At 44.6% G+C, this 115,343-nt stretch carries 111 protein-coding genes (1 of these 111 cut by a window edge); 61 read left to right on the top strand and 50 right to left on the bottom strand.

Going from position 1 to position 115,343, the window contains the following annotated elements:
* The 14 genes from rseP to AC3CH3_RS11535 form a co-directional block, all read left to right on the top strand.
* Positions 1–636, top strand: the end of a protein-coding gene (gene rseP / locus AC3CH3_RS11600; RefSeq protein ID WP_488537195.1) for a sigma E protease regulator RseP. Its footprint begins 723 nt before the window's first position; only the last 636 of its 1,359 coding nucleotides appear in the window; its start codon lies off the left edge, out of view; it ends in the stop codon at positions 634–636.
* Positions 637–684: 48 nt separating this feature from the next.
* Positions 685–3,090: an outer membrane protein assembly factor BamA gene (bamA, locus tag AC3CH3_RS11595; protein WP_488537194.1), complete on the top strand. Its 2,406-nt coding sequence runs from the start codon at positions 685–687 to the stop codon at positions 3,088–3,090.
* 27 nt (positions 3,091–3,117) lie between these two features.
* Positions 3,118–3,618, top strand: a complete 501-nt coding sequence (locus AC3CH3_RS11590; protein WP_017063367.1) for an OmpH family outer membrane protein — start codon at positions 3,118–3,120, stop codon at positions 3,616–3,618.
* A 4-nt stretch (positions 3,619–3,622) separates the two neighbouring features.
* The gene (gene lpxD / locus AC3CH3_RS11585; RefSeq protein WP_017079409.1) at positions 3,623–4,654 is read left to right on the top strand and encodes a UDP-3-O-(3-hydroxymyristoyl)glucosamine N-acyltransferase; all 1,032 of its coding nucleotides are present in this window, start codon (positions 3,623–3,625) and stop codon (positions 4,652–4,654) included.
* Between the two features lie 93 nt (positions 4,655–4,747).
* The gene (gene fabZ / locus AC3CH3_RS11580) at positions 4,748–5,200 is read left to right on the top strand and encodes a 3-hydroxyacyl-ACP dehydratase FabZ (protein ID WP_004734341.1); all 453 of its coding nucleotides are present in this window, start codon (positions 4,748–4,750) and stop codon (positions 5,198–5,200) included.
* A 1-nt stretch (position 5,201) separates the two neighbouring features.
* Positions 5,202–5,990 (top strand): acyl-ACP--UDP-N-acetylglucosamine O-acyltransferase, encoded by a 789-nt coding sequence (gene lpxA, locus AC3CH3_RS11575; RefSeq protein ID WP_004734340.1) that lies wholly within the window; start codon positions 5,202–5,204, stop codon positions 5,988–5,990.
* A gap of 129 nt (positions 5,991–6,119) precedes the next feature.
* Positions 6,120–7,316: a lipid-A-disaccharide synthase gene (gene lpxB, locus AC3CH3_RS11570; protein WP_488537193.1), complete on the top strand. Its 1,197-nt coding sequence runs from the start codon at positions 6,120–6,122 to the stop codon at positions 7,314–7,316.
* A 33-nt stretch (positions 7,317–7,349) separates the two neighbouring features.
* A complete protein-coding gene (rnhB, locus tag AC3CH3_RS11565) occupies positions 7,350–7,970 on the top strand; it encodes a ribonuclease HII (protein ID WP_017069379.1) in 621 nt (206 codons plus the stop codon).
* 129 nt (positions 7,971–8,099) lie between these two features.
* Positions 8,100–11,579: a DNA polymerase III subunit alpha gene (gene dnaE / locus AC3CH3_RS11560; RefSeq protein ID WP_019821617.1), complete on the top strand. Its 3,480-nt coding sequence runs from the start codon at positions 8,100–8,102 to the stop codon at positions 11,577–11,579.
* A gap of 45 nt (positions 11,580–11,624) precedes the next feature.
* Positions 11,625–12,584, top strand: a complete 960-nt coding sequence (accA, locus tag AC3CH3_RS11555; protein WP_017060731.1) for an acetyl-CoA carboxylase carboxyl transferase subunit alpha — start codon at positions 11,625–11,627, stop codon at positions 12,582–12,584.
* Between the two features lie 124 nt (positions 12,585–12,708).
* Positions 12,709–14,055 carry a tRNA lysidine(34) synthetase TilS gene (gene tilS, locus AC3CH3_RS11550; RefSeq protein WP_019821618.1) on the top strand — a complete coding sequence of 449 codons (1,347 nt, stop codon included), beginning with the start codon at positions 12,709–12,711 and terminating at the stop codon, positions 14,053–14,055.
* A 46-nt stretch (positions 14,056–14,101) separates the two neighbouring features.
* A complete protein-coding gene (locus AC3CH3_RS11545) occupies positions 14,102–14,425 on the top strand; it encodes a c-type cytochrome (RefSeq protein ID WP_019821619.1) in 324 nt (107 codons plus the stop codon).
* A gap of 130 nt (positions 14,426–14,555) precedes the next feature.
* Positions 14,556–14,894, top strand: a complete 339-nt coding sequence (gene glnB / locus AC3CH3_RS11540; protein ID WP_004738609.1) for a nitrogen regulatory protein P-II — start codon at positions 14,556–14,558, stop codon at positions 14,892–14,894.
* Positions 14,895–14,954: 60 nt separating this feature from the next.
* Positions 14,955–15,797 carry an endonuclease/exonuclease/phosphatase family protein gene (locus tag AC3CH3_RS11535; RefSeq protein ID WP_488537192.1) on the top strand — a complete coding sequence of 281 codons (843 nt, stop codon included), beginning with the start codon at positions 14,955–14,957 and terminating at the stop codon, positions 15,795–15,797.
* Between the two features lie 106 nt (positions 15,798–15,903).
* On the opposite strand, the gene AC3CH3_RS11530 is transcribed toward AC3CH3_RS11535, so the two are convergent.
* The 3 genes from AC3CH3_RS11530 to gloB all read right to left on the bottom strand — a co-directional run bounded on the left by AC3CH3_RS11530 (position 15,904) and on the right by gloB (position 18,990).
* Complete coding sequence (locus AC3CH3_RS11530; protein ID WP_017060727.1) at positions 15,904–16,590, bottom strand: YIP1 family protein; 687 nt, start codon at positions 16,588–16,590, stop codon at positions 15,904–15,906.
* Entirely contained in the window at positions 16,587–18,161 is a 1,575-nt protein-coding gene (locus tag AC3CH3_RS11525; protein WP_019821621.1) for a LysM peptidoglycan-binding domain-containing protein, read from the bottom strand. The genes AC3CH3_RS11530 and AC3CH3_RS11525 overlap by 4 nt, the downstream gene beginning before the upstream one ends.
* A gap of 70 nt (positions 18,162–18,231) precedes the next feature.
* Complete coding sequence (gene gloB, locus AC3CH3_RS11520) at positions 18,232–18,990, bottom strand: hydroxyacylglutathione hydrolase (RefSeq protein WP_017060725.1); 759 nt, start codon at positions 18,988–18,990, stop codon at positions 18,232–18,234.
* A gap of 53 nt (positions 18,991–19,043) precedes the next feature.
* Between gloB and AC3CH3_RS11515 the strand changes: the two genes are divergently transcribed.
* On the top strand, positions 19,044–19,829 hold the full coding sequence (locus tag AC3CH3_RS11515) for a class I SAM-dependent methyltransferase (protein WP_488537191.1): 786 nt from the start codon (positions 19,044–19,046) through the stop codon (positions 19,827–19,829).
* 77 nt (positions 19,830–19,906) lie between these two features.
* On the opposite strand, the gene rnhA is transcribed toward AC3CH3_RS11515, so the two are convergent.
* Entirely contained in the window at positions 19,907–20,371 is a 465-nt protein-coding gene (gene rnhA, locus AC3CH3_RS11510; RefSeq protein WP_019821624.1) for a ribonuclease HI, read from the bottom strand.
* Between the two features lie 56 nt (positions 20,372–20,427).
* On the opposite strand from rnhA, the gene dnaQ reads away from it, so the two are divergent.
* Positions 20,428–21,195, top strand: a complete 768-nt coding sequence (gene dnaQ / locus AC3CH3_RS11505) for a DNA polymerase III subunit epsilon (RefSeq protein ID WP_017060722.1) — start codon at positions 20,428–20,430, stop codon at positions 21,193–21,195.
* A gap of 9 nt (positions 21,196–21,204) precedes the next feature.
* Positions 21,205–22,452 carry a TIGR03503 family protein gene (locus AC3CH3_RS11500; RefSeq protein WP_488537190.1) on the top strand — a complete coding sequence of 416 codons (1,248 nt, stop codon included), beginning with the start codon at positions 21,205–21,207 and terminating at the stop codon, positions 22,450–22,452.
* Between the two features lie 127 nt (positions 22,453–22,579).
* Here the strand turns inward: AC3CH3_RS11500 and fadE are convergent, their stop codons facing one another.
* The gene (gene fadE, locus AC3CH3_RS11495) at positions 22,580–25,045 is read right to left on the bottom strand and encodes an acyl-CoA dehydrogenase FadE (RefSeq protein ID WP_488537189.1); all 2,466 of its coding nucleotides are present in this window, start codon (positions 25,043–25,045) and stop codon (positions 22,580–22,582) included.
* Positions 25,046–25,372: 327 nt separating this feature from the next.
* On the opposite strand from fadE, the gene lpcA reads away from it, so the two are divergent.
* Together lpcA and AC3CH3_RS11485 are read left to right on the top strand one after the other, a co-directional pair.
* A complete protein-coding gene (lpcA, locus tag AC3CH3_RS11490) occupies positions 25,373–25,948 on the top strand; it encodes a D-sedoheptulose 7-phosphate isomerase (RefSeq protein WP_004734322.1) in 576 nt (191 codons plus the stop codon).
* Between the two features lie 65 nt (positions 25,949–26,013).
* A complete protein-coding gene (locus AC3CH3_RS11485; RefSeq protein WP_488537188.1) occupies positions 26,014–26,859 on the top strand; it encodes a class II glutamine amidotransferase in 846 nt (281 codons plus the stop codon).
* Between the two features lie 105 nt (positions 26,860–26,964).
* Here AC3CH3_RS11485 and purN read toward each other — a convergent pair whose 3' ends face one another.
* Together purN and purM are read right to left on the bottom strand one after the other, a co-directional pair.
* Complete coding sequence (purN, locus tag AC3CH3_RS11480; protein ID WP_488537187.1) at positions 26,965–27,639, bottom strand: phosphoribosylglycinamide formyltransferase; 675 nt, start codon at positions 27,637–27,639, stop codon at positions 26,965–26,967.
* Between the two features lie 132 nt (positions 27,640–27,771).
* Positions 27,772–28,812: a phosphoribosylformylglycinamidine cyclo-ligase gene (gene purM, locus AC3CH3_RS11475; protein WP_008222945.1), complete on the bottom strand. Its 1,041-nt coding sequence runs from the start codon at positions 28,810–28,812 to the stop codon at positions 27,772–27,774.
* Between the two features lie 169 nt (positions 28,813–28,981).
* On the opposite strand from purM, the gene upp reads away from it, so the two are divergent.
* Positions 28,982–29,608, top strand: coding sequence for a uracil phosphoribosyltransferase (gene upp, locus AC3CH3_RS11470; protein ID WP_017060716.1), 627 nt, complete (start codon positions 28,982–28,984; stop codon positions 29,606–29,608).
* A 142-nt stretch (positions 29,609–29,750) separates the two neighbouring features.
* Here the strand turns inward: upp and AC3CH3_RS11465 are convergent, their stop codons facing one another.
* Entirely contained in the window at positions 29,751–30,989 is a 1,239-nt protein-coding gene (locus tag AC3CH3_RS11465) for a uracil-xanthine permease family protein (RefSeq protein WP_048661237.1), read from the bottom strand.
* Positions 30,990–31,267: 278 nt separating this feature from the next.
* On the opposite strand from AC3CH3_RS11465, the gene AC3CH3_RS11460 reads away from it, so the two are divergent.
* Positions 31,268–32,521 carry a DUF2066 domain-containing protein gene (locus AC3CH3_RS11460; protein ID WP_488537186.1) on the top strand — a complete coding sequence of 418 codons (1,254 nt, stop codon included), beginning with the start codon at positions 31,268–31,270 and terminating at the stop codon, positions 32,519–32,521.
* A 115-nt stretch (positions 32,522–32,636) separates the two neighbouring features.
* Here AC3CH3_RS11460 and AC3CH3_RS11455 read toward each other — a convergent pair whose 3' ends face one another.
* The 4 genes from AC3CH3_RS11455 to bepA all read right to left on the bottom strand — a co-directional run bounded on the left by AC3CH3_RS11455 (position 32,637) and on the right by bepA (position 35,598).
* Positions 32,637–33,074: a DUF2069 domain-containing protein gene (locus AC3CH3_RS11455; protein ID WP_488537185.1), complete on the bottom strand. Its 438-nt coding sequence runs from the start codon at positions 33,072–33,074 to the stop codon at positions 32,637–32,639.
* Positions 33,071–33,664 carry an NAD(P)H:quinone oxidoreductase gene (gene wrbA / locus AC3CH3_RS11450; RefSeq protein WP_017066556.1) on the bottom strand — a complete coding sequence of 198 codons (594 nt, stop codon included), beginning with the start codon at positions 33,662–33,664 and terminating at the stop codon, positions 33,071–33,073. The genes AC3CH3_RS11455 and wrbA overlap by 4 nt, the downstream gene beginning before the upstream one ends.
* Before the next feature lie 6 nt (positions 33,665–33,670).
* Entirely contained in the window at positions 33,671–34,021 is a 351-nt protein-coding gene (gene arsC / locus AC3CH3_RS11445) for an arsenate reductase (glutaredoxin) (RefSeq protein WP_019821631.1), read from the bottom strand.
* Between the two features lie 122 nt (positions 34,022–34,143).
* Entirely contained in the window at positions 34,144–35,598 is a 1,455-nt protein-coding gene (gene bepA / locus AC3CH3_RS11440; RefSeq protein WP_488537184.1) for a beta-barrel assembly-enhancing protease, read from the bottom strand.
* 178 nt (positions 35,599–35,776) lie between these two features.
* On the opposite strand from bepA, the gene AC3CH3_RS11435 reads away from it, so the two are divergent.
* A complete protein-coding gene (locus tag AC3CH3_RS11435) occupies positions 35,777–36,016 on the top strand; it encodes a sulfurtransferase TusA family protein (protein ID WP_017060709.1) in 240 nt (79 codons plus the stop codon).
* Positions 36,009–37,085 carry an AI-2E family transporter gene (locus AC3CH3_RS11430; RefSeq protein WP_019821634.1) on the top strand — a complete coding sequence of 359 codons (1,077 nt, stop codon included), beginning with the start codon at positions 36,009–36,011 and terminating at the stop codon, positions 37,083–37,085. Before AC3CH3_RS11435 ends, AC3CH3_RS11430 begins: the two co-directional genes overlap by 8 nt.
* Positions 37,086–37,219: 134 nt before the next feature.
* Here AC3CH3_RS11430 and bcp read toward each other — a convergent pair whose 3' ends face one another.
* Positions 37,220–37,690 (bottom strand): thioredoxin-dependent thiol peroxidase, encoded by a 471-nt coding sequence (bcp, locus tag AC3CH3_RS11425; protein WP_019821635.1) that lies wholly within the window; start codon positions 37,688–37,690, stop codon positions 37,220–37,222.
* Positions 37,691–37,702: 12 nt separating this feature from the next.
* Positions 37,703–38,245: a glycine cleavage system transcriptional repressor gene (locus AC3CH3_RS11420; RefSeq protein WP_017060705.1), complete on the bottom strand. Its 543-nt coding sequence runs from the start codon at positions 38,243–38,245 to the stop codon at positions 37,703–37,705.
* 374 nt (positions 38,246–38,619) lie between these two features.
* Between AC3CH3_RS11420 and dapA the strand changes: the two genes are divergently transcribed.
* Positions 38,620–39,498: a 4-hydroxy-tetrahydrodipicolinate synthase gene (dapA, locus tag AC3CH3_RS11415; RefSeq protein WP_076656905.1), complete on the top strand. Its 879-nt coding sequence runs from the start codon at positions 38,620–38,622 to the stop codon at positions 39,496–39,498.
* A 49-nt stretch (positions 39,499–39,547) separates the two neighbouring features.
* Complete coding sequence (gene bamC, locus AC3CH3_RS11410) at positions 39,548–40,594, top strand: outer membrane protein assembly factor BamC (protein ID WP_488537183.1); 1,047 nt, start codon at positions 39,548–39,550, stop codon at positions 40,592–40,594.
* A gap of 147 nt (positions 40,595–40,741) precedes the next feature.
* Here bamC and AC3CH3_RS11405 read toward each other — a convergent pair whose 3' ends face one another.
* The 4 genes from AC3CH3_RS11405 to AC3CH3_RS11390 form a co-directional block, all read right to left on the bottom strand.
* Complete coding sequence (locus AC3CH3_RS11405; RefSeq protein WP_488537182.1) at positions 40,742–40,951, bottom strand: DUF2897 family protein; 210 nt, start codon at positions 40,949–40,951, stop codon at positions 40,742–40,744.
* Positions 40,952–40,959: 8 nt separating this feature from the next.
* Positions 40,960–41,634: a M15 family metallopeptidase gene (locus AC3CH3_RS11400; RefSeq protein ID WP_488537181.1), complete on the bottom strand. Its 675-nt coding sequence runs from the start codon at positions 41,632–41,634 to the stop codon at positions 40,960–40,962.
* A gap of 45 nt (positions 41,635–41,679) precedes the next feature.
* Positions 41,680–42,816 (bottom strand): succinyl-diaminopimelate desuccinylase, encoded by a 1,137-nt coding sequence (gene dapE / locus AC3CH3_RS11395; protein WP_010436599.1) that lies wholly within the window; start codon positions 42,814–42,816, stop codon positions 41,680–41,682.
* Positions 42,817–42,915: 99 nt separating this feature from the next.
* Positions 42,916–43,263 (bottom strand): ArsC family reductase, encoded by a 348-nt coding sequence (locus tag AC3CH3_RS11390; RefSeq protein WP_488537180.1) that lies wholly within the window; start codon positions 43,261–43,263, stop codon positions 42,916–42,918.
* A gap of 206 nt (positions 43,264–43,469) precedes the next feature.
* Here AC3CH3_RS11390 and AC3CH3_RS11385 point away from each other — a divergent pair, with 206 nt between their 5' ends.
* The gene (locus AC3CH3_RS11385) at positions 43,470–43,757 is read left to right on the top strand and encodes a winged helix-turn-helix domain-containing protein (RefSeq protein WP_004741665.1); all 288 of its coding nucleotides are present in this window, start codon (positions 43,470–43,472) and stop codon (positions 43,755–43,757) included.
* Between the two features lie 92 nt (positions 43,758–43,849).
* Here AC3CH3_RS11385 and AC3CH3_RS11380 read toward each other — a convergent pair whose 3' ends face one another.
* Positions 43,850–44,182, bottom strand: a complete 333-nt coding sequence (locus AC3CH3_RS11380; RefSeq protein WP_488537179.1) for a DUF4156 domain-containing protein — start codon at positions 44,180–44,182, stop codon at positions 43,850–43,852.
* 12 nt (positions 44,183–44,194) lie between these two features.
* Positions 44,195–44,539 carry a DUF2956 domain-containing protein gene (locus tag AC3CH3_RS11375; RefSeq protein ID WP_488537178.1) on the bottom strand — a complete coding sequence of 115 codons (345 nt, stop codon included), beginning with the start codon at positions 44,537–44,539 and terminating at the stop codon, positions 44,195–44,197.
* A gap of 109 nt (positions 44,540–44,648) precedes the next feature.
* Between AC3CH3_RS11375 and AC3CH3_RS11370 the strand changes: the two genes are divergently transcribed.
* The 4 genes from AC3CH3_RS11370 (at position 44,649) to AC3CH3_RS11355 (ending at position 48,784) form a co-directional block, all read left to right on the top strand.
* Positions 44,649–45,110 (top strand): DUF2919 domain-containing protein, encoded by a 462-nt coding sequence (locus tag AC3CH3_RS11370; protein ID WP_017060696.1) that lies wholly within the window; start codon positions 44,649–44,651, stop codon positions 45,108–45,110.
* 65 nt (positions 45,111–45,175) lie between these two features.
* Entirely contained in the window at positions 45,176–46,099 is a 924-nt protein-coding gene (locus AC3CH3_RS11365) for a Dyp-type peroxidase (RefSeq protein WP_019821645.1), read from the top strand.
* Positions 46,100–46,220: 121 nt separating this feature from the next.
* Positions 46,221–47,354 (top strand): flagellin, encoded by a 1,134-nt coding sequence (locus AC3CH3_RS11360; RefSeq protein ID WP_055319539.1) that lies wholly within the window; start codon positions 46,221–46,223, stop codon positions 47,352–47,354.
* Positions 47,355–47,650: 296 nt separating this feature from the next.
* Positions 47,651–48,784, top strand: coding sequence for a flagellin (locus AC3CH3_RS11355; protein ID WP_048659821.1), 1,134 nt, complete (start codon positions 47,651–47,653; stop codon positions 48,782–48,784).
* 551 nt (positions 48,785–49,335) lie between these two features.
* On the opposite strand, the gene crr is transcribed toward AC3CH3_RS11355, so the two are convergent.
* From crr to cysZ, 5 genes are all read right to left on the bottom strand, one after another.
* Entirely contained in the window at positions 49,336–49,845 is a 510-nt protein-coding gene (gene crr / locus AC3CH3_RS11350; RefSeq protein WP_004737851.1) for a PTS glucose transporter subunit IIA, read from the bottom strand.
* A 106-nt stretch (positions 49,846–49,951) separates the two neighbouring features.
* Positions 49,952–51,676 (bottom strand): phosphoenolpyruvate-protein phosphotransferase PtsI, encoded by a 1,725-nt coding sequence (gene ptsI, locus AC3CH3_RS11345; RefSeq protein ID WP_076654828.1) that lies wholly within the window; start codon positions 51,674–51,676, stop codon positions 49,952–49,954.
* A 136-nt stretch (positions 51,677–51,812) separates the two neighbouring features.
* Positions 51,813–52,070: an HPr family phosphocarrier protein gene (locus AC3CH3_RS11340; RefSeq protein ID WP_004734263.1), complete on the bottom strand. Its 258-nt coding sequence runs from the start codon at positions 52,068–52,070 to the stop codon at positions 51,813–51,815.
* 302 nt (positions 52,071–52,372) lie between these two features.
* Positions 52,373–53,341, bottom strand: coding sequence for a cysteine synthase A (gene cysK / locus AC3CH3_RS11335; protein WP_060982183.1), 969 nt, complete (start codon positions 53,339–53,341; stop codon positions 52,373–52,375).
* 224 nt (positions 53,342–53,565) lie between these two features.
* Positions 53,566–54,324 carry a sulfate transporter CysZ gene (gene cysZ / locus AC3CH3_RS11330; protein WP_488537177.1) on the bottom strand — a complete coding sequence of 253 codons (759 nt, stop codon included), beginning with the start codon at positions 54,322–54,324 and terminating at the stop codon, positions 53,566–53,568.
* A 229-nt stretch (positions 54,325–54,553) separates the two neighbouring features.
* Between cysZ and zipA the strand changes: the two genes are divergently transcribed.
* The 5 genes from zipA (at position 54,554) to AC3CH3_RS11305 (ending at position 60,057) form a co-directional block, all read left to right on the top strand.
* The gene (gene zipA / locus AC3CH3_RS11325; RefSeq protein ID WP_488537176.1) at positions 54,554–55,597 is read left to right on the top strand and encodes a cell division protein ZipA; all 1,044 of its coding nucleotides are present in this window, start codon (positions 54,554–54,556) and stop codon (positions 55,595–55,597) included.
* A gap of 92 nt (positions 55,598–55,689) precedes the next feature.
* On the top strand, positions 55,690–57,702 hold the full coding sequence (ligA, locus tag AC3CH3_RS11320) for an NAD-dependent DNA ligase LigA (RefSeq protein ID WP_488537175.1): 2,013 nt from the start codon (positions 55,690–55,692) through the stop codon (positions 57,700–57,702).
* Positions 57,703–58,091: 389 nt separating this feature from the next.
* Entirely contained in the window at positions 58,092–58,247 is a 156-nt protein-coding gene (locus AC3CH3_RS11315) for a hypothetical protein (RefSeq protein WP_017093856.1), read from the top strand.
* Positions 58,228–59,628 (top strand): multidrug transporter, encoded by a 1,401-nt coding sequence (locus AC3CH3_RS11310; RefSeq protein WP_488537174.1) that lies wholly within the window; start codon positions 58,228–58,230, stop codon positions 59,626–59,628. The genes AC3CH3_RS11315 and AC3CH3_RS11310 overlap by 20 nt, the downstream gene beginning before the upstream one ends.
* Before the next feature lie 63 nt (positions 59,629–59,691).
* Positions 59,692–60,057 carry a DUF2799 domain-containing protein gene (locus AC3CH3_RS11305; RefSeq protein ID WP_488537173.1) on the top strand — a complete coding sequence of 122 codons (366 nt, stop codon included), beginning with the start codon at positions 59,692–59,694 and terminating at the stop codon, positions 60,055–60,057.
* 36 nt (positions 60,058–60,093) lie between these two features.
* On the opposite strand, the gene AC3CH3_RS11300 is transcribed toward AC3CH3_RS11305, so the two are convergent.
* Positions 60,094–60,270 (bottom strand): hypothetical protein, encoded by a 177-nt coding sequence (locus tag AC3CH3_RS11300; RefSeq protein ID WP_019821234.1) that lies wholly within the window; start codon positions 60,268–60,270, stop codon positions 60,094–60,096.
* A gap of 351 nt (positions 60,271–60,621) precedes the next feature.
* Here AC3CH3_RS11300 and cueR point away from each other — a divergent pair, with 351 nt between their 5' ends.
* Positions 60,622–61,017 (top strand): Cu(I)-responsive transcriptional regulator, encoded by a 396-nt coding sequence (gene cueR / locus AC3CH3_RS11295; RefSeq protein WP_019820217.1) that lies wholly within the window; start codon positions 60,622–60,624, stop codon positions 61,015–61,017.
* A 36-nt stretch (positions 61,018–61,053) separates the two neighbouring features.
* On the opposite strand, the gene AC3CH3_RS11290 is transcribed toward cueR, so the two are convergent.
* From AC3CH3_RS11290 to AC3CH3_RS11270, 5 genes are all read right to left on the bottom strand, one after another.
* Positions 61,054–61,509, bottom strand: coding sequence for an NfeD family protein (locus tag AC3CH3_RS11290; RefSeq protein WP_019820219.1), 456 nt, complete (start codon positions 61,507–61,509; stop codon positions 61,054–61,056).
* 3 nt (positions 61,510–61,512) lie between these two features.
* Positions 61,513–62,442 carry an SPFH domain-containing protein gene (locus tag AC3CH3_RS11285; RefSeq protein ID WP_076654819.1) on the bottom strand — a complete coding sequence of 310 codons (930 nt, stop codon included), beginning with the start codon at positions 62,440–62,442 and terminating at the stop codon, positions 61,513–61,515.
* Positions 62,443–62,650: 208 nt separating this feature from the next.
* Entirely contained in the window at positions 62,651–63,505 is an 855-nt protein-coding gene (locus AC3CH3_RS11280) for a co-chaperone YbbN (RefSeq protein ID WP_488537172.1), read from the bottom strand.
* A gap of 396 nt (positions 63,506–63,901) precedes the next feature.
* Positions 63,902–64,729 carry an SDR family oxidoreductase gene (locus tag AC3CH3_RS11275; protein WP_488537171.1) on the bottom strand — a complete coding sequence of 276 codons (828 nt, stop codon included), beginning with the start codon at positions 64,727–64,729 and terminating at the stop codon, positions 63,902–63,904.
* Positions 64,730–64,772: 43 nt separating this feature from the next.
* Positions 64,773–65,687: a TIGR01777 family oxidoreductase gene (locus AC3CH3_RS11270; protein ID WP_488537170.1), complete on the bottom strand. Its 915-nt coding sequence runs from the start codon at positions 65,685–65,687 to the stop codon at positions 64,773–64,775.
* Positions 65,688–65,976: 289 nt separating this feature from the next.
* Between AC3CH3_RS11270 and AC3CH3_RS11265 the strand changes: the two genes are divergently transcribed.
* Genes AC3CH3_RS11265 through yfcE form a run of 5 tightly spaced genes read left to right on the top strand, consistent with a single transcriptional unit; the run spans position 65,977 to position 68,839 of the window.
* Positions 65,977–66,711: a DUF1538 domain-containing protein gene (locus tag AC3CH3_RS11265; protein WP_019820230.1), complete on the top strand. Its 735-nt coding sequence runs from the start codon at positions 65,977–65,979 to the stop codon at positions 66,709–66,711.
* Positions 66,708–67,502 carry a DUF1538 domain-containing protein gene (locus AC3CH3_RS11260; protein WP_488537169.1) on the top strand — a complete coding sequence of 265 codons (795 nt, stop codon included), beginning with the start codon at positions 66,708–66,710 and terminating at the stop codon, positions 67,500–67,502. Before AC3CH3_RS11265 ends, AC3CH3_RS11260 begins: the two co-directional genes overlap by 4 nt.
* Positions 67,492–67,842, top strand: coding sequence for a P-II family nitrogen regulator (locus AC3CH3_RS11255; protein WP_019820233.1), 351 nt, complete (start codon positions 67,492–67,494; stop codon positions 67,840–67,842). The genes AC3CH3_RS11260 and AC3CH3_RS11255 overlap by 11 nt, the downstream gene beginning before the upstream one ends.
* Positions 67,839–68,246, top strand: coding sequence for a CBS domain-containing protein (locus tag AC3CH3_RS11250; RefSeq protein ID WP_019820235.1), 408 nt, complete (start codon positions 67,839–67,841; stop codon positions 68,244–68,246). The genes AC3CH3_RS11255 and AC3CH3_RS11250 overlap by 4 nt, the downstream gene beginning before the upstream one ends.
* A gap of 47 nt (positions 68,247–68,293) precedes the next feature.
* A complete protein-coding gene (gene yfcE / locus AC3CH3_RS11245; protein ID WP_488537168.1) occupies positions 68,294–68,839 on the top strand; it encodes a phosphodiesterase in 546 nt (181 codons plus the stop codon).
* 30 nt (positions 68,840–68,869) lie between these two features.
* Here the strand turns inward: yfcE and AC3CH3_RS11240 are convergent, their stop codons facing one another.
* The 3 genes from AC3CH3_RS11240 to AC3CH3_RS11230 all read right to left on the bottom strand — a co-directional run bounded on the left by AC3CH3_RS11240 (position 68,870) and on the right by AC3CH3_RS11230 (position 70,754).
* Positions 68,870–69,190: an Rdx family protein gene (locus AC3CH3_RS11240; RefSeq protein ID WP_019820237.1), complete on the bottom strand. Its 321-nt coding sequence runs from the start codon at positions 69,188–69,190 to the stop codon at positions 68,870–68,872.
* Positions 69,191–69,325: 135 nt separating this feature from the next.
* Positions 69,326–69,841 carry a regulatory protein ToxS gene (locus AC3CH3_RS11235; RefSeq protein ID WP_017063402.1) on the bottom strand — a complete coding sequence of 172 codons (516 nt, stop codon included), beginning with the start codon at positions 69,839–69,841 and terminating at the stop codon, positions 69,326–69,328.
* Position 69,842: 1 nt separating this feature from the next.
* Positions 69,843–70,754 carry a transcriptional regulator gene (locus AC3CH3_RS11230; RefSeq protein WP_019820239.1) on the bottom strand — a complete coding sequence of 304 codons (912 nt, stop codon included), beginning with the start codon at positions 70,752–70,754 and terminating at the stop codon, positions 69,843–69,845.
* Positions 70,755–71,025: 271 nt separating this feature from the next.
* Between AC3CH3_RS11230 and htpG the strand changes: the two genes are divergently transcribed.
* From htpG to hemH, 3 genes are all read left to right on the top strand, one after another.
* Positions 71,026–72,930, top strand: coding sequence for a molecular chaperone HtpG (gene htpG, locus AC3CH3_RS11225; protein ID WP_065675881.1), 1,905 nt, complete (start codon positions 71,026–71,028; stop codon positions 72,928–72,930).
* Between the two features lie 388 nt (positions 72,931–73,318).
* On the top strand, positions 73,319–73,963 hold the full coding sequence (gene adk / locus AC3CH3_RS11220) for an adenylate kinase (RefSeq protein ID WP_048660860.1): 645 nt from the start codon (positions 73,319–73,321) through the stop codon (positions 73,961–73,963).
* Between the two features lie 279 nt (positions 73,964–74,242).
* Positions 74,243–75,205 carry a ferrochelatase gene (gene hemH, locus AC3CH3_RS11215; RefSeq protein ID WP_488537167.1) on the top strand — a complete coding sequence of 321 codons (963 nt, stop codon included), beginning with the start codon at positions 74,243–74,245 and terminating at the stop codon, positions 75,203–75,205.
* A gap of 90 nt (positions 75,206–75,295) precedes the next feature.
* Here hemH and AC3CH3_RS11210 read toward each other — a convergent pair whose 3' ends face one another.
* Positions 75,296–76,690: a peptide MFS transporter gene (locus AC3CH3_RS11210; RefSeq protein ID WP_488537166.1), complete on the bottom strand. Its 1,395-nt coding sequence runs from the start codon at positions 76,688–76,690 to the stop codon at positions 75,296–75,298.
* Between the two features lie 501 nt (positions 76,691–77,191).
* Between AC3CH3_RS11210 and rfaH the strand changes: the two genes are divergently transcribed.
* Entirely contained in the window at positions 77,192–77,698 is a 507-nt protein-coding gene (gene rfaH / locus AC3CH3_RS11205; protein ID WP_017062197.1) for a transcription/translation regulatory transformer protein RfaH, read from the top strand.
* Between the two features lie 78 nt (positions 77,699–77,776).
* Here rfaH and asnB read toward each other — a convergent pair whose 3' ends face one another.
* From asnB to nagA, 4 genes are all read right to left on the bottom strand, one after another.
* On the bottom strand, positions 77,777–79,447 hold the full coding sequence (gene asnB, locus AC3CH3_RS11200) for an asparagine synthase B (protein ID WP_019820251.1): 1,671 nt from the start codon (positions 79,445–79,447) through the stop codon (positions 77,777–77,779).
* Between the two features lie 235 nt (positions 79,448–79,682).
* Positions 79,683–81,269: a cation:proton antiporter family protein gene (locus tag AC3CH3_RS11195; RefSeq protein WP_019820253.1), complete on the bottom strand. Its 1,587-nt coding sequence runs from the start codon at positions 81,267–81,269 to the stop codon at positions 79,683–79,685.
* Between the two features lie 84 nt (positions 81,270–81,353).
* Complete coding sequence (gene nagC / locus AC3CH3_RS11190; protein WP_017629614.1) at positions 81,354–82,568, bottom strand: DNA-binding transcriptional regulator NagC; 1,215 nt, start codon at positions 82,566–82,568, stop codon at positions 81,354–81,356.
* Between the two features lie 2 nt (positions 82,569–82,570).
* Positions 82,571–83,707 (bottom strand): N-acetylglucosamine-6-phosphate deacetylase, encoded by a 1,137-nt coding sequence (gene nagA / locus AC3CH3_RS11185; protein WP_488537165.1) that lies wholly within the window; start codon positions 83,705–83,707, stop codon positions 82,571–82,573.
* A 517-nt stretch (positions 83,708–84,224) separates the two neighbouring features.
* Here nagA and nagE point away from each other — a divergent pair.
* Together nagE and glnS are read left to right on the top strand one after the other, a co-directional pair.
* Positions 84,225–85,733: an N-acetylglucosamine-specific PTS transporter subunit IIBC gene (gene nagE, locus AC3CH3_RS11180; protein ID WP_017063406.1), complete on the top strand. Its 1,509-nt coding sequence runs from the start codon at positions 84,225–84,227 to the stop codon at positions 85,731–85,733.
* Positions 85,734–86,032: 299 nt separating this feature from the next.
* On the top strand, positions 86,033–87,700 hold the full coding sequence (gene glnS, locus AC3CH3_RS11175) for a glutamine--tRNA ligase (RefSeq protein WP_019820497.1): 1,668 nt from the start codon (positions 86,033–86,035) through the stop codon (positions 87,698–87,700).
* Between the two features lie 152 nt (positions 87,701–87,852).
* Here the strand turns inward: glnS and fcrX are convergent, their stop codons facing one another.
* Complete coding sequence (gene fcrX / locus AC3CH3_RS11170) at positions 87,853–88,299, bottom strand: ferric iron uptake transcriptional regulator FcrX (protein WP_017061956.1); 447 nt, start codon at positions 88,297–88,299, stop codon at positions 87,853–87,855.
* 207 nt (positions 88,300–88,506) lie between these two features.
* Here fcrX and AC3CH3_RS11165 point away from each other — a divergent pair, with 207 nt between their 5' ends.
* Positions 88,507–89,034: a DUF4442 domain-containing protein gene (locus AC3CH3_RS11165; RefSeq protein ID WP_488537164.1), complete on the top strand. Its 528-nt coding sequence runs from the start codon at positions 88,507–88,509 to the stop codon at positions 89,032–89,034.
* On the opposite strand, the gene tnpC is transcribed toward AC3CH3_RS11165, so the two are convergent.
* From tnpC to AC3CH3_RS11135, 6 genes are all read right to left on the bottom strand, one after another.
* Positions 89,031–90,578: an IS66 family transposase gene (tnpC, locus tag AC3CH3_RS11160; protein ID WP_488537163.1), complete on the bottom strand. Its 1,548-nt coding sequence runs from the start codon at positions 90,576–90,578 to the stop codon at positions 89,031–89,033. The two genes, AC3CH3_RS11165 and tnpC, sit on opposite strands and share 4 nt — an antisense overlap.
* A 59-nt stretch (positions 90,579–90,637) precedes the next feature.
* Positions 90,638–90,991, bottom strand: a complete 354-nt coding sequence (tnpB, locus tag AC3CH3_RS11155) for an IS66 family insertion sequence element accessory protein TnpB (protein ID WP_261893880.1) — start codon at positions 90,989–90,991, stop codon at positions 90,638–90,640.
* On the bottom strand, positions 90,988–91,299 hold the full coding sequence (gene tnpA / locus AC3CH3_RS11150; RefSeq protein ID WP_488537056.1) for an IS66 family insertion sequence element accessory protein TnpA: 312 nt from the start codon (positions 91,297–91,299) through the stop codon (positions 90,988–90,990). Before tnpA ends, tnpB begins: the two co-directional genes overlap by 4 nt.
* Positions 91,300–91,499: 200 nt before the next feature.
* On the bottom strand, positions 91,500–92,033 hold the full coding sequence (gene fldA / locus AC3CH3_RS11145) for a flavodoxin FldA (RefSeq protein ID WP_010436745.1): 534 nt from the start codon (positions 92,031–92,033) through the stop codon (positions 91,500–91,502).
* Between the two features lie 58 nt (positions 92,034–92,091).
* On the bottom strand, positions 92,092–92,310 hold the full coding sequence (locus AC3CH3_RS11140) for a DUF2788 domain-containing protein (RefSeq protein ID WP_004737900.1): 219 nt from the start codon (positions 92,308–92,310) through the stop codon (positions 92,092–92,094).
* 108 nt (positions 92,311–92,418) lie between these two features.
* Positions 92,419–93,180, bottom strand: coding sequence for an alpha/beta fold hydrolase (locus AC3CH3_RS11135; protein ID WP_488538176.1), 762 nt, complete (start codon positions 93,178–93,180; stop codon positions 92,419–92,421).
* A gap of 93 nt (positions 93,181–93,273) precedes the next feature.
* On the opposite strand from AC3CH3_RS11135, the gene seqA reads away from it, so the two are divergent.
* Both seqA and pgm read left to right on the top strand, forming a co-directional pair.
* Positions 93,274–93,813: a replication initiation negative regulator SeqA gene (seqA, locus tag AC3CH3_RS11130; RefSeq protein WP_017061953.1), complete on the top strand. Its 540-nt coding sequence runs from the start codon at positions 93,274–93,276 to the stop codon at positions 93,811–93,813.
* Between the two features lie 92 nt (positions 93,814–93,905).
* Entirely contained in the window at positions 93,906–95,552 is a 1,647-nt protein-coding gene (gene pgm, locus AC3CH3_RS11125) for a phosphoglucomutase (alpha-D-glucose-1,6-bisphosphate-dependent) (RefSeq protein WP_019820492.1), read from the top strand.
* A 121-nt stretch (positions 95,553–95,673) separates the two neighbouring features.
* On the opposite strand, the gene AC3CH3_RS11120 is transcribed toward pgm, so the two are convergent.
* Positions 95,674–96,432 (bottom strand): DUF1853 family protein, encoded by a 759-nt coding sequence (locus tag AC3CH3_RS11120; RefSeq protein WP_488537162.1) that lies wholly within the window; start codon positions 96,430–96,432, stop codon positions 95,674–95,676.
* Between the two features lie 90 nt (positions 96,433–96,522).
* On the opposite strand from AC3CH3_RS11120, the gene AC3CH3_RS11115 reads away from it, so the two are divergent.
* A complete protein-coding gene (locus AC3CH3_RS11115) occupies positions 96,523–97,281 on the top strand; it encodes a Nif3-like dinuclear metal center hexameric protein (RefSeq protein WP_488537161.1) in 759 nt (252 codons plus the stop codon).
* Between the two features lie 136 nt (positions 97,282–97,417).
* On the opposite strand, the gene AC3CH3_RS11110 is transcribed toward AC3CH3_RS11115, so the two are convergent.
* The gene (locus tag AC3CH3_RS11110; protein WP_488537160.1) at positions 97,418–98,707 is read right to left on the bottom strand and encodes a citrate synthase; all 1,290 of its coding nucleotides are present in this window, start codon (positions 98,705–98,707) and stop codon (positions 97,418–97,420) included.
* Positions 98,708–99,123: 416 nt separating this feature from the next.
* Here AC3CH3_RS11110 and sdhC point away from each other — a divergent pair, with 416 nt between their 5' ends.
* From sdhC to sucD, 8 genes are all read left to right on the top strand, one after another.
* Positions 99,124–99,516 carry a succinate dehydrogenase cytochrome b556 subunit gene (gene sdhC, locus AC3CH3_RS11105; RefSeq protein ID WP_019820486.1) on the top strand — a complete coding sequence of 131 codons (393 nt, stop codon included), beginning with the start codon at positions 99,124–99,126 and terminating at the stop codon, positions 99,514–99,516.
* Complete coding sequence (sdhD, locus tag AC3CH3_RS11100; RefSeq protein WP_010436768.1) at positions 99,510–99,857, top strand: succinate dehydrogenase, hydrophobic membrane anchor protein; 348 nt, start codon at positions 99,510–99,512, stop codon at positions 99,855–99,857. The genes sdhC and sdhD overlap by 7 nt, the downstream gene beginning before the upstream one ends.
* On the top strand, positions 99,858–101,624 hold the full coding sequence (gene sdhA, locus AC3CH3_RS11095) for a succinate dehydrogenase flavoprotein subunit (protein WP_048606450.1): 1,767 nt from the start codon (positions 99,858–99,860) through the stop codon (positions 101,622–101,624). It abuts the gene before it with no gap.
* Positions 101,625–101,636: 12 nt separating this feature from the next.
* Positions 101,637–102,350, top strand: coding sequence for a succinate dehydrogenase iron-sulfur subunit (locus tag AC3CH3_RS11090; RefSeq protein WP_010436773.1), 714 nt, complete (start codon positions 101,637–101,639; stop codon positions 102,348–102,350).
* A gap of 97 nt (positions 102,351–102,447) precedes the next feature.
* Positions 102,448–105,264, top strand: coding sequence for a 2-oxoglutarate dehydrogenase E1 component (gene sucA / locus AC3CH3_RS11085; protein WP_488537159.1), 2,817 nt, complete (start codon positions 102,448–102,450; stop codon positions 105,262–105,264).
* Between the two features lie 21 nt (positions 105,265–105,285).
* Positions 105,286–106,494, top strand: coding sequence for a 2-oxoglutarate dehydrogenase complex dihydrolipoyllysine-residue succinyltransferase (odhB, locus tag AC3CH3_RS11080; RefSeq protein ID WP_488537158.1), 1,209 nt, complete (start codon positions 105,286–105,288; stop codon positions 106,492–106,494).
* Between the two features lie 206 nt (positions 106,495–106,700).
* Positions 106,701–107,867, top strand: coding sequence for an ADP-forming succinate--CoA ligase subunit beta (gene sucC / locus AC3CH3_RS11075; protein ID WP_010436793.1), 1,167 nt, complete (start codon positions 106,701–106,703; stop codon positions 107,865–107,867).
* The gene (gene sucD, locus AC3CH3_RS11070) at positions 107,867–108,739 is read left to right on the top strand and encodes a succinate--CoA ligase subunit alpha (RefSeq protein ID WP_004734209.1); all 873 of its coding nucleotides are present in this window, start codon (positions 107,867–107,869) and stop codon (positions 108,737–108,739) included. The genes sucC and sucD overlap by 1 nt, the downstream gene beginning before the upstream one ends.
* 113 nt (positions 108,740–108,852) lie before the next feature.
* Here the strand turns inward: sucD and znuB are convergent, their stop codons facing one another.
* Both znuB and znuC read right to left on the bottom strand, forming a co-directional pair.
* The gene (gene znuB, locus AC3CH3_RS11065; protein WP_019820476.1) at positions 108,853–109,638 is read right to left on the bottom strand and encodes a zinc ABC transporter permease subunit ZnuB; all 786 of its coding nucleotides are present in this window, start codon (positions 109,636–109,638) and stop codon (positions 108,853–108,855) included.
* Positions 109,638–110,420 carry a zinc ABC transporter ATP-binding protein ZnuC gene (gene znuC / locus AC3CH3_RS11060; protein ID WP_010436800.1) on the bottom strand — a complete coding sequence of 261 codons (783 nt, stop codon included), beginning with the start codon at positions 110,418–110,420 and terminating at the stop codon, positions 109,638–109,640. Before znuC ends, znuB begins: the two co-directional genes overlap by 1 nt.
* 83 nt (positions 110,421–110,503) lie before the next feature.
* Between znuC and znuA the strand changes: the two genes are divergently transcribed.
* Positions 110,504–111,388 carry a zinc ABC transporter substrate-binding protein ZnuA gene (znuA, locus tag AC3CH3_RS11055; protein WP_048617863.1) on the top strand — a complete coding sequence of 295 codons (885 nt, stop codon included), beginning with the start codon at positions 110,504–110,506 and terminating at the stop codon, positions 111,386–111,388.
* A gap of 269 nt (positions 111,389–111,657) precedes the next feature.
* Positions 111,658–115,020: a helix-turn-helix domain-containing protein gene (locus tag AC3CH3_RS11050; protein WP_488538175.1), complete on the top strand. Its 3,363-nt coding sequence runs from the start codon at positions 111,658–111,660 to the stop codon at positions 115,018–115,020.
* The last annotated feature ends 323 nt before the right edge of the window (positions 115,021–115,343 follow it).

Genomic DNA, 115,343 nt, shown 5'->3' with positions numbered 1-115,343 from the left:
GAGGCTGGCGACAAAATTGTTGAGATTAATGGACAGCCTATTGAACAGTGGCAGTCGGTTGTTGAGTTGATTCGTGCAAATCCAATGACATCATTGGATTTGGTCGTATTGCGAAATGGAGTTGAACAGCCATTAGTTATGACGCCAAAAAGTCGCGAACTTTCTGATGGTTCTACAATCGGCTATGCGGGTATTGCTCCAGAAGTCGCAGAATGGCCAGAAGATTATCGCTTTGAGTTACAATTTGGTGTAATTGAGTCTGTAGGAAAAGCATTTGATAAAACAGGTCAAATCATTGGATTGACGCTGACAATGCTTAAGAAGCTCATCGTTGGTGATGTTGGCTTAAATAACTTGAGTGGCCCGATTTCAATAGCTAAAGGTGCAGGGACAACCGCCGATTACGGTTTGGTTTACTTCTTAGGCTTTTTAGCTCTGATTAGCGTTAACTTGGGGATTATTAATTTGGTTCCGCTGCCTATGCTTGATGGCGGACATTTGCTCTTTTTCGCTATTGAGGCCGTTACTCGTAAACCGGTTCCTGAGAAAGTTCAGGAAATGGGATACAGAGTGGGAGGTGCAATCCTCTTCTCTTTGATGGCTCTGGCAATATTTAATGATTTTACTCGTCTGTGAATGGTTTCTCACAGGCATTGGTAGTAGCAAGGAATAATTAGAATAAGTATGGCGATTAAGCAAATTCTGTTCGCAAGTCTATTAGCCACTAGTGTGGCAGCGAACGGAGCACAAAACTTTGTAGTTCAAGATATCAAGATCGAAGGTTTACAACGTGTTGCACTTGGTGCAGCTCTACTGAAAATGCCAGTGCGTATTGGCGATGAAGTGGATGAAAGCGATGTATCTGAGATCATTCGTGCATTGTATGCTTCGGGTAACTTTGAGGATGTTAAAGTCCTTCGCGATGAAGGTGTTTTAGTTGTTCAAGTCAAAGAACGACCGACCATCGCAAGCATCTCATTCTCGGGTAACAAAGCGATTAAAGAAGAACAGCTTCAACAGAACCTAGATGCATCTGGGGTTCGTGAAGGTGAAGCCCTTGACCGTACTACGCTGAGTAACATTGAGAAAGGCCTTGAAGATTTTTACTACAGTGTTGGTAAGTATAACGCGACAGTAAAAGCGGTTGTGACGCCTTTGCCTCGTAACCGTTCTGACCTTAAGTTTGTGTTTACTGAAGGCGTATCCGCTAAGATTCAGCAGATCAACTTTATCGGTAACGAAGTCTTCACTGATGCAGAACTGCTTAGCCGCTTTAATTTAAATGTAGATGTCGCTTGGTGGAACTTCCTTGCGGATGAAAAATATCAGAAGCAAGTACTGGCTGGTGATATTGAAGCGCTGAAATCTTACTACCTCGACCGTGGTTACCTTAAGTTTAAGGTAGATTCTACTCAGGTGGCGATCTCTCCAGATAAGAAAGGCGTTTATATCACGCTTGGTATTGATGAAGGCGAAGCCTACACCGTTAAAGATGTCGCATTTCGTGGTGAACTTATCGGCCGTGAGGCTGACTTTGAAGCGTTAGTACCATTTGAAGATGGCGATACTTATAACGGTTCATCGGTAACGTCTTTAGAAGAGAACGTAAAACGAATTCTTGGTGAGTCTGGTTATGCCTACCCACAAGTCCGTACTATTCCTGAATTTGACGATGAGACCAAAGAAGTGTCGTTAGTTATCAATGTAGAAGCGGGCAGCCGTATCTATGTTCGTGACATTCGTTTCACGGGGAACAACTCAACGAAAGATGAAGTACTGCGTCGTGAAATGCGTCAAATGGAAGGCAGCTGGCTTAACTCTAAGTCAATTGATACAGGTAAGAGCCGTCTTAACCGTTTAGGTTTCTTTGAAACAGTTGATGTACAAACAGTTCGTGTTCCTGGTAGTGAAGACCAAGTTGATTTGGTTTACAACGTTAAGGAAGCGAACTCAGGCAGTATCAACTTTGGTGTCGGCTACGGTACTGAATCTGGTGTGAGCTTCCAAGTTGGTTTACAACAAGATAACTTTGCAGGTTCTGGTAACCGTGTTGGCGTAAGTGCCATGATGAACGATTACCAAAAGAATGTGAGCTTAGACTACCGTGACCCATACTGGAACTTAGATGGTGTTAGTTTGGGCGGTAAGATCTTCTATAACGAGTTTGAAGCATCTGAAGCGGGCATCGTCGACTATACCAACCAAAGTTATGGTACTAGCTTAACATGGGGTTTCCCTATGGATGAGCTGAACCGTATAGAGTTTGGTGTTGGCTACACGCACAACAAGATCGGTAATGTACCGACTTACATCCAAGTAGAACAGTTTGCGAGAAGTATTGACCAATATGGTGACGAGCACATCTTAACGGATGACTTCGATATTAATATTTCTTGGACGCGTAACAATTTGAACCGTGGTTTCTTCCCAACCGAGGGTAACCACCAACGTGCTTTCGCTAAAATGACCGTACCAGGCTCTGATGCTCAGTACTTCAAAATGCAGTACGATGTAAAACATTACATCCCGCTGACCAAAAAGCATGAGTTCACACTATTGATGCGTGGCCGATTAGGCTATGGTAATGGTTATGGTCAAACGGATGGTAACGATAACTTGTTCCCATTCTATGAGAACTACTACGCAGGTGGTTTTACAACCCTACGTGGTTTTGGTTCTAACTCGGCTGGTCCGAAAGCCGTTTACGGAAGCAGCACAGGTAACAACCCAACTTACGATACCGCTACTGATGATTCAGTGGGGGGTAACGCGGTTGCTTTGGCAAGTTTAGAGTTAATTGTACCGACTCCGTTTGCTTCTGATGAAGCGCGTAGCCAGATCCGAACCAGTGTCTTCTTTGACATGGCAAGTGTATGGGATACAGAGTTCGTAGACCGTGGCGCACCTAACAGTGGCGGCCAGTACTACTACGATTATTCTGATCCAACAAATTACCGTTCATCTTATGGTGCAGCCCTTCAATGGATGTCACCGATGGGCCCACTGGTTTTCTCTCTAGCGAAACCAGTTAAAATTTACGAAGGTGATGATGAGGAATTCTTCACATTTACCATTGGTAGAACTTTCTAATATTTAAAGGACAATATTTTGAAAAATATGATTAAAGCAGCAGGTTTAGGCCTTGTAGTTCTTAGCTCTTCTTTCTTTGCAACAGCTGCTGAAGCTGCGCAAAAAGTGGGTTATGTAAACACTGCACAAGTATTCCAGGCTCTACCTCAGCGTGAAGTTGTTCTTCAAAAAATGCAGGAAGAGTTCAAAGATAAAGCGGCTGAGCTGCAAAGCATTCAAGCTGAAGCGAAAACGAAGATTGAAAAGCTTAAGCGTGATGGCGAGCTACTAGGTCCAGAGGAAGTTGAGAAGCTTCGTATCGAAGTAGGCCAACTAGACAGCAAGTACAAAATCAAAGCTCAAGCACTAGAAAAAGCAAGTCAACGTCGTGAAGCACAAGAGAAGCAGAAGCTATTCAAAGTGATTCAAGATGCTGTAACTAAAGTTGCAGAGAAAGAAGGCTACGACATGATTGTTGATATTCAAGCTCTGCAGTACGGCAAGCCGGAATACAACATTTCTGAGCAAGTAATTAAATCACTGAAATAAGTTTATGAAGAACCTGACTTTAGCCGAATTGGCAACGATTACCGGGGGAGAGCTACACGGAGACGGTACGGTTACCGTTTCAGCAGTTGCTCCTATGGATAAAGCGCAAGAAGGAAACATTACGTTCCTTTCGAACGTGAAGTACAGCAAGCACCTTGGTGACTGTAAAGCATCCGCTATTATGGTTAAAGAGAGTGAGCGCGAACTGTGTAAGACCAACGTGATTGTGGTCAGCGACCCTTACGTTGCTTTTGCTAAAGTTGCTCAAGCGCTTGATACTACTCCTGCACCCGCAGCGGCTATCGCTGATTCTGCTTCAATTTCAAGCGATGCAACCATTGGACAAAATGTGTCTATCGGTGCGAACGCTGTGATTGAGTCTGGTGTGGTACTTGGTGATGATGTGATCATCGGAGCTGGTTGTTTTATCGGTAAAAATGCAAATATTGGCACAGGCACTAAGCTATGGGCTAATGTAAGTGTTTACCATGAAGTCGTGATTGGTGACGCGTGTTTGATTCAATCAAGCACTGTCATTGGCTCTGATGGCTTTGGTTATGCGAACGAGAAAGGTGAGTGGGTTAAGATTCCACAAGTCGGTTCAGTTCGCATTGGTAACCGTGTAGAAATTGGCGCGTGTACAACCATCGACCGTGGCGCATTAGATGACACAATCATTGAAGATAACGTTATCTTAGATAACCAGCTTCAAATTGCTCACAATGTTCACATCGGATATGGTTCTGCTATTGCAGGTGGTACTATTATCGCAGGCAGCACGACGATAGGTAAGTACTGTATTATTGGTGGCGGTTGTGTGATTAATGGTCATATTGAAATCGTTGGCGGCGTTACAATCACCGGTATGGGGATGGTAATGCGCAGTATCACTGAGAAAGGCATGTACTCTTCGGGTATTCCTTTACAGCCAAACAAAGATTGGCGTAAAACAGCAACGCGTGTACATCGTATTGATGAAATGAACAAGCGTTTGAAAACCGTTGAAAAACTTATCGAGAAGAGCGCGGAATCATAATTCCAGCATTTCTAATAAAAGGCTCGCGTACAGCGAGTCTTTTTCGTTTATAATCCTTCTAATTAAATAAAGAATATACATAGGAATACGACTTTGACTACTGAACAGACAACGATGAACATTACTGAAATTCAGGAACTATTACCTCATCGCTACCCATTCTTAATGGTTGATCGTGTGACTAGCTTTGAAAAAGAAAAAACGCTGACTGCGATTAAGAATGTCTCTGTTAACGAACCTCAGTTCACAGGCCACTTCCCTCAACTTCCTGTATTCCCAGGCGTGTTGATCTTAGAAGCAATGGCGCAAGCAACTGGTCTTCTAGCATTTAAATCATTTGGTGCCCCTTCTGGTAACGAGCTTTACTACTTTGCAAGTGTAGATAAAGCTAAATTCCGCAAGCCTGTAGTGCCAGGTGACCAACTGATTATCGAAGTTGAATTCTTAAAAGAGCGTCGTGGTATTGCATCGTTTAACGGCGTTGCTAAAGTTGACGGCGTAGTTGTATGTTCAGCTGAACTTAAATGTGCTCGTAGAGAGTTTTAATATGATTCATGAAACAGCGAAAATTCACCCGGCAGCAGTAATCGAAGGTGATGTAACTATCGGTGCTAACGTGACGGTTGGGCCTTTCACTTACATTGCTGGTAACGTGACAATTGGTGACGACACTGAAGTGATGTCGCATGTGGTGATCAAAGGTCACACAACCATTGGTAAAGAAAACCGCATCTTCCCACACGCTGTTATCGGTGAAGAGAACCAAGATAAGAAATACGGTGGCGAAGAGACAACAGTTGTGATCGGTGATCGCAACGTGATTCGTGAGGCGGTTCAAATTCACCGTGGTACAACTCAAGACAAAGCAACCACAGTGATCGGGGATGACAACTTACTTTGTGTTAATGCTCACGTAGCACACGATGTTATTGTTGGTAACCATACTCACATTGGTAACAACGCTATTCTTGGCGGTCACGTAACAGTGGGTGACTACGCTGGTGTAATGGCGCTATCTGCGATTCACCCGTTCTGTTCAATAGGTGCTTACGCCTACATTGGCGGCTGTTCTGCTGTTGTTCAAGATGTACTGCCGTACGTGCTTGCACAGGGTAACCATGCGGCTCCATTTGGCCTTAACCTAGTGGGCCTGAAGCGTAACGGATTTGAGAAACCAGAAATTCGTGCACTACAGAAAGCGTACAAAGAGTTATACCGTTCAGGTAAAACACTTGAAGAAGCGAAAGCGGCTTTAGTTGAAATGGCAAAAGAGTTTACTTCGGTTACTCCTATGCTAGAAATGCTAGAGAACTCTGAGCGCGGTATTATTCGTTAATACTTGATATGATTGTTTACCAATCAGCGCAAGTACGACAATAATGACTTAATCAGATTGGTATAACAAAAAGATCGCTACTCATTGGGCGGTCTTTTTTGTTTTAGGCAAGAAGGGAATTGGAAAACTATGGCACAGCAAGAAGCAGCAACCAATAGCTCGGACTTTGTTTCGAATGAACCTCTACGCGTAGGTATCGTCGTCGGAGAACTCTCGGGTGACACGCTTGGCGAGGGTTTTATTAAAGCGGTCAAATCACAATATCCGAATGCTGAATTCGTGGGTATTGGCGGACCAAAAATGAAAGCGCTTGGTTGTGAGTCTCTTTTCGAAATGGAAGAGCTTGCCGTGATGGGGCTTGTAGAAGTGCTTGGTCGTTTACCTCGTTTGTTAAAAGTGAAAGCGGAACTGGTTAAGTATTTCACTCAAAACCCGCCAGATGTCTTCGTTGGTATCGATGCGCCAGACTTCAACCTAAGACTTGAATTGGATCTTAAGAACGCGGGTATTAAGACCGTTCATTATGTCAGCCCTTCAGTATGGGCATGGCGTCCAAAGCGTATCTTTAAAATCGACAAAGCAACCGACTTGGTACTGGCTTTCTTGCCGTTCGAAAAGGCGTTCTACGATAAATATAACGTTGCTTGTGAATTTGTTGGCCATACATTGGCAGACACCATTCCACTAGAACCGAATAAGAAAGAGGCTCGCGAGCTTTTAGGTTTAGATCAAGATAAGCCTTGGTTAGCCGTATTACCGGGTAGTCGCGGTGGTGAGATGAGTTTGATTGCTCAACCCTTTATTGAAACTTGCCAGCGTATTAAGCAAAAATACCCTGATATCAATTTTGTTGTTGCGCTCGTTAACGAGCAGCGTAAAAAGCAGTTTACGGAAATCTGGCAATCGACTGCACCTGAGCTTGAATTCACGTTAGTGGAAGATACTGCAACCAACGTGATTACCGCTGCTGATAGTGTGCTTTTGGCTTCAGGTACAGTAGCTCTTGAGTGCATGCTGCTGAAGCGCCCAATGGTTGTGGGCTACAAAGTAAATAAACTGACGGGTTATATTGTTAAGAAGCTGGCGATCACTGAGTTCGTATCACTGCCGAACATCTTAGCTGGTGAAGAGATTGTGAAAGAGCATATTCTTGAAGAGTGCCACCCAGACTTCTTGTTCCCATCTGTCGATAAGATGCTATCAGCCGATAATAGTGCCTTGATCGAACGTTTTACCGAGATGCATCACTGGATACGCAAAGACGCAGACAAACAAGCCGCTAATGCGGTATTGAAATTGATTGACCGACCTTTTGTTGAAGCATAAAGCGCTTACTTACAGAACATTAAGAGATTAGTTATGGCAGTAAAAGAGAAAAAAGAGCTTCCTCCATTTGAGTATCCGCAAGGCTACCAGCTGTTTGCTGGTGTGGATGAAGTAGGCCGTGGTCCTTTGGTTGGCGATGTGGTGACCGCTGCGGTTATCCTCGATCCAAACAACCCAATCGAAGGCTTGAACGACTCAAAGAAATTATCTGAGAAAAAGCGCCTAGCTCTGCTTCCAGAAATTAAAGAGAAAGCTCTGGCATGGTCTGTTGGTCGTTGTTCTCCACAAGAAATCGATGAGTTGAATATTCTGCAGGCGACTATGGTCGCTATGCAGCGCGCTATCGCTGGGTTGAGCGTTCAGCCTGACATGGCACTAATCGATGGTAACCGTGTTCCTCAACTTCCAATGGACGGTCTGGCTATTGTAAAGGGCGATTTACGAGTAGCAGAGATCAGTGCGGCGTCTATTATCGCTAAAGTGGTTCGTGACCAAGAGATGGAAGAACTCGACAAGCTGCATCCAGAGTTTGGTTTTGCGAAACACAAAGGTTACCCAACTAAAGCGCATTTTGAAGCGATTGAAAAGCATGGTGTTACCGAGCATTACCGTAAGAGCTTTAAGCCAGTAAAGCGTATTCTAGGCATTGATTAAGCTCTATATAGACTAGAGCTTTACGTTAACTAGAGCTTAGCATCGAATAAAGTTGCTTACTTGCGTCAGAAAAAAATAGAATACACACAGTTGTAATCCTAGGCTCAAACCTAGAACTCAGGAAAAATAATGTCAGATCCAAAATTTGTTCACCTACGCGTACACAGTGACTTTTCGATGGTGGATGGCCTATCTAAGGTGCCACCATTAGTTAAAAAAGTCGCTGAGATGGGTATGCCTGCTCTAGCACTTACCGACTTTACCAACTTGTGTGGTTTGGTGAAGTTTTACGGTACTGCCCATGGGTGTGGGGTTAAACCAATTATTGGTGCTGACTTCTTGATGCAGTCTCCGGAATTCGGTGACGAGTTGACCAAACTCACTGTTATTGCGACGGACAATAAAGGTTATAACAATCTAACGCTGCTTATCTCGAAAGCTTACCTTCGTGGTCATGTTCAGCATCAGCCTGTTATTGATAAAGAGTGGCTAATTGAGAATGCAGAAGGCCTGATCATTCTATCGGGTGCTAAAGAAGGTGAGATTGGTAAGGCGTTACTGAAAGGTAACCGTGAGTTGGTTGCAAGTAGCGTCGAGTTTTACAAAACGTACTTCGCCGATCGTTTTTATTTGGAATTGATTCGTACCGGACGGCCGGACGAAGAGTCATACTTGCACTTTGCGTTGGAACTGGCTGAGCAAGAAGACTTGCCTGTTGTTGCAACTAACGAAGTGGTATTCCTGACTGAAGATCTTTTTGATGCCCATGAAATCCGCGTGGCGATTCATGATGGTTTCACGATGGTCGATCCTCGTCGTCCTAAAAATTACAGCGCGCAACAGTATCTTCGTAGTGAAGAAGAGATGTGTGAGTTGTTCTCAGACATCCCCGAGGCACTTGAGAACAGTGTTGAGATTGCTAAGCGTTGTAATGTAACGGTTCGTCTGGGCGAATACTTCCTGCCTAATTTCCCAACGGAAGGTTTGGCGATTGAAGACTTCCTGATCAAGAAGTCAGAAGAAGGCCTTGAGCGACGTCTAGCGTTCCTATTCCCGGATGAAAAAGTGCGTGCTGAGCGCAGACCTGAATACGATGAGCGACTCAAGATCGAGCTCGAAGTTGTCAATAACATGGGTTTCCCAGGTTACTTCTTGATCGTAATGGAGTTCATCCAGTGGTCAAAAGACAACGATGTGCCAGTAGGTCCTGGCCGTGGTTCTGGTGCCGGATCTCTAGTAGCTTACGCGCTTGATATCACCGATCTTGACCCGCTTGAATACGATCTACTTTTCGAACGTTTCTTGAACCCAGAACGTGTCTCCATGCCCGATTTCGATATCGACTTCTGTATGGATAAGCGTGACCAAGTTATTGATCACGTGGCTGAGATGTACGGTCGTGATGCGGTATCTCAGATCATCACCTTTGGTACCATGGCGGCAAAAGCGGTAATCCGCGATGTAGGTCGTGTATTGGGCCACCCGTTTGGTTTCGTCGATCGAATTTCAAAGCTTGTACCGCCAGATCCGGGTATGACGCTAGAGAAAGCATTCCTTGCTGAACCTGCATTGCCAGAGCTTTACGATGGCGATGAAGAAGTTCGTGAGCTGATTGATAAGTGTCGCATCCTTGAAGGTTGTACGCGAAATGCCGGTAAGCACGCGGGTGGTGTTGTTATCTCACCCACCACGATCACCGATTTTGCGCCAATCTATGCCGACGCAGAAGGTAACTTCCCGGTAACGCAATTCGATAAGAATGACGTTGAAACCGCTGGTTTGGTTAAGTTCGACTTCTTGGGTCTACGCACCCTGACCATCATCGATTGGGCGTTGGGCCTCGTAAACCCTCGCCTGAAGAAAGAGGGTAAAGAGCCGGTTCGTATCGAGTCGATCCCTCTGGATGATCAAGCGTCATTTAACCTATTACAAAACTCTGAAACCACCGCGGTATTCCAGCTGGAATCGCGTGGTATGAAAGACCTGATCAAACGTCTCCAACCGGACTGTTTTGAAGATATTATCGCATTGGTAGCCCTATTCCGCCCGGGTCCTCTGCAATCAGGCATGGTAGATAACTTTATCGACCGTAAGCACGGCCGAGAAGCTGTTTCGTATCCTGATGAAACGTGGCAGCACGAATCGCTTAAAGAGACACTAGAACCTACGTACGGCATCATCCTGTACCAAGAACAGGTAATGCAAATCGCTCAGATCCTTGCTGGCTATACGCTTGGCGGAGCGGATATGTTGCGTCGTGCGATGGGTAAGAAAAAGCCAGAAGAGATGGCAAAGCAGCGTGGTACCTTTAAAGAGGGGGCTGAAGCCAATGGTGTTGATGGCGAACTGGCCATGAAGATCTTTGACTTGGTAGAGAAATTTGCGGGCTACGGCTTTAACAAATCTCACTCCGCAGCGTACGCACTGGTTTCTTATCAAACGCTATGGCTGAAAACGCACTACCCAGCGGAATTTATGGCTGCGGTAATGACGGCAGATATGGATAACACCGAGAAGGTTATCGGCCTTGTTGATGAATGTTTCCGTATGAAGCTCAAGCTTTTGCCACCAGATATCAACTCAGGTCTATACCGTTTCAACGTCGATGAAGATGGCGCGATTGTTTATGGTATCGGCGCGATCAAAGGGGTGGGTGAAGGCCCTATCGAAGCGATCATCGAAGCGCGAAATAAGGGTGGTTACTTTAAAGACTTATTCGACTTCTGTGCACGCCTTGATCTGAAGAAGGTTAATAAACGTGTTATCGAAAAGTTGATTCTATCCGGAGCCTTAGATAGATTAGGTCCTCACCGAGCGGCGATGATGGCATCTTTGAAAGATGCGGTGAAGGCGGCGAGCCAACATCACCATGCCGAGTCTTTTGGTCAATCTGATATGTTTGGTGTGTTGACCGACGCTCCGGAAGAGGTTGAGCACAAGTATACCCAAGTGCCTAAATGGCCTGAGAAGGTTTGGCTTGAGGGTGAGCGTGAAACGCTTGGCTTGTATTTAACGGGTCACCCGGTTAACGCTTACATCAAAGAGTTAGCGAAATACACCAGCTGTCGTTTGAAAGATGCCACGCCAACGCGTCGTGACCAATCACTAACGATTGCCGGTTTGGTGATTGCAGCGAGAGTGATGACCACTAAGCGTGGTACGCGAATCGGTTTGATGACACTTGATGATCGATCAGGCCGAATGGAAGTGATGTTGTTCTCGGATGCGCTCGATCGCTACGCAGAACTGCTCGAAAAAGACAAAATTGTGGTCGTTTCCGGACAGGTCAGCTTTGATGATTTCAATGGCGGGCTTAAAATGTCCGCGCGCGAGGTCATGGACTTAGGAAGCGCCCGTGAGAAATATGCTCGTGGGGTGTCGATATCTATCGACCAATCCCAAATTAACGGTCAATTTTTTGAACGCTTTAGTCAAATCTTAGAACCTTATAGAGCCGGAACGGTCCCAGTCAATGTATACTACCAGCGTGCCGACGCTAGAGCGCGGTTAACATTGGGCACAGAATGGCGCGTGACGCCAAGTGATACATTGCTAGACGAATTAAAACAGCTGCTTGGAAATAGCCAAGTAGAACTCGAATTTAACTAAAATTTAGCTTCGCGAATGCGGAGCTGAATCAACAAGGATTCATAGATGAGCCTGAACTTTCTAGAATTTGAAAAGCCTATCGCTGAACTTGAAGCAAAAATCGAAGCGCTACGTGACGTTTCGCGTCACGGTGGTGACACAGCGGTAGATCTAGACAAAGAAATCGAACAACTAGAGAAAAAAAGCTTAGAGCTTAAACAGAAAATCTTTAGTGACTTAGGTGCATGGCAGGTAGCTCAACTTGCTCGTCACCCTCAACGTCCTTACACCAAAGATTACCTGGAGCATGCATTCACAGAGTTTGAAGAGATGGCGGGCGATCGCGCTTACGCTGACGACAAAGCTATTGTGGGTGGTATGGCTCGTCTAAATGGCCGTCCTGTTATGGTTATTGGTCACCAGAAAGGTCGTGAGACTAAAGAGAAAGTGATCCGTAACTTTGGTATGCCAAAGCCAGAAGGTTACCGTAAGGCGCTACGTCTAATGGAAACTGCTGAGCGTTTCAACATGCCTATCATCACTTTCATCGACACAGCGGGCGCATACCCAGGTGTTGGTGCTGAAGAACGTGGTCAATCTGAAGCTATCGCTAAAAACCTAAAAGTGATGGCTGGCCTTTCAGTTCCTGTTATCTGTAACGTTGTTGGTGAAGGCGGTTCTGGTGGTGCACTAGCGATTGGTGTTGGTGACTACGTGAACATGCTTCAGTACTCTACGTACTCAGTAATCTCTCCAGAAGGTTGTGCTTCAATCCTATGGCGCGATTCAGATAAAGCACCACAAGCTGCTGAAGCGATGGGCCTGATTGCTCCTCGCCTTAAAGAGCTTGAGCTTATCGACGAAATCATTCCTGAGCCTCTAGGTGGCGCGCACCGCGACCCTGCACAAACGGCTCAGAACATGAAAGACATGTTAGTTAAACAGCTAGAAGAGCTAGAGCAGTTTGATAACGAAACGCTGCTTGAGCGTCGTTACCAGCGTCTAATGAGCTACGGCTACTGCTGATAAGTTGCCTTAGCGATAAGGCCAGCTATACGAACAAGTTGATGAAAGGGTTGGACTCAGTGCCAACCCTTTTTTATTATTAAAAAATTATCCCTTCACACACGACCTCTGGTTTATTAGCCTCATGACACACTTAATTGATACCTTCACATCTGTACTTGATCAAAGCGCGCTTAAGCCTTGTCGGTTGATCGTCGCTTTCAGTGGTGGTGTCGATTCACGAGTTTTGTTGGAGTTGGCTGCCCAATTCGCTAAGTCCCATCACATCGAGTGCTGTGCGGTACATGTTCATCATGGCTTAAGTAACAATGCTGATCACTGGGCAGAGCAGTGCCAAACATGGTGTGATGCTTTGTCTATTCCACTAGCTATTGAGCGAGTGTCGCTGGATGTTAATTGTGGGGAAAGCATAGAAAAGCTCGCTCGAGATGCTAGGTATCACGCCTTCAAACAACATATCCGACACGGCGATGTACTCGTTACTGGCCAACATATCGATGATCAAGTCGAGACTTTCCTGTTAGCGTTGAAGCGTGGCAGTGGTCCGAAAGGGCTCTCTTCTATGGCGAAAGTGATGCCGTTTGCTGATGCTCATATTGTTCGCCCACTGCTGTCGGTGACGAGAATGGAAATTGAAGGGGCGGCGCGCGATATGGCTTTAACTTGGGTAGAAGATGAGAGTAATCAAGACGTTCGCTTTGACCGCAATTTTATTCGTCATCAAGTGACTCCGACACTGACCGAGCGTTGGCCTAGTTTCCGAGAGTCGGTCAGTCGCAGCGCTCAGCTATGTGCAGAGCAAGAGTTACTGTTGGATGAGTTGTTAGAATCTAACTTACAGCAAGCTTTAGGTGGCAATCAAAGTCAAAGCATAAGTATAGAAGCATTATCTCAGCACTCTGATTTACTGCGTGCACGCCTATTAAGAATGTGGCTGAGCCGCTGTAATCAACCGATGCCGAGCCAAAAGCAGCTCAAACTTATATGGGATGAGGTGGCATGCGCTCAGGCTGATGCCAACCCTAAGTTGGTGTTGAATGAGGTTGAGGTTAGACGTTTTAATCATCAGCTCTATGTTGTCAAAGAGACCAAAGACTTGTCGAACTGGCAAAGCGATATTTCGATGGAAGAGAGCTTAGTTCTGCCTGATGGTTTAGGGGAGCTACACTTAACTTCAGCGGCGAGTGATGGTGTATCTAACCACCGTGATGTACAACGTTTACGTTTTAGTCTCAACACAGCGAGCAGAACATTACGAGTGATCTTTAACCCTGAGGGATTGTCAGCACACCCTGTTGGGCGCGGTCATAGCAGGAAGCTTAAGAAGTTGTTTCAAGAGTACCAAGTACCCAGTTGGTTAAGACGCAGAACGCCGATATTAATGGATGGCGATCGAGTGATCGCTGTTTTAGGCTTATTCGTAGATAAAAACTACGAAGGTCAAGATTGTGAAGCGCTTTGGAGCAAGTAGAAAAAGTTTGTGTCACAATTCACCGTTACTTTAATAAAAATAATTAATGGAATATGCAATGAAGAAAATTACACTAGGATTAGTTCTTGGATTTGGACTATTGAGTGGTAACGCTCTGGCGGGTGATGTTGCTGCGGGTCAAGCTAAAGCAGCAATCTGTGCAGCATGTCATGGTGCAGACGGTATCGCAGTGATCCCAGGTTACCCAAACCTTAAAGGTCAAAACGAGCAATACATCGCTTCATCAATTAAGGCCTATAAGAACGGCCAGCGTACTGGTGGTTTGGCCGCTGTAATGCAGGCTCAAGCTTCAATGCTGAGTGATGAAGACATCGCGAATCTAGCCGCTTACTACGCAAGCCTTAAGTAAAATCTTCTCAAAGCGCTAATTAAACAAGATGATAAATTTCGAGCCAGAGCTTTAAAGCTCTGGCTTTTTTCATTGAATGTTTACAATAGCTAACCGATAATGAGCTATTCGTACAGTTTAAGGGATGAACATGAAAAAGATTGAAGCGATTATCAAGCCATTTAAGCTTGATGATGTACGTGAAGCACTTGCAGAAGTTGGCATTACAGGTATGACTGTATCTGAAGTAAAAGGTTTCGGACGTCAGAAAGGTCATACTGAGCTATACCGTGGCGCAGAGTATATGGTCGACTTTTTGCCAAAAGTGAAATTAGAAATTGTCGTGACTGATGAAGTTGCGGATCAATGCGTAGATACCATTATCGAAACGGCTCAAACCGGTAAGATTGGTGACGGTAAGATCTTCATTACTGATGTTGAACGTGTGGTACGTATTCGTACTGGCGAAGAAGACGAAGACGCTGTATAAAAAAACGATTACCCTAAAAGGAGCGCTTATCGCTCCTTTTTCATTTCTGGTGGGTGTTGTATGTTTAAGAAAACCATCATTGTTATCGCAGTTTTGATAACACTTGTTGTTGCTAGTTTTCATCTTATCTTCGTTATCCCGAATAAACCCAACCTGATCACTTCCTCTCAAAGTACCAGTAACGACATCTACAGCTGCTACCAAAACTCTGCACCGAAAGCGATTGATGTGTCTGATGGCTTAGACATTACGGTGTGGAATATCTATAAGCAAAACCGAAATAATTGGCAGAGTGAGTTAAATAAGCTGTCGGCAGGTAGCGATATAGTCTTGCTGCAAGAAGCGAGTATGACAGAAGGACTTCGCCAATGGGTAACGAGCGGACAGTGGGGTAGCACTCGTGTTAATGCGTTTGAAGCCTTTGAGCAAAGTGCAGGGGTACTCAACCTAGCAACTCATTTACCGATTGAAGCTTGTGCTTATACTCATGAAGAACCTTGGCTTCAACTGCCTAAATCCGCGCTTTGGTCGCGTTACCAACTAAGCAATGGCGAAGAGCTGGCTGTGATTAATATCCACGCTGTGAACTTTACCTTTGGTACGGAAGATTATGAAGCTCAGCTCAAGAGCTTAACTGATAATCTGCAAAAGTATCGTGGACCTGTTATTTTTGCCGGGGATTTTAATAGCTGGAGTGAAGCTCGCTTTGCTGTATTGAAAGATGCGTTGGAGAAGGTTGGTTTGACGGAAGTTGCCTTTGAGCCAGATAACAGAACTCAGTTCATTACAGGACTGGTGCTCGACCACGTGTTCTATCGAGGGCTAGAGGTAGAAAAAGCAAAAGCGCCCATTACGGACGCTTCTGATCATAACCCTATGCGAGTGACCTTTAAGGCTAAATAGTGATTAGCTATTAGTCATTGGAACTTAACCATTTGCACGGTGGTTACGTTGGGAAATCTAACGGAACAATAGGCTAGAGAGTCTTCGCTAGCCTTATCTCTTCTACTTAAAAGATTAAAATGTAGAGCGCCCAGATTAGGTAGTAGCCAACCCATGGTAAGCCTGAAATCACAAGCGCTTGCCCGCGTTCAAACTCAGTCCACGTTAATACCGCAGCATAACCTAGCACGATGTACCATGGCAGAAGCAGTGGTAATGAGCTAGCAAATTGTGACCAATCATTAGTTAGCGGTAACTTGATCAAGCCATTTAAGCTGTTCAAGTCGGCAGCGTAGTTCATCACATGTCCATGCTTGAGTATCAGGCTTGCGTAGCTTGCTACATCACCTAAAACAGCTGGGAATATAACAACCGATGCCGCTGCAAACCATCGCCAAAAGCTGTGTTGGTGTTGGCTTGGCTTGGTTGCTAGGTTAAACCAGAATGCCAATAGAACAATGGTTAATGTTCGGCCAAATACGTCACTGATGATTTCACTTGCGAGTAAGGTATTGCTGTCAAGTAACGCCAATTGGTCAGGGTTCGTTTGAGCCAGTTGCTGCGATAGCTCTGCACTTAACCAGGCAAAATCTACATTCGAAAAATAAGCACCCCAAAATAAAAATGGGCTGAGCATTAATACGACGTAGGGTTGCCATCCCCAAGCACTTCGTTGATAAAGCGCTAAGAAACAAGCTGTTGGCGAACGGAATATATCCAACAGCATGACGAGTGGGTTACTTGACGGGTTCATACACTTACCTTAGTTACATCAACATACAGCTTCAGTTTTTGTCCTGGCTGTAGGTATTTCTTGTTCTGCAAAGTGTTCCATTTTACAACATCTGCACTTTTTACTTTGAACTTTGATGCAATACCGCTGACTGTGTCACCTGATCTCACGTTATAAAAGATCGTACGGATGATGGCGCCGTCTGAACCGTTCTTCCAAATGACCAGTTCTTGACCAACTCTAAGCGTGTCGCGTGGTCCCATGCCATTCCATTTAGCCAGTGACTGGTGAGAGACCTTATTTGCGCGTGCAATCGTCCATAGGCTGTCACCACTTTTTACGGTATGACTAAGCTTATATTGACCACGACTCTTCGACTGTGTGCTTGCTAGGCGATTTGAGGCGCTTAGGGCGTATGTCTTGTCGTCTTTGGTGGATGTTGGGATAAGTAGGTGCTGACCAATACGGATATTGTTGTTGCTCATCCCGTTTGCAGAGCGAATCACTTTGCTGGTGGTGTTGTATTTACTCGCCAATACGCTGATGCTATCGCCAGATTGCACTTTATAACGCACCAACTTCATGCCTTTGCCTTTATTAGCGGCCACTTCTTTGTTGAACTTCTCAACAGAGCTTAGAGGAAGTAATAATTGCTGATGTTTTTCTGGTGCCGTCGCCCACTGGTTATAAGCGGGGTTGTAGCCTTGAAGCTCTTTGACAGGAATGCCTGCGTAGTTCGCAGCAATTGCTAAATCAAGCTGTTCTTCAGGGTTAACCAGAGTCAGCACTGGCTTGTTCGGGATCGCAGGGATATCGATGCCATACTTTTCTTGATTGGCAATGACATCAGCTAGAGCAAGCAGTTTAGGTACATAGCTGCTGGTCTCTTTTGGTAAGTCCAGAGAGAAGAAGTCGATTGGTTTACCCAACTTCTTGTTCTTACGGATTGCGCTGTTTACTCGACCACCGCCACTGTTATAGGCAGCAATCGCATGGTTCCAGTCGCCATCGAAACGTCGGTTAAGGTCTGATAAGAAATCCAATGCGGCGTCGGTAGAAGCGGCAACATCACGGCGGCCGTCATACCAAAAGTTCTGTTCAAGCCCGTAGTCTTTGCCAGTGCCTGAAATGAATTGCCATAGACCTGCAGCACTGCCATGAGAGTAGGCAAACGCATCGAAAGAGCTTTCTACAACGGGTAGTAGTGCCAATTCTAGTGGTAAGCCTTTTTCTTCAATCTTAGTCGTGATCAGATACAAGAAAGGTTCAGCACGCTTTGATACGGTTTTTAGATGACTCGGGTGCTTGAGATACCAAGTTCGGTAGTAGTCGACCTTCTTTTGGTCTGGCACTTCCATTTCAAGTTGCATCGCAATGCGTTTCCAAACATCTTCTTGTGTTTGTGGAGTAACGACAGGTGCTTCAACTTTTTGATCTTCTTTGGCTGTTTCTTCTGATGAAACGTTCGCTTGAGAAACTTCTTTAGTAGGAGATGTGTTGGTTTGCTCGGAAGCTTGGTCTGGATTCTCTGACTGAGTTAATTGGCAACCAGAAAGTAGTAATACCAAAGCCCAGCTGTACTTAACTCGCATGTTACAGCCTTTTTAATTAACGGCCGATGATAATACTTGCCACCCCCTATGAGTGACAAGCCTGTATTTGTTAAAATTCGTTCTTCCACGCACGTAAAGCGGTGAATACCGATAAAGGATCGGTCTGCTCGGTGCGATTAGACACTGATTTCACTACACTTGGCTCGGTATAGCGCAGGAAGGGGTTTACAAACTTCTCTTGTCTCAAATTTGTGGGGATGGTCGACTTATTTTGAGCGCGAAGTCGGTTCACTTGGTCGCGATATTGCTGCAAATGTTGGTTATCAGGCTCTACGGCTAATGCGAAAGCGATATTGGCTGCAGTGTACTCATGTGCACAATAAACTTCGGTTTCTTGAGGCAGCGCCGTGATCTTATTCAGTGCATCGAACATCTGTTGTGGTGTGCCTTCCATGATTCGGCCACAGCCCGCAGAGAACAACACATCACCACAAAACAGTTTGGCATCGCCCACATAACCAATATGACCCGCGGTGTGGCCACTGAGTCCTAGGACGAGAAATACTTCGCCAAACAGTTCTAATTGATCACCATCATCGACCGGATGAGTTAAAGTAGGGATAGGTTCATTCCTTGGACCCACGACATCCACGCCGGGAAATTGTCTAACGAGTTCTGGAACACCACCAATGTGATCGTGGTGGTGGTGAGTAATCAAGATTGCATCTAAAGTTAGCTCATGGTGTGCTAAGTACTCTAATACTGGAGCCGCATCACCAGGGTCGACGACAGCACAACGGCGATCGCTATTTTGAATCAGCCAGATGTAATTGTCGTTAAATGCAGGTATGCTTTTGATATGTAACATTATTGGTTCTCCAGTCACTTTTAGTGCGACAGAATAAGTGAGACAGATTATTGATGAAGCCAGCACGTAGCAGAAAGAAGTTTGAACGTCCTTACACTTGGGCGCAATTGCACAATGGGGACTGGTTGAGAGAATCTATTCAAACTCGACTCGATGAGTGGTGCCCAAAGCTATTTGGTTACCATATGCTCAAGCTCGGTGGCCTCAGTAGTGAGATTTCTAGCTGCACATGCAACATTCAACATCAAGTAAACCTAGATATCCAGAACCCATTACATAATGTGGTAGCGGATGGCTATAATTTACCCTTTTTGGAGAAAAGCTTTGATGTTGTAGTACTGAGTCATCAGCTAGATTATAGCAATGACCCGCATCGATTATTGAGAGAAGTCGATCGAGTGATGATGGACGATGGCTATATCATTATCACGGGCTTCAACCCAATCAGTGTCACTGGGCTTGCCAGTTTGATGCCTTGGCGAAAGAACAGCTTACCCTGGAGTGGGCGTATGTACACGCCAAGTCGAATTAAAGACTGGTTAGGTGTACTTAACTATGAAGTAATTCATTGTGACACCTACGCACTGTTTCCGATGAGTAAGTATCAAGCGATGTGGACGTGGTTGGAGAACAGCTTAGGTGGCTGCGCATCTTTTGCTGGAAGCCAATACTTTATTGTTGCTCGTAAACGTACTTACCCGCTTAAACCTATCAAGCCACATTGGCACCTCAAGCGACGTTTCTCGCCGGTTGGAGCAAGCTTTAGAACCAACTCGCGTCGTACAATGGACACAGCTAAAGCTTCATACCCGTTAAAAACAGAAAAAGTCGACTCGTAGTCGGCTTTTCATCTATCTATAAGTTTAAGAAACTATAAACTTGCTTCTGAAATCTACATCTCATTCAGTGAAGATGACTAGCTCGGTTGATAACCCGTATCTTCTTGAGTTGGGTTTTCAGCTGCCGTTCTTGCTAAATCATCACACATTTCGTTTTCTCTGTGTCCCGCGTGTCCTTTTACCCAGCGCCAATCAACGCTATGGCGAGCGGTTTCTTTATCGAGCCTTTGCCACAGATCGGCATTTTTGACCGGTTTTTTGTCGGCTGTTTTCCAGTCACGCTTTTTCCAGTTATGAATCCATTGTGTGATGCCTTGACGCACGTATTGGCTATCTGTGGTCAGAATCACAGAGCAAGGTTCTTTGAGGGCTTGGAGAGCAACGACAGCTGCGAGCATTTCCATGCGGTTATTGGTTGTTAGCGTGAAGCCTTCTGCTAGCGTCTTCTCGACTTTCTTGTAGCGAAGCACGATGCCATAGCCACCGGGACCAGGGTTGCCTAAACAAGAACCATCAGTGAAAATTTCAACTTGTTTCGTCATGATTTGATACTATTACCTCAAGCACATTATCGGCATAGTCTGACACAGTTATCCTTATGAATACCAGTAGCACTCCAGAACAAAGCACGAACGAAAAAAACAGTTCGAACGAAAATAAGCGCATTGTTGTACTCGATACCGAAACCACCGGTATGAATACAGAAGGTGGTCCTCACTATATGGGCCACCGCATCGTTGAAATTGGTGCAGTAGAGATCATCAACCGTAGGCTGACCGGGCGTCATTTCCACGTCTACATCAAGCCTGATCGTGCGATTCAAGAAGAGGCGATTGGCGTTCACGGTATTACCGATGAATTCTTGATTGATAAGCCTGAATACCAAGACATACATAAAGAGTTTCTCGACTTTATCAAAGGTGCGGAGCTGGTGGCTCATAACGCGCCCTTCGATACGGGTTTTATGGACTATGAGTTTGAGAAGCTCAACCCTGCGATAGGTAAAACGGATGACTACTGTAAAGTTACCGATACCTTGGCAATGGCGAAGAAGATATTCCCAGGTAAAAGAAACAACCTAGATATCTTATGTGACCGTTACGGTATTGATAACTCGCACCGTACTCTCCACGGCGCATTGCTCGATGCGGAGATCCTAGCCGACGTCTATTTATTGATGACGGGTGGTCAAACTTCGCTGCAATTTAACGCTGGTCAACAGGAAGGCGAAGCTGAAAGTATACGAAGAGTAGAAAGTGGTCGAAAATCCCTAAAGGTTTTACGAGCTACGGCCGATGAAGTAGAAGCGCATCAAAGTCGTTTAGATCTCGTCGAGAAAAGCGGAAGCTGCCTCTGGCGTCAGTAGGGAGAAAGTATGTTAAGGGTATTGGCTACCGGTTGCTTATTGCTGTTAAGCTTTGGCTTACATGCAGCAACAGAATCCGTAATGAGTTTATTGGACAACCGTTTTCGAGTTGATCCCAGTATTGAACAAGTCACCTTTGTGATTTATCGAGCCGATAACTCTAAACCCGTCGTTTTAGTTCGCCCTGATGGCAAGAAATACTACTCTTGGCGCAATGCTGATAATGTCCGTTGGTACGAAGAATCGTCCATGGACATTATCTCTATCGACAATCCGATGCCTGGCCCTTGGCAAGCTGTAGGTAAAGTTTCCCCTAAGAACAACATCAAGCTGCTGTCTCATCTAGTTTTGGATGCTAATGAGTTCCCAGATAAGTTGTATCAAACAGAACGCATCAAATTTACCGCTCGACTGACTTCTGATGGCAAGCCGCTGGTGCTGCGCGATTTTCTCGATCGCGTGAAGCTTAAGGTCACCTTTACTAAGTTTGTTGAAAACGAAGAGTCTTTGGTGAGAGAAGCGCGCCCGGTGCCGGTTGTGATGGGCGAGTTTGCCGACGATGGCGCTGATCTTGATGAAAAGGCTGGAGATGGTGTGTTCACGGTCTCTTTGCCTATTGATATCGAGCCCGGTAAATACCGAGCGCGTATTACCTCTGGTAATGGTGTGTTCTTGCGAGCGCAAGAGCAAGAAGTCTTGGTTTATCCAACACCGATCACTAGCACCTTCATTCAGTCACGAAAAGAGGGCTTACCTCATACGATTGTGGTATCTGGTGAGCAGGGGATGATCGCACCGAGCTCGTTAGCGGTTCATGTTGAGCACAAGGCTCCTGATGAATATTTGATGTACAAGCAGGGGCAAGCTGAAGTCGATGCAATGAAAGTCGCTCTTGAGGTGCCTTACAATGGCGATTTGGGGATTTATAATTGGTCAGGGATGGTTTACGCCACTGATGCTTCAAGTCAGCGCCCGCTGATCTTTCCAATTACCGAGCAGTCGTACAGCGTTGTTGAAGATATCGACTTAGCAGAGTCACGACGCCTGCAAGAACAAGCACTTGCTGAACAGAAGCGTATCGCAACAGAGTTGATGATCCTTCAAAAACGTGAAGATGATAGACAGCGCAGTATGATCATTATTGCGGTGGGTAATGTGGTCGCGATTCTATTTGGCTTATTGATTTGGTTTGTGGTTCGTAAGGTTAAAGCGAAGAAAAAAGCGTTACCTGAGATGCAGCTCAAGGCGCCCAAGTAACTCGCATAGATGATTAGATTGCTAGAGAGAATAAGCCGCTAGATAAAGCATTGGAATTTGTGGCAACGGAATCATGAACAAAAAAACGGGACTCATAGGAGTCCCGTTTTTGTTTCTTTTTCTGGCCTTAAGCGACGTTATCAATCGATTGGTCTGGGTACTGAGACTTTGCTGCAAGCTCCTCTGGTGAGAAGTCATCCACGTTAATCGTGTACAGTCTATGTTCCTCAGCGCTAATCAGAAGATTTGCTTCGTCTTGCGTTAAGATACCTTTCTCAAGTCCCAACTGAGCAACAAGATCAAGTCGTAAGAATGCACGTTTTTGATGCGTCTCTTTGCAGACTTTGTCGAACAGGGGTTCAGCTTGAAGAATCACTTCTAGCGCTTTTTCAATCTTACCTACTGGGTTGTATTCCGTCGCTTCTAGGTATTGGCCGCGACCTATACGAGAGCGTGTTTCGCTTGGTGTTTGTAGAATGTGCGCGACTTTGCTATCCAGTTTGTCGTTTGGTGCGCGGCGAATACGGCCAAATGGCATCAACACAACGCGCAGCAGGCGACCAATCACAGGGTTAGGGAAGTTCGCTAAGAACTCATCAATCGCCACTTCAGTCTGACGTAAGCTATCTTGCATACCCCAATGTACTAACGGTAGATCTTCAGCGTGGCTGCCTTCACTTTCAAAGCGCTTCAACGTTGCTGAACCGAGGTAAAGTTGACTCAGGATATCACCCAGTCTTGCTGATAAACGTTCTCTACGCTTCAGTGATCCGCCCAGAACTGCCATTGAAATATCAGACAGTAGCGCTAGGTTTGCACTGTAGCGGTTTAGCTGTTGGTAGTAACGCTGTGTCTGTTTATCCGTTTTATTTGAAGGTGTTGGCGCATCAGAACCACGACCGTCGGTTAAACCAAACCACAAACTGCGGACTAGGTTACTCATCGTAAAGCTAACGTGTCCTGCTAACGCTGAATCAAACTTATCAAGCGCATCGCTGCTTTCAGAATAAGCGGCTTCCATTTCGTTAAGTACGTAAGGGTGACAGCGAATCGCACCTTGACCATAGATGATCATTGAACGAGTCAGGATGTTTGCGCCTTCAACCGTAATCGCGATAGGTGAGCCTTGGTAGCCACGAGCTAGGAAGTTCGATGGGCCTAAACAAATGCCTTTACCGCCGACGATATCCATCGCATCAATGATGCTGCGTTGGCCACGGTGAGTACAGTGGTACTTAACGATTGCAGAGATAACCGAAGGCTTTTCGCCAAGGTCGATGCCCGCGACGGTTAGGTTACTTGCTGCGTCCATTACATAAGCGTTACCCGCTAGGCGTGCAAGTGGCTCTTCAACCCCTTCCATGCGGCCAATCGGTTGTTTGAACTGACGGCGGATACGAGCGTAAGCACCTGTTGCGAGCGCAGCAGATTTAATGCCACCGGTTGAGTTTGAAGGCAGTGTGATACCACGACCAACCGACAGACACTCAACCAGCATACGCCAGCCTTGACCAGCCATTTTCTGGCCACCAATGATGAAATCGATAGGCACGAAGATATCGTCGCCTTGGGTTGGACCATTCTGGAAAGGTACGTTTAGTGGGAAGTGGCGGTTGCCAATCTCTACGCCTTTTAAATCCGTTGGGATAAGCGCACAGGTGATACCAAGATCTTTTTGGTCACCAAGCAGACCATCCGGGTCACGCAATTTAAAAGCCAAGCCTAAAACGGTCGCGACAGGCGCGAGAGTGATGTAACGCTTGTTCCAAGTTAGGCGCATGCCCAATACTTCTTCGCCTTGCCAGTCGCCTTTACAAACCACACCGTAATCTGGGATTGAACCTGCATCTGAACCGGCTTCTGGGCTAGTCAGAGCAAAACAAGGGATCTCTTTACCTTCCGCTAGGCGAGGCAGGTAGTGGTTTCTTTGTTCTTCTGTACCGTAGTGCTGTAATAGCTCACCAGGGCCTAATGAGTTAGGTACGCCAACCGTCGATGACAATACGCTCGAAACGCCCGTTAGCTTCTGTAGAACCAAAGATTGAGCGTAAGCTGAGAACTCTAAGCCGCCGTATTTTTTCTTGATTATCATGGCGAAGAATTTATGGTCTTTCAGGTATTGCCATACTTCTGGTGGTAAATCAGCAAGCTCATGAGTGACTTGGTAATCATTGACCATTTCACACACGGTATTTACTGGACCATCTAAAAACGCTTGCTCAGCTTCAGAGAGTTTCGGGTCAGCAATGTTCTGAAGCTTCTTCCATTCAGGTTTGCCTTTGAACAGCTCTGCTTCCCACCATACTGTGCCAGCTTCTAGTGCTTCTTTTTCTGTCTGAGACATCGCCGGTAGAACTTTCTTAAATAAAGAGAGTGCTTTTTGGCTGATCAGTGTCTGACGAATGGTCGGTACAGCAAAGATCGCAACGGTTAATAGATAGCAAAGCCATCCAGTAACAGCCACGCCGCCAAACAGTGTTAATGCTACCATTGCGCCGGTTAATACAACTAATGCACGTACCAGACTAACTCTATGGTAAAGACAGACGCCTAAGATGGCGGTCATGCCGAGTAGGGAGAGCAATATGTTCATGATCGATTTCCTTTTCAGAGATCACTTATTGTTATTAAGTTTAGATAAGAGGTCTAACCAGTTAAGTGTAAACAAAATATTAAATATTTGTAAAACTCTAAAGTGAATAAAAAGTGATCTCAATAGAGTTAAAGTTCTAATTGTGAGAGGTTGGTGGCGAATATTTGGACGGATCGGCAGTGAGACTCTAATAAAGGTGGCAATCTTTGGGCTTAAGTGTCGACACTATTTCATGTTTGTGGGTAAACTCAGGTAAAAGAGGGGAAAACCCTCAGCTCTCATTTCACGTACTTTAAGTTGCGTAAAAAAATATAAGAGATAAGCCTTATGTACCATGACCTAATCAAAAGTGAATTGAACGAAGCTGCTGACGTTCTGAATAAGTTCCTGAGTGATGACCATAACATCGCTCAAATTGAAGCGGCGGCAAAACTGATTGCTGACTCCTTCAAGCAAGAGGGCAAAGTGCTTTCTTGTGGCAACGGTGGTTCACACTGTGATGCAATGCACTTCGCGGAAGAGCTTACTGGCCGATACCGTGAAAACCGTCCAGGTTACGCTGGTATTGCGATTTCAGATCCAAGCCACCTGTCTTGCGTGAGTAATGATTTTGGCTACGACCACGTATTTTCTCGTTATGTAGAAGCGGTAGGTCGTAAAGGTGATGTGTTGTTCGGTCTGTCGACTTCAGGTAACTCTGCCAATATTCTAAAAGCGATTGAAGCTGCTCAAGCTAAAGGCATGAAGACGATTGCATTGACGGGTAAAGATGGCGGTAAAATGGCAGGTTGTGCCGATATCGAAATTCGAGTTCCACATTTTGGTTACGCTGACCGCATCCAAGAGATTCACATTAAGATCATCCACATTGTGATTCAGCTTGTTGAAAAAGAAATGGAATAATAGTTTTAAAGACATTTGGGGCCCAACTTAGGCTCCATTGGTTTTGATAGGGAGTAGATTAAACCATGTGTGAATTGCTCGGTATGAGCGCGAATGTGCCAACTGATATTTGTTTTAGCTTTACTGGTCTTATGCAGCGTGGAGGCAATACCGGCCCGCACCGCGATGGCTGGGGTATTACTTTCTATGAAGGAAAGGGTTTCCGTACGTTTAAAGATCCTAACCCTAGTTGTGAATCCAAGATCGCTGAGTTGGTTCAAAACTACCCAATTAAAAGCCAAGCCGTTGTCAGTCATATCCGTCAAGCGAACCGTGGTGGTGTTAATCTAGAGAATACACACCCTTTTACTCGTGAGCTTTGGGGGCGATACTGGACCTTTGCTCACAATGGTCAATTAACGGATTACGACGATCTGATTAGTGGTCGTTTCAGACCGGTTGGCGAGACAGACAGTGAGCTCTCTTTTTGTTGGCTACTCAAACAACTTGAAGAGCGTTTCCCAGAGCCACCACAAGACATGGAAGGCATGTTTCGTTTTGTGGCTGAGTGTTGTGACCAGCTTCGAGAGAAAGGCGTTTTCAACATGTTATTGAGCGATGGTGAGTATGTGATGACTTACTGTACTAACCATTTGTATTGGATAACAAGACGCGCGCCTTTTGGTAAAGCGAGCTTAATTGATGAAGACGTTGAAATTAACTTCCAAGAAGAAACTACGCCTAATGACGTGGTTACAGTGGTGGCAACTCAGCCTCTAACAGACAATGAAGAGTGGTTTAGAATGAAGCCGGGCGAATATGCGCTGTTTCATTTTGGTGAGCTGGTTGGCAACAATCATAAAGCATTGGAAGATGTCGCTTATGCGCCGAAGAAGGTAGCAAGCCAAGCGCCAACTGAACCATTGAGCTGAGCTAAGTATCCCGAATAGTATTATTTGAACCGTATAAAAAAGGCCGCTTATTGAACTAATGAATCAGTAAGCGGCCTTTTTTTATTTGATTTAGTTTCTGACGAATTACTCTTCTGCGTAACCGTGTTTGCTTAATGCCTTACCGTCTAAGACAGCCTGCCCATTTAACATTGATAAACGATTTTCGGCGAACCATTTGCAGACCATAGGGTAAATGCAGTGTTCTTGAGTAAGCACTCGGCTTGCCAGAATATCAGCATCATCATCTTCAAATACTGGAACCTTAGCCTGTAAGATCACAGGGCCACCATCAAGTTCTTCGGTAACAAAGTGGACGCTAGTACCGTGTTCTTTGTCTTGCGCATCAATGGCACGCTGGTGGGTGTGTAGACCTGGATATTTAGGTAACAGGGAAGGGTGGATGTTGACCATTTTACCCGCATAGTGACGAACAAACTCTGAACTTAGGATACGCATGTATCCTGCTAGTACGATTAAATCGGGTTGGTAGGCATCGATCTGAATCATCAATTCATGGTCAAACTTTTCACGTGAACCAAAGTCTTTTGGATTCACTGAATGTGCGTCAACACCTGCGGCTTTCGCTCGTTCTAATCCAAAAGCCTCTGCTTTGTTCGAGAAGACCGCCTTAACTGAAGCATCAATCATATTGCTATCACAGGCATCCAAAATTGCCTGTAAATTACTTCCGCTTCCTGAAACTAACACAACGATGTTTTTCTTAGAGTGACTGGTTTTATTTGAGTGATTGTTTTTCATAGAGTGGGTCATACGATTGATTAACGGGACTGTTTACAATGTACCCACATAAACTAAGGTTTTCTGCGGGCTAAATAGCAAAATGAGAACCATTAGGTCCTCATTGATTAACTAAGTAAGTGCGCGTATCACTTATTTGATTTCAACTTGCTCTTCGCCAGCTTCAGCGTTTGCGATCTCACCGATAACCCAAGCGTTTTCGCCTTCAGCTTTCAGTAGTTCAACAGCAGCGTCTGCTTGATCTTTAGGTAGAGCAACAACTAGGCCTACACCACAGTTGAAAGTGCGGTACATTTCAAATGTCTCCACGTTACCTTTCTCTTGTAGCCAGTTGAAGATAGCAGGCCATTCCCAGCTCTTGCCATCAATGACTGCTTTAGTACCTTCAGGAAGTACGCGTGGGATGTTTTCCCAGAAACCACCACCTGTGATGTGCGAGATAGCATGAATGTCATGCTCTGCAATCATCTTAAGTGCCGATTTGATGTAAATCTTAGTAGGTTCTAGTAGGTGCTCACCAATAGTGCGACCTTCTAGTTCTTCACTCTTATCAGCACCAGAAACTTCTAGGACTTTACGAATTAAAGAGTAACCGTTTGAGTGTGGACCACTTGAGCCAACAGCGATAAGTGCGTCACCTGCTGCTACTTTAGTACCGTCGATGATGTCAGCTTTCTCTACAACACCAACACAGAAGCCAGCTACGTCGTAGTCGTCGCCTTCGTACATGCCTGGCATTTCAGCCGTTTCACCGCCGATTAGTGCACAACCAGCTTGAACACAACCTTCAGCGATACCAGAAACAACGTCTGCTGCTGTATCTACATCTAGCTTACCTGTTGCGTAGTAGTCTAGGAAGAATAGCGGCTCACCACCTTGAACGATTAGGTCGTTCACACACATTGCCACTAGATCGATACCAATGGTGTCGTGTTTTTTCAGATCCAAAGCAAGGCGAAGTTTAGTACCAACACCATCAGTACCTGAAACAAGTACTGGCTCTTTGTATTTCGTTGGAAGTTCACATAGGGCGCCAAAGCCACCAATACCGCCCATTACTTCAGGGCGACGAGTGCGTTTAACAGCACCTTTAATACGGTCTACTAGTGCATTACCTGCGTCGATATCAACACCAGCGTCTTTGTAGCTTAGAGAAGAAGTATTACCACTCACGGGATAGTCCTCGAACTTAAGTTGGATGTGAAAACGGCGCTATTCTAACAGGGCTTGATTACCAAGAGCAAACGTTTGCGCGGTTTTTTTTATTAGAATAAAGATTCTGAAATAACCACAAAGTTCGTGTATAATCTACAGGTTTGTTTAAATATTGCCGGAGTTGGAAATGAAAGTTGTTGAAGTGAAACACCCGCTAGTAAAACATAAAATTGGCCTGATGCGTGAAGGTGAGATTAGCACTAAGCGTTTTCGTGAGCTAGCGACAGAAGTGGGTAGCCTTCTAACATACGAAGCGACATCAGACTTTGAAACTGAGCGCGTAACGATTAACGGTTGGAACGGTCCAGTTGAAGTTGACCAAATTAAAGGTAAAAAAGTAACGGTAGTGCCAATCCTACGTGCTGGTCTAGGCATGATGGACGGCGTTCTTGAGCACATCCCAAGTGCACGTATCAGTGTTGTTGGTATCTACCGTGACGAAGAAACGCTTGAGCCAGTACCATACTTCAACAAGCTTGCATCTAACATCGACGAGCGTATTGCTCTAGTCGTAGATCCAATGCTTGCGACAGGTGGTTCTATGATCGCGACTATTGACCTGATGAAAGAGAAAGGTTGTAAGCACTTTAAGATTCTTGTGCTTGTTGCTGCTCCTGAAGGTATCGCTGCTCTAGAAAAAGCGCACCCAGATGTTGAGCTTTACACGGCCGCAATCGATGAGAAGCTAAACGACAAGGGTTACATTGTTCCTGGTCTTGGCGATGCTGGTGATAAGATCTTCGGTACTAAGTAATTCGGTTTCAGCTTAAGTGACTCTAAACCGTTTCTTAACTCGCTGAATTTAGCCGTATTAATAAAAAGGGAGAGCATTCGACGCTCTCCCTTTTTTGATCTTGTTGGTTTGTGATTCTTTTGAATCTAGCCTTACTGATTCATTAATCGATTTGAGCTTTGTCTACCACAGTGTTGTCACCTAGCTCTTCTGGAAGCACTAGGTTAAGTAGAATCGCCACGATACCGCACAAGCTTACGCCCTGTAGGCTGAAATCACCGATACCAAAGGCCATGCCGCCAATACCAAAGACTAAAGTAATGCCGACAATCACAAGGTTGCGTGATTTGTGTAGGTCAACTTTGTTTTGAATTAGAGTATTCAAACCTACGGTTGCGATAGAGCCAAACAGTAGAATCATGATGCCGCCCATTACAGGAACCGGAATCGTTTGAAGTAGTGCACCTAGCTTACCGACCAATGCAAGAACGATAGCTGTTACAGCAGCCCAAGTCATGATCACTGGGTTGAATGCTTTGGTCAGCATTACTGCACCTGTTACTTCACTGTACGTAGTGTTTGGTGGCGCGCCCAGCATTGAAGCGGCAATGGTTGCCACGCCGTCGCCAGTAATAGTGCGGTGTAAACCTGGTTTCTTAAGGTAGTCTTTGCCTGTTACATTAGAAATAGCAAGCATGTCGCCTACGTGCTCAACAGCAGGTGCAATCGCGACAAACACCATAAAGAAGATAGCGTTGATGTTGAACTCTGGCGCTGTGAAGTTTGGTAGTGCTAACCAAGACGCTTGCGCTACTGGTGTGAAGTCTACCGCACCGTATACCAAGCTAGTGATGTAACCCGCAACAATACCACCGAAGATTGGCAGCAGCTTAAGGAAGCCTTTTGAGAACACACTGATGACAATCGTCACTAACAGTGAAATCGAAGAGATCCACAGTGCAGCGTCTGCATCAACAAGTTGAACCGCGCCATCGCCTGTTTTACCTAGAGCCATGTTAACTGCAACAGGTGCAAGACCTAAACCGATAACCATGATCACTGGGCCAACAACGACCGGTGGAAGCAGTTTATGGATGAAGCCAACGCCACGAACTTTAATTAACGCGCCCATTAGTACATACACAACACCCGCCGCCATAAGGCCGCCCATGGTTGCACCTACACCCCAAGTTTGAATACCAAACATGATAGGCGCGATGAATGCGAAAGAAGACGCTAAGAAGATTGGCACTGAACGGCGTGTAATAAGTTGGAATAAAAGGGTACCGATACCTGCGCCAAAGAGTGCAACGTTAGGATCAAGTCCTGTTAGTAGCGGCACGAGTACAAGCGCACCAAAAGCTACGAACAGCATTTGCGCACCTTGCAAAGCATTTTTCATGATATGTCCTTAAAAATGGTCGTTATATGAAAAGTGAAAAATAAAATTCGCGGGATTCTATCACTTAGCAATCGATTGCTACACCAGATAGATCAAATTTATTTATCTTAGTGATGTTTTATATCCATCTAAGCCCTAGAAATTCAGTTTATAAGTGAGCGATTTATCATGGCCAGGTGATATTTTGTGGTTATTAAACACAGTGGGGGCTATCGACCTTGCCCCTCAATCCATAGTTGCTTATCATCTAGGCACAAGATTTGAATATTAGGATCAGTATGCGCTACATAGCATTGTTGTTGATGGGACTATTAGCCTCTCCGAGTTATGCCTTAACTCAAGTAGATATTTTTAGTGCTGAAGTTGCGATTAACGCTGAAGACAAACAGCCAGAACAAGTGGCAAGAAATACAGGTATGGAGCAGGTATTGATACGTGCGACTGGCCAAACTGATGTCGCTTCGAATGAGACGATTCAAAAGGCGATGCGCAAGAGTTCGCAGTACATGTCTCAAATGAGTTTTGGCGAAAGCAATGACCAATCAACATTGCGTATGCGTTTTAACGGTGCTCAAATCCGTTCGCTATTGACTCAAGCACAGTTACCGTACTGGCCTGACACGCGTTCAAACATCCTTGTTTGGCTGGTAGAAGAGGACAACTACGACAAGAATATCGTATGGGAACACTCTAACTCAGAGTTAGCAGCGGGCTTGCAAGCAAACGCAAAAGAGCGCGGTTTGCCTCTAACGCTGCCTGTGGGTGACTTTGACGATATTACGGGTATTGCGACTTCTGATTTGTGGGGTAGCTTTGTTACGCCAATCAGTAAAGCGAGTCAGCGTTATCCTGTTGATGCTGTGTTGGTGATAAAGGCTCAATCTTCAGGCCTACGTTGGGCTCTATACGATCAAAAGCCAAGTCAATTGACGAGCGCACCAACATCGCCTGTAAGTGGTTCTTTATCAGGTAACAGCGCAACGACCTCTAAGAAGTTAGTCGACCAAATCAGTAACTACTACGCAGGTAAAAGTGCCGTGACGGTAGCGAGTGAGTCATCAGAATCGATTTTAACGCAGTTTATTAGCTTGAATAATGCTCAAGACTTCTTCCAGTTGGAGAACGCACTTAAGCGTCTAAACTCGGTGGCAAGCCTAGATATCCTGAAGATTCAGAACAACGAAGTTACTTTCCGAATTCACTTATTGTCGACTCAACAAGAGTTTGAGCAAGAAGTCGCAAGTATTCGTCAAGTTGCGAAGGTTGAAGAATCTTACATTGAGCCTGAAGTGAGTCCTGAATTTGAAACTCAAGACAACACAATGTCTGTCGGTGATGATTCAACAGACGCTGCTGAAGTCGTTGGTGACGAAACTGACTCAGGCGTACAAGTGATTAAGGGCAACGAGGTATCTGAGGATTCTGAGCTAACGCCTGACGCAACGTTAGAGGATTCTAGTACAGAAGATCTAACCATCACTGCGCCAGTACATGCTAAGCCAAGCTTGGTCTACGAGTGGGTTCGCTCATAATTGTCAGCTGACATGACTGATTGAAATGAAAACATGAAAAAAGCCCTGCAAGAGCCATCTCGCAGGGCTTTTTGTTGTTCTGGTGTTATGTAAGCTTTAGAGCATCGAATCAATATTATTGCTCGAACTTAGCTTTCTCTTTCTTTTCTACTTCAGAAAGGCGCTTAAGCTTAATACCTAATTCTTTGGCTCTAAAACGGGTAAACAAGATATTACCTGCGAAGCCTAGGCTAGTCAGGAGTAGCTCTACAGCTGCTAATAAACGTTCACCATCGTCTACATACATAATCGTTAACGCGTGTAGGAAGTAGAGCATTAAGACGAAATTCGCCCAAGCGTGCGTATAAGGCTTACCTGCTAGAATGCCCGGTAATGGCAGTAACAGCGGTACAGCCCAAGCGATCGCAAGTGTGATATTACTAAGATGCGGGTGCGGTGAAAGCGTCATCTGCCAAGCCACTACCCAAAATAAAAGCAGCAAGTTACCAGCTAACGCTAGGTAGCGAAACAGCTTGGTTTTGGGGGACATAGCCGTTTCTGGCATATACATCATTGAGAGATTCCCTTCTGGTTTATTGCGATGCGCGCTAGGCGTTTACCTAGGTTTTGTGCCAACTCAATTTCTTCTTTGCTAAGCGAAGCGCTCTCTCCAGTGCTGCTTGCACCATAAGGCGTACCACCGGTCTGCGTGGTGTGCAGCGCAGGTTCTGAGTAGGGGATGCCCACGACTAACATGCCGTGATGAAGCAGGGGCAACATCATGCTTTGCTGTGTCGTCTCTTGACCACCATGCAGTGATGAAGAAGAGGTAAAGACACAAGCTGGTTTATCGATGAGATCGCCATTGATCCACATTGATGTCGTGCTATCCCAAAAGTGCTTCATTGGCCCGGCCATGTTGCCAAACCAAACCGGACTGCCTAGCGCCAAACCATCACAAGATCGAAGCTCTTGTAACGAGGCAATAGGATCGGTTGGTTGATAACGCGAATCAGGCTGCTCTTCTACTGTGTACACGTCGTTCACCGTTCTTAGCATAGCTTCGCAGTTCGGGATGGATTCAACCCCTCGTGCAATCTGCCTTGCTAAAGCTTGTGTATTGCCGTGACGACTGTAGTAAAGAACAAGAATGTTAATGCTCATATTGGATTACAGAATCTCTAGCACTTGCTCTGGTGGGCGACCAATCTTCGCTTTGTTGTTTGCGACAACCACTGGGCGCTCAAACAGTTTTGGATTGGTTGCCATCGCGGCGAAAAGATCTTCATCAGTAACCGAAGCATCTCCCAGGTTTGCTTCTTTGTAGTCCGCTTCTTTGATGCGCATCATGTCGCGAACACTCTCAAAACCAAGCTGAGTGAACAATACTTTCAGCTGTTCAACTGTTAACGGAGTCTCTAGGTATTTGATTACCTCTGGCTGTACGCCGTTTTCCTGAAGGACTTCTAGAGTTTGACGGCTCTTTGAGCAGCGTGGGTTATGATAAATCACGACAGACATGGTTCTTCCTCATTATTATTTTTGATTTAATTGTTTAGCTGAAGCCACTAGAGGTGACTTCTTTTTTGTGTAACGTTGAGCTTTCTTTTTATTCTGGTAACGAGCTGTTATCAGTAAACATACTATTGTAGCGACAAGAAGCGTTCTCGTTGAATCATTAGCTGATCAATTCGAGCGTCGTAGCGTGCTTGTTTTAGGCTACCAAGCTCTGCGATTTGGCTTGCCTGCGTGTAGTACTGAATCGCTTTGTTCCAGTTGGCTTGCAGTGCCAAAATTTCTGCACGAGCAGCCAGTTCTTCGTCGCTATTACCAAGGCTCGTATTTACTTTTGAAAGTAAGTGCCAGCCATTGGTGTCGTTCGGATTATCGTGCGTGTAACGTTGCAATACGCGAACGGCTTCTTGTAGATCTTCATTTTCAATCAGTGCGTTGGCGTAGTTAATGGTCAGAACCGGGTTGTTTGGTTGACGAACCAGCGCCGATTTAAGTTCTTTAATTGCAACCTCAGGCTGTTTCTTCTCGATGTGCAGATCCGAAATAGCATCTAGATAAAACAGGTTGGTTGGGTCGCTGTTAATCAGCTTGTTCAGGATTGGCTCTGCTTTGTCTAATTTTTTAGAGTCTAGGTAAACCAGTGCTTGGCCATATTCTAATGACGGAACCAAAGTTTTAGGGGCTTTCTTCAGCTGGCGCTCAAACCAATCAAGAGCAGCATCATTATTAATGCCCGCATAGCGCGCAACAATGCGGGCTCTTGCTAGGTGGTAGTCCAGAGACGGAGCCAGTTTCAGTGGTGGGTAACTACGAGCACGAGCACGTGAATCGGTAATTCGGTCTTCTGGTAATGGGTGAGTCAGTAGCATTGGCGGTGGTGTGCTCGCATAGCGATATTCATCAGCTAAACGGCCAAAGAAACGCGGCATCGCATTCACATCAAACCCAGCTTTTGCCAGCGTGTTGATACCAAAGCGGTCGGCTTCTTTTTCATTACTACGTGTGTAGTTGATTTGGCTTTGCATATTACCCGCAGTCGTTGCCGTTAGGGCTGCAATACCCGCTTCAGGGGCAGCAATCGCCAGTAATACAGAGGCCGCAAGGGCTGCAATGGTTGCGGGAGAGCGGCGAGCTTGATCTTCCATGCTACGTGCTAAGTGACGTTGGGTTACGTGCGCGATTTCGTGCGCTAATACTGAAGCCAATTCACTTTCAGATTGTGCATGCAGGAATAGACCTGAGTGCAAAGCAACGTAACCACCAAAGAAAGCAAAGGCGTTGATGTTGCGGTCACGGATCATAAAGAACTGGAAAGGTGTCTTTACATCATTTGCGTTCGCGACCAGACGATGGCCAAGCGTATCAATATACAGGTTTAGAACTGGGTCGTTTACGATAGGCTGGCTGCTTCTGATGATGCGCATGTAGGCATCACCATAGATAAGCTCTTGGTCGATAGTGAGTGTGCCGCCAGCAGCGGTACCGATATCTGGTAGCTCCAAACTATTGGTATTCGCCATGGTTGGGGTGCTTAATGTGGCTGCGATGCATAAGCAAGCAATTGAGCGAGCGCGTTTAAACATATTAGTCAGTAATACTCCGTTTCTTCTGACAGTAAGACAAGTGCAATGCAAATTGGTTCTTTATCTGATTTAACCTTTGCCAAGTGCGTGCGCTATCATGAAGGAAGATGAATGAATGATGGCGCGTTTTCAAAAACAGATTACAATACGATCCCTATAATAAGCATCGAGCTCAAGAATGACACCTAATATTCTAGATTTACGCCAAGAGCGCTGTCCAATGGCGCTATTATTAGCCAAGCGTCACAGTGTAAAGTTAGAAGTAGGGCAGTCATTGTCAATTTATGTCTCTGATAACAGCTCGATGAAAGATATTGTTACTTATTTGTCTAAGCAAGCCTATGACGTCATCACTGAGGTTTGCTCTAATTACCATCATCTCCTCGTCACTAAAAAGGAATTGCAGTCAGATGCTTGAAATGGTCAATCGTTGGTATAAACGACGTTTCTCTGATCCCCATGCTGTCAGTTTGGTTGCCATCATTCTCTTCGGCTTTATTACGATCTACTTCTTTGGTCACCTAATTGCGCCACTCTTGGTTGCAATTGTTTTGGCTTATTTGCTTGAGTGGCCTGTTACCCAACTTCAAAGACTCGGTGTTCCAAGAACGCCTTCGGTGATGTTGGTGATCATGATGTTCTTTAGCGTGATGCTACTTGCGATCTTTGGCTTGGTACCAACCATTTGGGAACAAGTGGGCAATCTCATTAATGACATCCCAAGCATGTATGGCAGCTTACAAAATTTCATCGCGACGATTCCTGAACGCTACCCAGAACTAGCCAACCTGCAGATCGTTGAGTCCATTATGTCTAACGCGAAAAACAAAGCGTTAGGTTTTGGTGAAAGTGTTGTCAAAGGCTCTCTTGCTTCTCTTGTGAGCTTAGCGACCTTGGCGGTTTACTTGATTCTCGTACCATTGCTTATCTTCTTCTTGTTAAAAGACAAAGAAGAGATGATCAGAATGGCGAGTGGTGTACTTCCTCGAAATCGTCGTTTAGCGACCAAAGTATGGGAAGAGATGAACCAGCAAATCTCGAACTATATTCGCGGTAAAGTCTTAGAGATCTTAATCGTTGGTGGTGTCAGCTACGTAACGTTCGCGATTCTGGATCTGCGTTATTCAGTCTTGTTGGCTGTCGCGGTTGGCTTCTCAGTACTAATTCCTTATATCGGTGCGGCAGCTGTGACTGTTCCAGTAGCGATTGTTGGCCTGTTCCAGTGGGGATTAGAGCCTCAGTTTTACTGGTTGCTTCTCGCTTACGGTATTATCCAAGCGCTAGATGGTAACGTGCTCGTTCCTGTTCTTTTCTCTGAAGCGGTGAACCTGCACCCAGTGGCGATTATTGTTGCCGTGTTAGTGTTTGGTGGGCTGTGGGGATTCTGGGGCGTGTTCTTTGCTATCCCGTTGGCGACGTTAGTTAAGGCGGTTTGGAATGCCTTACCGAGTCACGCATTAGACGATGACCCAGAACATCAAAAGTAATTGATCTTGTTATAAAAAGGCCGAACATCATGGATGTTCGGCCTTTTTGCTCTTGGCTTAATCATTAGCTCAATGAGTGTTGCTATTGCCTTAGATAGTGATGAATCTAAGTCATTAACTCACTCAAATCGCCCTTAAGCTTCTTGATTGAAGTAATCTAGAACCACTTCGTGGTGAGTCTTAGTCTTGAATTTGTTGAAGACGTGTTCAATCTGGCCTTCTTCATCAATTAGGAAGCTAATACGGTGCAGACCGTCGTAGATTTTACCCATGAATTTTTTCTCGCCCCAAACGCCAAACTGTTCAGCAACGCTGTGGTCTTCATCAGATAGCAGGGTGAAGTTTAGAGATTTCTTTTCAACGAAGTTTGGTAGACGTTTTACTGGGTCAACACTCACACCTAGAACAACCACGTTTAGTTCATCAAGCTGTGCTTTGATATCACGCAGGCCTTCCGCTTGCACAATACAACCTGGAGTCATTGCTTTTGGGTAAAAATAGAAAAGTACTTTTTTACCTTTGAAGTCACCAAGAGATACGATATTGCCATCTTGATCTGGAAGAGAAAAAGCAGGTGCTGGAACACCAGCCGTTAGCGTATTCATGACATTTCCTTTTTAAAGACTGTTTTTGATAAAGTTGAGCGAGCCTTGGACTGATAGGCTCTGACACAGCGAATCGAATTCTTCTTGTAGCTGCATCAAGTTACATTCTGATTGCACAGAAGCGGTAATAGAGATATGGAATTGGTCGTTGTCGAGTTGAACCTTAGATTTATTGATGGTTCGTGCACTTAACGAATCGAGGCCGATGTTTCGGTCTGCGAAGAACTGGGTAAACTGCTCAGTAAGTCCGATTTTATCGTCTGACTCAACGAACACCTCTACTGTGTAAGAGTTCTCAATAACATCATGAGTTGAGGTTCGCTTCATAATCGTAATCAAGTCGTGCTCTTGTCCTAGTAAGGGCAAGGTGGTTTCAACGCGGGTAATGTTGTTTGCCTTTCCAGACAGCAGCATGATAAGCGTAAATTCTTCGCCAAACAGGGCGATACGGCTATCAATAATGTTACAGCCTGATTGGGTGACTAAATGAACCACTTGGTTGCATACACCTGGGCGATCAGTGCCCACAGCTGTGATTACTAGATGTTGAGTCATAAAATCACGTCTCTTTATATTCCATTGATTCATGCATGTTAGCACAGTTAGCCCGTGGAATAAGTGTGCGTACGGGGCTTTTTATGAGCCACCTTGCTTCTAGCATGTCACCAATGATAAGAATATCGAGCGCGTTAGAAAATGAGATAGAGTGATGGGAGCACAGCTTACTTGTTACTGACATCCAGTGATGTGCTATCCGCTAGATTGAGCGTAGGTTACCCAAATTCTAGGTAGAACGCTGTTCGAAGTCGTTTTACCTCAAACATACGACAATATTTACTGCAGATGTTGCCGGTAAGCCACTTTAATGTCTTGTGTTTATTGATTGGCTTACAGTAACATGCAAAAAGAATAAATTAAGGGAGATAGACATGTTTTCAGGAAGTATCGTTGCGCTAGTTACGCCATTTAACGCAGATGGCGAAGTGGATTTCGACAGCCTTAAAAAGTTGGTTGATCACCATGTTGCTGCAGGTAGTGATGGTCTGGTTGCGGTTGGCACAACAGGTGAGTCTTCAACACTCACAATTGAAGAGCATGTCAAAGTCGTCAATAAGATCGTTGAATTTGCTGATGGTCGTATCCCGGTTATCGCTGGTACTGGTGCAAATGCAACTCACGAATCTGTTCTATTCAGCCGTTTGTTGAATGGTTCTGGTATTGCGGGCTGCTTGAGCGTAACGCCTTACTACAACAAACCGACTCAAGAAGGTTTGTACCAACACTACAAAGCAATTGCTGAAGTGAGTGATGTTCCACAAATCCTATATAATGTACCGGGTCGTACTGCGGTAGACTTGTTACCAGAAACGGTTGCTCGCCTTGCTGAGATCGAAAACATCGTTGCACTTAAAGATGCGACGGGTGATCTCGACAGAATTGCAATTCACCGTGAACTTTGTGGCGAAGACTTTATCTTACTAAGTGGTGATGACTTAACAGGTCTAGAATTTGTTAAGCGTGGTGGCGATGGCGTGATCTCTGTAACGAACAATGTTGCAGCCGCTGATATGGCAACCATGTTCAAGCTAGCGAAAGAAGGTAAGTTTGAAGAAGCTGAAGCGATCAATGAGCGTTTGATGCCTCTACATAAGAATTTGTTCGTTGAGTCTAACCCTATTCCCGTAAAATGGGCGGTTCATAAAATGGGTCTGATTGCTGAAGGTGGCTTACGCCTACCGCTGACTGAACTGTCAGAGCCAGCTCAACCTGTCGTTGCTCAAGCAATGTCTGAAGCGTGCATTTACTAAAAACGTATGAAGTGATGCCAAAGCGAACCTTTGGCATTTAGGAGTATAAATGAAGTATTCTCACCAGCTAGTGATTGGGTCACTGGCTGTTTTCGTTCTTACAGCATGTTCTGGCAGCCCGACTCAACGTCGCCAAGCCAAAGATGATTTCGAATACTTAGAAACACCTGAGTTTTCACAATGGCAATTGCCTGAAGATGCTCAACCTCAGTTCTACCCAAACTTTGATATCCCAAGCGGTGAGTTCGCTGGTGGTGTAGGTCCTGCCGTAGATATTCGTCCACCACAGCAGGTTCTTGAGCTGATCCCTGGTGCTCGTGCTGAGCGTCAAAACGGTGAAGTGACACTATGGCTTCTTCGTGCTGAAGAGGCAGACCGTGTGTGGCAAACAGCTGTAGATATGCTGGCTCAGCGTGGCATCGGTATTCGTGAGCAATCAGAGAATGAGATTGAGACCGATTGGGTAACTTGGGTTTCTGAAGATGAAGACGTAGAGATTGGCAGTCGCTACTCTATTTCTCGTTTCCAAGCGAACAACCGTCATGGCTTCAAGATTAATCTGATTGATTGGCGTGAAGGCAATGAAGAGAAACCGGTAACGGCAACCAATAAAGAGCGTTACAACGCGTTCCTGACGAACCTTGTAATGGCTAAGTACGATGAAAACCTTCGTGCTGAAGCCGCGTTGAAAGCGCAAGAGTTGGTGAAGCGTATTCCAATCTCAATGGGAGCTGACCGTAGTGGTTTCCCTGTAATTATTGCTCGTACACCATACAATGTATTCTGGCAGCGTCTGCCTAACTTGTTGCCTGAAATGGGCTTTGAGCTTGAAGAACGCAACCAATCTCAGGGTACGGTGAAGGCGAAGTATGCAGCACCAGACGATGAGTTCTGGGAAGAAATTGGCTTACAGCCTATCGACTTAGCACCAGGCACTTATAACTTCCTATTTGGTGACCTTGGTAACCGTACGTCAATTAACGTAACGGATGCATCAGGCAAGCCAGTAGAAGAAGAGCTGCTTAAGTCAATGGTTCCGGTATTAGCGCATATTGCTGACCAGACCAAAGATGATAAAGAAGCGAAAGCTGAGTAGTGGCACTTAAGCAATCATAGAGCCGACTTCAATCTGCTCTATGATTCGCTCAGGCAAATAAAAAAGAGGACACAGTGTGTCCTCTTTTTTGTGTTCGTTATCAGCAGTCTGTTGAACTGTCAGGCAGACTTTCCAAAGCAAAAAAGGTTAAACGTCTTTGTTGTCTTTGGACTCTTCCTTTTGAGCTTTCTCTTGGTTAAGTTTATCCAAGCGATTGAGCTTATCTAAATCTCGCTCTGTTTTACCACGACCAGTCAGATCCATGTTCGCGGTCTGTTTGAGCGCGGCGATGTTACCCACCACAACGCTAACCACGATGATGATGATAACCCAAGGGTTTGTAAGCCACTCCAACATAAGCGCTCCTAATGACTGATATTCGCTACGAAGCGCGCATAGATCTCGTCTAGCTGCACCATAATAATTTCATACCCTAATATTGGCTTAGATTGGAGTTGCTTGCCAAGTAAAGTCGGAGATAACTGTGATAAACATGACTCCGATACTTTACGGTGGCTAATATGCCAAGGTTCTACTGCCACACCACCAAGGTCTTGGCTGTACGGAAAGAAGAACCCAAATTGCTCAGCATGAACAGATAACCATTGGTAAAACGCTTGCTGGTGGCCAGACAGGTATTCCCATGGCTCTAATTGCAGCTGTATATCTTCAGGTAAGTGATTACGAGCAAAGACATCGAAATCACAACCCCAATGGTGACGACTCGCTCCGGGAAGCGCAGACCATCTTAGGATCGCCGACAACTTTTGTTGTTCACTGAGTGTTGAAGCATCAAGTGGTTGGCTTTCTGAGTCTAATATCGGCGCTTGACCAGAAAACTTACGATTCCAAATCAGAGATTGCCTTTCATAGTCGCGAAAGCCACTGGCAATCTCCATTTTAAAACCAGCAAGTTGAGCAGCTTCAATCAAATTGTTCAGATCATCTTTGACATCACTGTGAACCAAGAATGTCTTGGTGCCAATCAGGTTAGGTTCCAGATGAGAATCTGATTGTCCGGTAAGCTGCTCTGGTGTCATAACGCGTCTCTCAATAATGGGATGCTATGAATCTCTGGTGAAACACTATTTGGCGAAAAGATTCACTAATGTTCTTTCGTACATATCAGTGAGCTTCTCTAAATCAGCCACTTTCACGCATTCGTTAACCTTGTGAATGGTTGCATTAACCGGACCTAGTTCTACCACTTGCCCTTTCATGCGCGCAATAAAGCGTCCGTCAGATGTACCACCGGTAGTCAATAGCGCGGGTTTCACGTCGTTCACGTAACCAACTGCATCCACGATAGCATCAAGCAACGAGCCAGCGTCTGTTAAGAACGGGTCGCCATTGAATGTCCACTTTAGGTCGTATTCGAAATCGTATTTATCGAGTATTGATGTGATGCGTTCAACGATGATGTCGTTGTTTAATTCTGTACTAAAACGCAGGTTAAATTGAACGTTAAACTCGCCAGGAATGACGTTTGATGCGCCCGTACCTGCGCTTACGTTCGGAATTTGGAAGCTAGTTGGTGGGAAGTAATCATTACCTTTGTCCCACTCAGTCGTTGCCAACTCATTGATTGCAAGCAGAGAACTGTGTACGGGGTTGTTCGCTAGGTGAGGGTAGGCAACATGGCCTTGTGTACCTTTAATCGTTAGATCGCCAGTGATAGAACCGCGACGGCCGTTCTTTACTACATCACCCACGTATTCGGTGCTCGATGGTTCACCCACAATACACATGTCGATGTTCTCACCACGCGCCATCAGCGCTTCAACAACTCGTACCGTACCGTTGATGAAAGGGCCTTCTTCATCTGATGTGATAAGGAAGCCGATTGAGCCTGTGTGATCAGGGTGCTTAGCTATGAATTGCTCTACGGCAACGATCATTGAAGCCAGGGAACCTTTCATGTCTGCTGCGCCACGGCCGTGAAGGAAACCGTCGACTATAGTCGGCTCAAATGGCTTGGTGTTCCATTGTTCAATTGGACCTGCTGGCACAACGTCTGTGTGACCAGCAAAAGCAAACAGAGGTGCTTCTGTGCCACGGCGAGCCCAAAAGTTAGTGGTATCTTCAAATACCATCACTTCGATTTCAAAGCCGAGCGCTTTTAAGCGTTCAATCATTAAGTCTTGGCAACCTGCGTCTTCAGGCGTTACTGATTGGCGGCTAATGAGATCTTTTGCCAGAGCCAAAGTTGGGCTATCTGTCATCCTTGAATTCCTTGTTTAAATAAAACGTATAGTCATTAATTTTTAGGGCGTTGCATTAGTGATCAACGTCCGGTTGTCTTTCGATATAAATGCGGTGCTCTAAGCAAAAATAGCGGCGTATTGGTCAGCTTTAAATCCGATGTGAAGCTTACCGTCCACTTTTAGGATTGGGCGCTTAATCATTGCCGGTTGCTCAACAAGCAGAGACACGGTTTTGTCTTCCGTTAACGTCTCTTTCTGTTCTTGTGAAAGTTGGCGATAAGTCGTACCACGTTTGTTCAGCACAAGTTCCCAACCAAGCTCTGAGCAGAAGCTTGTTACTAGCTCTTCTGTGATGCCTTGCTTGCGATAATCGTGAAATTCGAACTCGATACCTTCAGCTTCGAGCCATTTCTTTGCTTTTTTAATGGTGTCGCAATTTGGGATACCAAACATAGTGATAGTCATTATTCTTCCTTTGGGTGATTTTATTTCATTGTTATGAGTTGAATCCTATCAGGAAGCGGCAATTCAGACAAAATAGAGTGAGGAATATTTCATAGAGTGAAAAAAAAACAGTAAGAAAATGTCACTATTGGAGACTTATTGATCAGCCTCAACATGTTGTCAGCGAAAAAAGAAATAATTGAGCTGCACATATATAGGAGGTGTCAATGGAGTTGAGTCCTGTTTTTGCAAGGCGGCTATATTTAGCATTGTTAGTGGAAAGCCTTGATAGGCCAAATGTGCCTAAACTCATCGAAAAAACGGGTTGGCCTCGTCGTACGATTCAAGATGTACTCAAGGCGCTACCGGGGATCGGTATCGAACTTATGTTTGTTCAAGATGGGCGACGTCATAATGATGGTTATTACCAGTTATCCGACTGGGGGCCGTTTGATAGTCAGTGGGTTCTAGAACGTAAAGGCGATATAGCGACAAGCCTTGGATTTAGTGCATAAGCCAGCGAAAGCTGGCTTTCTTTTTTGCAGTAGAAATAGAAGTGGTAGCATCTCGCTCATTTGAGCGCTGAGCTATCTAACTATGTTTCTCCCTACTTACATAAATAAGCTGTGCCCAGCATGGTCACGGAAGTGGCAAAGTCTTGGGGAAGGGTAAATATCACGGTATCTGCGCCTAGCTCAATTGTATTCGACTTGAGTTCATTCATGGCGCCTTGAATCAATGTGTCATTCGGGTAAAACAGGTAGCTGTACCAATGCCCCTCGCTTCCGGTGACCTCCCCTTTATACTCGCACTGCTCAATATTGATAAGGCCGTGGAAATCCATTTGTACTTTGTCCGCTTCATTGTGAGGAGATGAAGTCGGTGTCGTGCATCCCAAAAGGGTTCCACTCATAGCCAAAGCAACCCATTCCTTTTTCATACGTTTATCCTGTTATTTCATCAAATAAATCGCGAAGCCTATCCAGCTTATGATTAATAGTAGCCACGGCAATTTACTGGCGTGGTTTGATGTTGTTTCAACACTGGTATCTACATTGTTCTCTTCATCTAGATTAGCTTGTTGAGTCTGCTTTTCTTTCTGTATGCGTTTCTTGGCTTTATCTGCTTGGCGACTGCGCTCTTTTTGTTGTTTTTTATAGAGTGCGATGCCTTTTTCGATACCTTGAGCGATCAGCTTGGTTTGTTCTTTGGTTTGAGCTGGCTTTTGAGTTGCTTTGGCTATCTTCATAGCTTCTTGTTGAGATTCAACAGACGGCGTATTAGTTTTCTTTTTCATACTGAGTTCGATAATTAAAGCGGATTAGCTAATAAGATAACGCAAAGCTAGTTAAGTATGAATGATTTGCGTTAAAGTGTTGGTTTGAAAATAAGTGAAAGTGAGATTTGTGCGGTACTCCATAGAACAATACGACAAGCACGGCTTTTTGAAAGCCCCAATCCTATTATGGTTAGGTTGGCTGTTTCTTGCGAAAGCCTTGGTCGTTTTCATTGTTGCAGGTGCAAGCCGAGAGTCGGGCACTGATATCCTCGAAATCATCTATCCAGATCATCAAATGTTTTATGTCGGGATCGCGTTGAGTGTGCCTAGTTTGCTGCTGATGTGGTTATTTGGGCTAAGATCGCCAGATAGAAAGCGCCTTAACAAAGTCGTGTCATGGGGACGTTGGGTTACCATGATGGCTATCTTGGCACAGGGCTCCCATACGATTTATTTAATCTATTTGGATAACGGATGGTTCCGTTGGTCAAATGGCATCACCCTATTGTTGCTGCTGTGGTTAGCGCTTTATCTAACCAATAGCCATGCTGCAAGGGATTGCTTTAAAGTGGTTGAGCTCGAAGACTGATTCTCATCAAAACATTTGTCCCATTCACAATTATACTTAGAAGCTAAAACTGGAAGGAATAATCTATGCTTAATGTTTCAAATGAGCAGCCTAACGTTCAAAGTGCTATTTTGCCTGAAGCTGGGCCTTTCGCGCTTTACGTTCAACTTAAAGTGAACGCTAATACTGCTAATGTACTAGCAGAAATTCAAAAGCTTCCGACTCTAATCGACGAGCTAAACCAAACTCAACCTGATGCAAACCTAACGGCGTCGGTTGCGTTCTCAAAAGCTTTTTGGGATAAGTTCGAGCAAGCAGCTCCCTCTGATCTAATTGATTTCCCTGCGCTGGGTGAAGGTGATATCACCGCGCCGAGCACACTGTCTGATGTTCTGATTCACTGTCATTCAAACCGACATGATCTGCACTTTTTTATCTTGCGTAAATTGCTATCTGAAGTAGCAGCTGATGTTGAAGTGGTTGATGAAACTTATGGTTACCGCTTCCTAGACTCTCGTGACATGACAGACTTTGTTGATGGCACTGAAAACCCGAAAGACGCACAACGAGCTGAAGTCGCTATTGTGCCTGAGGGTGAATTCGCTGGTGGTAGTTATGTGATGGTGCAGCGTTTTGTGCACAACCTGCCAGCTTGGAATCGTTTGAATGTATCGGCACAAGAGAAAGTGATTGGTCGAACTAAACCTGATTCAATTGAGTTAGATGATGTTCCTGCGGCGTCTCACGTTGGCCGTGTGGATATCAAAGAAGAAGGCAAGGGGCTTAAGATTGTTCGCCACAGCCTACCTTACGGTACTGCTACGGGCGACCACGGTTTATTGTTCATTGCCTACTGTAACGTTCGTCATAACTTCGATGCGATGTTAGAGAGCATGTACGGCGCAACAGATGGCAAAACAGACCAACTGCTTCGCTTTACCAAAGCAGTGACTGGCGCTTACTACTTTGCACCTTCAACTGACATGTTGAGTGCATTAACGATTAAGTAAATCGCCTCATCTGCAGCAAAGAAAGGGAGCCTCAGGGCTCCTTTTTTATTAAAGCTTTATATGAACTGGTCGATATAAGAGCAATCGTGAGTTTTATTCATCTTTTTGTAAGCGAAGGTCTATGGCTATAACTGTTAATACGAATGTCTCGGCGTTAGTGGCTCAGAGAAACCTGTCTAATGCTAATAACATGCTGAACCAATCTTTGGAGCGCTTAGCTTCAGGGAGCCGTATTAATAGTGCAAAAGACGATGCGGCTGGCTTACAAATTTCAAATCGACTAGAAGCGCAGATGAGCGGAATTGATGTCGCTGTTCGCAATGCGAATGACGGCATCTCCATTATGCAAACTGCAGAAGGTGCGATGAATGAAACCACCAATATCATGCAACGCATGCGTGACTTGTCCCTACAAGCGAGTAACGGCTCGAATAGTTCATCAGAACGAATCGCCATTCAAGAAGAAGTGACCGCCTTAAATGACGAGTTGAATCGAATTGCAGAAACCACCTCATTTGGTGGAAAAAAGCTCCTTAACGGTAGTTTTGGTAGCTCGTCATTTCAGATCGGTGGTAGTTCTGGTGAAGCGGTGCAAATCGGCCTGAAAAGCATGCGCACCGATGACATCAACATGGGGGGCTTTAGTTATGTCGCAAGTGGCATGGCAAGTGACTCGTGGGAAGTGAAATCCAACCAGAATGATATGACGATGTCTTTTACCGACCGTTTTGGTCAGCCTCAAGAGATCACCATTAATGCTAAAGCGGGCGATGACATTGAAGAGCTGGCGACTTACATCAATGGTCAAACAGACCTGGTATCGGCTTCCGTCAATGACGAAGGGCAACTTCAGATCTACATGTCTGGCGAAGATACGGCCGGCACGATCTCTTTCTCAGGTTCGTTAGCCAGTGAACTTTCGATGTCGGCGGGTTATTACGAATCTGTCGACGACATCAACGTGACCGATGTGGGTGGTGCGCAGCGTGCTGTCTCTATTTTGGATACAGCGATGAAGTACGTGGATAGTCATCGTTCTGAATTAGGCGCAATGCAAAACCGCTTTGATCATGCGATTAATAATCTCGAAAATGTTCATGAGAACTTGGCGACATCAAATAGTAGAATTAAAGATACTGATTACGCCAAGGAAACCACTCAAATGCTTAAGCAACAAATTTTGCAGCAGGTGAGCACCACAATATTGGCCCAAGCAAAGCAGGCGCCGAACCTTGCCTTAACCTTATTGGGTTAATAAATTGCCTAAAATATTATAAATGTGTTTCGGCTTAATCAGTCCGTTTGGTTAATTAAAATACAAATTGTCGCTCGACCGACTTCTCGGCAACTTTAGTGTTTTTCTCATCTTTTTTTGATAATTTTACTGCCAGTCACGCTTTCTTCTCCTTTATCGCTATTTCTTTAATTTTGTTGTTTTTTTCCTAAAGGTTTCGCCAATCACGCCGTTATTAAAAGTAACTTAGAGATAACTACTTGGTTTTCCGAGACGTCGGAAACCGCTATACCGGAAAATCAATTGGAGAAGTCACCATGGCAGTGAATGTAAATACAAACGTATCAGCGATGACAGCGCAACGTTACCTAAACAACGCAAACAGCGCACAACAAACATCAATGGAGCGTCTAGCTTCAGGTTCTAAAATCAACAGCGCAAAAGATGACGCTGCGGGCCTACAAATCTCGAACCGTTTGAACGTTCAGAGCCGCGGCCTTGATGTTGCTGTACGTAACGCGAACGACGGTATCTCGATTGCACAAACTGCTGAAGGTGCAATGAACGAGACAACGAACATCCTGCAACGTATGCGTGATTTGTCTCTGCAATCTTCAAACGGCTCAAACTCAAAATCTGAGCGTGTAGCGATTCAAGAAGAAGTAACAGCACTGAACGACGAGCTAAACCGTATCGCGGAAACGACGTCTTTTGGTGGTAACAAGCTGCTTAACGGTACTCACGGTACTAAATCATTCCAAATCGGTGCGGATAACGGTGAAGCGGTAATGCTTCAACTGAAAGACATGCGCTCTGATAATGCTCAGATGGGTGGTAAGAGCTACCAAACTGAGAACGCGAAAGACAAAGATTGGAACGTTCAAGCAGGTTCTAACGACCTAAAATTGTCTTTCACTGACAACTTCGGTCAAGCCCAAGAAATCGACATCAGCGCAAAAGCGGGTGACGACATCGAAGAGCTAGCAACGTACATCAACGGTCAACAAGACTCTGTGAAAGCGTCTGTAACTGAAGATGGCAAGCTACAAATGTTTACTGGTAACAACAAAGTTGAAGGCGAAGTGGCATTCTCTGGTAGCCTTGCTGGCGAACTAGGCATGCAACCTGGCAAAGACGTAACGGTTGATACTATCGACGTAACGTCTGTTGGCGGCGCACAAGAGTCTGTAGCGGTTATCGATGCGGCACTTAAGTACGTAGACAGCCACCGTGCTGAGCTAGGTGCTTTCCAAAACCGTTTCGACCACGCTATCAGCAACTTAGATAACATTAACGAGAACGTTAACGCATCTAAGAGCCGTATTAAAGATACCGATTTCGCGAAAGAAACGACTCAGATGACTAAGTCTCAGATCCTTTCTCAAGCTTCAAGCTCGATTCTTGCTCAAGCGAAGCAAGCACCGAACTCGGCACTTAGCCTACTAGGTTAATCGATTGAAAGGTCACGTTGACTATAAGCATTTTTGAGCATAGGCGTTAACGTAAGGCTTCCACAAATTAGCTCGTGGTGAGAGATGAGCGCTAAACAGACCCAGCTTCGGCTGGGTTTTTTATTGCCTGCTATTTATCAAAGACACATTGGGACAGATAAGTGTGTAAACAGAAAGAAAAGCGAGATTCCCTATCACGTTCGTGCCTCACTGTAGGGAATGACGGGGATTGGACGATAATGATCTTATTGCTTTGTAAAATGAGTGCGATTTGTTTGAGCAAGTAATGGCTCAGTTAGAACAGAGGAGCTAATCGTCATTCCACAACCGAGTAGCTATTTGTAAGAAGAGCGAGCTCCGTCGTCATCCCAGAATCGAGCCGAGCGAGATATCAGGGATCTCTGTTCGTGAGAGGCCTAAAGAAGAAGGGGATTTGTAGTTGTCAGGTATAAGGCCAAAGCGGCTGGTGATCTGGCATTAGAACTATATAGCAGGCACAAAAAACGCCACCCTTAGGTAGCGTTTTAATTAAAGTAGTTAAGTAATCGAGATTACTTAGTTACTTTAAGAACTGGAGTTTCGCCAACAGTTACAGAACCAGAAAGCTTGTTCAGCTCCTTGATTTCGTCCATGTTAGAGATAACAACTGGAGTAAGCGTAGATTTCGCTTTCTCTTCTAGAAGCGCTAGGTCGAAAGTGATGATAGTGTCACCAGCTTTAACAGATTGACCTTCTTCAGCTACGCGAGTGAAGCCTTCGCCTTTAAGTTCAACAGTATCGATACCGAAGTGAACGAAAAGCTCAACACCATCGTCAGACTCGATAGAGAATGCGTGGTTAGTTTCGAAGATCTTACCGATAGTACCGTTAACTGGAGCTACCATTTTGTCGCCAGCTGGTTTGATCGCGATGCCATCACCAACGATTTTTTCAGCGAAAACTACATCTGGCACATCTTCGATGTTTACGATTTCACCAGAAAGAGGTGCGATGATTTCGATTGCACCAGCATCAGCGCTGTCATCAGATACAAGCTTTTTCAGTTTGTCAAACAGACCCATTGTGTCATGCTCCTAACGTTTAGTTTTATTCTGTAGAATATACTATACCAATCTAACTAATTAGACGACTATTTTTAGCCGTCTAACTTTATTAAGCATTTGGTGATTACTGAGTTTTCTCAGCGATGAATTTTTCTACGCAAGCTTCAATTTCTGCAGCTGTAGGTAGAGATAGCGCTTCGTCAGCCATAGCTTTAACTTCAGCGAAGTTAGAGTTACGGATTACTTTCTTAACTTTAGGGATAGAGATACCGCTCATAGAGAACTCATCTAGACCCATACCAAGAAGAAGTAGCGTTGCACGTTCATCACCAGCAAGCTCACCACACATACCAGTCCACTTACCTTCAGCGTGTGATGCATCGATCACTTGCTTGATTACTGTAAGAACAGCAGGAGATAGTGGGTTGTATAGGTGAGAAATCATTTCGTTACCACGGTCTACCGCAAGAGTGTATTGCGTTAGGTCGTTAGTACCGATAGAGAAGAAAGATACTTCTTTCGCTAGGTGGTGTGCGATTGCAGCTGCTGCTGGAGTCTCAACCATTACGCCGATTTCGATTTCTTCATCGAAAGCTAGGCCTTCAGCGCGAAGTTCAACTTTGTACTCTTCGATTGCTTTTTTCAGTTCACGGATCTCTTCAACAGAAATGATCATTGGGAACATGATACGTAGTTTACCGTGTGCAGATGCACGTAGGATGCCACGCAGTTGGTCACGTAGGATTTCACGACGGTCCAAGCTGATACGTACTGCACGCCAGCCTAGGAACGGGTTCATCTCTTGTGGAAGGTCCATGTATGGTAGGTCTTTGTCGCCACCGATATCCATAGTACGGATAATCACTGACTCGCCTTCCATTGCTTCTGCTACTTCTTTGTAAGCAACGTATTGCTCTTCTTCAGTAGGAAGCGCGTCACGGTCCATAAATAGGAATTCAGTACGGTACAGACCAACGCCTTCACCGCCGTTACGCAGGATACCGTCACAGTCTTTTACTGTACCGATGTTGCCACAAACTTCTACACGGTGACCGTCTAGAGTTTCAGCATGCAAATCTTTTAGTTTTGCTAGTTCAGCCGCTTCTGCTTCGAAATCTGCTTTGATTTTCTTAGCTTCCGCTAATTCAGCTTCAGAAGGGTTGATGATGATCTTGTTGTTCATCGCGTCTAGCACAAGCATGTCGCCGTTCTTAACTTGCTTAGTGATATCGTTAGTACCAACGATAGCTGGAAGCTCAAGAGAACGTGCCATGATTGAAGTATGAGATGTACGACCGCCGATGTCACAAGCGAAACCAAGAACGTAGTCTAGGTTGATTTGTGCAGTTTCAGATGGCGTTAGGTCGTAAGCAACTAGGATAACTTCTTCATTGATATCCGCTAGAGATACAATGTTGATGCCTAGAGCATTTTTAACAAAACGAGTGCCGATATCACGGATATCAGTTGCACGTTCTTTTAGGTACTCATCATCAAGAGACTCTAGTGCGCAAGCTTGCTCTTCGATCACGGTGTGGATCGCGTTATCTGCGTGCATTTTGTCTTTCTTGATGAGTGCTAAAATCTCTTCTTCTAGCTCTTCATCTTCAAGCAGCATGATGTGGCCTTCAAAGATTGCTTCTTTTTCTTCGCCAAAAGTTTCAAGTGCTTTTTGCTTTACAACTTCAAGTTGTTGAGAAGATTTGTTACGAGCGTCAAAGAAACGCTGAACTTCTGCTTCAACTTGATCGTCTGAGATAGATTGAGTGTTTAGGACAATTTCATCTTCTTGAAGTAGTAGTGCTTTACCGAAAGCAATACCAGGAGATGCTAGGATGCCTGAAATCATAGCCTTACCTTAGTTGTTCAACTGTAAACGGGAGAGTGTGTGACTTTAAGTCGTCGACTAATGTCGCGCTTATTCCTATCTATTTCGAACAAAGCCACTTTGCTATGCAAAATGGCTTTGAAAGAAGGAGACCGTATTAGTGTAGTTGATCCATAAGAGCAACTAGGTGGTCTACTGCTTGCTGAGCTTGAGGACCTTCAGCTGAAATAGTAACGTTAGTACCTTTTACTAGGCCTAAAGTTTGTAGTTTGAACAGGCTTTTCGCGCTAGCGCTTTTGCCGTTAGAAGTCACTGTGATGTCAGCGTCGAAAGATTTTGCTTCTTTAACGAACTGTGCAGCTGGACGAGTGTGAAGACCGTTTTCTGCTGTGATTTCTACTTGCTTCTCGTACATTTTATATACCCCAATTAATTTATTTTTTGTAAGTTTGTAACCAGATTAGCTTAACTGCTTTAGCTCAAATGCGCTAGAGGCTAGTACGCCATGTTCGTGTTAGAACTTAGACTGGTTATAAATTTTTATCCAGCCATGGTCGTCTTTTGTTGAGTACTCATGACTTTCAGAATTTGTTTATTGCTTCTTTTATTTTGAAGCGAAAAATAAAACAGACCCGATATTACCAAAGGTGGGGCAGGGATCAACAAAAAAGCCCCTAAACGGGGCTTTTTTGGACGAAAAATTGATTTGACCACATATTATTGTTGGTTCTCTTTTTCCGTAAAGATGCCAGCAAATAGCGCGGTACTTAGGTAACGCTCGCCCGAACTTGGTAGTACGGTAACGATGGTTTTTCCTGCAAATTCAGGTAGTTCGGCGATTCTGTTCGCAGCTACAACTGCCGCACCAGATGAGATGCCTGCAAGAATACCTTCTTCTTTCATTAGGCGTTGAGCCATCTCAATCGCTTCTTCAGAAGTTACCGATTCAACACGGTCAATAATCTCTAAATCTAGGTTTCCAGGGATGAAACCCGCACCGATACCTTGAATTTTGTGTGGCGCTGGTTTGATTTCTTCGCCTGCAAGTGCTTGTGCAATTACTGGAGACTCTGCTGGCTCAACCGCTACAGAAGTGATCGCTTTACCTTTTTCACCTTTAATGTAACGACTCGTACCAGTGATAGTACCGCCAGTACCAACACCCGCTACAAACACGTCGATTTCGCCGTCTGTTGCTTCCCAAATTTCAGGACCAGTCGTCTGCTCGTGAATCTGTGGGTTCGCTGGGTTGTTGAACTGTTGTAGCAATAGGTATTTACTTGGATCTGAAGCAACAATCTCTTCAGCTTTTGCAATTGCGCCGTTCATGCCTTTTGGTGCTTCAGTTAGCACTAGATTTGCGCCAAGCGCTTTAAGTAGCTTACGACGTTCTAGACTCATTGACTCAGGCATAGTTAGCGTTAGTTTGTAACCGCGCGCTGCTGCTACGAATGCAAGTGCAACACCTGTGTTACCACTGGTAGGCTCAACAAGCTCGATACCTGGCTTAAGCGTACCTGCTTTTTCTGCTTCCCAGATCATGTTTGAACCGATACGACACTTAACGCTGAAGCTTGGGTTACGAGCTTCGATCTTAGCTAGGACGTTGCCTTTGCTTACTTTGTTAAGGCGGACTAGAGGTGTGTTACCAATCGTTAGGGTGTTGTCTTCGTAGATCTTGCTCATGCGATATTCCTTCATTTAATGACAGAACTAAACGTAGTATATCAATCACTTTACCGTCTAGTGTCTTTCGATGTTTGTTTAGCTTGAATTTAGATTAAACAAGTTGAAAAAAAGGTAAAAGGATTAAAAAGTTATATCATATAGATATGTAGCAGAATTCACGCCTATCTTTATTGAAATCAGAACTTCGAAAAGATAGGCGTAGCAAGCAAGAGATGGGTGGGTTATAGACGAGAACGCAGAGCTTGGTCTTTAAACTCAGCTACCCACATTGCTGTCGCGCCACAAACGGCAATGGGCATTACGATCAGGTTTAAAATTGGAATCGTGGTGAATACGGAAACAAGTGCGCCAAAGCTGTAGCTCTTGCCTTGTTTTTGTTTCAAATTGTTTCTCATGTCGTCAAACTTGATTTTATGGTTGTCGAAGGGGTAGTCGGCGTATTGAATCGCTAACATCCATGCCGTGAAAATGAACCATAAAAACGGAGCAACGGTTTGCCCTAGTGCAGGAATTAACAAAAGTAGGAATAAACCGATCGCTTTTGGCAGAACGTAGACAAGCTTACGCCATTCTCTCGCTAATATACGTGGGGTGTCTTTGAGAACATCAAGTAAGCCATCGTCATTCACTTTCTTACCAATAAGTAGCTCTTCCACTTTTTCTGCGAGTAAACCATTGAACGGTGCAGCAATGAAGTTAGCGAGTGTACTAAAGAAATACGAGAAAGTGGCTAAGACGGTTAACACAAGTAATGGCCATAAAATGTATGACAACCACGACAAGAAACTTGGCAATGCACCAATCCAACCTTCAATCCAAGTGTTTAGGTTAGAGAAGATATAAAACAAGGCACCACCAACGAGTAACACGTTCGCGATAAGTGGCATTAGTACGAACTTACGAATGCTCGGTGACAAAGCGATTTTTATTCCAAAAATAAAATAGCCAAAACCGGAGCGGGGAACAGATTCTATAGTCATATTTAAATTAGGTCACATGTGAATTTGGTTAAATAGCAAACACGTCTAGTGTACTCGACCGAAATTAAGAAAAAAAGCGTGGTGAAAATCACACCATGTAAGGAACTAATTGTATTAAGTTGTTCTAAAACAGTGGCTACTTTTGATAGAGTAGTGAGATTAGCCAAATTAACCCAACTTAGTGACAGCGTGTTTATAGCTAGTCGACTAAGAAAGCTGAGAGCGAAAAATGCAGGAATTGCGATTTGTACTCATTATTGTTGGCGCATTAGCTATCGCCGCATTATTGTTCCATGGTCTATGGACGAGTAAAAAAGAAGGGAAAGCAAAGTTTGGAGACAAGCCGCTCGGTAAGCTTGATAACGAAAGCTTAGATGACGCAGAAACTGTTCCAAACCGTTCATTCGCCCCAGAAGATGATTTTGAGATAATCCGAAAAGAACGTAAAGAGCCGGACTTTGCGGTTTCGCCATCTGCGACTGATCCGCTGATAGACTCAGATCCGCTAACAGCGCCACAAGCGAAAGAAGTTTACGAAGATGATATCGAATTGAATGATCTTCCTTCTTTCAGCGTAGAAGACCCAATTAAGGTTGAAAGTGAACCTGAAGTGATTGAGGAAGAGAAGGTTGTTGAGCCTGAAGTTCCAAGCTTTGAGTTGACTGACGAACAAAAAGAAAACCATGCTGGCTTTAAAGAGCAGTACGGTTCGTTTGAAGAATCTTCTGAGGCGGTTGATGAGCCAATAGTTCCAAACGAAACGTTCACGCAAAGAGAGCCAGCTGTTGCGAAAGAAGTGGTTACTCCGCAAAGCGCACCTGTCGAAGAAGCGAAGCCTGATGAAGAACTTGGCTTAGACGTCATCGTTCTTAATGTTCACTGTGCCGGAGAGATCCCGTTCGTTGGAACTGAACTTTTCCGCAGCATGGAAAACAACGGCCTAACTTATGGTGAGATGTCTATCTACCACTGCTTTGCACAATCAGCTGATGAGTCAAAAGTTATCTTCAGCGTCGCGAACATGATGCAGCCTGGTACTCTTGAGCATGATGATCCTGCTGACTTTACGACCAAAGGTATTTCATTCTTTATGACGCTACCTTGTTACGGTCAAGCTGATCAAAACTTCAATGTGATGTTGAGTGCAGCGCAGAAAATTGCCGACGATATGGGCGGAAACGTATTGGATGAGTCACGTAACTTAATGACGCCAAATCGTTTGTCTGACTACCGCAAGCAAATCAGAGACTTTATGACGGCTACGAATGCTTAGCCGTATTGTTTAGCCTTGTAAATAATCTATATTTATAGAAAAGGGCTCCTAAGGGAGCCCTTTTTGATATTTCAATCACGACAGAGAATGATATGAAAGAATCGATTCAAGTTACCTTAGAGCAGTTAAGAGAAACTCTGCACTATCACGCCGTTCGTTATTACGTAGAAGATAGCCCTGAGATCCCTGATGTCGAGTACGATCGATTAATGCAGCAATTGCTAAAGATCGAAGAAGAGAACCCAGAGCTCGTAACGGTAGATTCTCCGAGCCAGCGCGTTGGTGGGCAGCCGCTAGATGGTTTCACTCAAGTGACTCATGAGATCCCAATGCTTTCTCTGGACAATGCTTTCTCTGATGAAGATTTAGATGCGTTTAATAAACGAATGTCGGATAGAGTGCCAACTGCCAACCTCAAGACTTTCTGTTGTGAACCTAAACTTGATGGTTTAGCTGTGAGTCTACTGTATGTAAATGGCACCTTAGTGCAGGCAGCGACGCGTGGTGATGGTGCGACTGGTGAAAACATCACAGAAAATGTGCGTACTATCAGCTCTATCCCACTTAAATTACAAGGTGAAGGCTGGCCAGAGCGTATTGAAGTTCGTGGCGAAGTGTTTATGCCAAAAGCGGGTTTCGATAAGTTGAATGAGATGGCGTTGAAGAAAGGCGAGAAAGTCTTTGTTAACCCACGTAATGCGGCTGCCGGTAGCTTACGTCAGCTTGATTCTCGTATTACAGCGAAACGTCCTCTAGCTTTCTACGCATACAGTGTCGGTGTTGTACAAGGCGCTGAACTCTCTAACAGTCACTATCAACGCTTCTTACAGCTGAAAGGCTGGGGGTTGCCAATGTGTCCTGAGACTAAGCAACTTAGCTCTCTTGAGGATGTGAAAGCGTATTATCAAGATATCATGACCCGTCGCGATGCTCTGGCTTACGAGATTGATGGCGTGGTTATCAAAGTCGACGATATTGCCGCACAAGAAGTGCTTGGCTTTGTTGCTCGAGCGCCACGCTGGGCGATTGCTTACAAATTCCCAGCGCAAGAAGAGATCACTCTGCTCAATGACGTTGAGTTTCAGGTGGGCCGCACAGGCGCAATTACACCAGTAGCTAAACTGGAACCTATCTTCGTTGGTGGTGTAACAGTCAGTAATGCAACGTTACACAACGCTGATGAGATTGCTCGTTTAGGCGTGAAGGTTGGCGACAGCGTTATTATTCGCCGTGCAGGTGATGTTATTCCGCAAATTGTCGCTGTTGTACAAGATCGCCGCCCTGAGGCGGCGAAAGACATTGTTTTCCCTGATTCATGCCCTGTATGTAACTCAGCAGTTGAGCGTGTAGAAGGTGAGGCTGTGGCGCGTTGTACGGGCGGTTTAGTGTGCCAGGCGCAGCGTAAAGAAGCACTCAAGCACTTTGTTTCTAGAAAGGCGCTAGACGTTGATGGATTGGGCGTGAAAGTAATTGAGCAGCTTGTTGATCGCGAAATGGTCGAAACGCCTGCCGACTTGTTTAAGCTTAGTGCTGGCGTGATTACTGTCCTTGACAGAATGGGGCCTAAATCAGGGCAAAACGTGGTGAGCGCGCTGAATAAAGCCAAAGACACGACATTAGCGCGTTTCCTATATTCACTAGGTATTCGTGAAGTCGGTGAAGCGACAGCCATGAACTTAGCGCAATACTTTAAGACGTTGGAATTGGTGCAAGCAGCAACCCATGAACAACTGGTTGAAGTGTCAGATATTGGTGACATCGTTGCGAGTCATATTACTGCTTTCTTCTCACAAGAGAAAAACAGAGCCGTCGTTGATCAGCTAATAGAGCTTGGTGTGAATTGGCCAATCATCGGAGATGTTGCCGATGACCAAGAGTTACCATTAGAAGGCAAAGTCGTGGTGTTAACCGGTTCATTCTCACAATTAGGTCGAAGTGAAGCGAAAGCGGCGTTACAAGCATTAGGTGCGAAAGTGACGGGTAGCGTATCGAAGAAAACGGATATCTTATTTGCTGGTGAAGCTGCTGGTTCTAAATTAACTAAAGCACAAGATTTAGGTATCGAAATAAGAACAGAAGAAGATCTAATTGCCCTTATTTCGTAAGTAAATTCAGATAAAAAAAGCTCAAGGGCACTCCTTTCAAGGGAGTGCCTTTTTTGTTTCTGGTCTAAAAGTGACACCTTTTTAATTGTTGAGAATTTTGTTCCTATACGAACTCTAAAATCAGGACAGTGACGCCGTTCAACATTAATGAAATACCGTTGTAGTTGTATCAAAAATGCGAGTCACTTCTATTTTTGCAAAGGGTTAGGTTGTTTAACTGTTTGTTTTTTATCGGTTTTGTTGTTTTTTATCGCAAACTTTACAATTTGTCGATCTGGATCACTAAGTACCTACTAAATTTGCACCAACTCATATTTTTTTAGATGAAAATTAAGTTCTCATTGATCTTTTTGAGGGCGAAGTTAGTCTTAATGCCATGGATGCACACGATGTGCATAACCAGAAAGGAAATAGAGAATTCAGAGTTTAGGGTTCTCAAACAAGAAAAGGTATTTCTCTCTACGGCGGCCAACTTTAGGCGGGAAATATTCAAACAGCTATATCCATTTTTAGGAGTTTTATTCCATGGAAAACAAATTTTTTAAAGTATCTGCGATTACAGCAGCAATGGTAGGTGCACTGTCTGCTGCTCCAGCTATGGCTGAAGATCCAATCGGTCCTGAGTATGCAAGTCAGGCGTCAGAGTTCTTCTCTGAGTCGACTATTAGCGGTAACCTAAACTTTTTCATGCGTGCTCGTGACCGTGGTGACGTAGATGCAAACGGCAACGACACTGCTAAGACAACAAACTTAGATCACGGCTCTATCTTTGCTAACTTAGGTTTCCATTCAGGTTATGTCGCGGATGTTGTTGGTTTTGACGCAGTGGTATACAGCACATTTGATATGTGGGCTGGTGAAGAAACTGGCGGTTCATTTGAGCATGAGATGAACTTCTTTGACTGTGATTCTGCATACGGTGCAAGTACAGGTTGTGATTCTTACCAAACAGACAATGGTGTTTCTTTCGCAAAAGCAGCATTGAAGTTCAAGTTTGGTGAGAATATCAATGCACAACTTGGTTACTTCCAACCGTCTGTACCTAGTTCTTTAGGTGTTAACTGGTCATTTGCTCCTGGTACGTACCGTGGTGGTGAGATCGGTGGTAACTTTGGTGACCTTTCTGTTGGTTTCGTTTATGCAGACCAGTATAAAGCTCCTTGGTTTAAAGAAACTTACGAGTTCCGTGATGGCTCTTTCTGGGGTAGCCCAGGTAAAGATGTTGGCGATGTATACTCGGTAGGTGCTCGTTATACTCTAAGCAATGGCATTGGCCTTGATGTTGGTTACGGTGGTTTGACTGATGGTGACCGTAAAAATTTCCATGCTAAAGTTAAAGGCACAACTGATGGCGGTCTATTCTGGTCACCACAACTATATGTAGTAGATGACGACAACCAATTTGATAGCACGGCTTTCCAAGCTGCTTTATTGACGGCTAAATCTTTTGGTCAATACAGCTTCCGTGCTGAAGCGACATATACATCTGCAGACTCTGAAGATACACGTGGTAACGTAGGTAATATGTCTTACCGTCTAACCGAGCAGTACGGTGGTTCGAACGGTGCTTACGATATCTGGTGGAACAACCGTTCTGACTTTAACCACGATGGCGAATATGCTTTCTTCTTATCTTCAACTCGTGATTTCTCTGATGTTGGTGGTACAGGCTTCAGCGCTGGTGTAAGTGGTGCTTACGGTGCGGGTGCGAAAGCAGATGGTTACGATGAGCTAGTAGAATATGCATACAGCTTCTTCGCAAACTACGCGATTCAAGCTGGTGCCTTGAAAGACGCTAATATCAGCTTCTACTACACTAACTTCTTTAATGATTCAGATGCGCCAAACTGGACTGGTTACTCTAACGCCTTCCAAGACGAGACTGATTTCAAACTAGCACTAACAATTCCTTTCGGAGTTAAGTAAGTTAGATAAGAAATAGAAAAAGCTGGGCATTTGCCCAGCTTTTTTGCTTTTTAGGAGATATTTATGACACGTATTATTCCGGTAACATTAATTGCTTTCAGTTTGGCAGCATGTACTTCTTCACCGAAAACAGCATCTGAGTTTTGGTATGGTCAGGGGGAGCGTTTTGGATCCCGTGGCTACGTGATCGATAATGACTCATTGGCTGATATTAAAGAAAAGGTGGAGTTTGATGAGCCTGCTTATCTTGCCGGTTATGAAAAAGGAAAATTAGAGTTCTGTGATCCCTACAAAGCATTTGAAAAAGGCATCAAAGGAACAAGGTACACAGATCAATGTGCCGATATGCCTCAGGAGGTGATGATCAAAGCAGAGTGGCAAAGAGGCTGGGACGCATTTATTGGTGCTGATTTCTATAAGTTTAGGTAGGCTTAGAAACGATTAACTTAAACCTACCCATTGTCATTATTGATGTTTTCCACCATACGCTTTGCACAGTTCACGGGGCAGTTGCTTAATCGCTCCGTCACTGAATGTGCACTGGACACCTGCACCAAATACTTTTCCTGCGTTGTTTTGTGCAATAGAGACTGGAGCTGAAAAAATAAACACTGAAGCTAGTGCTAAAGTTACAAGTTTCATATTTTCCATCCTTCATACTTACCAAAAAATAAAATAAACAGCATTCAAATGTCATGCTTAATACTCAATTATGTATATGGTTGATGAAAGGTCAAAGTTATATAAAAATTTTCAATAAAAAATAACAATAGCTAATTTAAATATATCAATCAGTAACTTATTGATTTTTGGTTGTGATAAGTATCTATAAATGCAGGTTATTTATATTATTTAAGGTAAAACAGTTATAAGTGGCAGACTTTATTTTCTTAAATTATATTTATTATGCATTGGGGTGTTCTAGGTGTACTATTTGTTAGCATCTCAAAGGCAATTAATGCCAAAGATACATCAGCTTATTAGAGTAATATCATGAACATAAGTGAAGCCGCTAAACTTACTAATTTATCAACGAAGTCTATTCGTCTTTATGAAGACAAGGGGGTTATTACAGCCCCTTTACGCTCGGAAAATGGTTATAGAAGCTACGACAAGAAGCAGATTAAAGAGCTTGGTATAGTTGCGAAAGCGAGAAGTGCGGGTTTTTCACTCGATGAGTGCCGTGCGCTTGTTGAATTAGCAGACAATCCTTGTCGCGAAAGTGCCGACGTTAAAGCGAAAGCGCTTAGTAAATTGGAAGAAGTAAACAAAAAAATTGAAGGTCTTTTGGCAATTCAAAAGACATTGAAAGAGTGGGTTGAACAATGTCCAGGTGACTCAAATAGCCATTGCCCGATCATTGATTCACTTGTAGAGAAAAAGCCATAAGTGGGCTACTTATGGCTCTGATAAGGAATGCCTGTATTACTCTTCAGTTGGAGTAATCGTTAATACTATGCCATCTACAGCAGTGACGATCACCTCTGTGCCTGCTTCTAAGTCGTGATTACTAACAGCTGACCAAGTAGTATCACCTAAACGGATACGACACTTGCCTTTTTTAATGACAGTATCGATTCGAGTTGTTTGACCTACCAGTTGTTTTTCTCTTTGGTTTAACTCTCGCCCTGCATCTGACTGCTTGTCATTAGACAGTTGTCTTCTCCACCACAACCAAGTGGTAATAAGAGAGAAGCTAGCAAAGGACAGCCATTGCATCTGCCAACCGATTGGTAATGCGCCTAATAGGGCACCGACCAGCATGGCAGATATGCCTATCCACAAAAAGTAACCAGCGGTCCCAATTAGCTCAAGCGCTAACAGTGCTAGACCAAATGCCAGCCAGTGCCAGTGGTTTACTTGTTCTAGTAATTCGACCATAAGTTAGTCCTTACTACCTTTGTCATTCTTATGTGCAAACATCTCTGCAATACCAGCCACAGAACCCATTAGACCTGTTGCTTCAAGTGGTAGCATGATGATCTTGCCGTTTTCAGCTTGACCAATTGATTTCAGTGCGTCGGTGTAGCCTTGTGCAATAAAGTAATTTACAGCTTGCATGTCGCCTTGAGCAATCGCCGTCGATACCATTTCTGTTGCTTTAGCTTCTGCTTCTGCAGCACGCTCACGAGCTTCTGCTTGAAGTATTGCGGCTTGTTTTTCACCTTCCGCTTTCAGGATCTCTGACTGCTTGTGGCCTTCCGCTTTTAGGATCTCTGCTTGTCGAACGCCTTCTGCTTCTAGGATATCAGCACGTTTATTACGCTCGGCTTTCATCTGGGCATTCATCGCAGCAGTAAGGTCTGCTGGTGGCTGCACATCTTTGATTTCGATTCGTGTAACCTTCACGCCCCACGGGTTAGTTGCTTCATCAACGATATTTAGGAGCTTAGTATTGATCATATCACGCTGGCTAAGCATCTCATCCAGTTCCATCGAGCCCAGTACAGTACGGATATTGGTGAGGGTTAAGTTACGGATCGCATGTTCAAGGTCGTTCACTTCATAGGCGGCTTTAGGGGCATCGATAACCTGAACAAAACACACCGCATCAATAACGACGTTCGCGTTGTCTTTGGAGATGACTTCTTGAGCTGGGATGTCGAGAACACGCTCCATCATGCTGATGCGCTGTCCAACTTTATCAATAAATGGAATGATTAAGTTAAGACCCGGTTTGAGAGTATGTGTGTATCGTCCGAAGCGTTCAACGGTCCAGTTGTTGCCTTGTGGGACGGTTTTTACGCCAGCGAAGATAAATAGCAGTGCGACGACAGTAAAGACGCCAATAGTAATCAAGGTATCAATAGGCATACAAAGTCCTTTGCAAGTTTAGGTTATTGAATGTTTATTACTCATACTGGCGCATATTTAAAGGCGGGGCAAATTTATAAATGAGAAATGGGCCATAAAACATTGATTTTATGGCCCATTATGAGTTTTACATTCAAAAACCTAATAGGTGGCTTTGTTGAATTTAGATTTGATAGCTTACCTAAGACTTAACTGTTGTAGAGCCTGACTAGTAAAGCAGAGAGTAAAGTTGACGACGGTACTTGCTGGCAACTGCGTTACCTTGTCCTAACGCACTCAATATGTCCATGAACTCTTTTTTCATGTCGCCATCTAGAGCATTAAGATCTTTGGCTAGGAAAGACCAAAGTAGATCCATTGCTTCTTCGCTACGGTTCACTTGGTGGTATTGCAGTGCTAGTTCAGATGCGGTTTTAGCGTCGCTCGGATTTTTCTGAAGAGTCGCTTCTAATGCTTGAATTTCTGGGCTATCGGCTGCCTGCTTGTGAAGCTCAAGTTTCGCGACTAAGCCTTTGTAATAATTGTCTTGGTACTCAAGAGGGATGGTTGCTAGCTGAGCTTCAGCAAGATCAAATTGTTGCGTTTCCAACAAACACTCTGCGATCGCCAGTTTTACTTCACCTTTATTCGTTAGTTCTGCTGGAAGTTGCTGCATTACGGCTAACGCCTGTGCGTGCTCACCAGCCTGCATTTGCTCAAGAGCTTGACGCAAAGCAAGTTCATCTTGGCTAGGTAGGTGCTTGCTTAGCATATCGACAATAGCTTCTATGCTTTGAGGGCCACCGAGCCCATCGACCGGTTGACCATTAACAAACAGTGCAATAGTTGGCAGTGCTTGAACCCCAAACTGGCTAGCAATAGCTTGCTCTTGTTCGCAATTTAGCAGGGCTAAGGTGAAGGTACCGTTGTATTGCTGAGTTAACGTTTGAAGTTCTGGAATGACTTGGGCGCTCTCTTGGCTCATTGGTGCCCAAAAATGGATGAGTACAGGGGTCTGCATCGAACCTTCTAATACTTGACGAAAGTTCTGCTCATTAAGTTCAACAATATGCGGAGATTGCATTTACGTTCCTTGAGGTTTGTTTTGTGGATACGTTGCAAATATGGGGGGATTAGTCAGTAACTTCAAGATCTAACTGGGGTATCTAGGATAAAAAGAGCCAAAAATAAAAAAACGCTATGCTTCAATGTTGATGGAGTTGTTATCTCAACATCGAAGGCATAGCGTTATCATCGAGGTAGTCAGTGAGGCGTTGCGTGAGATACTCAAAACAGAATAAACAACGTAATAGCCAGACCCACACCTACCCAATTAAGGCGATTTAAAGTCATGAGGTTTCCAAAGTAGAACCATCAATTGGGAATAATTGATGGGATAGGGTAATCATGACATCTTAATGTTACGGAAAAATTACATCGTTACATTAAAGTTTGCGACTCTGCATTCAAAGTTAGTAATTTATGCAGCTTTTCTCAGAATAGGGTCTAGCAAACGACTCGGCAGAATCCTTTTCAATACCGCGAACACTTTAGTCGGGGTCGTAACTCGGTATCTCAGCTTGGGTTTATCGGCCGTAAGTGCATGAAAGACTGGCTCAATACAACTTTCTGGAGGCAGAACAAAAGCGTTATTCGATGATTCTTTTTCGAGTCGAGCTTTTTGTTGTTGGTAAGCGTTTTGGTGCGCGCTGCCAGAAATGTTGATCCATTTATTGAACGCTTTCAGAGCATTGGTTCTAAATTGAGTTTCAATTGGCCCCGGTTGCAGTAAGGAGATCTGAATACCACTGCCATGCAATTCTAATCGCAAGGTATCCGTCCAGCCTTCAATAGCGAATTTGGATGCATTATAAGCCCCGCGATATTTCATGGCTGCAAAACCTAATACGGAACTGTTTTGTACGATTCGACCTTCGCCACGTTCGCGCATGTGCGGAAGGATCTGACAGACGAGGTGATGCCAACCGAAGAAGTTGGTTTCGAATTGTTCTCTGAGCCCTTGAGTCGGTAAGTCTTCTAGCGCGCCTGCTTGACCGTAAGCGCCATTGTTGAATAATCCATACAATCCATTGGGTGCGAGATCGATAGCAAGCTTAGCGCCATGCTCAATACTTTCTTGGTCAGAAAGATCTAATTGAATACAGGTGAGCCCTTCATCTTGAAGGCGTTGAACATCTTGTGGATCGCGACAAGATGCAATGACATGAAAACCACGCTTTTGAAGTGCATGAGCACATGTATAACCAATACCTGTTGAGCAACCGGTAATAAGAATCGACTTGTTCACACTTAATCCTTTATTAGAGTCTCTATCGCTCTAGGGTAAAGAATTAGTCTTGATGTTGTAACAAGTTTTTTAGTGCCGGCTCGATTCTTGAGTAACTAAAGATGAATCCCATCTCTGTGAGTTTCTTCGGCTTGGAGCGAATGCTGTCAAATAGCAAACAAGATGATTCCCCCATGAGAATCGACATTGCCCATTTCGGCGTGAATAAGAAATGCGGTCGGCCTAATTGTTTAGCTAACGTGCTGCTGAACAGTTTGTTGGTCACAGGGTGAGGGGCACACATATTGAATTCCCCTTGAGCGTGAGGAATCGACAACAAGTGATTGATGGCTCTCACCATATCTAGCATGTGAATCCATGGCATGTACTGCTCACCTGAACCTAGTGGACCACCGACGCCGAGTTTGTAAGGCAATAACATCTTCTTGAGCGCGCCGCCATTCTCGCCGAGTACAACCCCTGTTCGCAGTAGTATCACGCGTGTGCTTTCTGATTGTGCTCGCTTGGCTATCTCTTCCCAGTGGGCACAGACTTTATGAGGGAAGCTTTCATCTTCTACTTGCAGTGACTCGTCAAACGGGTGCTGCTGTTGATCGCCATAGTAACCCACGGCTGAACCGCTAATAAAAGCGTGTGGCGGGTTGCTACTGTCATGAATTAATTCGACCAGCTTTTCAGTGATCTGCCAGCGGCTGTTACAGATCCTCTCTTTTTGCTCTGTACTCCAACGCTTATCGGCAATCGGTTCACCCGCGAGGTTGACCACCACATCAAAGTCATTGAGATCACTGAGCTCATCAAGGGATTGAATGTAATGAAGGTTGTTCTGGTTGAGGTGATTTAGGTTTTGCTTTGCTTTATCAGGACTCCGCGTCAGCAATGTCACGTCGTCAGTGTTCCAACTCTTGACCAATTCAGAGCCAATAAATCCAGTACCGCCAGTTAACAATATCTTCATATCAATCTCCCTATTAAACATAATTATAGACATGGCTTGTTTTTAGTCGCCAATCAATACGAAAAAATCACTATAACGATCATAAGGTTTCAATCGTGTGATGCCTAAATTACGCCTTTTTCAATTGACGAAGGAGTGAAATTAAATTCAGCAATTCAGGATGTGTACCCTTATCACACTTATGCACTTTACTTGGATATGTTACCAACTGCGTAATATTTGTCACATTAGCAATGATAAGGATTTGCCATGATTATTACTTACTCATAATCAGCGACAAGGAATGACGATGACGGCGGTACTTGCTTTGTTTCGATCCATGTTAGGTAGCCTAAGGGATCTATTGCCAATCGTGGCAGTTATCGCTTTCTTCCAGCTTGCTGTGTTACAAGAGCCGCTTCCTCACCTTTTATCCATTCTAACCGGTTTAGTGCTGGTGGTTTTTGGACTCACTTTCTTTATCTTTGGTCTTGAAATGGGCTTATTTCCTATTGGTGAATCGATGGCTCAAGCATTTGCCAGGAAGGGGAGTGTGTTCTGGTTATTGATCTTCGCTTTTTGTTTAGGTTTCGGTACCACCATAGCAGAACCAGCGTTAACAGCCGTTGCAGCCGAAGCGGCAGAAGTGGCAGCCGAGGGAGGAGTAATTCCCAACACGTTAGATGAAATGGAGCAGTATGCCGATGGTCTGCGATTCACAGTGGCATTGTCGGTTGGCATTGCTATTTTACTCGGTGTGCTGAGAATCTTAAAAGGTTGGCCAATTCAATACATGATCATCGGTGGATACATTGGCGTGGTGGTGCTTACTGCATTTGCTCCGGAAAACATTATTGGGATTGCGTATGACTCTGGTGGAGTGACAACATCGACGATCACCGTTCCGTTAGTGACGGCATTGGGGGTGGGGTTAGCCTCTGCCATTAAAGGGCGCAATCCGATGATAGATGGCTTTGGGTTGATCGCATTTGCTTCTTTGTTACCGATGATGTTTGTCATGGTGTACGGAATGGTGGTGACATGATCAGTATTCAGCAATTTATCGACACCTTTCTGGGCACTGTAATGGATGTGATCCCGATTGCGGTCATCATCTTTGGTTTTCAGTTGGCGGTATTGCGTAAGCCAGTCAATAACCTAGCTAAAGTGCTAGTCGGTTTCTTTTACGTCATCCTAGGTTTATCTCTATTTTTGATGGGGTTGGAACTCGCGTTGTTTCCTTTGGGGGAGACAATGGCAATGCAGCTCACCGAACCCAGCTTTTTGACTGAGTTTAAAATCAGTTCTGGTCTTGCATTAGTTTGGTTTGATTATTATTGGGTCTACCTATTCGCGTTTTGTATCGGCTTCAGCACCACGATAGCCGAGCCCTCTTTGATTGCCGTTGCGATCAAGGCAAACCAAGTTTCCGGTGGCAGTATCAGTGTTAATGGGCTGAGGATCGCCGTGGCATTGGGCGTTGCGATTGGCATTTCACTGGGTAGCTACCGTATCGTTGCAGGTGACCCGATCCACTACTACATCATTTTTGGTTATGTCGTCGTAGTCATTCAAACCTTTTATGCCCCAAAACTTATTATTCCATTGGCCTACGATTCTGGCGGCGTAACAACATCTACGGTGACAGTCCCCTTAGTGACAGCTCTTGGGCTTGGGCTCGCCTCAACCGTACCAGGACGAAACCCTGTCATTGATGGCTTTGGATTGATCGCTTTTGCCAGCTTATTTCCCATCATTTCAGTGATGGGCTATGCCCAGATAACACAATGGTTAAACCGTTTACACACCTCTAAGGAGAGCAAAGATGCGCTTTAAACTTATCTTAGCGTTTGTAGAAGAGAGCAAGACCGACACTGTGCTCGATGCCGCGCGTGATGCGGGTGCGACCGGAGCAACAGTGATTAACAACGCCAGAGGGCAAGGTTTAAACCAAAAAACCACATTTTTTGGCCTAACGTTAGAGGTGCAAAAAGATGTGTTGCTGTTTGTAGTTGAGGAGCATCTAGCTAGGCATATTCTTGAAACTATTGGTGAAGTCGGAGAGTTTGATCAAGAGTCAGGACAAGGTATTGCAGTGCAGATCGATGTCGAAGATGCAGTCGGAGTCGCGCATCAAGTCGAGACATTAACCAAGGTTGTGGAGGACGAGTTATGAGTGTCAGTGAAAAAATCCGAGTAGGCGATGTCATGGCCAATACCTATGTGATCATCGATGGGCTAACCACGGTGTTGGAAGCGATAGAGATGGCGAAGAAGCATAAAGTGAAAGCCATCATTGTCGACAAGCGCCATGAAGGTGACGAGTACGGCATCGTATTGATGAATGATATTGCCAAAAAAGTACTGGCTAAAAACCGCTCTCCAAAACGGACCAATGTTTATGAGATCATGACTAAACCAGCGCTAAGTGTGTCTGCTGAGATGAACGTTAAATACTGTGCTCGTTTGTTTGAGCGCTTTGGTATCAGTCGTGCGCCAGTCATTCGTGACAACAAGATAGTCGGTATGGTTAGTTACAATAATATCGTGATCAACGGTATGGCGAGAGATGACGTGTAGTATTTAGATACGTACAATAGGCTCACAAATTTTATGGAGAAGTACGTGTGAAATTATTTTTTGCTTCAGACCTACACGGTTCGCTACCAGCAACAGAAAAGGTATTAGAACTCTACCAAGCGTCTGGCGCGCAATATTTAGTTCTATTGGGTGACATTCTGAATCATGGCCCAAGAAACCCGATCCCTGAGGGATACAATCCGCCAGCGGTTGCAGATAAGTTGAATGCGTTTTCTCAAGAGATCATTGCCGTTCGTGGTAACTGCGACAGCGAAGTGGATCAGATGCTGCTGTCTTTTCCAATGATGATGGATTACTCGTGGGTATTATTAGAATCAGGTCAACGCATCTTTCTAACTCATGGTCATTTGTACAACACCAATAAGCGCCCTGCGCTGAAAGCAGGCGATATTATTACACATGGTCATACCCATATTCCGGTCGCTGAATACCAAGATGACATCTTTATCTTTAACCCTAGCTCGGTGACATTCCCCCGAGAAGGGTACGCAGCAAGTTACGGTATTTATGAAAACAATACCTTCACAGTCATCAGCCTTGAAGGTGATGTTCTAGTGAGTGGTCAGCTTTAAATAAACGTAATTGGCGACGTTAGAAAAGGTCTACTTTGAGTCTACGTGGCCGAGATCTCTGTCTGGAGCAATGATGTTTCGTACTCTTTGCTTCAGAACCTTCGCCTCTGGAAAACCTCCATCCGCTTTTCTTTCCCAAATCTGCACACCATTACAAAAGATTTCGAACCTGCCTCCGGTGTCTGGGTGTAAGCTCACTTGTTCAATTTCTTCGCTGAAGGTATGCAGTAGCTCTTGGCATAACCAACTAGAGCGAAGCATCCAATTGCATTGACGGCAATAGTGTATGGCGATTGTGGCTTTTGCTGCTGTTTCTTTCGCTGGCGCCAGATTGGGTTGTTCCGTTTTCATGGTTAATCCTTAAAATGCTACATCCGTAATTTGATACCAACGGCTGACAAAAAAGGGGCTTCATGCCCCTTTTTTCTATTGGTTTACCGTTTCATGGTATTCAGCTATTCATAAACAGTAAATAGCGATCCAATCTTAGTTTGAAAACAATACGGTAGAACCATGATTTAAGCTAGTCAGTAGCAGTGCCTTCGGGTTAACGATGTCAATGCGGCGGCTTTGCTCTGCGTCCATCTTAATGACTTGAGTGATCAGCTCTAGCTGTTCTTCTGAAAAGTCTTGGCGCTGAGCCGAAGTCACATCTTTAAACTCCGTTGGCGAAACCAGTAAGTAGTTATCGTTAATATCCCACTGACCCGTTTCAGAGATGTTGATGACATTCGCAGGCTCAGTTTGATTACCGTAAAGTCTAACCACTGACATTCTTAAATATGTACCATTTGGTAGGTATTTCGCATTCGATGATAGTTCAACTCTACGAAGTGGGCCGATTGAGTCAGCTTGCTTGTTATCGCTAATCAGCGTCACCATTCTCGACTGCCATTCATGCTGAGTGAGCAAGCGCTCTACTTTTGCATTGCTGCTCCAATATAGCCAACCACTCAAAAATGCCGATAGAACCAGTAAGATAATCGATACTTTTAATTTCATGTTACTTACCACCGTTACAAATGTCGTTTACATCCGACTGGTTTGCGTAAATTCTTAGGGTTACATTTTCGCTCGAGTAATCTTGCGGGTGAATGTAGTTGAGGGCAAGGTTATTGGTTTGTCCTCCTGTAGCGATCACTTCAGCCGGCTTTAACACACCAGTGTGATTCGTGTTGTAACTTAATACACACTTTTCTATTGCTGGCAGCCAACTGCTGAGGTCTGGGTGGTTAACCGGTGATTGAACCTTTACACCATCCACTTCAGTCAAAACCGTGAACTCGGACTCCACCGGGGTAGTAAACGTTAAAACGAGAATCGGCATGATGAAAGCGGCAAGCAGTAACCAAAATGTTAACCATTTATTGGTGCTTTTAGCCGGAGCTACAACAGGAGCGGTTGCTGGTTCTACTGCCACTTTAGTTTGTTGAACTTTTGTAATTGGCTCAGGTTCAAATGTGTCAGTGATTGCTTGTTCAGTCGCTGCAGGCGTCGCAAACGTTAGGATAGGTTCAACGTCATTTTCTGCAATTTCAGCGGCTACTGGCTGATCATTTGATGACAGTGGCGCAGAGCGCTCAACGGTCGCAATAAATTGGTAACCGCGCTTCGGTACTGTCTTTACGAATTCAGGAGATTTAGTCGAGTCTTTGAGCATCTTTCTCAGAGTCGATACGGCTTGCGTTAAGCTTGAGTCATCAACCTCAAAGCCTTGGTCTCGCCAAACATACTCATGCAATTCATTACGAGTGATAACTTCATTAGGCCTTTCTGACAGCATCAAGAGAATGCGGCTTTCATTGCTACCAAGACGTACGACTTCACCGTCGCTCATTTGATCGACAAGTGAATTGCTGTTTGGGTCGAATACGAACCGTTGTGCGAGAATAAACTTTGTGCCGATATTACTCATTGAATTCTTCTATTTTGGATTGTTTTGGGGGGCGAAATAGACAAATCTCAGGTGAAGTTCCGTTAATTCTTCACCAAATCATGGCTTATTTTATGTTCTTTTATATTTATCAGGCTCAAGGATAATAAAAACAGATAAAAAAAACAGTGTTTTTATGATTTTTGACCTTGAATTTACATTTGTCATCCTCATGTTAATGAACAGAAGAGTGGCATCAAGTGTTACGCCCCTATGATTATTCAACATAAAGTATAGATGTTTTGGAGTAAAAATGAGCGAAACGGCAACGCAAAATAAAGAGACTCGTGGCTTTCAATCTGAAGTAAAACAACTACTTCATCTAATGATTCACTCACTGTATTCAAATAAAGAAATCTTCCTACGTGAGCTGATCTCTAACGCATCTGACGCGGCTGACAAGCTTCGTTTTCAAGCCCTATCTAATGGTGACCTTTACCAAGGCGATGCTGATTTAGGTGTAAAACTTTCATTCAACGCTGAAGCAAATACCTTAACGATTTCTGATAACGGTATAGGCATGAGCCGTGACAACGTTATTGAGCATTTAGGTACGATTGCTAAATCAGGCACTGCAGACTTTTTCTCAAAGCTATCTGAAGACCAAAGCAAAGACTCTCAATTGATTGGTCAATTTGGTGTTGGTTTCTACTCAGCATTCATCGTTGCAGACGCGGTAACGGTTCGCACTCGTGCCGCTGGCCTAGCAAACAATGAAGCCGTTCAATGGCACTCTGCTGGTGAAGGCGATTACACCATCGAAGACATCACTAAAGAATCTCGCGGTACTGACATCATTTTGCATATGCGTGAAGACGGTAAAGAGTTCCTAAACGAATGGCGCCTGCGTGAAGTGATTGGTAAGTACTCTGATCACATCGGTATCCCTGTTTCTATCTTCACAGCAGTAAAAGATGACGAAGGTAAAGACACCGAAGAGAAGCATTGGGAACAGATTAACAAGGCGCAAGCGCTTTGGACTCGTAACAAATCTGATATCGAGAAAGAAGAATATCAAGAGTTCTACAAGCACGTATCTCACGACTTTGCGGATCCACTGACGTGGAGCCACAACAAGGTTGAAGGTAAGAACGACTACACAAGCCTGCTTTACATCCCAGCGAAAGCACCTTGGGACATGATGAACCGTGACCATAAGAGTGGCTTAAAGCTTTATGTACAGCGTGTATTCATCATGGACGATGCTGAACAGTTCATGCCATCTTACATGCGTTTCGTTCGTGGCTTGATTGATTCAAACGATCTGCCTTTGAACGTGTCGCGTGAAATCCTGCAAGATAACAAGGTGACTCAGTCTCTTCGTGGCGCATGTACTAAGCGTGTGCTGACTATGCTTGAACGCATGGCGAAGAATGACAACGACAAGTACTTAGAGTTTTGGAAAGAGTTTGGCCTAGTAATGAAAGAAGGCCCAGCTGAAGACATGGCGAACAAAGAGAAGATCGCGGGTCTACTTCGTTTCTCATCAACGGAAGTCGATTCTGCTGAGCAAACTATCAGCCTAGAATCTTACGTTGAGCGCATGAAAGAAGGCCAAGATAAGATCTATTACCTAACAGCAGATAGCTACGCAGCAGCTAAGAACAGCCCGCACTTGGAGCAGTTCAAAGCAAAAGGTATTGAAGTGGTTCTAATGTATGATCGCATTGATGAGTACGTAATGAACTACCTAACTGATTTTGATGGTAAGCAATTCCAATCGATCACGAAAGCGGGCTTAGACTTAAGCAAGTTTGAAGGTGAAGAAGAGAAAGAGAAGCAAAAAGAGACAGAAGAAGAGTTCAAATCTGTTGTTGAGCGTACTCAATCTTACCTAGGTGGTCGTGTTAAAGAAGTTCGTACGACCTTCAAGCTAGCAACAACACCTGCGGTTGTCGTGACTGACGACTTCGAAATGGGCACGCAAATGGCTAAGCTTCTTGAAGCTGCGGGTCAAGCGGCACCGGAAGTTAAGTACATCTTTGAGATTAACCCTGAGCACGCACTTGTGAAACAGATGGCTGATGAAGCCGATGAGCAAGCGTTCGGCCGTTGGGTTGAGTTACTCCTGGGCCAGGCTATGCTAGCTGAAAAAGGCTCAATGGAAGATCCGTCACAATTCTTGGGTGCAATCAACGAGCTACTAACAAAGCGTTAGTCTTTCGACTTTAGGTTAAGCCAACAATTGTAATAAAAAGCTCGCAAATGCGGGCTTTTTTTATGAACGTCGTTGAAAATTAACCTAACGTGGTCAACGTCACCGTTATCGTCACAGCAAATGTTGTCGATGCATTCTTTAGTCGTAAATTCAGCCAAATTGAATATTAATGTGATAGAATGCTCGACCTAATCAGCTGGGGCTAGGAAGCTATCAACTCCAGTTGTATGATTTTTAAACGTTATACCGAAACTTACCGTTTTGCTTCTGTTCACAGTTTTGCTTAGCCTCAATGGTTACTTAACGCTTTCTGTTCATCCTAAAAATGAGCAAGAAGGGAGGGATAGTGAGCTTCGGTATAAATCATAATTTTATAAGAGGATTAAACATGCGCATCATTCTTCTAGGTGCTCCTGGCGCGGGTAAAGGTACTCAAGCTAACTTCATCATGAACAAATTTGGTATCCCTCAAATTTCAACTGGTGACATGCTACGTGCTGCTATCAAAGCGGGTACTGAGCTTGGTAAGCAAGCAAAATCAGTAATCGACGCTGGTCAGCTAGTTTCTGATGAAATTATCCTTGGTCTTATCAAAGAGCGTATAGCTCAAGATGACTGTGAAAAAGGTTTCTTACTAGACGGTTTCCCACGCACAATCCCACAAGCTGATGGCCTAAAAGAAATGGGCATCGCTGTTGATTACGTTGTTGAATTCGACGTAGCTGACGATGTGATTGTTGAGCGTATGGCTGGTCGTCGTGCTCACCTTCCTTCAGGCCGTACATACCACACTGTGTACAACCCGCCTAAAGAAGAAGGTAAAGATGACGTAACTGGCGAAGAGCTAGTTGTACGTGATGACGACAAAGAAGAAACAGTTCGTGCACGTCTAGGCGTATACCACGATCAAACAGCTCCGCTTATCTCTTACTACGGTAAAGAAGCTGAAGCAGGCAACACTCAGTACCTTAAGTTTGACGGTACTAAGCAAGTTGCTGAAGTTAGTGCAGAACTTGAGAAAGCACTAGCATAATTGGCTAACAGCCAGTTTTAGAATTTGATATATTGGAAGCGACCTTAAGGGTCGCTTTTTTTGTTTCAATTTTTAGTACGATACCAATCTAGATAATTCGATTACACATCATTCAAGATGAAACCGTCTTTGATGAAGGTGGCTCACAATCGAGAGCAGATGTTGTGATATCCCATTTAAAGAATGATTATTCAGACATTTAGTGGGAAGCAATGATCTTAAACTTATGCAGATTAGTATATTACTTTCTAGAAAATCACATATTGGTCTCAGGTATCTATGGAAAATAATAAAAAGCAGGGCGTTTTACTGGTGAACTTAGGTACGCCAGATTCTGCGACCCCAGCTGGCGTTCGTCGATTTTTGAGTGAGTTCTTGCACGACAAGCGAGTAGTGAACCTAACTCGTTGGCTTTGGTGTCCGATTCTGCATGGGGTGATTTTACCGATTCGCTCGCCTAAGGTCGCGAAGCTATATCAGTCGGTTTGGATGGATGATGGCTCACCACTGCTTGTGTACTCTCAAAGACAAGCTGAAAAGCTCCAGAAAAAACTAGAGATGCCTGTTGCACTGGGTATGACCTATGGCAACCCAAGCCTAAAGACTGGTGTTGAGCAACTGATGGAGCAGGGCGTTGAGGACATGATCGTACTGCCTTTATATCCGCAGTACTCTGGCACAACCACAGCGGCGGTTTCTGATGGTTTAACCAAAGCCTTTAAGCAGATGCCAGTTATCCCGAGCTATCGCTTTATTCGCGACTACTACGCGCACCCAAGCTATGCAAAAGCATTGGCTGAAAGCGTCCGCAGTCATTGGGATAAAAATGGCAGAGCCGATCATTTAGTGTGTTCTTTCCACGGTATTCCGAAGCGACTGGCTGATGAAGGCGATATCTACCCTCAGCATTGTGAAGCGACAACAAAGCTGCTTGCGGCAGAGCTAGGTTTATCTGAAGAAGACATCACCATGACCTACCAATCGCGATTTGGTCGAGAAGAGTGGTTGAAGCCTTACACTGACGAGACACTTGAATCACTGCCAAGCAAAGGTATCAAGAAGATCGACATCATGGCGCCTGCCTTTTCGGTTGACTGTTTGGAAACGTTGGAAGAGATTTCAGACCAGTGTAAAGAGACGTTCATTGACGCTGGTGGTTCGGACTTTAGCTACATTATGTGTCTTAATGATAGAGACTCGCATATCGACATGATGGCTGAACTGGTAGCGCTTCATCGCTAATTGATGTGTCGATTGAATAGATAACAAAAGGGCTGCTCATTGAGCAGCCCTTTTTGATCTTGATGTTTCTTTTCGGAATAGAGCTAGATATCAAGCCACAGAGGTTTCTGCTGTTTCAGCTTTTGGCTCTGCTTCAAGCGTCATGTTGGTTTCTACACCGTGCATCCATGATACAAGCTTGCCCGCACAAAGAAGCAGTAATACGCCACTAATTGTTGCTGTAATTGCGATACCACCGAAGATCGACATAGCACCAAGCTCACCAACGTGAGAACCAACCAGGCCAGCCACGTAGTTTGCTACTGCATTGAAGCCAAACCATGCACCCATCATCAATGATGCTAGGCGAAGCGGAGCTAACTTAGTGACCAACGACAGGCCAATAGGCGATAGACAAAGCTCACCAAGGGTATGGAAGAAGAAAGCACCGACTAGCCATAGCATTGATGTTTTCACTGTTAGGTCGCCGCCTTGTTCCATTACCGCGCCCATCATGCACACAAAGCCCAGTGCTAAGAAGAACAATGCCATTGCAAACTTAACAGGAGAGTTGGGTTCACGCTTACCCAGTTTCACCCAGAACGCAGCAATGATTGGAGCAAGTGTAATGATGAAGAATGGGTTCAAAGATTGGAACCACGCAGCATGAACTTCAAAGCCACCAATCATACGGTCAGTGTATTGTTGAGTGTAGATGTTCATTAGGCCGCCAGCTTGTTCAAAGCCCGCCCAGAATACAATCACGAACAGACCCATGATAAGAATCACTTTTAGTCTGTCGAACTCTTCTTTAGTCAGTGGCGCTTTTTCTTTAGATTTGTTCAGTGCTTTCGCTCGAGCAGCAGCAGGCACAGAACCGATGTTGCCTAACCAAGACTGAGCCATTGTCACTTGCATGATCAAGCTAATAACCATACCAATACCAGCGGCTAGGAAACCTGCTTTCCAACCAAATGAGTCGACAGCAGCGCCTGAAATTAAGCCACCAAGCAGTGCACCTAAGTTGATGCCCATGTAGAAAATGGTGAAAGCACCGTCGCGGCGGTTATCGCCTTCTTGGTACAGGTCGCCAACCATGGTTGAGATGTTCGGTTTAAACATACCGTTACCACTGATTAGCAGTGCTAAACCAAGGTACAGCGCGTTCACTTGGTCTAAACCGATGAAGCCGTTAGGTAGAGCCAGTGTAAATTGGCCAAGTGCCATTAATACACCGCCAATCAGAATTGATTTACGCTGACCCAGGTAGTTATCGGCAATCCAGCCACCAATTAATGGTGTGATGTAGACTAAGCCGGTGTAAATACCGTAGAGATCGAGTGCGTCTTTCGTTGACCAACCCAGTCCACCGTTGAGGGTAGTGTCAGTCAAAAATAAGACAAGGATGGCACGCATCGCATAGTACGAGAAACGTTCCCATAGCTCTGTGCTAAAAAGTAGAAATAGGCCTCTAGGGTGGCCAAAGATGTTGTGGTTGCTTGGCATAAGTTTTACTAATTTTAGGTATTAAAAGATTTTATAGTCATTCATGTATACACAGTGGGATAAAAGTCTGCAATAGACGTATTTTATGGTTACGACAACTTGGTTTGTGTAAGGTATTGATGTTAAAGAGATTTGCTTTTAATGTTGCCCATTTTAGATGTGCTGCAAACTAATTTTCCAGATTTGAGCTGGTTGGTTAATAACCTTTATTAAAGCCGTGTTGAATGAAAATCTTTAGATGCATTCCTCTGGTGTATCGTTTTGAGTTTGAAGGGAGTGGTGTGCTCATTAGGTGGGGCATACATATGCTTACAACAATGAGCCTTTTTATCTCCAAATGATCCCTGTACAATGCTTAACCACTCCGACACCTATAACTTTTTGTTGATAAATTGGTCTGCTACGCATTATTTTTCGTTAGCAACGATTCATTTTATTAATGGCGAGTCAACCGTTTTAGGCATGTGGTAAAATATCTAAAAATATAAAATGGCTAGTTAAATGAAACGTTGGTATTTGCTTTACTGTAAGCGTGGTGATCAAAAACGCGCTCAGCAGCACTTAGAGAATCAGGGGGTAGAGTGCTTTTACCCTCAAATAGAAGTCAAAAAGGTGGTGAGAGGGAAAGAAAAGCAGGTCAAAGAACCGCTGTTTCCGTCTTACATTTTTGTTCGCTTCGACTATGAGCAAGGTCCTAGCTTCACGACCGTTCGTTCAACACGTGGTGTTGTGGACTTTATTAAGTTCGGTTCACTGCCGCACGAGGTCCAAGGAGATTTGGTGTTTGAACTCAAAGAGTTTGAGAAGTGCTGCAGTAACGAAGTGGAAGATTGTTGTGTTGAGTTTGAGTCTGGGCAGGTAGTCAAGATTCAGAGTGGCCAGTTTGCTGGGGTTGAAGCTATTTTCGATCAAAAAGACGGTGAGGCTCGATCGATTATGCTGGTGAAAATGATCAGCCAAGTCGTTCCAATCAGTATTGAGAACGAAGCCCTACAAGCTCGCGCATAACTGCAGTAATAAAAATAGGCTTAAAACAAAAGGCGCATAATGCGCCTTTTTTAGTCTTTAGAATTTATTTAAAACGCTCTAAGCGTTGTAAGCATCGTTGTGAACGGCTTGTACGGCACGGCCTGATGGGTCGACACAGTTTTTGAATGACTCATCCCATTCAATCGCTTTCGCTGATGAACAAGCAACTGAAGGACCACCAGGTACACACTCTGCCGCAGATTCTAGAGGGAATAGCTCCTCAAAGATTTCACGGTAAGCATAACCTTCTTTGGTTGTTGGCGTGTTGTAAGGGAAACGGAACTTAGCAGCTTCCATTTGTTGATCCGTTACTTTTGCTTCAGCCGTTGCTTTCAATGTATCAATCCAATCGTAGCCAACACCATCAGAGAACTGCTCTTTTTGACGCCATGCGATTGAATCTGGTAGGTAGTCTTCAAAACACTCACGCAGGATGTGTTTCTCCATCTTACCGTTACCGCACATCTTATCTTCAGGGTTCAGACGCATTGCGACATCGATGAACTCTTTATCCAAGAATGGTACACGGCCTTCAACACCCCATGCCGCTAGCGATTTGTTTGCACGAGCACAGTCGAACATGCTTAGAGCAAGCAGTTTACGTACTGTCTCTTCGTGGAACTCTTTCGCGTTTGGCGCTTTATGGAAATACAGGTAACCACCAAAGATCTCATCAGCACCTTCACCAGACAGTACCATTTTGATGCCCATTGCTTTGATCTTACGAGCAAGCAAGTACATTGGCGTTGATGCTCGAATCGTCGTTACATCGTAAGTCTCGATGTGGTAAATAACATCACGGATGGCATCTAAGCCTTCCTGAATAGTGTAAGTCATCTCGTGGTGCACGGTACCGATCTTGTCCGCTACTTCACGAGCAGCAATAAGATCTGGTGCGCCTTCAAGGCCAACAGCGAATGAGTGCAGTTGTGGCCACCAAGCTTCAGATTGCTCATCATCTTCGATACGCATTGCAGCAAAGCGTTTTGCGACGGCTGAAGTAATTGATGAATCAAGGCCACCAGATAGAAGTACACCGTAAGGAACGTCAGTCATTAGTTGACGTTTAACCGCTGCTTCTAGCGCTTCAGTCAGTTCTTCTTTGCTTGTGCTGTTGCCTTGTACCGCAGCGTACTCGTTCCAATCGCGGATGTAGTAGCGTTGAGGTTCGGCATCTTTCGAAGAGTAGAAACTACCTGGAGGGAATTCACTGATCGTCTTACATACTTCAACCAATGCTTTCATCTCTGAAGCCACGTAGTAGTTACCGTGCTCATCGTAACCTTGGTAAAGCGGGATAATACCAATATGGTCGCGGCCCACTAGGTACTCGTCTTTCTCTTCGTCGTATAAAACGAAAGCGAAAATACCGTTAAGCTCTTCTAGAAGGTCTGCCCCCATCTCTTGGTATAGCGCTAGGATAACTTCACAGTCAGAATCAGTCTGGAACTGGTACTTATCTTCATAGCGTGCGCGAAGTTCTTTGTGGTTATAAATTTCACCGTTTACTGCAAGAATGTGCTTTTTGTCTTGGCTGTATAGTGGTTGAGCACCGCTGTTCAAGCCAACAATAGCAAGACGTTCATGAGCAAGGATTGCTTTTTCACCCGCATAGATACCAGACCAGTCTGGACCACGGTGACGAAGCTTTTTAGACATTTCTAAAGCAATAGGGCGAAGTGCTGCGGCATCATTTTTAATGTCGAGAATGCCAAATACTGAACACATAGAACTTCCTTTTAAATAATTTCCAAATCAACTGCATTCAATTTGCCATTCTGGCTAAAAAAAGCAACCGGATGTGAGCAAAAAAATAATATAAAGGGTGTTCTATTAGAAATTATCTAATTTTTACGTGTTTTTGGTGTGTGATGTTTAATTGCGGTTGGTTTTTTAAACAAAAACCTCTCAAAAGTGCGAAAAATAGGCAGTTTTGAGAGGTTTAGTTGAACACCGTCTAATACTAGATTTTATTGATGTTTGGGTTTAGCTGTTCGCAAACGTGGCGAGCAAAACCACTACCAGCCTCGCTGTAAATGTTAAATGCCGCATCAACGCCATTCTCTTTCAGTGTTTCGAGTTGATCGGGATATTCAGCAATCGCGGCAATTTGGCCTTTAAAGTTACGTGACTTTAATTGTTCTAAAGCGGTTTGATTACCTTGGTGGTGAGGCATCGCCAAAATTACCAATTTTACGTTTGCTGTATCTAAAATTCGCTCCCAGAAATCTGGGTCAGTGGCGTCGCCAGAAATCACGTTTCTACCATGGCTTCTGTGGTTGTGCGCGGCTTCTTCACGAACTTCAACACCTAGGCTGACTTTGCCATAGCGAGAGCGTAATTCGTCATAAGCACCAGTACCAATTCTCCCCATACCAAGAATCAGCACTTGTGCACGGCCTGGGTCAATTCGCTTATCACGTCGGTGAAGCTTTTCTGAGGCATGCTCTTTCAGCCATTTACCTGACTGCTGATAAAGCTTGTGACCAGCTCGGTTTAAAGGTGCAGCGATTAAGAACGACAGTGAAACCGCAATCGCGACGGCAACTAAGATATCGCCAGACATCCAACCCATCTTGAAGGCGAGGCCACCAACGATGAGGCCAAATTCGCTGTAGTTAAACAGTGATAGAGAGGCGAGTAGAGACGTTCGAACACGGAACTTGAAGCGGTTGAGTACCAAGAAGTACAGAACACCTTTCACTGGTAGCATCAGCAAGAACAAGATTGCGAGCATAAAGCCTTGAATGGTTGGTTGCTCTGACAAACCAATGTTCAAGAAGAAACAGACAAGGAAAAGTTCTTTAAGGTTAAACAGCGACTTTGATAATTCTGAGGCTTTTGGGTGACCAGCAAGTAACATACCTAGAACAAGAGCACCCAAGTCTGGTTTCACACCAACCAAATGGAATAAACCAGCACCGACGACTAATGCGAAGAATATGCCGGAAAGAACCAGCATCTCACCGTGACCAACCCAATCGAGCACTTTGTAGAACAGTGGGCGTAATAAGGGTAGGGCAAACAGAGCAATCGCATACCACTCAGGTATTTTGCCCGTAGAAGCCGTTAAGAATACTACGGCGAAGATATCCTGCATGACCAAGATACCAATCGCTAACGTTCCGTAGGTCGCATTCATTTCGCCTTTCTCTTGCAGAGTCTTAACCGCAAATACGGTACTAGAGAATGAAAGAGCAAAACCGAGCAGAACGATCTGTTCTACCGACATGGCAGCTAGCGATGAAATACCTAAGAACTTAAAGCCAAACAGGGCGACGGCGAAAAACAGAGTGGATAAAAGGTTGTGGATTGTCGCGCCAGCCCAGATCTCTTTAGAGAGTAGGGTTTTGATATCGAGCTTTAAGCCGATAGTAAATAGAAGCAGCGTGACACCAAGGTCAGCTAAAGTAATGATGGTGTCATTGGTTTCAAAGCCAAAGGCAAAAAGCCCAAAGCCTGCAACCAAAAAACCAACTAATGGGGGAAGGTGACACTTTAAAGCAATAAATCCTGCGATAAACGCAGTGGATATTAATATAAGTTCCATAACTTGTTGTTGTAGTTCCCTAGCTTAAAAAAACGGGCCGTGTTTATACAAACACGGCCCGCGGAAAATCAGAATTGTTTTTCTCTAGTCTTCGAGAAGTTTCTGCAGTAACACGCCGTTGAGCATGGCGCGCTTAATCATGGCAAAAGCTCCCATCGTAGGATGTTTATCGATCTGTGATGCTACAATAGGCAAGCCGCTATGGAAAGTCGTTAACGACTGATTCTCTACATTGCGCTTAATTGCAGGGAAAACAATCTCTTGTGCCTTGGTAATATCACCAGCAATAATCACTTTTTGAGGGTTAAATAAGTTAATCGTCATCGCGATAGCCTTACCTAACTGGTTTCCTACTCGAACTAAGCTTTGCTTCGCCAGTTCGTCACCATTGATTGCATGGTCACACACATCTTGAATCGTAATACGGTCAAGCTCTGTTAAAGAAGACTCATAGCCTTGTTTAATCAGTTTTTGAACTCGTTCAACGATTGCTGGGTTTGCTGCTACGGTTTCAAGACAACCGAAGTTACCACATTGGCATTGCTCGCCTAGCGGATCAATTTGGATATGACCAATTTCACCCACATTACGGTTATGACCTAGGAAAACCTGACCATTAACGATAATACCTGCACCTGTACCACGGTGAACACTGACCAAAATAGAATCTTGGCTATCTTTACTTGCACCGAAGTAGTGCTCAGCAAGCGCCATTCCACGAACATCGTTACCAACAAAACAAGCAACATGGAATGTATCGCGAATAATGTCGCTTAATGCGAGGTTATCGATGTCGGTATTCGGCATGTACTCAACAACACCGGTCGTTGGGTTAACCAAGCCTGGAAGCGTGACACCAATAGCAATCAGCTGGTCGATCTTTGGTTGATGCTCAGCAATGAAAGCTTTGAGGTTATTGACCAAGCCTTGGGTCAGGTCTGATTGGTCTGAATAGTTCAGGTCTTGCTGTTGGAAAGCCAATTCACGACCACCAAGGTCATGCAGGCTTATTTGAATGTAGTCTCGACCTAAGCGCACAGCGACAGAATGAAAAGGTTCTACTTCTGTGGTTAGGGAGATAGCGCGTCTACCGCCAGTAGACGCTTGCTGCGCAACCTCTTTAATTAGGCCGCGCTCTAAAAGTTGGCGGGTAATTTTTGTAACACTTGCCGGTGCGAGTTGGCTTACATCAGCCACTTGTATACGACTGATAGGCCCTTGTTGGTCTATTAGTCGGTATACCGCCGCACTGTTTAGTTGTTTAACTAAGTCTACGTTACCTATTTGTCCGCCATTCATACTTAATTGTGCTCGTATTGTCCATTAACAACAGTCGCTTTAACGTTAAAGTCTCGGTCAAATACAGCTAGGTTTGCAACCATGCCTTTTTTGATTCGACCTAGCTTGCTTTCTACACCGATAGCCGTAGCTGGGTATAGCGTAGCCATGCGAAGAGCTTCGTCTAAAGCGATACCAGCGTGCTCAACTGTATTCTGAACTGCTTCAATCATAGTCAGAGCTGAGCCGCCCAGTGTGCCGTTTTCATCAACACACTTACCATCACGGTAATATACTTTCTTACCGACAAAAATAAAGTATTCCATGTCAGCACCTGCAGGAGCTGTGGCATCCGTCACTAATACTAACTTTTCTCCCTTGATTTTGTGCGCAATTCGAATGTTTGCGTAATCAACGTGGAAACCGTCGGCAATGATGCCAGCGTAAACCTCTGGTGTGTCGTAAATTGCGCCAACAACGCCAGGCTCACGACCAACCATTGGTGTCATTGCATTAAACAGGTGAGTAGCGAACGTGATACCAGATTCGAAACCTTGGCGCGCTTCTGCGTAAGTTGCATTAGTGTGGCCAATAGAAACCACAACGCCGGACTTGTGTAGGCGTTCGATGTGTTCTGGATCGTTAAGCTCGGGAGCCAATGTTACTTTCGCAACAAGGTCACTGTTGTCACAGATAAGCTCAATCATTTCGTTGTCAGACTTACGAATGTGATCGACGCTGTGGATGCCTTTTTTCGCAACGTTCAAGTACGGACCTTCTAGGTGCAGACCTAAAGATTGGTTTTGGTACTGGTTGTGGTACTCACGAGCTGCCGTAATAACGGCACGCATATCTTCGTCTGAAGAGGTGATAAGCGTTGGTAAGAAGCTAGTACAGCCAGATTTCAGATTTGCTTTGTGCATGATCTGCATGGTTTCTGCAGTGATCTCATCGTTAAGCATTACACCGCCACAACCGTTCAGTTGTAGGTCAATGAAACCTGGACTTAGGTTTGCTCCGTCTAGGTCGCGAACCTCGATTCCCTCTGGCAATTCAGAGATAGGACAGACTTTTTTGATCAGTTCGTTTTCGATTACAACAGCATGATCGGTCAGAACATCACTACCGGTGTAAATTTTACAGTTACTTAGCGCGTACATAGTCAGCTAATCCTTATTTCGTGAGATCTTTTAAATTCGTTCGTTACCTAAATGCGGACTTAGTTTGCGAGCATCATTTACGTAACGATTTATCTTTTATGGGCAAACGGCTTCAATATAGGAAGCTATTTAAGTGGTTGAAAAATATATGAACAACTGATCGTTATTATACATTTAGGTTCATTGTTAATGATTATTCATACGGCAATAGAAGCCCGCAGATACCATCTTTTTACCTAATGATTAGATTTGGATTTTATCTATAAATGTTCATTTTTTTGAATGATAAAATAAGTTTTATGATCTCGCTAGCAAAAACCTCTGGATTTGGTAAAAACTGGTGATTAGGATCACAAATGGTAAGGTTTTAATTTGCGGAGCAAAATTAATTGAATACACTGAATAGGACTAAATTGAGCGACTAAAATAAGTTTCTCAAACGAATTCTAAAAAATCCTATAGGGGGAAATAACTGGTGAATATTCTAGGGTATGCACAGAAGCTTGGTAAGGCGTTAATGCTACCAATCGCTACGCTTCCGATTGCGGCATTGCTGCTACGTCTGGGTCAACCAGACTTACTCGATATCGCATTCATGGCATCTGCTGGTAACGCAATCTTCAGCCAACTACCATTGTTGTTTGGTTTGGGTATCGCGATTGGTCTTTCTAAAGACGGTAACGGTGCAGCAGGTCTTGCTGGTGCAGTTGCTTACTTTGTTCTGACTGCAACAGCAACAAACATCGATGCTAGTGTAAATATGTCATTCTTCGGCGGTATCTTTGCAGGTATCATCGCAGGTCACTCTTACAATGCATTCCACGCGACTCGTCTTCCAGAGTGGCTAGCATTCTTCTCTGGCAAACGTCTAGTTCCTATTATGGCTGGTCTATTTGCTTTAGTTGCTGGCGCAATCTTTGGTGTTGTATGGCCTGCTGTTCAATCTGGTCTAGATGCACTTGCTCATGCAGTTTCAACGTCTGGCGCTATCGGTCAATTCGTTTACGGTACTCTTAACCGTGCACTTATCCCAGTAGGTCTACACCATGTACTGAACTCGTACTTCTGGTTCGGTATGGGCTCTTGTCAAGAGATCGTAGTTGCTGCAGAAGGCTTCTCTCAACTTTGTGTTGACCCTGCACTAGCTAAAACTTTAGTTGTTGGTCAAGAGTACACATTTGAATTTGCTAACTCAGTTAACCCAGAAATTGTTGCAACTGTTAAAGAAGTAACTGAAACAGTTAAATCTGGCGACCTACACCGTTTCTTCGGCGGCGATAAAGGCGCTGGTGTATTCATGAACGGTTTCTTCCCAGTAATGATGTTCGGTCTACCAGGTGCTGCACTTGCAATGTACCTAGCTGCTCCTGCTGAAAAACGTAGCCAAGTTGGTGGCGCACTATTCTCAGTTGCATTCTGTTCATTCCTAACAGGTATCACAGAGCCGCTAGAATTCATGTTCGTATTCCTAGCTCCTGCTCTATACGCAATGCACGCTGTATTTACAGGTCTGTCTCTAGTAGTTGCTAACATGTTTGGTACTCTGCACGGCTTCGGTTTCTCTGCTGGTCTTATCGACTTCGTATTGAACTGGGGTTTAGCAACTAAACCATTCGTACTACTACTAATCGGTCTTGGCTTCGGTGCTCTATACTTCTTCACTTTCTCTTTCGCAATCCGCGCTTTCAACTTGAAATCGCCAGGCCGTGAAGATGATGACGAAGCTGTTGCAGCTCCTGCTGGCGACGCACCAAAGGGCGACCTTGCACGTCAATACCTGAAAGCTCTAGGTGGTCACGACAACCTAACTTCAATCGACGCTTGTATCACTCGTCTACGTCTAACTCTTAAAGACCGCTCTGTTGCAGATGAAGTTGTTCTTAAGAAACTAGGTGCTAAAGGTGTGGTTAAACTAGGTGAAAACAACCTACAGGTTATCCTAGGCCCACTAGCTGAAATCGTAGCTGGCGAAATGAAAGCTATCGGTGCAGGCGAAGACCTATCTGATGTAAAACTTCCACAGTAAGGGAAGTACTTAATTAAGACGTAAAGTTACTCTTAAGTAAGTGTCAAATTGAAAGCCTCCCACATGGGAGGCTTTTTTGTGCCTGCAGTTTAAGACCAGCGAACACGGTTCGTTCTATTCTTCATCGAATAGCAGAAATAATCGCAATTAACGGACGGTTCTTATTGTGCAAAGGCTAAGAATTGTGGATGATTAGCAACAATGATCTTTCTATCTTTGACTGGCGCTATAAGCGACCGTTTTCTTGGGGACGAAAGATAACTTTCTCTGACAATACTAAATACATAGAGGTGCTATAGATGAGTGAAGCTGAGGCTCGTCCATCGAATTTCATTCGCCAAATTATTGATAAAGATTTAGCGGATGGTACACACAGTAGCGTGCATACTCGTTTCCCGCCGGAGCCAAATGGCTACCTGCACATTGGTCACGCTAAATCTATTTGCTTGAACTTTGGTATTGCTCAGGACTACCAGGGACAATGTAATCTTCGTTTCGATGATACAAACCCTGAAAAAGAAGACGTTGAATACGTTGAGTCAATTAAGAATGATGTAAGCTGGTTAGGCTTCGAATGGTCTGGTGATATTTGTTACTCATCAAACTACTTCGATACGCTTTACGCTTATGCTGTGGAATTAATTAATAAAGGCTTAGCGTATGTTGACGAGCTAAGTCCTGATCAAATCCGTGAGTACCGTGGCACGCTGAAAGAGCCAGGTAAAGCGAGCCCATACCGTGACCGCAGCCCTGAAGAGAACCTAGCGTTGTTTGAAAAAATGCGTGACGGTGGTTTTGAAGAAGGTAAAGCGTGTTTGCGTGCTAAGATCGACATGAGCTCTTCGTTCATGGTTATGCGCGATCCTGTTATCTACCGTGTTCGTTTTGCTCACCACCATCAAACAGCTGACAAGTGGTGCATTTACCCAATGTACGACTTTACTCACTGTATCTCTGATGCGCTGGAAGGTATTACGCACTCTATCTGTACGCTTGAATTCCAAGATAACCGTCGTTTGTACGATTGGGTTCTAGATAACATCACGATTGATTGCCAGCCTCGTCAGTACGAGTTTAGCCGTCTAAATCTTGAATACACAGTGATGTCTAAGCGTAAGCTGAACCAACTTGTGGTTGAAAACCTAGTTCAAGGTTGGGATGACCCACGTATGCCTACTATTTCTGGCCTGCGTCGTCGTGGTTTTACTTCAAGCTCTATTCGTGAATTCTGTAAGCGTATTGGCGTGACAAAGCAAGAGAACATGATTGAGTTCGGTTCACTTGAGTCTTGCATTCGTGATGATCTGAACGAAAATGCACCTCGTGCAATGGCCGTTCTGGATCCAGTTAAGATCGTTATCGAAAACTACGAAGCAGATGCAGTAGAAACGTTAACTGTTGCAAACCACCCGAACAAGCCAGAAATGGGCACTCGCGAAGTACCATTTACCCGTGAAGTTTGGATTGAGCGTGATGACTTCCGTGAAGAAGCAAACAAGAAGTACAAGCGTTTGGTTCTAGGCAAAGAAGTTCGTCTACGTGGCGCTTATGTGATCAAAGCTGAACGTATCGAAAAAGATGCAGAAGGCAACATTACGACTATCTTCTGCTCTTACGACAATGAAACATTGGGTAAGAACCCTGCAGATGGCCGCAAAGTGAAAGGCGTTATCCACTGGGTATCTGCTGATAAAGCGCTGCCTGCTGAGATTCGTTTGTACGATCGTCTATTCACAGTGCCAAACCCAGCCGCTGCTGATGACTTCGCTGCAACGCTAAACCCTGAATCACTTGTTACGCTAAATGGTTTTGTAGAACCTAGCTTAGCAGAAGGTGTGGCAGAGCAAGCGTACCAGTTTGAACGTACAGGCTACTTCTGTGTGGATTCGAAAGACTCTAAAGCAGACGCACTAGTCTTCAACCGTACGGTTGGTCTACGTGACACTTGGGGTAAAACTGAAGCTTAATGCTTGAGTGCTTAGTTTGTTAAAAGCGACCCCATAAAAAAACCGGCTTAGAGCCGGTTTTTTGTGTCTGAATAATATGGGATAAGTATCGGAGAATCGCACTTATGTAGGGCCATATAAAAAACGCCGGCCTAAGCCAGCGTTCTGTATTACTACTTCGCTTTATGCGCGTCTGGATTGCCTTTGCAATCTCCGTTAATGCTTTTGCCGTACAAGTACAAACTGTGGTTTGTTAATTGCACGTTGTAACGCTGAGCAATCTCTTTCTGTCTTTCTTCGATGATGTCATCAGAGAATTCGATCACTTCGCCACAATCTAAACATACAAGGTGGTCGTGGTGGTGCTGTGTAGAAAGTTCAAATACAGACTTGCCACCTTCGAAGTGGTGACGAGTTACAATGCCAGCGTCATCGAATTGGTTAAGTACTCGATAAACGGTTGCAAGACCGATTTCTTCACCTAAGTCGATCAGCTTCTTATATAAATCTTCAGCACTAATATGTTGGCAGTCTGGCTGTTGTAATACTTCTAAAATTTTGAGCCGTGGAAGGGTCACTTTAAGACCTGCATCTTTTAGCGCTTGATTATTATCTGACATATACTTTCCTGTTGATGATCTGCAGCAATTAACAGAATTCAATATTAATACCATTATAGTTTAGTCAGGCATAACAATAAACCACGAACTTCAAAGGGTTACTTACTGACATCACAATCTGTTTTGTAAATTGGAAGTATCTCACTTATAGTGGAGGTACGACCAGTCAAGGTGGCGGTGTTTCTGATATGAACATGGAATGTTGTTATGAATAAGCAACTCGCAAAAATATATAAACCCAACATTGTAAAATTTGCTCTTAATATTTGGCCCCCCTTTTGGGGAGCAGGTATTCGAATAGCCCACATTAGCGCTGACTTTAGGGTTGTTAAGACAGTACTTAAGCTACGCTGGTGGAATAAGAACGCCAATCGTACTCAATATGGCGGCAGTATCTTTTCTCTTACCGATCCCGTTTACTCATTGATGTTAATAGGAATTTTAGGTGAGCGATATTATGTTTGGGATAAAGAAGCGAGCATTAACTTCATCAAGCCGGGGCAATCGGACTTGTATGCAGATTTTGAGATAAGCCAAGGGCAGCTTGACGATATCTATCGTCAGACACAGCTCGGTGAAAAGTGTTTCCCCGAATTTATTATCCACGTGAAAGATAAGCAGGGTAATGTGGTTTCAGAAATTCAACGCACCCTCTATGTAAGAAAGAAGCCGCAATTTAGAGATGACGATGAAGCATTGTATCCGCCCCATGAACCCACGGGGCGATATTGCTAATGTTTGAAGTTCCAAGGTAGGAGTGCGTCGATATCAGGCTCTGCTTTCGCCAACTCTTTCATGCACTTGACCAGATAGTCGTAGAGGATAAGTCCGTTGGCTTTCGCGGTCTCGACGATGCTGTAAAGCATCGCGCTCGCACCAGCACCGTTTGGTGTGTCAGAGAACAACCAATTTTTTCTGCCAATGACCAGCGGTTTAATTGCGCGTTCAGCGCGATTATTATCGATAGATAAGTGACCATCGTCGATATAACGAATGAGCTTTGGCCATTGTCCGAGCGTATATTTTATCGCTTTACCTAGTGCACTAGAGCCTATCACTTTCTGGGTCGTCATCCATTCGTAAAGTTCATCCAGTATCGGTTTGGCATACGCTTGACGCTCTGCTTTTCGCTCTTGGGCAGGCGCACCTTTTAAGCGTGATTCTATCCCGTAGAGTTTTTGGATTTTAGCCAGCGCCTTATCAGCCTTGCCTGATTTACCTTTCCCTTGAAGCTTCTTCGCATCCATGAACTTGCGACGAGCATGCGCTAAGCACCCTACATTGGTGACGTGATGCAGACCATCATAAGCCGCGTAGCCATCGGTTTGTAGATAACCGTTGTAGTCACCTAAAAAGTCCACGGGACACGCCCTCGCGCGACTGTTTTGGTAGTCGTACAAGGCGATATTTTTCATATTCGGTAGTGCGGCTTCGGGTGAGTCGGCGCCCGAGCAGTAGAGCCACATGTAACACTGTTTCTCTTCTTTGAGCACATTAAGCGGCGTTTCATCCGCTTGAACCACTACTTGTTGAAGAAGATGGTCTTTCAGCGCTTCATATAAAGGTTCGAACTTCTCACTGACTTGGATAATCCACCTTGCCATGGTGGTGCGTGATAGCTCGATACCCGACTGATTAAACAGCGACTCTTGCCGATAAAGTGGCATCGCGTATTGGTATTTACCCAGAATGATATTGGCAAGCAAGCTTTCTGTCGCGAAGCTCTTAGGGATAAGACTCTGCGGGGCTGGCTTTTGAACGATGCGGCTATTGTCTTTTGTTTTCTCGCACTCGCGGCACGCATATTTAGGGCGGACATATTCCAGCACTTTAAGCACTGCTGGTGTGAACTCTAATTTCTCACTGCGGTCTTCGCCGATTTTATGTAGGTTATGATTGCAGCATGAACACTGCTTTTCATGGTCGTCTAAATCGAGTTCGATAACCTCTCGAGGCAAGGTCGTTGGAAGTGGTTTACGTTTACCACGCTTCTTCGTTATGGTCGTGGTCGTGGTCGTGACCTCAACCTCTTCTTCCTTAGCGGCTTCACATTCCACTTCGTTGAAGAGATCTCCTTGAGATTCATCGTAAGGCTTTAACGCCTCCGAGCGTTTCGCGAATTGACGGTCGAAGGCAAGCTTGAGTTGTTCAAGCAGCGATTGACGCTCTTGTTGCCATTGTGATTCCTTCTGCTCATTCGAGAGCATCAGTGCTTTCACCATCGCTTGTAGCTCGGCAATATCTTGACTTTCTGGGTCGATATTTAGTGTCTTTTTCATGACATTGATTATACTAAAATCGTGCCGTTAACGCTTGGTGGATAAGGCTTTATTATCGTTTAAGTCATTGTAAAATCGTTTATTGTGACAGGTTTATGGCCGATAATTGTGAAGCCAGAAAGCAGCCTATCAAGCTCAAATTGAGTCAAGGTAAATACCTGATTTTTCTCTTTTGATGGCCACTTGTACTTGGCTTTTTCGAGGCGCTTATACCACAGGGCGAAGCCTGTTTTATCCCAGTACAACACTTTGATTTTGTCGCGCTGTTTGTTGGTGAACAGGAACAGTGCGCCACTCCCCAAGGGTAAATCGGTGTCACTTTCGATAATTGCAGCGAGGCCATTGATGGACTTTCTAAAATCGACGCTCTCACGATACAGATAAATGTCTGGTGCGCTCAGCATGCGTTTCATGACAGCGCCCCGATGAGCTCTGCTAGGTAGGTTGCAGGCGTGCCTTGAGGAATACTCAGCTCAACATCATTGACGAGAAGGGTCATGTTAGCGGTTGCTATTTGAGCTTGGTATTTCGTTGTCTTTTCGACGACCTCTGCTCGGACAAAGCCTTGAGATACATCCGCTTTTTTGAGTTGTTGGCGCTTAGCATAAAACGTTGAGGGATTGAGTTCATTGAGCTTACAGAATGCGATCGTTGACAATGAACTCGATTCAGATTGTTCGATAAGCGTTTGCCATTCTTGTTTAGTGTGTCGTTTTCCCATTTCAAATCTCCTCATGGTTGGAGACTTGATCTTATTATTCGTGTTAGGCGATTAGAATGCGGGGTTTATGGAGCGCTTACGAAGCATTAGAAGCTGAGTGCTAATTAATAGATTTTAAATAGCAAAAAACCTCCCATAAGGAGGTTTTTTCATATCTACATAATGGTTATTAATTGTAACAATTAACAACCACTAGAGAATTAGTCTTCTAGCTCTGCTAGGCACATTTCTTCGTGGATTTGTTTAACCCAGTTAGATACGCGCTCATCAGTTAGCTCAGGTTGACGGTCTTCATCGATACATAGACCAACGAATTGGCTGTCATCGCCTTCAACTAAACCTTTCGATGCTTCGAATTCGTAGCCTTCAGTTGATGTGTGACCTAGGATAGTACCGCCTTTCGCTTCAACGATGTCACGGATAGTACCCATAGCGTCACAGAAGTATTCTGCGTAATCTTCTTGGTCGCCACAACCAAAGATAGCAACAAGCTTAGTTGAGAAATCAATAGCTTCTAGCTCTGGGAAAAAGTCATCCCAATCACATTGTGCTTCGCCGTAGTACCACGTAGGGATACCAAGCAGCAGTAGATCGAAGTTATCGATATCTTCTTTGCTGCTTTTTGCAATGTCTTGAACGTGAACGAGCTGTTTGCTCAATTGCTTTTGAATCATCTTAGCTACAGCTTCAGTGTTACCTGTATCGCTACCAAAGAAGAGACCTACACTTGCCATAGAATCATTACCTTTCATTTTGTCTGTTGTCGGTGTAATAAAGTTCGGAAGAGAATCGTTAGATCCCAGTTCCTTCCCAGCTTAGTTGGATTATCCCTTTAGCGATAAAACCCGCACAGCCAAGGAAAAGTACTAACCATACGATGCGACGACCAAATGGAGGAACATTTCCCTGCTTGAGAACGTCCTTAATTGCCATACCGATTAAAAAGAAAATCGCGGCAAACAGGAGATCTAAACCAACAGATTCGATGATGTTCATGTAGTCGTAAAGCATGGGAACCTTATATACCAATTTTGCTTGGGCGCACTATATCACTGTTGTGAGATAAAGTTAATCTGCAGTAATTACACAGCTCTCATTTATCTGCACGAAAAAGCGCAGTTAAGCGATGAATTTTCTAATTGCTCTAAGTACTTCTGCTGGTTTTTCAGCATGTAGCCAGTGACCGGTGTTGGCAATGACGTGCGCTTTTGCATTAGAAAATTGCTGTTGAACGGCTGCTTGATGTTCTGCTGTGAGGTAATCAGAATCCCCACCTTTTATGAGTAAGGTTTTGACCGAGGTTTTCTCGATCGGTTCCCAACCAATAATGTGTGGGTAGTTGCTCAATAACGAAGCAACATTGAAGCGCCACTCCATGATGCCTTGCTCTGTTTTGAACAAAGATTTGGTTAAAAACTGGCGAACGCCATCGATCTCGATATGTTTTGCGAGAACCTTGAGTGCGTCTGAGCGTGAAGTCGGTTTTTCTTCTATCACGGCTTGCAGGCCTGCGAATACGTTGTCGTGGCGACTTTGAGTGTACGCGACTGGCGCCATATCCAAGACAATCAATTTATGCAGCGCAAGATGCTGTGTCAGTGCCATCGCTACTTTGCCCCCCATCGAGTGACCAATCACAGTGACGTCTTCTAACTTAAGATCATACAGCAGTTGAGCCACGTCTTGTGCCATCGCTTGATAGTTATGAGTGTCACTATGGAAGGATTGACCGTGGTTGCGTAGATCGATACTAAGTACCTGATGATCGGCTTTTAGATCCCTAGCGAGCAAGCCAAGGTTGTCCAGATTACCGAATAATCCATGGATCAAAACAATGGTGTGACCCTCACCTTCAATTTTATAGTTGAGCTGTACTGACATTTTTATCTTATTCATGGTGGGTTTGACGTAGAGTATCCGCGCGGATCTCGCTATAATCCCCCAGAGTTTAAACATTGAGATTGTGAAAAGCGAATGAAAACAATTGAGGTTGATGAGGACCTATACCGTTTTATTGCGGGTCAGACAGAACGTATTGGCGAAAGCGCTTCAGATATTCTGCGCCGCTTGTTACAGGTTGATAGCCAAGGCATGGCTCCGATCGAAGAGATCGTTGAGCCAAAAGGTATCGTTGTTAGCAAAGAGGTAGGCTTTACTCCAGAGAAGTTCGATGGCGTTAAAGAAATGCGCTCACTACTAATATCAGATGAGTTTGCATCACTAAAGAAAGCCATTGATCGTTTCATGCTTGTGTTATCAACACTGCATAAAATCGACCCTTTAAGCTTTTCAGAAGCAACTCAAGTAAAAGGCCGTAAGCGCGTTTACTTTGCAGATAACGAAGCGACGTTGCTAGCAAACGGCAACACGACTAAGCCTAAAGCTATTCCACAAAGTCCTTTTTGGGTTATTACTAATAACAATACAAGCCGAAAAAGACAGATGGTTGAGCAGCTTATGAGCCGCATGAATTTCCAAGCAGAATTGATAGAAAAAGTAACAGGTTCAATTTAACGAAATCTGATTTAAACCTCATAATATCCATGGATAAGAAGATATTATGAGGTTTTTTTGTTTTTAAATTTTATATATAAGGATGTCGAAAAATGGCTATGCACCCTCGTGCTGGGCAGAAAGCTCAGCAGGAAGATCTTCATAATATCCCGGCTTTAGTTGCTAACTATTTCTTACAGCAACCGGATGCTACGAACCCAGATCATAAAGTACTTTTCGGTACTTCAGGTCACCGCGGTACAGCAGACAAATCAACATTTAACGAAAACCACATTCTAGCAATTGCACAAGCGGTTGCTGAAGTTCGTGCCGAGCAAGGTACAACTGGCCCTCTTTTCTTAGGAAAAGATACTCACGCTCTATCTGAGCCTGCGTTCTCTACGGTTATCGAAGTGCTTGTAGCGAACGGTGTTGAAGTTATTATTCAAGAAAACAATGGCTTTACTCCAACACCTGGTATCTCGCACGCGATTCTTACGCACAACCTAGTGAATGACAAAAAAGCCGACGGCATTGTTATCACACCTTCGCATAACCCACCTCAAGACGGTGGTATTAAATACAACCCGACACACGGTGGTCCAGCTGAAGCTGAACTGACTCAAGCGATTGAAGACCGTGCGAACGTGATCATTGCTGAGCAAATGCAAGGTGTTAAGCGTACGCCGATCGCACAGGCTAAACAGTCTGAGCTAGTAAAAGAAGTCGACCTAGTAGCGCCATACGTCGCTGATTTGGTTAACGTCGTGGATATGGAAGCGATCCAGAAAGCGAACATCAAGATTGGTGTGGATCCTCTGGGTGGCAGTGGTATTGATTACTGGCGTCAAATTGGCAAAGCGTACAATCTAGATCTTACTCTGGTAAGTGAAGCGGTTGACCCTTCATTCCAATTCATGTCTCTAGATAAAGATGGCGTGGTTCGTATGGACTGTTCTTCTCCATACGCAATGGCTGGCTTACTGGCGCTTAAAGACGAGTACGCTCTAGCGTTTGGTAACGACCCAGACTACGATCGCCACGGCATCGTGACACCTAAAGGCTTGATGAATCCAAACCATTTCTTAGCGGTTTGTATTGATTACCTATACCGTAACCGTGAAGGTTGGGGTAAAGACGTTGCTGTTGGTAAGACACTGGTATCAAGCGCATTGATTGACCGTGTTGTTGCTGACTTAGGTCGTGAGCTTTGTGAAGTGCCAGTTGGTTTCAAATGGTTCGTTGATGGTCTTTACAACGGCCAGTTTGGCTTTGGTGGTGAAGAGAGTGCAGGTGCTTCTTTCCTACGTAAAGACGGTACGCCTTGGTCAACAGATAAAGATGGCCTGATTCTTTGCCTACTTGCGGCTGAGATCACAGCTGTGACAGGTAAGAACCCACAAGAATACTACGAAGAACTTGCCGCTAAACACGGTGAATCTAAGTACAACCGTATTCAAGCGGTAGCAAATGGTGCACAAAAAGACGTGCTGAAGAAACTATCTCCAGAGATGGTTTCTGCTGAGACGCTGGCTGGTGATGCAATTACTGCACGCCTAACACACGCTCCAGGTAATGGCGCTGCGATTGGTGGCTTGAAAGTGACAACTGAGAACGGCTGGTTTGCTGCGCGTCCATCAGGCACTGAAGACATCTACAAGATCTACTGTGAAAGCTTTAAGGGTGAAGAGCACCTGAAAGCAATCGAAGCAGAAGCTCAAGAGATTGTTAACCAAGTATTTGCAGCGGCTGGCCTATAATCGAATCTCGATTACTAGAGTTGCTACGTAAATAGAAGAAGGGTTGATGTGAACGCATCAGCCCTTTTTATTTGTGTTGATTTTGTATAAGCGTGAAAGGTAACTGAGTGAGCTCAGACGACTAACCGTGTGGCCAGCTTTGTGGCATCACAAACCAGAATTGCCCCGACTTTGTTTGCCCATGGACGAAGCGATCACCAAATTCGGTGATAGGTTCACAGGTGAAGTCATCAGTGCCAGCTGCCCATTGCTCTTTGGTGAGAGGGTAGAGCACTTCAGCAATTAAATGGGCTTGATTTTGATAGCACCAAAAGCCGTTTACTTGGCTTGGGTTAATGTCGTAACCCAAACATGCAGTAGGTACGTTTTGCTCTAAGAATGGGTTGGTATATAGGCGACCTTGCATGAGGAGATGTTTTGAGTCGACATCGATCTCTGGATATTGCTCAATAAACGCTGAAGAAGAGGACATTGCCAACTGGTGGCTTAGCATCCTGTCGAGTTTCTTATCCAATTGGTCGTGAGAGTTGGGTCCAAACCATGTTTGTTCGTGGAGCAGATAAAACTTAATCGCCACTTCCCAGTGTTCAAGCTTTTGGCTGCTCTCTTCTTCAAGAATAAAGTCGATTGCACCGAGAGTTCTGCCTTCCACATTGATCTGAATCTCGTCGTGCTTTATCGAGTAATTCGGTGAGGCAGCGATCACTTGCTCGCATAGATATTGGTAGAGGAAACCTAATCTAGGATTACCATCATAAGTATGTGATGAGTCGATGGCATGGTTGCTAGAGAATGCACTGAGATCCGAAACCGGTGGCTTGATTTCTAGTAATGGCGGTGAGTCGATGACCCATTGGTAAAAACGTTGCAGTGCTGCCATCTCTTCCTCATAAACTCATCGTGGGGCTTTCGACATTCTACCCGTAAATTGATATAACGACGTTATTATAAAGGTAAGCTGGAAAGAAAAATGAATAACTTACAATTAGAAAAGCTACTTAACGAAAAACTGCAGCCGCAGCAGATTAAAGATTATTGTCCTAATGGTCTTCAAGTTGAAGGCGCAACAGAAGTGAAGCGAATCGTTACTGGTGTGACAGCTTCTCAAGCCTTGATTGATAAAGCGGTAGAACTGAACGCAGACGCTTTGTTAGTCCATCATGGTTTTTTCTGGAAAGGCGAGTCAGAAGCGATTCGTGGCATGAAGGGCAAGCGCATTCGTACCCTGATTAAAAATGACATCAACCTTTTCGGTTATCACTTACCGCTTGATATCCACCCTGAACTTGGCAACAACGCAAAATTGGCAGAGTTACTTGAGATAGAAGTCGAAGGCGGCTTGGAAGGGCATCCACAATCGGTTGCTATGTTTGGCAAATTAAAAGCGCCAATGACAGGTACTGAATTTGCAGCAAAAATCGATCAAGTTCTGAATCGCAAACCACTGCATATTGCTCCAGAAAACCAAGACAAAATGATTACGACAGTCGGTTGGTGTACCGGTGGCGGTCAAGACTACATTGAGTTAGCTGCGTCTCAAGGTATTGATGCATTTATCTCTGGTGAAATTTCAGAGCGCACAACGTACTCTGCACGTGAGCAAGATATTCATTACTTTGCAGCAGGCCACCACGCAACAGAACGTTATGGTGTGAAGGCATTAGGTGAGTGGTTAGCGAAAGAGCATGACTTAGATGTAGAATTTATCGATATTGATAATCCAGTGTAACCACGTTTAGAGGTTATGACTTTCTGGATATTTGTACCTTCATTGAAGTGATACGAAATACTGGAAGACAAAAAAGGGTTGATGTTAATACATCAACCCTTTTTGATTTCAATCGATTAGAAAAGTTTAAACTTTACTATTCGCGCTCGTGTAGAGCTTGGAAATCACGCTGTTCTTCACCAGTATACAACTGACGAGGACGACCGATACGGTTCGTCGGATCGCTGTGCATTTCGTTCCAGTGTGCAATCCAACCGATAGTACGAGACATCGCGAAGATTACTGTGAACATTGATACAGGAATACCGATCGCTTTCAGAATGATACCTGAGTAGAAATCTACGTTCGGGTATAGCTTCTTAGAAACAAAGTACTCGTCAGAAAGAGCGATGCGCTCAAGTTCCATTGCTACGTCTAGTAGTGGATCTTGAATGTTTAGCTCTTTAAGTACTTCGTGACACGCTTCACGCATTACTGTTGCACGTGGATCGTAGTTCTTGTAAACGCGGTGACCGAAGCCCATCAAACGGAATGGGTCATCTTTGTCTTTCGCTTTTGCAACATACTCTTCGATGTTATCTACGCTACCGATCTCTTCAAGCATACGTAGACATGCTTCGTTTGCACCACCGTGAGCTGGGCCCCAAAGTGACGCGATACCTGCTGCGATACACGCAAACGGGTTAGCACCAGATGAACCAGCAAGACGCACTGTAGACGTAGAAGCGTTTTGTTCGTGATCAGCGTGTAGAGTAAAGATTTTATCCATTGCACGAGCAACGATAGGGTTCACTTCGTACTCTTCACATGGGTTTGCAAACATCATGTGTAAGAAGTTTTCAGCGTAGCCTAGGTCGTTACGTGGGTAGATAAACGGCTGACCGATTGAATATTTGTAACACATTGCTGCCAGTGTCGGCATTTTTGAAATCAGGCGGTAAGCCGCAATTTCACGGTGTGTATCGTTGTTGATATCAAGTGAGTCGTGGTAGAACGCTGCTAGAGCGCCTACAACACCACACATTACAGCCATAGGGTGAGCATCACGACGGAAGCCGTGGAAGAAACTAGCAATCTGCTCATGCACCATAGTGTGACGTGTCACGGTAGTCTTGAACTTTTCGTATTCAGCTCGAGATGGGGCTTCACCGTAAAGAAGTATGTAACATACCTCTAAGTAATCAGCGTTATTGGCAAGTTGGTCAATTGGATAACCACGATGTAAAAGAATACCTTTTCCACCGTCAATAAAAGTGATTTGAGACTCACAAGATGCAGTGGCAAGAAAACCAGGGTCAAAAGTGAAAAAACCATTAGAACCTAGTGTACGAACATCGATCACTGGAGTACCAAGTACACCTTCTGTAATCGGCAGCTCGATTGGCGCTTGACCTTCAATGTGAAGGGTAGCTTTCTTATCCGCCATAACAATCTCCTTTGTTTATTATTAATCCGTCCAGGATGTTTATGTGCCATTTTTTTACTGGTCTTACGTGGGAAAGTCAATTTTTCTACAGCTTTGTGTGCACTTGTTAGTGTTTTTTACATTAAATTCGTTAAAAATCTGGTCTGTGTAGCATTATTTGTTACATCAATTGTATTAGAATGTTGCCAGCCGTATAGTGGCGCTGAAAAGTTTGGTTAAAACCTTATAAATGCAAGGCTAAGAAGAAATGTGAGGTGTCTTTCTTAATCGAGCAGTTAACAATTATTTTACAATTATCTAAGGCTCAACTTCGGTTATTTGTTAAGTTAATGTTAAATTTTGAAGGTTAGCAATCAAATTTTGTCCATAACAATATCATAAGGTTATTTAATGACCATAATGCTCAATGGAGCTGAGTGAGCAAGCCCGTGAAAGAAAGAAAGACAAGACCTGTTAATTTAGATTTACAGACCATCCACTTTCCAATCACAGCAATAGCTTCCATCCTACACCGTGTGTCTGGGGTGATAACTTTTGTCGCGATTGGAATTTTGCTTTGGTTACTATCCATTTCCCTCTCATCCCCAGTAGGCTTTATGGAAGCTAGCGACATTGTCGATGGTTTCTTCGTGAAGTTTATTCTGTGGGGCATTTTAACCGCTTTGGCTTACCACATTGCTGGTGGTATTCGTCACCTTCTTATGGACTTAGGTCACTTTGAAGAGCTGGAATCTGGCGCTAAGAGCGCTAAGGTTGCATTCGCAGCAACAGCGGTATTGTCTCTACTAGCGGGGATCTTAGTATGGTAAACAACGTTTCTACTTTTGGTCGTAATGGTGTTCATGATTATCTACTGATTCGTGCAACTGCCATCATTATGACGCTTTACACTATTTACCTAGTTAGCTTCTGTGCTTTCTCTGGTGATATCTCTTACGCATCTTGGACGCAATTCTTTGGTGGAACCTTCACTAAAGTCTTCACCATGTTAGCGCTTACTTCTGTTTTGGTTCACGCGTGGATCGGCCTATGGCAAGTACTAACTGACTACATCAAATGCGCAAAACTGCGTGTTGGTCTTCAAGTCGGTGTTGTTGCAGTTCTTCTTGGATATTTCTTCTCTGGTCTGTTTATTTTGTGGGGTGCGTAAGTGACTATTCCTGTTCGTGAGTTTGATGCCGTAGTTATCGGCGCTGGTGGTGCAGGTATGCGTGCCGCACTGCAAATTTCTGAGCAAGGCCTTTCTTGTGCATTGCTTTCTAAAGTTTTCCCTACTCGTTCTCATACGGTTTCAGCGCAAGGCGGCATCACTGTTGCTCTTGGTAACGCGCATGAAGACCATTGGGAACAACATATGTATGACACAGTAAAAGGTTCTGATTACATCGGCGACCAAGACGCTATCGAATACATGTGTAAAAACGGTCCTGAGTCGGTAATCGAACTTGAAAAAATGGGCCTACCTTTCTCTCGTTTTGAGAACGGTACTATTTACCAGCGTCCTTTCGGTGGTCAATCTAAAAACTTTGGTGGTGAGCAAGCGGCTCGTACCGCAGCTGCAGCCGACCGTACTGGTCACGCTCTGCTACACACGCTTTACCAACAAAACATTAAACACAAAACGACCGTTTTCTCTGAGTGGTATGCACTGGATCTTGTTAAAAACGAAGATGGTGCAATCTTAGGTACTACTGCGCTTTGTATGGAAACGGGTGAGGTTTGCTACTTCAAAGCGAAGGCAACAATCCTTGCTACCGGTGGTGCTGGTCGTATCTACGCATCAACAACCAATGCACACATTAACACTGGTGACGGTGTTGGTATGGCGATTCGTGCTGGCGTTCCAATGCAAGACATCGAAATGTGGCAGTTCCACCCAACGGGTATCGCTGGTGCAGGTGTATTGGTAACGGAAGGTTGTCGTGGTGAAGGTGGTTACCTTCTTAATAAAGACGGTGAACGCTTCATGGAACGTTACGCACCAAACGCTAAAGACTTAGCGGGTCGTGATGTTGTTGCTCGTTCAATGATGGTTGAAATTCGTGAAGGTCGCGGTTGCGATGGTCCTTGGGGTCCACACATCAAGCTGAAGCTTGATCACCTGGGTAAAGAGACGCTTGAATCTCGCCTTCCTGGTGTATGTGAACTTTCTCGTACCTTTGCTCACGTTGATCCAGTGAAAGAGCCAATCCCAGTAATCCCTACATGTCACTACATGATGGGTGGTGTTCCAACACAAGTTTCTGGTCAAGCTATTAAGCAAACCGAAGACGGCAGCGATGTTGAAATCCAAGGTCTATTTGCTTGTGGTGAAATCGCATCAGTATCAGTACATGGTGCCAACCGTCTAGGTGGTAACTCACTGCTTGATTTAGTGGTATTTGGTCGTGCGACAGGTCTACACCTAGGTGAGACACTGAAGAAGCAAGACGAAGCGAAACCTGCAACTGAAGCTGACATTGAACGTTCACTAGAGCGTTACAACCGTTGGGAAAACAGCACAGACGGCGAAGATCCAGCGCAAATCCGTAAAGATCTTCAGCAATGTATGCAGAACAACTTCTCGGTATTCCGTGAAGGCAAAGCAATGGCTGAAGGCCTAGAAGAGCTAAAAGCGATTCGTGAGCGTCTGAAGAATGCACACCTATCTGATAAGTCTACAGAGTTCAACACGCAACGTATTGAGTGTCTAGAGCTTGAAAACTTGATGGAAACGGCATTCGCAACCGCTGTTGCTGCAAACTTCCGTACAGAGAGCCGTGGCGCACACGCTCGATTCGATTTCCCTGACCGTGATGATGAGCAATGGCTATGCCACTCACTTTACAACCCAGAGTCAGAGAGCATGACTAAGCGTGGTGTAAACATGGAACCTATCCATCGTGAAGCGTTCCCACCCAAAGCACGTACGTACTAAGGAGATATGACCATGAAACTGAATTTCTCTTTATATCGTTACAACCCAGATGTCGACCAGAAACCTTATATGAAGGAATACACTCTAGAAGTGGATGAAGGTTCAGACATGATGCTTTTGGATGCGCTTATTCTGTTGAAAGAGCAAGATCCAACAATCTCATTCCGTCGCTCATGCCGTGAAGGTGTATGTGGCTCGGATGGTTTGAACATGAACGGTAAAAATGGCCTAGCGTGTATCACGCCATTGTCTGCGCTTTCGGGCCAAGACAAGATTGTGATTCGCCCACTGCCTGGCTTACCTGTTGTTCGTGACCTGATTGTAGACATGACTCAGTTCTACGATAACTACGAAAAAGTGAAGCCATTCTTAGTGTCTGATGGCAATGTGCCACCGGCTCGTGAAAACTTACAAAGCCCTGATGAGCGTGCTCATTTAGATGGATTGTACGAATGTATCATGTGTGCATGTTGTACAACGTCATGCCCATCATTTTGGTGGAACCCTGACAAATTCATCGGACCAGCAGGCCTGCTTGCAGCGTACCGTTGGCTAATTGATAGCCGAGATACGGCGACAGACGAACGTTTGTCCGATCTTGATGATGCATTTAGCGTTTTTCGTTGCCATGGCATCATGAATTGTGTAAGTGTTTGTCCTAAGGGATTAAATCCGACGAAAGCGATTGGTCACATCAAGACCATGCTAGTGAATCGTTCGGTTTAAGTTATATAAAAATTGCCGCCCTAGAAGTTTTGGGGCGGCCTTTTAATAGCTCGGCATAGACCGCAGCAAACGTGAAAACTACTGGTTAAGGGAAAATATGCACAACGGCGTGATGAAGGCATGGCTCGAGTCTTCACACTTGGCTGGCGCCAATGCAACGTACGTAGAAGAACTCTATGAACTGTATCTAAGTGACCCAGATTCGGTAAGTGACGAATGGAGAAGTGTTTTTGAAGAACTGCCTGTGCAAGCTTCAGAGACAGTGGAACAACCACACTCTCGTGTTCGTGAATACTTCCGTCGACTCGCTCAAGAAACAAAGCATTACAGTGTCCAAGTTAGTGATCCAGATGTCGATGCGAAACAAGTAAAGGTTCTGCAACTTATTAATGCCTATCGATTCCGAGGGCATCAAGCAGCAAATCTAGACCCCCTAGGTTTATGGAAAAGAGCGACAGTTGATGAACTGGACCCTTCTTTCCACACTCTTACCGAAGATGACCTCAATGAGACGTTTAACGTCGGCTCTTACGCGATTGGCCAAGAGACGATGGTGCTTAAAGATTTATACAAATCTCTAAAGCAGACTTATTGTGGTTCTATTGGTGCTGAATACATGCACATGACAAATACAGAGCAAAAGCGTTGGATTCAACAACGTTTAGAGTCTGTATCTGGTCAACCCTCTTTCAATAAAGAAGAAAAGCAAGCTTTCCTAGAAGAGCTAACTGCAGCTGAAGGTCTTGAGCGCTATCTTGGTGCGAAATTCCCAGGCGCGAAACGCTTCTCGTTGGAAGGTGGTGATGCGCTTATCCCAATGACGAAAGAAATTATTCGTCATGCTGGCGGACAAGGCATGCGTGAAGTTGTTGTTGGTATGGCTCACCGTGGTCGTCTAAACATGTTGGTCAACGTGCTTGGTAAAAAGCCACAAGACCTGTTTGACGAGTTTGCCGGCAAGCACGATGACACGTGGGGTACTGGTGATGTGAAATACCACCAAGGTTTCTCTGCGGACTTCGCAACGCCAGGCGGCAACGTTCACTTAGCACTAGCATTTAACCCATCTCACTTAGAAATCGTAAACCCGGTAGTTATCGGTTCAGTACGTGCACGTCAAGATCGCCTTGGTGATAATGATGGTAGCCGTGTACTTCCTATTACTATCCACGGTGACTCAGCTATCGCGGGTCAGGGTGTCGTACAAGAGACGTTTAACATGTCTCAAGCGCGTGGTTTCTGTGTTGGTGGTACGGTTCGTATCGTTGTAAACAACCAAGTTGGTTTTACAACATCTAACCCTCGCGATACACGCTCTACGATGTACTGTACCGATATCGCGAAGATGGTTCAGGCTCCGATTTTCCACGTTAACTCTGATGATCCAGAAGCGGTTGCGTTCGTTGCGCGTCTTGCATTGGATTACCGTAATACGTTTAAGCGTGATGTTGTTATTGATTTGGTTTGTTACCGTCGCCACGGTCACAACGAAGCCGATGAGCCGAATGCAACACAGCCTTTGATGTACCAAAAAATTAAGAAGCACCCAACGCCACGTAAGCTTTACGCTGACGTGCTAATGGAGCGCGGTGAGTTTGGTATTGATACAGCAACTCAACTAGTTAATGAATATCGTGATGCACTTGATCACGGTGAAGTTGTGGTAAAAGAGTGGCGCCCAATGGCACTTCACTCTGTGGACTGGTCTCCTTACCTAGGTCACGATTGGAATATCGAGTGGGATAACAAAATTGATATCGAGCGCCTCAAAGAGCTTGGTACTAAACTTTGCCAATACCCAGACAGCCACAAGCTGCAAAGCCGAGTAAATAAACTGTACAACGATCGTACTGCCATGGTGAATGGTGAGAAACAAGTCGATTGGGGTATGGCTGAAACTCTGGCTTACGCAACACTTGTTGATGACGGTAAGCGTATTCGTATCTCAGGCCAAGATTCAGGTCGTGGTACGTTCTTCCACCGTCACTCAGTACTGCATAATCAATCAGATGCAAGCACGTATGTTCCTCTTGCGAACATTCATGATAAACAAGGGCCATTCCAAGTGTTTGACTCGGTATTGTCTGAAGAAGCGGTACTGGCATTTGAGTATGGTTACGCAACAGCAGAGCCAAGCGGTCTAACCCTTTGGGAAGCACAATTTGGTGACTTCGCAAACGGTGCACAAGTTGTTATCGACCAATTTATTTCGTCAGGTGAGCAAAAATGGGCACGTCTATGTGGTCTGACTATGCTGCTTCCTCACGGTTATGAAGGTCAAGGCCCAGAGCACTCTTCTGCACGTCTTGAGCGTTACCTTCAGTTATGTGCTGAACAAAACATGCAGGTTGTTGTTCCTTCAACACCGGCTCAGGTTTACCACATGATTCGTCGTCAGGTTGTTCGACCAATGCGTCGTCCTCTGATTGTAATGTCACCTAAGTCATTGCTTCGTCATCCTCTGTGTACTTCTTCTCTGGAAGATTTGGCAGAAGGCACGTTCCAACCAGCTATCGCAGAAATTGATGATCTGGCTCCTGAGAACGTAAAACGCGTCGTGTTCTGTTCAGGTAAGGTTTACTTTGACCTACTTGACCAAAGACGTAAGAACGAGCAAGACGATGTCGCTATTGTACGTATCGAGCAACTTTACCCGTTCCCTTACGAGGACGTGAGAGCTGCCATCGCACAGTACACAAATGTAGTCGATTACATTTGGTGTCAAGAAGAGCCACAAAACCAAGGTGCTTGGTACAGTAGCCAACATAATTTCCGAGCTGCTATCCCAGTGGGTGCTGATATTCAATACGCAGGTCGTCCTGCATCAGCATCACCAGCTGTTGGCTATATGTCGGTACACTTGAAACAACAAAAAGCGTTAGTTGACGACGCTTTGACCCTACTTAAGAACTAGAAGTAAAAGGAAAATACGCACATGACAATTGAAATTCTGGTTCCAGATTTACCTGAATCTGTGGCTGATGCAACAGTTGCTACTTGGCACAAAAAACCGGGCGAAGCGGTTGCACGTGATGAAGTCATTGTAGATATCGAAACAGATAAAGTAGTTCTAGAAGTACCGGCTCCTGAAGCGGGTGTTCTGGAAGCTATCATCGAAGAAGAGGGTGCTACGGTACTTTCTAAACAGCTTCTGGCTAAAATCAAGCCAGGTGCTGTCGCTGGTGAACCAACGAAAGATACAACGGAAGATGCCGAAGCTTCTCCTGATAAGCGCCACAAAGCGGCACTTACAGAAGAAAGCAACGAAGCACTAAGCCCAGCTGTTCGTCGCTTGCTTGCAGAGCACAACCTACAACCAACTGACGTTAAAGGCACTGGTGTTGGTGGTCGTATTACTCGTGAAGATATCGACGCACACCTAGCAGCAGCGAAAGCGGCTCCGGCAGCAGCATCTGCACCAGCAGTAGAAGCGCCAGCAGCAGCCCGCAGCCAAAAACGCGTACCTATGACTCGCCTACGTAAGACGGTTGCAAACCGTCTTCTAGAAGCGAAGAACAGCACAGCAATGCTGACTACTTTCAACGAAGTGAACATGAAGCCAATCATGGACCTTCGTAAGCAGTACAAAGACCAATTCGAGAAGCGTCACGACACGCGTCTTGGCTTCATGTCTTTCTACGTGAAAGCAGTAACAGAAGCGCTAAAACGTTTCCCAGAAGTGAACGCTTCTATCGACGGTACAGATATCGTTTACCACAACTACTTTGACATCAGCATGGCAGTATCAACGCCACGTGGTCTAGTAACTCCAGTACTGAAAGACTGTGACACACTAGGTTTTGCTGACATCGAAAAAGGCATCAAAGAGCTAGCAATCAAAGGTCGTGACGGCAAGCTAACGGTTGATGAACTGATGGGCGGTAACTTCACTATCACAAACGGTGGTGTATTTGGTTCTCTAATGTCTACGCCAATCATTAACCCGCCTCAAGCGGCAATTTTGGGTATGCACAAAATCCAAGACCGTCCAATGGCTGTTGATGGCAAGGTAGAGATTCTACCTATGATGTACCTAGCGCTTTCTTACGACCACCGTCTAATCGATGGCCGTGAATCAGTTGGCTTCCTAGTGACTATCAAAGAGCTACTAGAAGATCCTGCACGTCTGCTATTAGACGTTTAATATCGCTAAAACGTCTAGTTAGCCCGGTTAGCTAGACGTAAAAAGTTTCAAAGGCTAGGCTGCTCAACGTCTGGCCTTCACTTGAACTGTAAAGCCATTAGAAAATGGACAGCAGTTTATTTGAGAAGACCCTACAGACGTAACACAGGAAACTGTGTCGTTATGGAAATAATAATCCCTTAAGGGAAAATAAACGGAATATCAAAATGAATTTGCATGAATACCAAGCCAAACAGCTGTTTGCAGAATTCGGTTTGCCTGTACCAGAAGGTTTCGCATGTGATACTGCACAAGAAGCTTTCGAAGCTGCAGGTCGTATCAGTACAGCCAAGAAAGTCGTTAAGTGTCAAGTACATGCTGGTGGTCGCGGTAAAGCGGGCGGCGTAGAGCTACATGACACGAAAGAAGGCGTTAAAGAGTTTGCACAAAAGTGGCTAGGTAAAAACCTAGTGACTTACCAAACAGACGCTAATGGTCAGCCTGTAACAAAGATCCTAGTTGAAGAAGCATCGAACATTGCTAACGAGCTTTACCTAGGTGCTGTTGTTGACCGTGCAACGCGCAAAATTGTATTCATGGCGTCAACTGAAGGCGGTGTGGACATTGAGAAAATCGCTGAAGAAACTCCAGAGTTGATTCACCAATCAGCGATCGATCCTCTAGTGGGCCCTCAAGCTTACCAAGGCCGTGAATTGGCGTTCAAACTTGGTCTAGTTGGCGATCAAATCAAACAGTTCGTTAAGATCTTCATGGGTCTTGGCCAAATGTTCTCTCAGTACGACCTAGCTCTACTTGAAATCAACCCGCTTGTAATTACTGGCGAAGGCAACCTGCTTTGTCTTGACGGCAAGATCAACATTGACTCAAACGCAATGTACCGTCAGCCAAAACTTCGTGAAATGCACGATCCATCTCAAGAAGATGAGCGCGAAGCACACGCAGCACAGTGGGAACTGAACTACGTAGCACTAGATGGCAATGTTGGCTGTATGGTTAACGGTGCAGGCCTTGCTATGGGTACGATGGATATCGTAAACCTACACGGCGGCAAGCCAGCAAACTTCCTTGATGTAGGCGGCGGCGCGACCAAAGAGCGTGTAGCTGAAGCATTCAAGATCATCCTTTCTGATGACAATGTTAAAGCAGTACTAGTAAACATTTTCGGTGGCATCGTTCGTTGTGACATGATCGCTGAAGGTATTATCGGTGCAGTTAAAGAAGTCGGCGTAACAGTTCCTGTAGTTGTTCGTCTAGAAGGTACAAACGCAGACCTAGGTCGCGAAGTACTTGCTAATTCTGATGTTGATATCATTGCAGCTGAATCTCTAACAGATGCTGCTCAGAAAGTTGTTGCTGCTGCGGAGGCTAAATAATGTCTGTATTAATTAACAAAGACACTAAAGTAATCTGTCAGGGTTTCACTGGCGGTCAAGGTACATTCCACTCAGACCAAGCGATCGCATACGGTACGCAAATGGTTGGTGGTGTTTCACCTGGTAAAGGTGGTCAAACTCACCTAGGCCTTCCAGTATTCAACACAGTACGTGAAGCAGTAGAAGTAACTGGCGCAACTGCAACAGTTATCTACGTACCAGCTCCTTTCTGTAAAGATGCAATCCTAGAAGCGATTGATGCAGGTATCGAACTGATCGTAACGATCACTGAAGGTATCCCTACAACAGATATGATCGACGTTAAAGTGAAGCTAGAAGAAACTGGCGTTCGCATGATCGGTCCTAACTGTCCAGGTCTTATCACTCCAGACGAGTGTAAGATTGGTATCATGCCTGGTCATATCCACAAGAAGGGTAAAGTAGGTATCGTATCTCGCAGCGGTACTCTGACGTACGAAGCAGTTAAGCAAACAACAGATGAAGGCTTTGGTCAGTCTACATGTGTTGGTATCGGTGGTGACCCTATCCCAGGTTCAAACTTCATTGATATCCTAAAACTTTTCCAAGAAGACCCAGAAACTGAAGCAATCGTAATGATTGGTGAAATCGGTGGTACTGCGGAAGAAGAAGCGGCTGAGTTCATCAAAGCAAACGTAACTAAGCCAGTTGTATCTTACATCGCTGGTGTTACTGCTCCTCCGGGCAAACGTATGGGCCACGCAGGCGCAATCATCTCTGGCGGTAAAGGTACTGCTGAAGATAAATTCGCAGCACTAGAAGCAGCAGGCGTTAAGACTGTTAAGTCTCTTGCTGACATCGGTAAAGGCCTACGTGAAATCACGGGTTGGTAACCAGCTGGCTTTTATCGATTGAGATAGAAGTTAACTGAACGATATTAAAAAGGCTTGGTCACTGACCAAGCCTTTTTTTATGTTCTCGAGATACGAGATCGTACTGCTAAGTGCTAAGCTCGGCTTCTAACCATTTGAGATAACATAAACATCGCAGCTGCACTGATAACAACAGACGGGCCAGCGGGCGTATCATAGAACCAAGACAAGCTTAACCCTCCGAAGACTGCGATAGAGCCAATAACCGATGCGAGGAAGGCCATCTGCTCAGGTGTGCTCGAGAACTTCCTTGCCGTTGCTGCAGGAATAATCAGTAGCGATGTCATGATTAACGCACCCACAAATTTCATACCGACAGCAATCACAATACCAACCAATAGCATCAAAATCAGACGCATTAAATCAATGTTGATGCCATCAACCGCCGCGAGATCCTCGTTAACCGTCGTTGATAGTAGTGGTCGCCAAAAGATAGCAAGCACTAAACCAATCACTGCAGCACCCGCATAGATGAACACTAAATCGGTCGGAGATACTGCAAGCAAGTCACCAAACAGGTAGCTCATTAGGTCAACACGAACGTTGTCTAAGAAGCTTACCGCTACAAGGCCTAAAGAGAGCGCGCTGTGCGCCAAAATACCGAGTAGGGTATCGGTCGCGACCAGCTTTTGTTTTTGTAAAGTCACTAGCAACACGGCCAGCATCAAACAACAAATCAGCAGCGCGAAATACAAGTTAATGTTGAACAGAAAGCCAAGTGCTAAGCCCATCAAAGAAGCGTGAGCAAGGGTATCACCAAAGTAAGCCATCTTGCGCCACACCACGAATGAACCTAGTGGGCCTGCAATAAGAGCAATGCCTAAGCCTGCAAGAATAGAAGGTAGAAGAAACTCAAGCATTAGTGGTGATGTCCGTGTTTATGGTTGGAGCAGTCGTGCACATCTCCAGAAACTGGCTGGCCGGCCAAGTCATGGTGATGGTGGTCATGTTGGTGGTGGTAGAAAGCCAAACTCTCTTGAACCGCGGTACCGAATAGCGCGATATAAGAAGGGTGGTGCTTGATATCAGCTGGTGCACCAGAGCAACAGATGTGGTGATGTAGACAGATCACATCGTCTGTTTTTGCCATCACTAAATGCAAGTCATGTGAAACCATAAACACAGCACAACCAAAGCGGTGACGGATGGAATCTATCAGATCGTAAAGATCGATTTGGCCTTGTACATCAACACCTTGTGCGGGTTCATCAAGAACGAGCAGATCGGGTCTTTTCAAAAGAGAGCGAGCGATCAGCACACGTTGGTTTTCGCCACCAGACAGTTGATGCATGTTACTTTTCATCAGGTGTTCAGCGCCCACTAGCATCAAAGACTCTAGGATCTCTTGTTTACTGAATTTTCCGGTGAGCTTAAGAAAACGCTCTACATTGAGAGGCAGAGAGTCGTTCAGCTTTAGCTTTTGAGGAACGTAACCAATTTTTAGTTTTTTTGATTTGGTGATCTTTCCGGAATATTTGTTCTGGAGCCCAAGTAGTACCTTAACTAAGGTTGATTTCCCCGCGCCATTTGGCCCAATTAGGGTAGTGATTCTGCCACGCTCTAAATTTAGAGATATGTTGTCTAAAACTTTTCGACCGTCAAATTCGACGCTCACAGAATCTAGTTGGATTAAGTTATCCATGAATAGAACTCATTTGCAATTCGCTAATGTTATAATGTAACATTTACCTCAAGCCTAAGCTACTTTTCTATTATCGAGGGATTATGTCACGTTCATCTTTTATACTTGCTACTTTGCTTTTAGCGCCAAGTGTTGCAAGTGCTAATACTATTTTAACAAGTTTTAAACCAATTCAAATGATTGTGACGGAATTAACGCAGGGCGTTAGTGAACCGGATGTGTTGATGAACAGCAATGCTTCGCCGCACGATTATGCGCTTAAGCCATCTGATGTCAAAAAAGTTCACAGTGCAGATATGGTTATCTGGTTTGGTCCTGACCTAGAAGCCTTTCTGACTAAGGTGATTGGTTCAAAAGAAAACGTTATCAAGATCAGTGAGATTCCAGGAATTAACTTGCGAGAGTTCGGACATGATGACCACGATTCTCATGAAGGACATAATCATGGTAGCCATGACCCGCATTTTTGGTTAGGTATCGATCAAGTTGAAGTAGCCGCAAAATATATCTCGGCAAAGTTGATTGAATCTGACCCTGATAACGCAATGGCGTATCAAGAAAACCTAGATTCTTTCCTGCTTGCTTTGAAAGAAAAGCAGCAGTCTATTCATGAACAACTTGCGCCAGTGAAAGATAAAGGTTACTACGTATTCCACGATGCGTATGGTTACTTTGAGCAAGAGTTTGAACTGAATAACTTAGGCCACTTCACGGTGAGCCCAGAGCGTAAACCGGGTGCAAAAAGCCTGATCGCTATTAAGAAAACGCTAGTACGCGACAATGTTCAATGTGTATTCTCAGAGCCTCAATTTACTCCCGCTGTAATTGAATCAGTGACTCGCGGAAGTAACGCTAAGCAAGGTCAGCTTGATCCTATCGGTTCAACGGTTGAAGTGAAGAGTGGAAGTTATTTCGATTTTCTTCAGCAACTTACAGATAGCTACACAAGCTGCTTAAGTGGGAAGTAAGTCATAAAGGAGTATTCTTTACTCTACTTTGCTCTCGTTAATTTATGAATCATGCCGCTTTTTGCGGCATTTTCGTGACCGCTAAGATAAAACCTCCCAACAAATAGCAAACCTCCTTTCTCCTTTTCTAATTTCCGCTAAAATAGAAAGATAATAATAATCACAAAAAAACTCAGTTTTTGGTTAAGCAACGATAAGACGTTGTGGTGCCAAAAATTTCATGCGTTGTTGCTGTTCAGGATTAAGAGTTGTATCGAATTATCTTCAAAATGTTCATCTTAATGAGCATTTCATTTAGCGTTCTAGCGGTAAATACATCACCCTCCGTTTTCTATCCTTTGCCCGTTCAAGCGCAAGGGAATTTCCTTGCGGCTAAAAACTTGTATTTAGGTGCCGGAGGCGGGCTCTGGGTTCATGATGTGCATGGAAAAGTACTCTTTTACGATGGTCGAACTCTATTCCCTCGCAAGGGTAGCTTACTGCAATTTTCTTCGGAAAGAGTCGCTTTTCTGAACGATGAGTTTTGGACATTTTTCGATAACGAGGTGTATCGACATACCCCTGGAATTGGCAACGAATTGGCGTTTAGCCTAAGTCCCGGTGCTGAAATAACCAATATCGGTGCATCAGGCGATTATATTTGGGTTACTGACGGCAGTAATTTCTATACCTACAACACTCAATCTTTAGAATTCAACACCTACTCTCTGCTCAAATTGTACCGATACAATAACAGCAGTGACATTGCGATTAACGACGCTGAGTGGGTGTTATCAAAGTGGGTGCTAGCGACCAGTTCTGGCGTTTACCTTTCTGAGAATCAAGAGTTTACCCATGTCACCGCATCCGACAAAAATCATATTGAGACGGTTTATTTTTCGAATGCTCGACGAGAGTTAGTGATCGGTACTTTAAATGGTGCTGTGATTGTAGATCTCGCGAACCCAGATAAAGAGACCATCGTTAAAGGGTCGCATGTTCTTTCGTTGGCCGAAACTTCGGACCAGTATTGGATTGGTACAGAGCACGGCCTTATTAGCTACAACTTTATTACGGGACAAATTACTCGATTCGAACAAGCCGCTAATCAAGACTTCTCGTTACCGGGTGAGAAAATATATTCGTTGATAAACGATCATGCTGGTGGCATGTGGGTTGCGACAAACAACGGTATCCGATACTTCTCACTGTTCAGCAAAACCTTCTCGAGAACCCCCCTAACTGGAATGGGCATGCATTCGAGTAGTGTAGTGATCAATAAAGTACTGCCTGTTAGTGACCAGTTATCTTGGGTCGCGTCCTCAATGGGACTCTACTTGGTTGACTCTGAAAGTGAAGAGAACCCAATTCGTGTTTACTCTAATCCCGTTAATGATTTTGAGCTCTTTGGCTCTTTCATTTGGTTAGCGACTGAACAAGGCATCATCAGTCTAAATACGGAAACGCTACAACCCGAAGCCCTTGATTTACCAAGGCCAATTGAGGGAGTGCGTGTTGAAAACCTTGCGCTTCAGGCTGATAACGTTCTTTGGATGACCTCTGGGCAAAACCTCTATTCGTTATCTATCGAAACCATGAAACTGACGAGTTATGGTACTGACTGGTTAGTCGACAAGTTCTTGCCTGCAAAGATCACCGCTCTCAATGTAGGCTTGCTAGGTCGTATCTATATAGGAACAGACCATGGTTTCTACTCGTTCATTGATAAACGAATTAGCTTTAGTCGTTCAAGCGAACGGTTTGGCAAAGTCGTCGATATTGAAAAAGCGAAGGATGGAGCGCAGTGGTTTGCTAGCAGTTATGGCGTGTATCGAATCCCGGATGACAGCTCTATTATTCAAGAAATCACTCTTGTTGAAGACAATATTAGACCTAACTGCCTGATCAGCGATGACAATGGTGTTTGGTTAGGCTCTTCGAAAGGCATCAGTTATTACGGGTTGGATGGGCAGCTGCATAAACACATCGGTTCGCCATTTGGTTTGATCACCAATGAATTGGCGGCAGGAGCGTGTGCTCTGTTTTACAGTGAAGATAGCCAACCTTCGAGGCTTGTTTTCGGCTCAAAGTATGGCGTAGTCAGCGCGTTGTCTAACGAGTTACTGGTATCAACCACACCTCATAGCCGTGCCTTGTTGAGTAAGATAAGTGTCGACCAACAAACGGTGTCACTTGGCGGGAAAACGGCTGAACTGGATGAGATTCCTTATGGCTCATCGATGGGGTTTAAGCTAGGTATCTTGCCAGCAACGTTCGCACCAGCGATGGAATATCGACTGAGCGACGATGAACCATGGAGTGAGTTTGAAGGGGGCTTGTTAACGCTCGACCATCTTCTTCCTGGGGATTACACACTTGAAGTGAAGCCGGTCAAGGACTCCCATTATCGCTTTGTGTCAACCAATCAAAGCTTCTCGATTGCGGAGCCTTGGTATCTGACCAATTGGGCTGCAGCAAGCTCTCTGATGTTACTGATTGGCGTTGTGACTATCTTGGTCCTTTGGCGTTCTCGTTATGTCACTTTTGCCAACAGGCACTTAAAAGCGCAAGTTGCATTGAAGACGGATCAATTGAGGCACCAAAGCCGGATATTGCTCGCGACTAATCAACAGCTTAAAAAGCAGCTATCCGTTAAGAATGCGCTTGTGTCTCATACTGCCAATGACCTCTCTTCTGAAGTGAATCAGATTGCTGCGATGATCCCGAATTGGAATGACGAGCACGGGAAGTCGCCAATTCTAACCTTGAAAAATGGCTTAGCCCAATTGAGCAATACTCCTCAAGGGAAAGGGCAAGTTTGTTACGATATAATTTTAATCTTAGAAGCGGTACTCAAAGCTTGGCAGGACGACTTAGCGAAAGCTGGTATTGAACTGGATATTAAAGTCGAAACAAAACAACGATATGTCTCGTTGTTGTATTTTAATCTCGATATTATCTTCAATAGCTTGGTTGGGAGTATCATCAAGAGAAACTTTAAGTCGCAGAGTATGGTGGTTCTGGTTGAAGAGGTTAAGGAGCATCTTGTTGTAACCATTCGAGATCATGGCATGCCTTTTCCTAAGCTGGCATCAAGCATGGGTGACTATACCGGAAAGTCGACCGACCTTAACATCGAAAAGCTGCCGCTATTGGTGAATCAGAGCGGTGGCGAGCTTAATGCCTTTGTTTCGGAGTCTCAAAATAAGGTTCAGCTTTCGTGGCCAATTGAGTACCAAGTGCTCGATAATCTTGAAGCCAGCACAATTGAACAGATTGAAACCATTAAGCTTGCCGCTTCAATGCCAGAGCAGCAAAAACTGACAGCGGAACAAGAGTGGAAGAACAGAGTGTCGCAGCTTGTGAGTGAAAACTACGCTGATGCCGAGTTCAGTACTGCAACTGCTGCTAAGTATTTGTTTATGTCTGAGAGAAGCTTACAGAGACGCTTTAAATCGGCTTACAACAAGACCTTCAAAGAGCATTTGAATGAAGTACGTCTAGAGCATGCGTGTGAGCGCTTACTCGCTGGAGAGAAGATCTCTGATGTGGCGTTTGATTCGGGGTTCAATGACCCTTCCTATTTCAGTCAAAGGTTTAAGCACCACTTTGGTATGTCACCATCTAAGTTTGCTGAAAACAACGAAGAGTAGCGCGCAGCGGATACTCAGCTAGAACATAAATAAAGATACTTTAGCCTCTACATTCGTGTTGGGGCTTTTTTACGCTCATATGAGATAGAGATAGAGATAGAGATAGAGATAGAGATAGAGATAGAGATAGAGATAGAGATAGAGATAGAGATAAAAAGGGTTAGGGCTGCAGTAAGTTTGCTAGGGGTATAACGAGGAAGAAAAAAAATATCGTGGCATAGCCGGGGGGACTATACCACGGGTGCCAATGACACCTTCGCTTGCTGCCGGAGTGATATAGCAAAGCCATATCACCTCTGGAATAAAATTAAAGAGAAGTAGTT

It is taken from the genome of Vibrio sp. QJM3NY_35, from assembly GCF_057785915.1.
Note: the sequence above shows the minus strand (reverse complement) of the source record. Positions and strands in the feature narration are given on the sequence as shown.

Bases quoted from the DNA above. Each gene is read 5' to 3' on its own strand.
- tnpC (WP_488537163.1), bottom strand. From the start codon at position 90,578: ATGAAAAAGACACTAAATATCGACCCAGAAAGTCAAGATATTGCCGAG.
- dapA (WP_076656905.1), top strand. From the start codon at position 38,620: ATGTTTTCAGGAAGTATCGTTGCGCTAGTTACGCCATTTAACGCAGAT.
- AC3CH3_RS11405 (WP_488537182.1), bottom strand. From the start codon at position 40,951: ATGTTGGAGTGGCTTACAAACCCTTGGGTTATCATCATCATCGTGGTT.
- lpcA (WP_004734322.1), top strand. From the start codon at position 25,373: ATGTACCATGACCTAATCAAAAGTGAATTGAACGAAGCTGCTGACGTT.
- sucC (WP_010436793.1), top strand. From the start codon at position 106,701: ATGAATTTGCATGAATACCAAGCCAAACAGCTGTTTGCAGAATTCGGT.
- AC3CH3_RS11525 (WP_019821621.1), bottom strand. From the start codon at position 18,161: ATGCGAGTTAAGTACAGCTGGGCTTTGGTATTACTACTTTCTGGTTGC.
- AC3CH3_RS11435 (WP_017060709.1), top strand. From the start codon at position 35,777: ATGACACCTAATATTCTAGATTTACGCCAAGAGCGCTGTCCAATGGCG.
- pgm (WP_019820492.1), top strand. From the start codon at position 93,906: ATGGCTATGCACCCTCGTGCTGGGCAGAAAGCTCAGCAGGAAGATCTT.
- AC3CH3_RS11240 (WP_019820237.1), bottom strand. From the start codon at position 69,190: ATGAAAACGGAACAACCCAATCTGGCGCCAGCGAAAGAAACAGCAGCA.
- lpxA (WP_004734340.1), top strand. From the start codon at position 5,202: ATGATTCATGAAACAGCGAAAATTCACCCGGCAGCAGTAATCGAAGGT.
- arsC (WP_019821631.1), bottom strand. From the start codon at position 34,021: ATGTCTGTCGTGATTTATCATAACCCACGCTGCTCAAAGAGCCGTCAA.
- AC3CH3_RS11515 (WP_488537191.1), top strand. From the start codon at position 19,044: ATGAAGCCAGCACGTAGCAGAAAGAAGTTTGAACGTCCTTACACTTGG.
- AC3CH3_RS11390 (WP_488537180.1), bottom strand. From the start codon at position 43,263: ATGACTATCACTATGTTTGGTATCCCAAATTGCGACACCATTAAAAAA.
- bcp (WP_019821635.1), bottom strand. From the start codon at position 37,690: ATGAATACGCTAACGGCTGGTGTTCCAGCACCTGCTTTTTCTCTTCCA.
- AC3CH3_RS11165 (WP_488537164.1), top strand. From the start codon at position 88,507: ATGAATAAGCAACTCGCAAAAATATATAAACCCAACATTGTAAAATTT.
- tilS (WP_019821618.1), top strand. From the start codon at position 12,709: ATGACACACTTAATTGATACCTTCACATCTGTACTTGATCAAAGCGCG.
- cysK (WP_060982183.1), bottom strand. From the start codon at position 53,341: ATGAGCAAGATCTACGAAGACAACACCCTAACGATTGGTAACACACCT.
- bepA (WP_488537184.1), bottom strand. From the start codon at position 35,598: ATGTTTAAACGCGCTCGCTCAATTGCTTGCTTATGCATCGCAGCCACA.
- htpG (WP_065675881.1), top strand. From the start codon at position 71,026: ATGAGCGAAACGGCAACGCAAAATAAAGAGACTCGTGGCTTTCAATCT.
- AC3CH3_RS11250 (WP_019820235.1), top strand. From the start codon at position 67,839: ATGAGTGTCAGTGAAAAAATCCGAGTAGGCGATGTCATGGCCAATACC.
- wrbA (WP_017066556.1), bottom strand. From the start codon at position 33,664: ATGAGCATTAACATTCTTGTTCTTTACTACAGTCGTCACGGCAATACA.
- fadE (WP_488537189.1), bottom strand. From the start codon at position 25,045: ATGAACATATTGCTCTCCCTACTCGGCATGACCGCCATCTTAGGCGTC.
- nagA (WP_488537165.1), bottom strand. From the start codon at position 83,707: ATGTACGCGCTAAGTAACTGTAAAATTTACACCGGTAGTGATGTTCTG.
- fcrX (WP_017061956.1), bottom strand. From the start codon at position 88,299: ATGTCAGATAATAATCAAGCGCTAAAAGATGCAGGTCTTAAAGTGACC.
- AC3CH3_RS11120 (WP_488537162.1), bottom strand. From the start codon at position 96,432: ATGGCAGCACTGCAACGTTTTTACCAATGGGTCATCGACTCACCGCCA.
- AC3CH3_RS11400 (WP_488537181.1), bottom strand. From the start codon at position 41,634: ATGACACCAGAGCAGCTTACCGGACAATCAGATTCTCATCTGGAACCT.
- rnhA (WP_019821624.1), bottom strand. From the start codon at position 20,371: ATGACGAAACAAGTTGAAATTTTCACTGATGGTTCTTGTTTAGGCAAC.
- AC3CH3_RS11545 (WP_019821619.1), top strand. From the start codon at position 14,102: ATGGAATATGCAATGAAGAAAATTACACTAGGATTAGTTCTTGGATTT.
- AC3CH3_RS11195 (WP_019820253.1), bottom strand. From the start codon at position 81,269: ATGGAACTTATATTAATATCCACTGCGTTTATCGCAGGATTTATTGCT.
- AC3CH3_RS11500 (WP_488537190.1), top strand. From the start codon at position 21,205: ATGTTAAGGGTATTGGCTACCGGTTGCTTATTGCTGTTAAGCTTTGGC.
- bamA (WP_488537194.1), top strand. From the start codon at position 685: ATGGCGATTAAGCAAATTCTGTTCGCAAGTCTATTAGCCACTAGTGTG.
- znuA (WP_048617863.1), top strand. From the start codon at position 110,504: ATGTCACGTTCATCTTTTATACTTGCTACTTTGCTTTTAGCGCCAAGT.
- AC3CH3_RS11090 (WP_010436773.1), top strand. From the start codon at position 101,637: ATGAAACTGAATTTCTCTTTATATCGTTACAACCCAGATGTCGACCAG.
- AC3CH3_RS11300 (WP_019821234.1), bottom strand. From the start codon at position 60,270: ATGAAACTTGTAACTTTAGCACTAGCTTCAGTGTTTATTTTTTCAGCT.
- bamC (WP_488537183.1), top strand. From the start codon at position 39,548: ATGAAGTATTCTCACCAGCTAGTGATTGGGTCACTGGCTGTTTTCGTT.
- AC3CH3_RS11375 (WP_488537178.1), bottom strand. From the start codon at position 44,539: ATGAAAAAGAAAACTAATACGCCGTCTGTTGAATCTCAACAAGAAGCT.
- odhB (WP_488537158.1), top strand. From the start codon at position 105,286: ATGACAATTGAAATTCTGGTTCCAGATTTACCTGAATCTGTGGCTGAT.
- purN (WP_488537187.1), bottom strand. From the start codon at position 27,639: ATGAAAAACAATCACTCAAATAAAACCAGTCACTCTAAGAAAAACATC.
- AC3CH3_RS11590 (WP_017063367.1), top strand. From the start codon at position 3,118: ATGATTAAAGCAGCAGGTTTAGGCCTTGTAGTTCTTAGCTCTTCTTTC.
- tnpB (WP_261893880.1), bottom strand. From the start codon at position 90,991: ATGAAACGCATGCTGAGCGCACCAGACATTTATCTGTATCGTGAGAGC.
- AC3CH3_RS11235 (WP_017063402.1), bottom strand. From the start codon at position 69,841: ATGAAATTAAAAGTATCGATTATCTTACTGGTTCTATCGGCATTTTTG.
- AC3CH3_RS11465 (WP_048661237.1), bottom strand. From the start codon at position 30,989: ATGAAAAATGCTTTGCAAGGTGCGCAAATGCTGTTCGTAGCTTTTGGT.
- AC3CH3_RS11460 (WP_488537186.1), top strand. From the start codon at position 31,268: ATGCGCTACATAGCATTGTTGTTGATGGGACTATTAGCCTCTCCGAGT.
- AC3CH3_RS11380 (WP_488537179.1), bottom strand. From the start codon at position 44,182: ATGAAAAAGGAATGGGTTGCTTTGGCTATGAGTGGAACCCTTTTGGGA.
- ligA (WP_488537175.1), top strand. From the start codon at position 55,690: ATGAAAGAATCGATTCAAGTTACCTTAGAGCAGTTAAGAGAAACTCTG.
- AC3CH3_RS11110 (WP_488537160.1), bottom strand. From the start codon at position 98,707: ATGGCGGATAAGAAAGCTACCCTTCACATTGAAGGTCAAGCGCCAATC.
- rnhB (WP_017069379.1), top strand. From the start codon at position 7,350: ATGGCAGTAAAAGAGAAAAAAGAGCTTCCTCCATTTGAGTATCCGCAA.
- tnpA (WP_488537056.1), bottom strand. From the start codon at position 91,299: ATGGGAAAACGACACACTAAACAAGAATGGCAAACGCTTATCGAACAA.
- crr (WP_004737851.1), bottom strand. From the start codon at position 49,845: ATGGGTCTGTTTGACAAACTGAAAAAGCTTGTATCTGATGACAGCGCT.
- AC3CH3_RS11420 (WP_017060705.1), bottom strand. From the start codon at position 38,245: ATGACTCAACATCTAGTAATCACAGCTGTGGGCACTGATCGCCCAGGT.
- gloB (WP_017060725.1), bottom strand. From the start codon at position 18,990: ATGTTACATATCAAAAGCATACCTGCATTTAACGACAATTACATCTGG.
- dnaQ (WP_017060722.1), top strand. From the start codon at position 20,428: ATGAATACCAGTAGCACTCCAGAACAAAGCACGAACGAAAAAAACAGT.
- AC3CH3_RS11305 (WP_488537173.1), top strand. From the start codon at position 59,692: ATGACACGTATTATTCCGGTAACATTAATTGCTTTCAGTTTGGCAGCA.
- upp (WP_017060716.1), top strand. From the start codon at position 28,982: ATGAAAGTTGTTGAAGTGAAACACCCGCTAGTAAAACATAAAATTGGC.
- AC3CH3_RS11340 (WP_004734263.1), bottom strand. From the start codon at position 52,070: ATGTACGAGAAGCAAGTAGAAATCACAGCAGAAAACGGTCTTCACACT.
- lpxB (WP_488537193.1), top strand. From the start codon at position 6,120: ATGGCACAGCAAGAAGCAGCAACCAATAGCTCGGACTTTGTTTCGAAT.
- cueR (WP_019820217.1), top strand. From the start codon at position 60,622: ATGAACATAAGTGAAGCCGCTAAACTTACTAATTTATCAACGAAGTCT.
- glnS (WP_019820497.1), top strand. From the start codon at position 86,033: ATGAGTGAAGCTGAGGCTCGTCCATCGAATTTCATTCGCCAAATTATT.
- sucD (WP_004734209.1), top strand. From the start codon at position 107,867: ATGTCTGTATTAATTAACAAAGACACTAAAGTAATCTGTCAGGGTTTC.
- AC3CH3_RS11530 (WP_017060727.1), bottom strand. From the start codon at position 16,590: ATGAACCCGTCAAGTAACCCACTCGTCATGCTGTTGGATATATTCCGT.
- AC3CH3_RS11115 (WP_488537161.1), top strand. From the start codon at position 96,523: ATGAATAACTTACAATTAGAAAAGCTACTTAACGAAAAACTGCAGCCG.
- AC3CH3_RS11485 (WP_488537188.1), top strand. From the start codon at position 26,014: ATGTGTGAATTGCTCGGTATGAGCGCGAATGTGCCAACTGATATTTGT.
- AC3CH3_RS11535 (WP_488537192.1), top strand. From the start codon at position 14,955: ATGTTTAAGAAAACCATCATTGTTATCGCAGTTTTGATAACACTTGTT.
- cysZ (WP_488537177.1), bottom strand. From the start codon at position 54,324: ATGACTATAGAATCTGTTCCCCGCTCCGGTTTTGGCTATTTTATTTTT.
- AC3CH3_RS11230 (WP_019820239.1), bottom strand. From the start codon at position 70,754: ATGAGTAATATCGGCACAAAGTTTATTCTCGCACAACGGTTCGTATTC.
- dnaE (WP_019821617.1), top strand. From the start codon at position 8,100: ATGTCAGATCCAAAATTTGTTCACCTACGCGTACACAGTGACTTTTCG.
- dapE (WP_010436599.1), bottom strand. From the start codon at position 42,816: ATGACAGATAGCCCAACTTTGGCTCTGGCAAAAGATCTCATTAGCCGC.
- accA (WP_017060731.1), top strand. From the start codon at position 11,625: ATGAGCCTGAACTTTCTAGAATTTGAAAAGCCTATCGCTGAACTTGAA.
- nagE (WP_017063406.1), top strand. From the start codon at position 84,225: ATGCTACCAATCGCTACGCTTCCGATTGCGGCATTGCTGCTACGTCTG.
- hemH (WP_488537167.1), top strand. From the start codon at position 74,243: ATGGAAAATAATAAAAAGCAGGGCGTTTTACTGGTGAACTTAGGTACG.
- AC3CH3_RS11385 (WP_004741665.1), top strand. From the start codon at position 43,470: ATGGAGTTGAGTCCTGTTTTTGCAAGGCGGCTATATTTAGCATTGTTA.
- rfaH (WP_017062197.1), top strand. From the start codon at position 77,192: ATGAAACGTTGGTATTTGCTTTACTGTAAGCGTGGTGATCAAAAACGC.
- AC3CH3_RS11430 (WP_019821634.1), top strand. From the start codon at position 36,009: ATGCTTGAAATGGTCAATCGTTGGTATAAACGACGTTTCTCTGATCCC.
- AC3CH3_RS11365 (WP_019821645.1), top strand. From the start codon at position 45,176: ATGCTTAATGTTTCAAATGAGCAGCCTAACGTTCAAAGTGCTATTTTG.
- zipA (WP_488537176.1), top strand. From the start codon at position 54,554: ATGCAGGAATTGCGATTTGTACTCATTATTGTTGGCGCATTAGCTATC.
- AC3CH3_RS11310 (WP_488537174.1), top strand. From the start codon at position 58,228: ATGGAAAACAAATTTTTTAAAGTATCTGCGATTACAGCAGCAATGGTA.
- AC3CH3_RS11455 (WP_488537185.1), bottom strand. From the start codon at position 33,074: ATGATGTATATGCCAGAAACGGCTATGTCCCCCAAAACCAAGCTGTTT.
- znuB (WP_019820476.1), bottom strand. From the start codon at position 109,638: ATGCTTGAGTTTCTTCTACCTTCTATTCTTGCAGGCTTAGGCATTGCT.
- AC3CH3_RS11355 (WP_048659821.1), top strand. From the start codon at position 47,651: ATGGCAGTGAATGTAAATACAAACGTATCAGCGATGACAGCGCAACGT.
- lpxD (WP_017079409.1), top strand. From the start codon at position 3,623: ATGAAGAACCTGACTTTAGCCGAATTGGCAACGATTACCGGGGGAGAG.
- nagC (WP_017629614.1), bottom strand. From the start codon at position 82,568: ATGAATGGCGGACAAATAGGTAACGTAGACTTAGTTAAACAACTAAAC.
- AC3CH3_RS11280 (WP_488537172.1), bottom strand. From the start codon at position 63,505: ATGCAATCTCCGCATATTGTTGAACTTAATGAGCAGAACTTTCGTCAA.
- AC3CH3_RS11255 (WP_019820233.1), top strand. From the start codon at position 67,492: ATGCGCTTTAAACTTATCTTAGCGTTTGTAGAAGAGAGCAAGACCGAC.
- AC3CH3_RS11270 (WP_488537170.1), bottom strand. From the start codon at position 65,687: ATGAAGATATTGTTAACTGGCGGTACTGGATTTATTGGCTCTGAATTG.
- AC3CH3_RS11050 (WP_488538175.1), top strand. From the start codon at position 111,658: ATGTTCATCTTAATGAGCATTTCATTTAGCGTTCTAGCGGTAAATACA.
- sucA (WP_488537159.1), top strand. From the start codon at position 102,448: ATGCACAACGGCGTGATGAAGGCATGGCTCGAGTCTTCACACTTGGCT.
- ptsI (WP_076654828.1), bottom strand. From the start codon at position 51,676: ATGATTTCAGGCATCCTAGCATCTCCTGGTATTGCTTTCGGTAAAGCA.
- glnB (WP_004738609.1), top strand. From the start codon at position 14,556: ATGAAAAAGATTGAAGCGATTATCAAGCCATTTAAGCTTGATGATGTA.
- AC3CH3_RS11285 (WP_076654819.1), bottom strand. From the start codon at position 62,442: ATGCCTATTGATACCTTGATTACTATTGGCGTCTTTACTGTCGTCGCA.
- znuC (WP_010436800.1), bottom strand. From the start codon at position 110,420: ATGGATAACTTAATCCAACTAGATTCTGTGAGCGTCGAATTTGACGGT.
- AC3CH3_RS11360 (WP_055319539.1), top strand. From the start codon at position 46,221: ATGGCTATAACTGTTAATACGAATGTCTCGGCGTTAGTGGCTCAGAGA.
- adk (WP_048660860.1), top strand. From the start codon at position 73,319: ATGCGCATCATTCTTCTAGGTGCTCCTGGCGCGGGTAAAGGTACTCAA.
- AC3CH3_RS11315 (WP_017093856.1), top strand. From the start codon at position 58,092: ATGTGCATAACCAGAAAGGAAATAGAGAATTCAGAGTTTAGGGTTCTC.
- asnB (WP_019820251.1), bottom strand. From the start codon at position 79,447: ATGTGTTCAGTATTTGGCATTCTCGACATTAAAAATGATGCCGCAGCA.
- AC3CH3_RS11210 (WP_488537166.1), bottom strand. From the start codon at position 76,690: ATGCCAAGCAACCACAACATCTTTGGCCACCCTAGAGGCCTATTTCTA.
- AC3CH3_RS11290 (WP_019820219.1), bottom strand. From the start codon at position 61,509: ATGGTCGAATTACTAGAACAAGTAAACCACTGGCACTGGCTGGCATTT.
- AC3CH3_RS11265 (WP_019820230.1), top strand. From the start codon at position 65,977: ATGACGGCGGTACTTGCTTTGTTTCGATCCATGTTAGGTAGCCTAAGG.
- fldA (WP_010436745.1), bottom strand. From the start codon at position 92,033: ATGGCAAGTGTAGGTCTCTTCTTTGGTAGCGATACAGGTAACACTGAA.
- sdhD (WP_010436768.1), top strand. From the start codon at position 99,510: ATGGTAAACAACGTTTCTACTTTTGGTCGTAATGGTGTTCATGATTAT.
- AC3CH3_RS11260 (WP_488537169.1), top strand. From the start codon at position 66,708: ATGATCAGTATTCAGCAATTTATCGACACCTTTCTGGGCACTGTAATG.
- seqA (WP_017061953.1), top strand. From the start codon at position 93,274: ATGAAAACAATTGAGGTTGATGAGGACCTATACCGTTTTATTGCGGGT.
- AC3CH3_RS11140 (WP_004737900.1), bottom strand. From the start codon at position 92,310: ATGCTTTACGACTACATGAACATCATCGAATCTGTTGGTTTAGATCTC.
- AC3CH3_RS11135 (WP_488538176.1), bottom strand. From the start codon at position 93,180: ATGTCAGTACAGCTCAACTATAAAATTGAAGGTGAGGGTCACACCATT.